Below are 115,343 nucleotides of genomic sequence, written 5' to 3'. Positions count from 1 at the left end.
CATGCCCGAATAATGGATATGTGCTTTCTCCTGCCTCGGATCTGGACCACTGCCAGTATGCTGGATAGTTGATACCGTGGGACTAATTTTTCCGTTTTCCTGATCGATCAGATAGGAGTCAACGGTTCCCTTATGATAGTTTGTGGTGAACAAGTATCGATGCTTCTTGTCTGTATTCACGTGACAAGGGTTCGCACCAGGTGTCAGTTGCTGATTTAGAAATGTCAACTCACCAGTATTTTTATCAATTGCATAGGAAGCAACCCCACCGTTCTCCCCACTTTTTGCGACAGAATATAGATACTGTTTATCTTCTGAAATGTTTAAATAAGTTGGACTTCCTATAGTAGCTGCAACTTTCACATTTGTTATTTTTGACGCCTCGGTATCAAGTTCAAATGAATAGATGCCCTTGCTGTTTTTCTTTGTATACGTTCCAATATATCCGATATATTTCATATGTGAAGCTCCTTTCATTCTATAATTTTATCTTAGCGAACAGTTTGATAGGAGGCAAGGAAGAAGATTGTAGGGAGCAGGTGGAACCGTCCCCATGCTTCCTTTAACTACCGGAGAGTCATCCAAGGTCTTTCCTTATACCACTTTACTTCAACGGATTTAGCAAAAAAAGAGGATAAGCGTTCACTGGTTAGTACATTCTGTCGTTCCCCTTTATCAAAAACTTCGCCATCGCGTAAAAGCAAGGTGTGGCTGAATGCAGGTAATATTTCTTCGATGTGATGGGTGACGAATATAATTGTTGGTGCATTTTCTTGTGTTGCTAGTTCTTCAATGGTCTCCATTAACTCCTCACGCGAAATGAAATCCAAACCGTTCGTAGGCTCATCAAGGATTAACAAGTCAGGTGTTCCCATTAATCCCCGGCCGATGAGAAGCTTCTGTTTTTCTCCGTGAGAACAGGATTGATAGGTGCGGCCTGCCAAATGACTGCATCCAAGATCCTTCATTATCCCTAGTGCCTTTCGAAAATCCTTATTGTCTGGATTTTCATACAAGCCAATCGAGGCATACTTTCCACTAACTACAACATCCTCGGCATTTTCTGTACCTTTGATTTTTTCCTGAAGGGAGGAACTGACCCAGCCAATCGATTTTCGCATTTCCCTAATATCGGTCTTTCCAAAAATATTACCGAGCACACTGACTTTCCCTGTAGTTGGCCAAATATATCCGTTAACCATGTTAAGCAATGTTGTTTTTCCTGAACCATTCAACCCAAGCACGGCCCAGTGTTCCCCTTTACATACTTGCCAGTCAATATTCTCTAGAATAGTTTTGCTTTGTCTTTTCCATGTAACGTTTGCGATATCTATGATTTCCATCATTGTTTCTTCTCCTTCACTTTGAAATGTAATTTGTTTTAACGCTATGTAAATTGTTTGAACACAGAACTTTTTAAAAGACCTTAGCATTTTGACTTACAGTACAAAAGCTCCCGCGTCCAGTGAAAGTAGACTATCCTATTTGACTGGGAAAACCAAATGCTTATACGTCCCATTAATTATAACTCATTTTGTTGAATTATCTAAATAATCCGATTGGAAAGGGAAAGGGGAGGAACGGTTGCACGAATGACTTATAAAAAGGAAGCATGAGAACCGTCCCCATGCTTCCCTCCAACTATAATATTTTATTTAGAAATCCTTTTGTTCTTTCTGATTGTGGGTTGTTAAATAGTTGGTCGGGATTGCCTTCTTCGACGATAAGGCCGTTGTCCATAAACAGGACTCTGTCACCAACTTCTCTGGCAAAGCCCATTTCATGTGTGACGACTACCATTGTCATCCCTTCATGTGCAAGCTGTTTCATAACTTCCAGCACTTCTCCGACGAGTTCGGGATCAAGGGCGGATGTTGGTTCATCAAACAGCATCATTTTAGGTTCCATCGCAAGTGCTCTTGCAATGGCTACACGCTGCTGCTGTCCACCGGATAATTGTCCTGGATATTGTTCTGCCTTTTCGGAAAGGCCGACTTTCTCCAATAGCTTCATAGCGCGGTCGCGAGCAGCTTGATCCGTTAGCTTGCGGACTTTTTTTGGAGCAAGCATAATATTTTCAATAACATTTTTATGTGGAAAAAGATTGAATTGCTGAAACACCATGCCGATTTCTGTACGCACCGAATTGATATCCGTCTGTGAATCTGTTAAATTTTGCCCGTCAACAACGACATCGCCACTAGTGATGGTTTCCAACATATTCAAGCAGCGGAGGAATGTGCTTTTTCCTGAACCACTTGGTCCGATAACACAGACAACCTCAGAAGGCTGAATATGGCAATCGATACCTTTTAAAACTTCATTTTCACCAAAGTTCTTATGTAAATCCTTTACTTTAATCATTTAATATCCAACCTTCTTTCAATTATGCGCAACACAAAGGATAGTGTCAGTGTAATTGCCAAATAAAAAACAGCAACCGTTGTATAGATTTCGACCGCATTAAAGTAGTTTGATGCAATCAGTCTCCCTTGAAACATTAGCTCAGGAACAAGGATGACAGACAATAAGGATGTGTCCTTAATACTGATGATGAACTGATTTCCAAGTGGTGGTATCATTCGCTTAAAAGCCTGTGGCCAAATAATATGCCGCATCGTTTGAAGATGATTTAAACCGAGTGAACGTCCGGCTTCCATTTGTCCTTTTTCAATCGACTGAACAGAACCACGTACGATTTCAGCGATATATGCACCTGAGTTTAGCGCGATAACGACAATCCCTGATGTGACAGAATCCATGTTGTAACCTGTGATTAATGGTAGCGCAAAGAATATCCAAATCGCTTGAACGAGCACGGGAGTTCCGCGAATTACTTCAATATAAACAGAGGCGAGCCCGTAAACAATTTTATTTTTGGAAACACGTCCCAACCCGAAGATGCCGCCTAAAATAAATCCGATCAACAGACCCACTATCGATATCAAAAGGGTGTAATAGAGACCTGTCCCTAACTGTGGCAGGAAATCGATTACACCTGCCCAATTGAATCTACCTTCCATTCTTTCACCTCATAACATAGTAAATCTAAGGATTATCGTAGAAACGGATCCTCCTTAGATTTTTAAATTTCTAGAAGTAGTGCTTGCTGTTTATTTTTTAGGCAAAAAGGAAAGTATAAACTTACCAGCTTGCATACGTGCAACAAAGGCTGTCACCGAAAAACTTAGTGACAACCAAGTCTTTATAAAGCCATTATTCGGTTGGTTCGCCAAACCATTTCGCATAAATCTCATCATACGTACCATTGTCATGTAATTCAGCGAGTGCTTCATTGATTGCTTCAACGAGTGTTTCTTTACCTTTTGTGATAGCTATTCCATAATCCTCAGCTTGGTACAGATCACCGACGACTTTCAGGCTGTCCTCTCCCTGTGTCTGGATATAATAGTTTACATTCGGTGCATCATACAAAATGGCGTCGGCACTGCCATTTTCAACAGCCAAGTAAGCCTGGTCGAGCTGTTCATATTGATTTGCCTCTGCACCTTCAATATTATCCTCGATATATGCTGAACTTGTGGAACCAAGTCGAGTTGCGATTGTTTTTCCTTCCAGGTCCTCTATTCCATTAATGTCCTCATTATCAACACGGACACCGATAGCAAGCCCGGATTCATAGTAAGGGTCGCTGTAATCGATTTGTTGTTTCCTGTCTTCCGTAATACTGATTCCTGCAATTGCGATATCAAACTGACCCGTCTGTAATCCAGGAATGATGCCGTCAAAATTTGTAGTTTCCAAATCAACTGCAAATCCAGCTTCATCAGCAATCGCATGAATAAGGTCTATATCAAATCCCACATATTCCCCGTCTTCCATGAATTCAAACGGGACAAAAGATGTATCTGACACAACCGTATATGTATCCTCCAACTCTCCTGATCCTGATGCTTCATCATTTGATCCACATGCTGCCAGAAACAATAACAACACGAGTGATAGTAAACTGAACTGTAGTTTCCAATTTATAATCTTCATTTAAAAACTCCCCTTTTATTTTTATTCAACTAAGGCAAAAACCACAATTACAATTTTAACAAAGATAAGACTTTTTAGAAAATTAGGTATTCAATGATATTTTAGGATATGCAAGCATTAAAAAGGGTTATAGAGCAATCGGATGGGAAATGCTTAGATTTGGTAAGAATAACTGGCGTATGCTTGTATTTTGTACAAGGAAGGGTTCAGATAAGCGGAGAGACTGGTATCATTGACTCCCTACCAAAGTAGCTTCCGGAGTTATTTTTTTGGGGCTTTCGATGTCTTTATGGAAAAAGCGTATTTTCCTGTAATATTTTACTGTATAATTAAAATATTCAAACAAAAAGGATGTGAGTCTATTGTCGAAAAGCAAAAATCAATGGAAGCAGAGCCTACTTTTATTGTTCATTGCAGTACTTGCAGTATTCCCTTTTCTGGGACAGGAAGAAGCACTATTTGTAAACGCATCTGAAGAAATTACAGCAGAAGAATTTGATGAAAATGCGACATTGGAAGAAAAACTCGGTGTCATCCTAGGTAATGAACAACTGCATGGAACGGTTACAGGTGTAAGTGTACAGCATGCTGAGACAGGAGAATTACTTTTTTCACAGTATGGTGAAACAAGATTGCACCCGGCATCAAATATGAAAATGCTTACAGCAGCGGCCGCATTGGAAACACTGGGTGAAGATTATCGTTTTAGCACAGAGGTGCTGACTGATGGTTCGATTAATGGAAATCTATTGCAAGGAGATCTCTACATAAAAGGAAAAGGTGACCCGACGTTATTAAAAGAAGATCTCGATCAATTTGCAAAAGAATTGAAGGAACAGGGGATAAGCAAAATTAAAGGTGACTTAGTTGGTGATGACAACTGGTATGATGACGTACGTCTTTCTCAAGATTTGAATTGGTCGGATGAGCCGTTCTATACTGGAGCGCAAATCTCGGCGTTGAACCTTTCCCCGGATGAGGATTATGATGCGGGAACGGTGGTTGTAGAAGTAAGGGCCACAGATGCGCCAGGCGGGAAAGCGCAAGTAAGTCTAACTCCTGAAACAGATTACGTTAACATCGTGAATCATACGGAAATGGTCCCGGCTGGTGAGCCTAAAAATATTTCGATTCAAAGGGAACATGGATCAAACAATATTATAATAGAAGGGCAAATGCCGGTAGGTGGTACGCTTTCACGTTCCTGGGCTTCTGTATGGGAACCGACCGGATATGTGCTTGATATTTTCGGGAAGTCATTAGCGGAGCAAGGAATCACTTTTATTGGGCAGTCGGAACAAAAATTCGGTTTAACACCGGTCGATGCAAGAATATTGACATCCAAGGAGTCTATGCCACTTGAGGAATTATTGATTCCATTCATGAAGCTGAGCAACAATGGTCATGGGGAAGTGTTGGTTAAAGAAATGGGGAAAGTCGTTCATGGTGAAGGAAGCTGGGATAAGGGCCTTGAAGTGATGGAGAATGTCGTGACAGGACTGGGTGTTAATCCAGATACCATTTTGCTTAGAGACGGTTCTGGAATGTCACATAAAAATATGATTCCATCGAATGACCTTGCCCAGATGCTTTTCGAGGTACAGGGGAGAGACTGGTTTCCGGCATTCAAGTATTCTATGCCGGTAGCAGGTGTACCCGAGCGATTCATTGGGGGAACATTGCGCAACCGGATGACTTCCGGTCCAGCTCAAGGGAATGTTACTGCTAAAACGGGCTCCCTATCAGGAGTATCCGCGCTATCTGGCTACGTGACCTCGGCTGATGGAGAAGCGTTGATATTCACAGTGATGATAAATAACTATCTCGGTTCTGCCGGCAGCATGCGTGCGATAGAAGACACCATTGCAACTGCACTAGCTGGGCATGAGTTTGGGGAATAGATTTTAATTTGAGTTTTATGATAAAGCCGTTCTTCCCAGGGGTTGGGGAGGGACGGCTTTTTGCGGTGGCATGGAGGAGAGTGATGATGGATTGGCTCTGTTTGTCAAATCCTGAGACAAGTTGGGGGGGAGATTGTGCTGTGGTATTTCATCCGTAAATCATGTCGTTTTTTCCTAGAATCTATCCAAGGAAGGAATCCACTTTTTTCCACAGACTCCTTCCTCTAACGTTTACTTACAAAATTTTACAAAAACCGGAGAGTGACAGGCACCTAAAAAAAGATTGATTTGATTGTTGGTTCAGTATAGAATGTATAGTAATTGTCTGAATGTGGCGCTTAATGCCGTTATATTTCGGTTTAAATTCCGAATACTTAATCATATCGAATAGGAGCTGTAAGAATGGACAAGCTTGTGAAACAACTTAGTGAGTTGCATGGTCCATGTGGGTATGAACAGAATGTCACTTATTTTATCCGTGATTATGTGCAAAATAAAGTAGATAACGTGAAAGTTGATGCAATGGGGAATGTAATTGCAAGGAAAAAGGGATTAAGCCAAGGCCCAACGACACTTCTGACGGCACATATGGATGAGGTTGGCTTCATTGTCAAAAAGATAGAGGACAATGGATTGATTCGTTTCGAAAAGCTTGGTGGCCATGATGACCGTATTCTGCTTGCCCAATCGGTAAAAGTGCTTGGTGAAAAGCATGATTTGGACGGCGTAATTGGCACCATGTCCGCACATTTCGTGAAGTATGACGATCCCAAACAGGTCAGGTCACATAGGAAACTATACATAGACATTGGGGCAGCCTCTAAAAAGGAAGCAATAGAAATGGGCGTAGAGATTGGGACACCTGTCACCTGGGCAACCGAAACGAAAGTTATTGGAAAAGAAGATAATCCAATGATTGTTGGCAAGGCACTAGATGATCGCGCAGGTTGTGCGGTGCTTCTATCCGTTTTAAATGAAATTCAGGATAAGAAATTTGCAGGTGAAGTTGTTTTTCTTTTTACCGTTCAGGAAGAGGTAGGATTACGCGGTGCACAAACAGCAATCAATCAACTTCCGGAAGTCGATATTGCCATTGCCATCGATACGACAGCAGTCAGCGATACGCCTGAGGAAACAATGGACCAGACGTTGCACATGGGGGCTGGTACGGGGATTAAGGTGATGGACTTTAGTTTGATTGTTCAAAAGGGAATAAAAGATGAATTGAAAAAAATAGCTGAACAGTCAAATATCCCATATCAAATGGAAGTTTTCCCTGGTATCGGGACGGACGGTGGAGCGGTTGCCCTAGCAAATAAAGGAATACCGACTGGTGTGTTGTCTATCCCCTCACGAAATGCGCATTCACCGGTAGAACTTGTAAGTATGCAGGATATGATAGCAACAAAAGATTTAGTGAAGGAATTTATTTTTAGTTTGAAGGCAACGAGCCGTTTTACATTTTAAATCAACGAAAGAGGGAAACCAACATGACAAAACTGAAGAAATCATTAGTACACACTGTTTTTGTGTTAATTTTAAGTATTTTCCTGGCAGCATGTGCAGAAGAACCTGCGGAAAATGCTGGCGAGGACGCTGGTACACAAGGTGGCGATTTAGTGATTGCTACACAATCGGATGCCGTATCACTGGATCCGCATGCGACGAACGACACTCCGTCCGCAAATGTAAGAATCAATATTTTTGATAACTTAGTAATCCAGGATGAAAACATGGAACTCAAGCCAAGTCTTGCTGAAAGCTGGGAACAAATTGATGATACAACATGGGAGTTTCGCCTTCGTGAGGATGTAACTTATCATGATGGATCAGCATTTAATGCGGAAACAGTGAAAGCAAATATCGAACGTATTCTAGATCCTGAAATAGGAGCACCGGTTGCATTTATGTATGACATGGTGACTGAAGTTGAAGTGGTGGATGAATATACCGTACGATTCATTACAGAATTTCCTTTTGCACCACTGCCTGCACATTTAGCGCATCCAGGTGGTCAAATGGTATCAACGGAACAAATTGAAGAAGACTATGCTGCAATGGAAAATGGAGAGCAACCAGGAACTGTGATCAATGAGCAACCAATAGGTACTGGACCTTTCGAATTCCAAGAATGGAGAACAGGGGAGTCCGTTACATTAGTAAACAATGAGAATTATTGGGATGAGCCTGCTTTGCTTAACTCTGTAACTTTTAAAGTAGTTTCAGAAGATTTGACGCGTGTATCTGAATTGACGACAGGTGATTCACATGTTTCGACCCCACTTAGCCCATCTGATGTAGCACAAGTTGAAAATACAGATGGATTAAATGTACAAAGACAGGAAAGTTCATCATTGGCTTACATTGGTTTCAACATGGATAAAGAGCCATTTGATGATGTTCGTGTACGTCAGGCAATTTCCATGGCAATCGATAAAGAAGAAATTATTAATGGGATTTATGATGGTGTTGGGATTCCTGCAAAAGGCCCATTGGCACCAGGGATTTTTGGGCATGATGAAAATCTGGATGGTCTGGAATACAACGTGGAAGAAGCGAAAGCATTACTGGAAGAAGCGGGATATGGCGATGGTTTTTCCGCAACAATCTGGACAAATGACGATCGTCAGCGTATGGATACAGCAACAAATGTACAATCACAACTTGCAGAAATCGGAATTGATCTGAAAGTGGAAGTACTTGAATGGGGAGCAATGCTCGAGCTGACTGCACAAGGGGAACATGAAATGATGGTATTCGGCTGGACGACTGTTACAGGGGATGCCGATAATGGTATGTATCCATTGTTCCACTCGGATAACCTTGGAGCACCAGGTAACCGTACTTTTACAGTTGATGAAGAATTGGACAATTATTTGGATCAGGCACGACAAACAGCAGATCCTGAAGAACGTCTGGAACTATATAGCCAAGCACAGGAAAAGCTTGTAGAAATCGCACCATTTGTATATCTTCTTCATCAGGAATATTTATTGGGAGTAAGAGATGAAGTAAAAGGACTATCACAACTACCAACACAATTATTGCAATTGAAAGAAGTTTATATAGAAGAATAAGCATGGGGACGGTTCTCTTGCTTCCTTTTTGGGCAGATAGGAAAGACAAAACTTTCCTATCTGCCTTAGTTTTCTAATAAAAGAGTGAGAACCGTCCGCCCCCTACTTCCTTACAGCTCTCATAATCATACTTACGATGAAGATAAGCACGATCGCACCAATTAAAGCTGGAACAATGAAAAAGTCTCCAATTTCAGGTCCCCAATTTCCTAACAATGCAGAACCAAGCCAAGCACCAATAAAACCAGCTATAATATTACCGATAATACCACCTGGTACATCTTTTCCAACAATTAGACTAGCCAACCAGCCTAGAATACCGCCAATAATTAAACTCCAAATAAATCCCATTAAAATCTCTCCTTTAACTCATGATGTATTATCTTGTATATCCATCTTATTCATTTCCTAAACAAGGGAAGCTTGCCTCAACTCTTGTATCTTACATTAATCCCGTGACTTTCCAATTTGTTTGAAATTTCATCTCTTAGTTGAGAATGTTCATTGATATACCAAGTGTTCTGCAAATGTTCAATCGTCTCCATTCTAAATTCTTCAAACGTTTTTTTCTTCTTATCTATATTTTTCATGTAATTCAAATGAAAAATATAAAGGCACACTGTTAAAGATAGCCAAGTAACCAGGTAGATATTACTGAAAAAAATGGATAATAACAATAAGATGTCAGTAGTATAAATGGATGAATAAACATAGAAAATTAATAAAGATCCTGAAGCCAAAGTCAATAAAAAGTAAAGAAGTTGCCTGGAAATCAATGTATCCAGATCCTCCTTCAATGTGATGAGTTCAGTAATCATCATTTCCGTATCATGTGTAATACCTCTATCCGCTTCTCTCGATTTGTCCATTTTTTTATCACCTCTAATTATGTTTATGCGCCTGTCCTTAAAATCATGAAGCAAAAGGAACCGTCCCCACGCTTCCACAACATCAAAGATATAATAGATGCAAAATTTAAATAATTAGTATATGATAGGCCTTAAGAAATTGACTCAAATAAAATTCCTTCCGTTTTTTGACCCCACCATTCCCACACACATAAACCTACAGTAAGTACTTCGTAAATGTATTCACTTGCCAAGTTAAACCACAAACCATTTCCTGGAAGCAAGGGGACGGTTTTTTTTGCTTCACTTTTCATCTTGAAGCAAAAAAACCATCCCTTTGCTTCCACAAGAGAGGTGATCGAGATGCCGCGCAGGGCCTGAAAAAGAAGTAATAGTGGTATTTACCACATCATGTTGAGAGGTGCTAATAAAGAGGAGATATTTCATGATGATGTGGATTGTCTAAGATTTATGGTTACGATTGAAAAATACAAAATAAAATCAGGGATGAAAGTTTATGCATGGTGTTTAATGGGGAATCATGTGCATTTCTTAGTAAAGGAAGGTAATGAGGATATTTCTATTACAATGAAACGAATTGGTGTGAGCTTTGTTTCGTATTATAACTGGAAATATGATACAGTTGGACATCTTTTCCAGGATTGGTTCAGAAGTGAAAATGTGGAAACGGATTTGAGTTTGGTAAAAGTAGCAAGGTATATTCACCAGAACCCCGTAAAAGCTGGAATCGTTAATCGGCCGGATGAGTGGATATGGAGCAGCTGCCATAGTTATTACAGTGAAGCCGAAGCCGCCAATGCTGGGAATCTCTTAGATATTAATTTTATTCTAGGAAAGTTTTCAACAGATTTGACGATTGCTAAAGAGAAATTTAAGGAATTCAATGAAGAAAACAATCATGATGATCGTTTGAATGACAGCTTCGATTATAGGTCCAGATTAACAGACGAAGAGGCAAAACTACGAATAAAGAATTTACTGGATAAGATTGAGATCGCACAGGTGAAAAGTTTACCAAAATCAAAAAGAAATGAAGTGTTGCGAAAAGTAAAAGAAATTGAAGGTTTATCGCAACGCCAAGCAGCACGGATATTGGGGATATCTCCTAGCCTGGTATTCAAAGCTTAAAGGAAGCAGAAGAACCGTCCCACTGCTTCCTTTAATTTTTTTTAACGATAAGAATAAATTGCGTTTACAATCTTAACATGGCAACAAGTTATACTTGTATTATGTAACTGCCTAAATAAAGAGTGGTAGGCTGATTGAACATAGCGAATACAAAGAGGAGCTGACATATCATGCAGCATATCCATCAACCAGGAAGGAAAAAGGAGCTTTCAAGCAAACCCAGTATTCATGAAACGAGTCATATTTTGGATAGCCAAGCAGGAGAATGGGTTTCAATCGGCCCTACTAACAAGATTGTAGAATCGGTCATTGATGACTATACATATACGATGGATGATGTCACGATAAACTATAGTACGATAGGTAAATTCACTTCCATTGCTTCCCACGTTTGCATAAATCCAACCGACCACCCAATGTATCGAGCAACACAGCATCATATGACATATCGCAGGGCTGATTACGGTTTGGCACATATCGATGATGTTGAAATTTTCAATTGGCGTCGCTCTAATAGAGTAACAATCGGACATGACGTTTGGATTGGTCACGGAGCTATAGTAATGAAAGGTGTTACGATTGGTCATGGGGCAGTAATTGGGTCAGGTGCAATTGTGACGAAGGATGTGGAGCCATACGCGGTAGTAGTTGGAGTGCCAGCCAAACCAATTAAACAACGGTTTTCCAGTGACATTGTTGATAAGTTACTTGAAATTTCCTGGTGGGATTGGTCTCGTGAGGAATTGAAAGAACGTTATCATGAAATGAACGATATCGTCTCTTTTGTTAAAAAATACGGCTGATTATGTATTCGGTGCAGGCTTCATCACGCATCATTTAGGAGCATCATGAAAGCAAGGTTTTGTAAGGGATAGAAGCAAGAGAAAGACCCTTGGCTTCTATCTTAATAAGAATAGGGGAGTACATGTATGAATAGGAAAAGTATAGCGGTTGATATGGATGAGGTTCTTGCAGACACCTTTAAAAAAATAGTGAAAACTGCAAATGATATATGTAATCTTTCATTATCTGAAGTGGATGTTAAAGGTAATAGGATATGGGATTTTATAAATAAAGAACAGGCAAAGGAATTGAGAAAAGCGATTAACACCCCAGGATTTTTTAGGGATTTAGAAGTTATTGATTCAGCAGTATTTGCAGTTAAAGAGCTTTCAAAGCATTACGACATTTATATCGCTACAGCTGCCATGGAAGCTCCGAACTCTTTTCATGATAAGTATGAATGGTTAATGGAGCATTTCCCCTTCCTGGATCCTCGATATTTTATTTTTTGCGGGAATAAGAAAGTCGTCCATGCAGACTATCTAATTGATGATACAGTTAGTCAGTTAGATGCGTTTACAGGAGAAGGTATCCTATTTAAAGCAAATCATAACGAAAACACAGTAACCAACCACATACAAGTGGACAGCTGGAACGAAGTATTGACACTGTTCAGCAGCTTACGAGTGGTATAAAGGAAGCATGGGGACGGTTCTCTTGCTTCTTTTTTATTTGAAATCGGTAGGAAGAGAACCGTCCGAGACCACTGAAAAAGTCTCTCTCTAAAAAATACAAAAAATCAATTCCCAATCAAAAGATAAATTATCATATTTGTGGGGTTTCAATGTCCAATTTAACACCAAAAGACGATTGCCTGTCACTGGTCTAGAACCGTCCCCATGCTTCCCTCGTTTGTTAAGATTATTTAACTAATTTTCGGGTGGGTATTCTATTTTAATTATTCTTATTTGTGTATAAAGACTCAGGAGAAGTGCCTGGAAAATTTGCTTTCCCATTTATGGAGGTATAAAGATCTGGGTAAAAGTGATTATACCCTTTAGCCAGTTAACAAAAACGTAAATTGACTTCCAATTCATTGCTATTTATACTAATCTCGTATCTAGAATCCATGATTTGGTGCTATTTTCATAGATACATAGAAGGATTCCAAAATAAAAGGAGTGTTGAATTTTATGCGTAGTAAAGGTAAACGGAGTAAGGCATTAGGCGCTTTATTATCAGTAACTTTAGGAGTTAATTTACTCCTCCCTGTAGCTCCTGTAACGGTAAATGCAGCCGCAAATCTTTCTGAAGTTGAAGCGTCAGCAGAGTTGTTTGAATACAATCTACAGAATTACAAAACGGGTAAATTGATGGTCCACGACCCGAGGGTATCCATTACGCTCGATGCTACTTCACATATTAAAAATGGAATTGTGTTCACAGGAGATTATGCAGAATTCTATGGGGATGGATTTGAGGACACATCCGTAACGATTAAACCTAAAAATGATGGAACAGTCGTTGACTTTAAGGGAACCGAATTATCAAAAGTTATCATAGAAGGAAATAAAGTTAGAGAAATAAGAGGATCTGAAAATGTTGAGGAAATGGATTTTGTGAAAGGAGCGAATCCGGATACAATCGATTTTCCTGAGGAGACAAATTTTGAGCTATCTATTATGCATACCAATGATACGCATGCTAACTTGGATAATGTTGCAAAACTAGTAACAGCAGTGAACGAAGTAAGAGATGAAAAACCACATGCACTTCTTTTGGATGCTGGCGATGTAATGTCAGGAACATTGTATTTCAATGAATTCAATGGAATGGCAGATTTGCAGTTTATGAATCTAATGGGCTATGATGCAATGACATTCGGTAACCATGAATTTGATTTAGGGTCTAGTGCAGAAGGGCTTCAAGCATTAGTAGATTTCATTGAAGCGGCTCAATTCCCATTTGTCAGTTCAAATGTGGATTTTTCGGGAGATGAAAAATTTACAGGGCTATTTAATGATTTAATTTCAAGTGAACCAGAAAATGGCCAAATTTATAATGGTATCATTAAAGAAATTGAGGGAGAAGAAGTGGGTATCTTCGGACTTACAACTGCCGAAACAGCTGATCTTGCAAGCCCGGGAGATGTCACTTTCGATGATTATATTGAATCAGCGGAAAAAGTAGTTGCTGCATTTGAAAATCAAGGCGTTGATAAAATAATAGCAGTAACACATATCGGTTTTGATGACAATCCAGCCGTCGATAATGACTTAACTTTAGCTGCTGAGGTCGATGGTATTGATGTTATTGTCGGTGGACACAGCCATACACAATTGGACGAGCCTGTTGTCGTTGATACAGATGAAAATGGAAGAGTGAAAGACCCGACCATCATTGTTCAAGCTTATCAGTACAATAATTTCCTGGGAACACTTGATGTTGAATTTGATCAAAATGGTGTTGTTGTAGGATTTGCTGGGGAATTGATTTCGATAGCTGATAAAGAAGCAGATCCAGTAGCTGCAGAGATGTTATTGGAATATTCATCTGTAATTGAGGAAGTATCCCAACAGGAAATTGGAGCAATAGCTGAGACAGCACTATTGAATCCAAGATTATCTGATCATGGTAACGATGGGACAAGTGTGAGGAACAGTGAAACACCACTTGGAAATCTCATTACAGACGGTATGCTTGCAAAAGCAAAACAATTCAATAATGAAGTAATCATGTCGATGCAAAATGGCGGTGGTATCCGTGCTGGAATCGATGAAGGTCCAATAACGGTTGGTGAAGTAATCACAGTCCTTCCATTCGGAAATACACTGGCAACAGTTGAGCTATCAGGAGCAGAATTAAAAGAGGTATTTGAAATCAGTCTTAGAAACTATCCCGGCGAGAGCGGTGGGTTCTTACATGTGTCCGGTGGAAAGGTAGAATTTGACTCTTCCAAACCAGCTGGAGAACGTGTTGTGTCAATCTCCTATGAGAACGAAGACGGGGATTACACAGTAATTGAGGATGAAGCATTTTATACAATAACAACGAACGCATTTACTGCTAAAGGTGGGGACGGATTCACCGTCTTTGTAGATGCTTATGGAGAAGGCCGAGTAACCGACTTAGGACTTTCCGACTGGGAAAACTTCGCAGAGCACCTAACAAACCTCGGTAACGTATCAGGAAAAGTCGAAGGACGCATCCTAGACATAGCAACACAACAATAAAATCAAAGGAAGCATGGGGACGGTTCTCGTGCTTTCTTTTTTATTTGGCAGGTAGGGGTAGATAAGTAATCAGCTACCTAATCTACTTATCCGCATAAGTATAACGAAGGCTGCCAAAAACCTTTCGATGGACAGCTAAGCTTTATCTCAGTCACAGCAGTGGAAGCAAAAGAACCGTCCCCATGCTTCCTTCCTAGTATGTTGTGATGCGCAATGTTTTTTGCAGCCAATAGATTCCGTATTTGACTGGTGTGAGTGCATCGTCTTGAGTTTCATATTCAAGAGTGAATTCTGCATTGTCGTTGTACCATATTCTCTGGAAATAAGCATGAATATCCTGGATGAATTCACTATCTGTGGGTGCGGTTATGCTGATGTTATTTTCTAAATTGTAATCATCGAGGTTTCTCGATGTGAAGTTACTGGAGCCTGCTGTGACATAGCTTTCATTACCCGAGTTTATAAACGCAATTTTTGAATGATACTGTTCTTCATTCGTGTTATACCATCGAATCATTATATTTCCATTTGAATTCTCCATCAATTCGCGTGCCACTGGAATATTTGGCAGGCCGATTTTTTGCGAACCAAAAGCATTCTCGTTTGGGTCCAAAATTATTCTGATTTGTGCATTTCGATCGGCTGCCATCTTCATTGCCTCGATTACCGTTCTATCAGATAGATAAAACATGCCTATCCAAATTTCATCACCTTCACCAGCCTGGTCTATGGCGGTAATTAACGCATCCTCAATTTTATTTTCGGTTACAATTTGGGCGGCGATCGTTCCTTCCTGTTGGCGATCAGTCGATAGGATTAAGTCCAATTCTTCTCTGGTCGGAAAGGCATCCAGATTACCTTCAGAAAAAGCAGCGACTGCCCGCTCCGATTCCACCATATCCTTTAGAATGGGGCCTGCTACTTTAACAGCGATATTGGAATGATAGCCACTGGCATCGTGGACATTTGCGGAAAGAACGAGTCCATGATTTTCCGTAATGATTGCTTTTCGGTGATTCGCCTTGATATTCAATAACTGCAAGTATGATCTTGCTGTCACGTCAGGAGATGTCTCTCCGAAAGGATTGGGAATCCAGCCATTTCCCTCCTGCCCGAACCATTGGAAAAACATCCGCCAAATCCCGGAGTACAAAAGATTTGGGTCTCGCAATCTGGACAAGTCGGTATAGACAACTTCTGCCCCAACTTCTGCCAAGTGATCGATGTGTTCCGCTTCATGCGAGTGATACGTTCGATTGATGTCATCCGTAATGAATACGACTTTTAAATCGGGATGGGATTCCATCTGCTGCCTAATTGTCTGAGAAAATGTGGAACTGAGTTTAGGGAAATCTCTGCTTTCATCTGAGAATTCATTGACCATAAACATATCGATAATTAAAAATTCTTCTGCCTGTCCGATCATCTCGAGTACCTCTTCAAATATTCGGTGTTCATAGATTTCGTGGCCATTCTGCTGATAGGTGAGGTCATATAAAAATTCAATTTCCTCTTCGGTAAGCAAATGCGTTTCTCCTGTATAGGAAATGCCTTCTGGGAGGGGCTTTTGCTGGTGGTAGATGAGGACCGATATGTATACGATAATAAATGCCGAAAGTATCCACCAACGCTTTTTATGGAACCATCTTCTCTTTTTATTCATCCGTGTTCTCCCTTATGTACGATTTATTTCTTATAATTTACCCTTTTTGGGGGTAATTAACACTTTTGGGTGTGTGAGAGAAATCTCCCTTCATACGAACTAATTGATCTCTTAAGAGAAGATTTGTGAAAGACACTGGATTGGTTCGGTTTCATTATATAGTCATTGGAGTTTTGTAGAATCGGTCCATACTAAAATACAGGAAATGAGGAGGGTTTTACCGTTTGAAAATAGGCTGGAAGGCCTGTTCGAACAGTTAAAACCACAGCAAAAATTAACAATATTAATTTGGAAAAAATGGGATATTTTTCAAATTAATATGGTATTATAATCTTACCTGTGACGAATGTTTATCACGGGATAGGGGGTCATTTTTTATGTGTGGTTTTGTAGGAATGGTTTTTAATAGTCCGATAGAGTTAAATGAAAGAGATAGAAATTTATTTAAAGAACAGAATAATATCATTACACATCGGGGGCCCGATGATGAGGGCTATTATTTTGATCACCATATCTCACTGGGATTTAGACGACTAAGCATCATCGATATAGAGAGCGGTAATCAGCCATTAAGCTATCATGATGAGAATCTATGGATGGTTTTTAATGGGGAAATATATAATTACTTGGAGTTGCGTACAGGGTTGATACAGGAGGGTTACTCATTTGCAACCGAATCTGATTCGGAAGTAATTGTGGCAATGTTTTCCAAGCATAGAGAGAATACGTTTCAATATTTAAGGGGCATGTTTTCGATTTTGATTTGGGATAAGAACGATAAGACTGTATATGGCGCGAGGGATCCGTTTGGCATTAAGCCTTTGTTTTATCATGAAACATTAACTGCTGCAATCTTTGCTTCTGAGAAAAAAAGTATTCATTTAATGCTTGAAAATGAAATCGTTAATAGGGAAGCATTGCAGCATTATTTAAGTTTTCAATATGTACCGGAGCCGATGACGATGACTGCTGGGATTCAGAAGGTTGAAGCCGGTCATTATTTTACGAAAAAGCTCGGTGAACCGATTGCGTTCACAAGATATTTTCACGCAACTTTTCAGCCAAGAGCGAGAGAAAAAAGTGAATGGATTAAAAAAATACAAGAAGTCATGTTCGATTCGGTAAAGCTGCATATGCGCAGTGATGTTCCTGTAGGTTCTTTTTTATCTGGAGGTATCGACTCCACATTGATCGTTTCGATTGCAAAAGAATTCAATCCAAATATAAAGACCTTTTCGGTAGGCTTTAAACAGGAAGGCTTCTCAGAGGTTGATGTGGCAAAGAAAACAGCGGATAAACTAGACGTTCAAAACATTTCCTATATGATAACACCGGAGGAATATATAGAAAAGCTGCCTAAAATAATGTGGCATATGGATGACCCTTTGGCAGACCCTTCTTGTGTACCATTGTATTTCGTTTCCAGAGAAGCGAGAAAACATGTAAAAGTGGTTCTGTCTGGAGAAGGAGCCGATGAATTATTTGGCGGATATAACATCTATCGCGAGCCGGAATCTTTGCGTGTGTTCCATTCGATTCCTGCACCTGCCAAGCAGCTACTGGGGAGAGTTGCTGCCGTATTGCCGGAGGGTGTGAAAGGGAAGAGTTTTCTGGAACGGGGAACGACTCCTCTAAGGGACCGCTACATCGGCAATGCAAAAATGTTTGAAGAAAACGAGAAACGTCAACTATTGAAAACTTATTCGGATTCGTTATCATATCGGGATATCACAGGGGAGTTTTTTAATAATGCAGCAGATTATCCATTGGTAAATCAAATGCAATATGTCGATATTCATACGTGGATGCGAGGGGATATATTGCTGAAAGCTGACCGGGTAACGATGGCGAATTCACTGGAATTGAGAGTTCCTTTTCTTGATACGGAGGTTTTCCGGGTTGCGAGTGAAATTCCGGTTGATTTGAAAATCGCAAATGGAATAACGAAGAACTTGTTAAGGGAAGCATCGCGCGGTATCGTTCCTGATCATGTGCTGGACCGTAAAAAACTCGGATTTCCAGTGCCAATCCGACATTGGTTGAAGAAGGAAATGAATGGCTGGGCTAAAAACCTGATCAAGGAAAGCGAGACAGATCACTTGATCAATAAGCAATTTGTTCTTGATTTACTGGAAGCCCATTGTCACGAAAAAGGTGACTACAGCCGGAAAATCTGGACGGTGCTGATGTTTATGCTGTGGCATCAGATATTTATTGATGGTAAATATGATGTTACGGAGCTGAGTAAGCTGGAGAATGATGTTGTTGTAGATGATAAAATGGATCAGGAGTTGCTTCGCGTTTAAGGGAAGCAACTAAAGTAAGGACTAATATAGATAACAATGGCATGATTTCATATCATTATGTAAGAAGCAGGAGAAAAAATCTTCTGCTTCATTTTTATGCAGATAGGTGCATAAGTGTAACCAAGTTTTCTAATAAATTCATGAACTATAGACTAAAACTTACCAATAATATCCAGGATAATACGGTGAGTAATAACCATAAGGTGGATATTGCGGGTAAGGTGGATAATAATATCCTCCACCATATGGATGGAAGAGTGCACTGGCAAGCAGCCCACCTGCAATGCCACCGACAAATGGAGCTAATGGAAATCTGTAATCATGGGAAGCACCATCAACTGGATACGCAGGTGCAGAACGATATTCGGTATACGGATATGCCCCGTGGTCCCCTGTTTCTGAAATAATATGATTCATCAAACAACCCTCACTTCTATATTTCCTTTCTCCAATAACCTATGCACCCGCCCATTAGAACTATTGGGCTATTATCCCAAATTGAAAAAAAGAAGCATGGGGACGGTTCTCCTGCTTCTTTTTTGCGCTCAAAACAAGAGCGGTTACACGTTTGTTGCATGTGGTTATTGGGTAGGATAGGCATTCGATAATGATGTTCGTTTTACCGAAAATGATTGAATTTATCCGAGAGTTTGGGGTATTATACCGATGATCACAAGGCTATACCGATAATGCTCCCCAATTATCCGAGAATCCTCCATTATATGATACAATTGTTTGGTAATAAACGTGGAATACCGTATTTGGTACGTAAAGGAGACTGATTTGATGAAGGATGACAACTTGTGGTACAGGCTCGATAATGCTGGAAAATTATATTCTTCAATCATTTCTTCCAGGGCGACAACTTTGTTCCGAATATCGGCAACACTCACCAAACCCATTGATCCGGAGTTGCTGCAAAAAGCGCTTGAAGCAACATTGGAGCGTTTTCCTTTTTATAAGGTTCAGTTGAAGCAAGGTTTTTTTTGGTACTATTTTGAAGGAACGAATCAAACTCCCATGGCGGAAGAAGAAAAGTACTATCCATGCATGAGTTTATCCATTAAAAAGCGAGGTTCATTTCCATATCGGGTACTGTATTTTGATAAGCGGATTGCAGTGGAATTATCACATAGTATTACGGATGGTACGGGAGCACTTAAGTTTTTATATGAACTTGTCACACAATATCTGCATTTAAAGGAATCAATTCCGTTAAAAAATGAGAAAATAAGTGAAGAACAACTTCAATCAGAAACAGAAAATGCTTTTCGAAAGTATTATGAAAAAGATATCCCTGCGCCAAAGTCCCGTATTGGAAAATCTTTTAAACTTCCGATTGAACTGGATAAAAAAGGGCATTACCATATTGTAACAGGAATCATAAGTGTGGACGCATTAAAAGAAAAAGCGAAGGAATATGGTGTTTCCATAACGATATTTCTGACAGCGGTATATATTGAAAGTCTGTTAAAAATTCAGGAAAGAACGGCACGGAGGAAGCTTCCCATTGTCATCAATGTCCCGGTTAATATGAGATCTTATTTTGAGAGTGAAACGATGCGGAATTTCTTTGTGAGTATAACGCCGTCAATAGATGCGAGGCTCGGCGAATATGAATTTGAAGAAATTGTCGCAGAGCTAAAGATTGAATTTAGCCGGTTGCTTACACCGAAGAAATTGAAGCAGTATATAAAACGGAGTGTTATCAGTGAAAAGTCAATTTTTTTGCGATTAATGCCTTCGCCTATAAAGGATATTGTTGCTCCATCCATCTATTCTTTTTTCGGTGAGGGACAATATACGAGCGGGCTTTCAAATTTGGGTATAGTTAAAGTGCCAAGTGAAATAGAGGAATTTATTGAAAGGTTTGAATGTTATCCACCGCCAAGCATCGGGAATAAAGTAAAGGCACTTTTTATTAGTTATAAAAATAATGTATATATCTCCTTTGGAAATTTATCTAAAAATCGAATGCTGGAACGTGAATTTTTTCAAAGCATCCGTAAGCAGGGGATTGAAGTGACTATCGAAACAAATGACGAGGAGTATTAACATGGCCTATTGTCCAAAGTGCGGTATAAAGGTGGAAGGCGATGACCGTCCTTGCCCATTATGCAATTTTCACATTCCAAAAGTGAATCAAGTAGAAGGAAAACCCGTGAGAAAATTTCCAAAAGCAGCGAATCCATACCCTGCCCATCTGAGAAGGGTGCTGAACCGTATTTTTGTATTTGTGACTTTATTGGTATTTGTCGCGGTCAGTTTGATTTTCTATATAGATTATGAATTAAACCAAGCATTTACATGGTCAAGATACAGTAATATTAGCATTCTTGCAGGCTGGGGAATTTTATATTTTTCATTTGGCTATGTGCGCAGCTTTTATAAAGTGATTACCGGTATAGGAATGATCTGTTTAGTGTTGCTGTTTGGCTTGGATTTTTTCAATGGAGGCCTTGCCTGGTTTGTACCATTGGCACTTCCGATTGTTATCGGGACAACCGTTATAGGTATCGTCTATTGGAGCGTGATAAGAGCCTTATCTGTAAGAGGGTTCAATGTTATCGGATTTTTCTTTATTGCGGTCGTTCTCCTCTCCATGCTCGTTAACTTTTTCATTACGAGGTATCAAGAGGAAACAGATCCTCTCAACTGGATAATTATTACCGGCCTGCAGCTTTTACCAGTGGTTGTCATTATGATTTACGTTAAATATGTTCTGGGGGAAAGGACGAAACGTAAAATTGCCAGGAAATTTCATTTGTAATCGTGGGGGAAGCATGGGGACGGTTCTTTTGCTTCCTTTTAACGTATAGCTGCAGATGCATAGAGACTTTTCTTAAATCATAAGAAAGGTCTTTTTTTAGCAGTCAATAAACCAATATAGCTCCGTATTAAGCAGCTGCCATTTACAAATTTTATCGAAGGAGATAGAGGATTTCTGAATAAATGGACCGAATAACGAATAGAGTTCTAAGGTAGATTGCTAAATCCCAGATACCTCTTCCACCCAAATATCTTAATAACAACTTGCTTCAACGCAAATAGAAGCAAGAGAACCGTCCCCATGCTTCCTAATTTGCCAATCCATTCCAATATAATTTTATCATTTGAGTTGCTAAATCATCGAGTGATGAGAATGTTTCTTCAGAAGCGATATCGATTTTATTACCAGCTGTCAGTATGGATACAAACATAAATGCACCGAGGCGAGGGTTGTTGGGAGGTATTTCTCCATTATCCATCGCTTTTTTTATGGCGTGTTCCAATACGCTGTACAATTTGTCTTCGGCTTCCTTCATCAACTGTAGTTGTTCATTAGAAAGAGCTGTTTTTGCTTCCTTCATAAAGGAATGGATATTAATATCTACGGTTGCTTGCATTTGTGCTTTTGCAATCTGGAATAACTGGGTTTCCAGTGATTCATTTGTAGAGAGAATGGCTGCAGTTCTTTGTTTGATTCGAATCATTAATTGAACCATTGCATCTGTAAAAAGGTCTGTCTTTGTTTTGTAATAATAATAAACGGTTGCTTTTGTCACATCACATTTTTGAGCAACATCGTCCATCGATACGGATGGATAACCCTTTTCCAAAAACATGCCAGTTGCTACTTGCAAGATGGTATCCTTCGTCGATGTTCCATCTTGATCTTTACGAGGTCTCCCCAATGGTCGTGGTGTGCGTTGCTGCATTATATCCAACTCCAAATTTAATATAATTGCTATATTATAACATATTTTAAAATAAATAATACTTGAATAATTAACCAACTAGTATATATAATTATAAAGCATATGACTAAGAAAAATAACAAAGAAAGTCCATGCAAGAGAGGATGAGGATTGTGATAGAGGTTTTGAAAAAGTGGGGAGCTATTGTTGCGAACAGTAAAACTCGCTGGGCAACGATATTCATATGGATCGCATTGATTGGAATTTTTTCATTCATTTGGCCACAGGTAAACGATCGCGAGACATCAGATACGCAATTATTGCCGGATGATACGATGTCTGTGGTAGCAAGTAAGATTTCTAATGAAGAGTTCTCGGATGATGCAGGTATACCATTATTATTAGTATGGCATCGCGACGAGGGACTAAGCGAATCGGATTATGACTTGATCCAAACCCTTTATGGCGATTTAAATAGTTCACCTGTCGATAAACAAACGTTTATTCCTCCTTTTCAGGATATTCCTGCTGCTGCCATGGTAGAAAGTGCTTCTGAAGATGGGGCAGCATTTATAACACCGGTATTTTTTGATGATGGTGCGTCAACAGATGAATTGCAAGCTGCTTTAGATCAGCTGGAAATGAAGATATCGGAGCAATTTGGGAGCGAAGTGCTGGAAAATGAAATAGATGCTGCAGGTCTGCATGTACGTTTTACCGGGCCGGTCGGAATCCAGACGGATGCTGTTTCGCTATTTAGCAATGCTGATATTACATTGTTAATTGCGACGGTACTAATCGTATTTACCTTGCTAATTTTACTGTATCGTTCTCCCATTTTGGCGCTAATCCCGCTTCTTGCTGTTGGGATGGCCTATGGAATTATAAGTCCTCTGCTCGGGTTTTTAGCAGATAAGGGATGGATTGTCGTTGATGGCCAAGCAATCTCCATCATGACAGTTCTTCTGTTTGGAGCGGGAACGGATTATTGTTTATTTTTAATTTCGCGTTACCGTGATGAACTCCGAATTGAAAAAGATAAGTATGTTGCTTTAAACCGCGCAATTCGTGGTACAGGTGGCGCCATCATGATGAGCTCCATAACAACTGTTTTAGGGCTGCTATCACTGGGGCTTGCTTACTACGAATCCTATGATCGTTTTGCGGTACCGTTTAGTTTATCGATTTTCATTATGGGGATCGCTGCTTTGACGCTACTGCCGGCGATTTTAGCTTTACTTGGGCGTGTCGCGTTTATCCCGTTTATTCCTCGTCTGGAAGAAATGATTCAAGAAATGGAGAAGAAAAAAGGAAAGAAAATGCGCCGTCCGAAACCGAGTCATCGTATGGGCAAAAAGATCGGTACATTTGTTACAGAAAAACCGTGGACCATTCTGATTGTTAGTATGATTATCCTCGGTAGTTTAGCTGCTTTTGTACCGAAAATGCAATTTACGTATGCTTTATTAGGTTCTTTCCCTGAAGATATGCCATCACGTGAAGGCTTTACAGTAATTGCTGACCACTATCCACCAGGTGAAATTGCTCCTGTCAGTGTAATTGTGGACACAAAAGGAGAGGACGTGTCCCTGAAAGAAGAATTGGAGGAACATCCCTATGTAGAGATTGTTTCTGATTCAGTTGAAGGAGCAGTAACGAAAGATGTCCAAGAATGGCAAGTCACGCTTTCCATAGATCCGTATTCTACAGAAGCAATGGAAAGTATTCCAGAACTTCAAGCTATCTCAACGAATGCATTAAGCGATACAGGTGTCGCCAATGCGGAAGAATCTGTCTGGCTTGGTGGTGAAACAGCTTCACTATATGATACAGAGCAAGTTACTAACCGAGATCAAGCAGTGATTATACCTGTTCTTTTAGTAATTATTGGTTTATTACTTGTGGCTTTCCTTAGGTCGATTGTTGCGATGATTTATTTACTTGCAACAGTTATCATTTCCTATTTAGCTGCACTTGGTTTAGGTTGGATTGTCTTGCATCATGTCTTTGGTGTAACAGAGATTCAAGGGTTGATTCCGCTCTATTCGTTCGTCTTTTTAGCCGTTCTGGGAATCGACTATAATATATTCCTAGTATCAAGCTTATGGAGTAAACGCAAAGAAATGCCCCTTAAGCAGGCTATTTCTGAAAGTGTTGGAGAAACAGGAAGTGTCATTAGTTCAGCAGGGCTTATTTTAGCGGGTACGTTTTCCGTCCTTACTGTACTTCCTTTAGAATTACTTGTCCATTTCGGTACAATCACTGCACTCGGAATTTTAATTGATACATTTATCGTCAGACCATTACTTGTACCAGCTCTTACCGCTTTACTTGGGCGCTATGCTTTCTGGCCTGGAAAGCTGTGGAAGCTTCGAGATGATGAGACTTACAAAGTCGTTTCAAAGGAATAGGAAGCATGGTGACGGTTCTCTTGCTTCCTTTTGGAAGCAGAAGAACCGTCACCGCGCTTCGAGATGGTTACGTATAAAGAAATCAGGTGAAAAAAATGCGCTTATGGCATGAAGAACTTATTCCAAGACTGCCTCGTCAGCAGTTATTGGGACAGCACCGAGAATGTTGTGCGCTACGTGGTCTGGGGTGGAATAAAAAGCACGCCACAGTGGACTATGTATTTCAGTATTCTCCTTATAAGTTATATCAGTACCATCTGAAAGTGTTGGATGAAATGAAGAAGCGAGGATATAACAATGATCCATTATGGGAGAATCCGATGTATCGCGGGAAAGCCTGTCCACCTTATGAAGAAGATGTGTTTAAGAAGGAAAATGAGAGCAGACCGATTTATCCAGAGCATCATGCGGCTTACATGGAAGAATGTATTGATAATCTTTCAGCTAAGGGGATTCACTTGTAATCGTGAAAGAACTGTCTCGTTAGAAGTAAATTTTTGTAAACAAGTTATCAATCGAATGGAGAAAATCTAATTTAATTATAAAGAAGAGATTGCACTAGAATATGATAGTGGTGCAATCTCTTTTTTAGAACTCTCCATGTGTACTCCCCACTCCTCACCGCCCCGACAAAGAATCCATAAAACCACAGAGAATTTTTCATAGACTAGGAGGCCACAATAAATTTAAATCCCCCTTCCAGCCATTTTTACTGTAAAATATATCCTGGTGTTTAGAAAAATACCACATTATTTTTACGTGAAGGTGGTATTCATCATGAATGGAACAGCACATGTTGCAATTGGATCAGCAGTTGGATTTATTGTAGCTACGAATAGTGGTTCATCTCCCACTGAAACATTCATCTTAGTCGGATTAGGGGCTATCTCTGGTTTGATGCCTGACCTTGATGTCGATGGAAAACTCCGAAATAGAATTACCTTTTCCCATAAGGTGATCCAGTCAGTTGCACAATTAATTGGGATCCTAATGATTATCTATAGTATTTTTGAAGGAAGTGCTGAAAATAGATATCTTGGGATGGGAATCGGCCTGGCGATGCTTATCCTATCTTCATTCATCAAGCAAAGGCATATGTTGATGATTACAGGTATCGGGGTGATTGCAGGAGGGATTTCATTACATGAAATTTGGTTGCTACTGCTAGGGATTTATATTTTAATCGCTTCCTATGTTTCACATCGAAGCTATACACATTCGATTATCGGGGTCATTTTCTTCGGCGTGATTGCGTCCAAATTGGAAATATCTCTTGGAATCGAAGGCGTTTTTCAAGCCTGTCTTGCCGGATATATTAGCCATCTGATTGCAGATAGCAAATTTTTGCTAGTCAATAGACGTGGCATAAAATTATTTCTGCCCTTCTCATCAGTAGAAATGTAAACAGCAGGAAAAGCATGGGGACGGTTCTCTTGCTTCCTTTTTGGAAGCAGAAGAACCGTCCCCACGCTTCCCACTACTTCCTCTCAAACCTAATTCCCCATAATTTCAAACACAGGTCGAGCAGAAACACGTCATCCGGGTTGTCTAGTGATCGCTCTGTTAACTTCTCGATTTTTCTCAAGCGATACAATAGGGATTGCCGATGCAATGAAAGCGTTCTGGCGGTTTGACTGACATTCTTTTGGTGATGGATATAAGTAGCAAGGGTATGCAATAAATCTAGCCCTTTATTTTTATCGTACGCTGCAATATTTCCAATCGTAGAGTGCATGATTTCGGTTGCAGAAGGGTTGTTCATCAATGTTGAAAGCAGTTGATAGATTCCTGTATTTGCATAGGTGAATCGTTGACCTGGTCCTTTATGTGTCCTGCCGATTTCAAGGGCAGTACGTGCATTTTGATAGCTTAAGTGAAAAGTAAACGTTCCTGCTTGATTTTCACCGATGCCCCATGAAAAAGAAGGGATTTCTTTTTTTTCTACAAATGGATCAATCTTATCCAAAAAACGATGTGCTTGCTGGCTTGCATTGTCATTATTGCATTCAATAAAGACAATAACAAAATGGCGGTGGAAAGTATGGATTATTTTTTTGTTAAGCAAATTGGCTGAAGACTTTATCTTATTGGATATCGTCTTTTTAAATGTTTTTTCAAATTCATTAACAGAATCGCGGTTGGGAATCTGATAAAATTCAACCAGATTTTCGGGATATCCTACCATACATACATATGGTAGCTGGACATGAAGGCCTAATGTTTCCCCCTGTTTTATAAAATCCTCTTTGCCATTCGTCGCCCAGTCTCCATTCAATAGAAGCTGCATAAACTCCTCCTTTTCTTTTTCTTGTGCATTTATTTTTGTCTGTTCTTTGAGAATCCATAACGAAAGGATGGTAACGGTCTGTTTCAGGATTAACCATGGAATTGGCGTAGCGTTTGTAGTCTTTGATTGAAGGAGAAGACGATATGTCTCGTACGTTGACATGTGCATTGGTAAGGTTTGCTTGAAGTGACCATCTGAAGATTGGATGATAGATGGCTCTGGCTGCTGGAAAGTTGGTAGGAGCGCCTCGGATTCGATTAGAGTTGGGTGCAGCCAACCAGTCTGATTGTTGCTCTGTATGGAAACATCCATTTGCAAATTCTCGGACAAGTAGGATAGAGCATCATCAAGGGATTGATTATCCATATATAATTGAAGAAGTTTTCGCTGGATGATATCGGCTCTAGCCTGGGAGTTTTGTTCCCAATGGTTAATTTGTTCGAGGGTAATTTTTATAATATCGCCAAAACGCAGTTCCCAAGGCAGTTCAATCAGAGGAAAATTTCGCTCCTGACAGAAGCTGATAATCTGTTCTGGAATGTCCAGCACATGTCTACCTGTGGAAATTGCCAACGCAGCAGCACCACTGGAGTACACAGCTTCTACATAAGCAAGGAAAAGGTCAGGATTGTTTCCGCACCCGATGGCCATCGTTAATACGAGTTCATTTTCCCGGACAAAATCTTCAACTGGCATCTCCATAACGGTAACAGAGTCGATAGGCTTCGATGAAATAACCTGTTCAGCTGCTAATAAATGGACAGAATCCAATAATGGATTTGCTATTAAATCCTTCACAGTATATTGCAATGTAATGACCTCCTTTTGTGTAAGCGTGGGGACGGTTCTCTTGCTTCCTTTTAGGAAGCAGAAGAACCGTCCCCGCGCTTCCTAAAAACTGTCTAAAATAAATCATACAAAATGGTGAATAGTATTTTTGTCTCTATAGAGGTAAGATAATTATAACAATTTAAACTATTGAGTTAAATGTTTATTTGTGAAAGGGGTTGGTTTTGTGATGGCTGCTTTTGACATGATGGAGTATAAGGACCGCATTCGAAAAACAAAAGATAAGATGGCCGAAAAAGGAATGGATGTATTACTTCTTACCGACCCGGCAAATATGAATTATTTAACTGGATATGATAGCTGGTCATTCTATGTACACCAGCTTCTGATCATACTTCCTGATGAAGAAGAACCATTCTGGATCGGCCGTGGACTGGATTTAAATGGAGCGAAGGCAACAACCTGGCTTAGTGAGACGCAAATCATCGGTTACCCTGATGACTATGTTCACTCCAGAGAGAATCACCCAATGGATTTTGTCTGTCGTATTCTGAAAGAAATTGGTCAGGCGACTGGCAGAATCGGTATTGAAATGGATTCGTATTATTTTACAGCAAAATGCTATACCCAATTATATGCAGGACTTCCGCAGGCTGTCTTCATGGATGCTACGAATCTCGTAAACTATGTTCGAATCATTAAATCGGATAAAGAAATCGAATATATGAAAAATGCCGCAAAAATTGTGGAGAAGGCGATGCAAACTGGAATTGACGCGATTGAAGTTGGTGTCAGGGAATGTGATGTCGTTGCCGAGATTATGCATGCACAGATAAGCGGAACCGTTGAATTTGGGGGAGATTATCCTGCAATTATGCCACTTCTGCCATCCGGTAAAAAAACAGGAGCACCGCATCTTACTTGGACAGATGAAGCCTATAAATCTGGTGAGCCAGTCACTTTAGAATTGGCTGGATGCTATAAACGCTATCATTCCCCGCTTTCCCGTACCGTCTATCTCGGGGAAGCTAATCCAAAAGTGACCTATCTGGCAGATGCCGTCATTGAGGGATTAAATGCAACAATTGATGGAATTAAACCAGGAATGACCGGGGAAGAGGTTGAGGCAATCTGGAGCAAGTCGATTGCCAAAAGTGGGTTCATCAAAAATACCCGTATCGGCTATTCAATGGGTCTTAATTATCCGCCAGACTGGGGAGAGCATACTGCAAGCTTGCGACCAGGTGATAAAACAGTCCTGCAGCCGAATATGACATTTCATGTTATACCTGGAATTTGGCTCGAGGAGCATGGTGTGGAAATCAGTGAATCGATTCGGGTAACGAAAAATGGGTGTGAAGTTTTAGCCGATTTTCCAAGAAAGCTATTTGTTAAACCTTCCCAAAAGTTTTTTAAGATAAGTGGCTTACATGAAAATAGTGATGGAAAAGTACTTGAGATGGTGAATGATGATTTACATGGTGGAAGTACGTCGGTTGAATGATAAGCAGTTGAAGGTTTCTAATTAACGGAATCATATGATGGTTGCAAGAATTGAGTACTAGCAGCTAGCGGGATAACGAGAAATTTAAGGGAGGCTGATTACATGACAAAAGAACAAGGTAATATTGGAACGAAATCAGTTTGGGCAGGAGAAGCGGATGTACTCGTTCATGGAGCTACACAGGTACCTGTCGTTGTGAGTGTGGCATACAACTATGATGATATGGATGAATGGTATGATGTTGCCACCGGTAAGAAGCAAGGGCATATTTACGGAAGGAACACGAATCCCACGGTTCAGGCTTTTGAGGAAAAGGTGCGGATTTTGGAAGGGGCAGAAGCATCGACTAGTTTTTCTACGGGAATGGCTGCAATCAGCAATACGCTTTATACCTTCCTGAGGCCAGGCGACCGGGTTGTATCCATTAAAGACACGTATGGAGGAACGAATAAGATTTTTACTGAATTTTTGCCGAATATGGATGTTGACGTTGCACTTTGTGATACAGGGAACCATGAGAAAATGGAAGCTGAGATTGAAAAAGGCTGTAAAATACTCTATTTGGAAACACCGACAAATCCTACCGTAAAGATTACGGATATCGAACGGATGGCAAAAAAGGGAAAAGAGGCAGGCGCACTTGTCATTATAGATAACACATTTGCGACACCAATCAATCAAAACCCGCTTGAACTCGGTGCAGATCTTGTGCTGCATAGCGCGACAAAATTTTTGGGAGGCCATGCAGATGCGTTAGGTGGCGTCATTTGCGGATCAAAGGAACTGATCGAGCCAATCTATCATTATCGGGAAATCAATGGAGCTACAATGGATCCATGGGCAGCCTATTTGTTGCTGAGAGGAATGAAGACGCTGAAGCTTAGGGTTAAGCAACAAGAAATTAATGCGGTAGCGATTGCAGAATTTCTGCTCAAACAGGATTTGGTAGAGGACGTCTATTATCCAGGATTGAAGACCCACGTCAATCACGATATTGCCAAAAAACAAATGAGAGGGTTCGGAGGCATGCTCAGCTTTTCGTTGAAAGGCGGAATGGATGCCGTGAGAATCCTGCTGCCAAACTTAGTCTATGCAAATCGGGCAGCAAATCTTGGTGCCGTGGAAACAACGTATGGTCCTGCGAGAACGACGAGCCACATAGAATGTACACCGGAAGAAAGAGCAAAAGTGGGAATTCCGGAAGGGCTTGTGCGCGTTTCAGCAGGGATTGAAGATACAGAGGATTTAATTAAAGATCTAGAGCAAGCATTTGCTAATTTGTAAGCGTGGGGACGGTTCTCTTGCTTCCTTTATGGAAGCAAAAGAACCGTCCCTGCGCTTCCTTATTTCGACTTAGGTAATACCGACCGTTATTTGAAATGTATATTACATTACTGTTAAGAATCATAGGGCATACGTATTGATTTAAAATTTACCCCCAATAAAAATGCAACCTCTCTTGAAGAGCTATAATATGAAAATAATTTAAGAGAGGAGATTCTATTTTTGGAACTATATCTTCAGATTTTGTTTTACCTATGTTTGTTTTTCCCTGTTCTTCATATATTCCATTGTTTACCTTGGTTTAGTGTTCAGGGGGAAAACGAAAAACGCAATCCGATAACAGAAAAAGGTATAAGCATTTTAGTCCCTTGCTACAATGAAGCCGGCATCATCGAAACGTCTGTTAACAGTATGCAGTCATTTCCCTACAAAAATTTTGAGGTGATCTATGTTAATGATGGTTCGACCGATGAAACGTTTCCCCTGTTAAAGGAATACTTAAATCTGGAGCCTTGTTGGAAAAAACCACTTAATAATCTGCCGCATGAAGAAGTGGAAAGTATCTATCAATCAAAGCTTCAACCGAATATCTATGTTGTCAATAAAGTAAATGGTGGAAAAGCAGATGCATTGAATGCGGGGATAGAATATTCCACAAAAGAACTAATCATTACATTAGATGCAGATACAGTATTAACAGAGACAGCCTTAACAGCAGTCAACGACAAATTTGATGATGAGAACGTAGTGGCAGCAGGTGGCATGGTACATGTCTTACAAACGAAAACAAAGAAGGCTTTAAGCAAGCTATCGCTATCAGGGGCAAATTTTCTTGTGCGCGCTCAAATGCTTGATTTTCTAAAAGCATTTTACGTGACGAAAATTTCGTTGGCACGTTTTCAAGGATTGGCCATCATATCCGGAGCCTTCGGTATCTTCAAAAAAAATCTGCTTATTGAGGTTGGGGGCTATCGATCATCGGTAGGTGAGGACATTGATATTACATTGAAAATCCAACGGTACATATCTAAAAAGAAAAACAGAAAGAAGAAAGTCATATTAATTACCGATGCAATCAGTTATACCGAATTACCGGAAAACTGGAAAGATTTATTTAAGCAGCGAATACGCTGGCAAAAGGCTTATGTTGATTGCTTGTTCCATTTCTTTCCATTTCTATTAAAAACCTTATTTACAAGGTCTGTTTCTTTTTTCTATATTGTAGAATCACTTTTCGTTGCAATTCTAGCAGGATATATGACTATAGGAATCTTTATCTATAGTGCAACAGTAAATTTTTCACTTAGTTTAGTTAGTTTTGTATTTCTTTATCTGTTATACATTGTTTTATTTAATCTTCTTTACGATATCCTGGCAATTATGCAGATTAAGCGATATGGGTTTACCTTTGAGAAAAAGAATGGGTTCCGTTTATTCCTGACTATTATATATGATGTTTCGGTTCATCGTTTCATTACGATGTATTTTGTATTGTACGGGAGTATCGCATATTTCTTTAATCGGGACTGGAAAAAGGTTGCACGAACTGGAAGAAACTATGGGACGGATATTGCTTCCTAGTGACTCTGTTGCTGGATTTCAACAAAACAGATGATAAATATTGGAGTTTAAGGTGAGGACGAAATGAACAAATATAGAATTAAGAAGATCGTGTTAATTGTAATAACTGTTTTTGGTGTTGGTCTTGTGGCAACTGGAAGCTATGCATGGAATATGTTCACATCAGCAATTACGAATATTCAAGAAGAAATTGATAATAACGAAAGAGAAAAGCGATTGGAACAAATCAATTTAGCTGAAGGTGATCCAATCACCATCTTACTGATGGGTATTGATGAGCCAGAAGATGAAGGAGACCCTTATCAACGGTCGGACACACTCATTTTTCTAACATTAAATCCGCAGACACAATCAACACATATGGTGAGTATTCCCCGGGATACATATACGGATATTGTTGGACATGGTAAGAAAGACAAAATCAATCATTCTTATGCTTTTGGCGGTACAGATATGACATTACGAACTGTGGAAAATTTCCTGGATGTACCTGTTGACTACTTTATACGAATGAATATGAATGGGTTTGAGGACCTTGTGAATGCAGTTGGTGGGATTGAGGTAGATAATGATTTTAAGTTTAAGTATAAAGGTGTTACCTATGAGGAAGGTCCAATTCACTTGGATGGATATGAAGCATTACATTATTCACGCATGAGAAAACAGGATCCCCGAGGAGATTTCGGCCGTAATGAGAGACAGCGGGAAGTTATACAAGCGATTGTGGATAAAGGTACTACGATGACCGGAATAACATCTTCTATTTCTAATTTTGGTGAGATTATTGGAGTGATTGAAGATAATGTCAGAACAAATTTAAGTTTAGAGAATATGTGGGATATCCAGTCTAATTACCAGGATGCACTTAATAATGTGGTAGAACATGAAATTTCCGGGACAGAAACAGAAATCAATGAGACATATTATTTTATGGCTGATGAAGAAGAAGTAAAAAATATTTCTGAGGAATTGAAGAAGCAGTTGGATAAGCAGTCAAAATAAATTTATTCGTTTTGTATTCCCAACAATGTAGTGGATGCTTTTGAATTAGAAAGTAGTTGAATTATTCAATGGCTAATTATTTATTTTTAAGAGGTAACCGAAACAAAGGGTTTTTTATGGATATCGCAAATGAACTTATTCAAAAAGGTCATCGATGCTTTCAAATGAAATTTGAGTTAGGTGAACTTTTGTTTAAAGGAAACATGGAAACGATGTATGCTCCCTTTCATATTTCCAAAAAGGAATATCCAATAACGGACGGTGAACTCGGTGATTTAAAAATCTATAACATCACTTATAAAGAAAGAATATTGCATAAGAGCACAACAAAAAAAGAACTGCAAATATATAAACGTTATATGTACCTAATTGACAAGTACATTGAAAATAACCAAATTGATATTATTTGTCTATTCAACGGCTACCATTGGATTGATCAAATCTCAAAAGTGATTGCTGAAAGACGTGGATTGAAAACGTATATTTTTGAAGATGGACTCTTTCGGCCATATACACTTACTTGTGATGAGAAGGGAATCAATGCTACTAGTTCCGTGCCAAGAGATGCAGCCTTTTATGAAGCGATGGATATTGATTACAGCAGACTGAAAAGTTATCTATTTAAACCGGAAAATAACAAACTTGAAAATAGGACAAGTGAAAATCTGTTTTTAGTAGCCTCCATAAAAGCAATCAATATGATAGGTCATTTATTTAGGCTTAGTCCCAAGCTATATACACATATAACATTATGGCAGGCAATTAAATATTTCTATTATAAGAAAACCTTTAAACTGCGCAAAGAAAATAAATTTGAATGGCCAAGGGAATATATTTTCGTGCCATTTCAAGTAGCCAGAGATACACAGATATTCTATAATTCACCGAATATAAACCGTATGGAGCAATTGGTTGAGGTGGTACTGGGAGCGGTAGATGATTTAAATTCCACACAGAAACGTAATGTGAAAATTGTCATTAAAGAGCATCCGGAAGATATGAGCCGCAATAATTACCGCAAGCTGAAACGAAGATACAAGGACAATGAAAATATCATCTTCATTCAAAAGTTTGATATAAAACAACTAATTGAACGATCACTAGCGGTAGTGACAATCAATTCGACAGTCGGGATTGAAGCTCTGGCACAGCATAAAAAAGTAATTACCTTGGGGGATGCTGCCTATAATATCGATGGTGTAGCAACCAGATGCCATCTGCCCAGTAAGTTAAGCAATGTTCTAATCAACGTGCTTGAATCTGAAATGAACAAAGAAAGAATAGATAAATTCCTATATTATTTAAGGTTTCATTATCAAATTGAAGGAACCATTAATTCAAGGAGCAAGGTAACAGCCGAAAATGTGACCAAAAGAATTTCTTCTAAATAGAGAGGTGTATATGTGAAATGAAAGTTATTGGCGTTATTCCAGCAAGATACGGATCATCCCGGTTTCCGGGTAAACCATTGGCACTCATTCATGGCAAGCCAATGATTCAAAGAGTATATGAGCAAGTAGCTCAAAGTAAAATGCTCGATATAGTTGTTGTTGCGACTGACCATGAACAGATTAAGGAAACGGTAGAAGGGTTTGGTGGAAATGTCGTCATGACAAGCGCAGATCACGAAACGGGTTCCGATCGAATGGCAGAAGTGACGAGGAAGGTGGATGGAGACTTTTATGTAAATATTCAGGGGGATGAACCATTAATTCGCTACGAGCTAGTAGATTCTCTCGTTGAAGCTGCAAAAGACTCTCCAGAAGCAGTTGTGACGGCAAAGACAGCAATTAGTAATATGGAAGATGTTTTAGATCCAAATATCGTAAAAGTGGTTACAGACAATCAAGGGTTTGCAAGATACTTTTCAAGATCGCCAATACCATACAACCGTGCGGAAAATAAAACGATTTATTACAAGCATCTTGGTATTTATGGTTATCCAAAAGCTGTCATCAATACGTTTGTTCAATTACCAGCATCGCATCTTGAGGAAACAGAGGTATTGGAACAGCTTCGATTATTAGATAATGGCTATGCAATTAAAGTAGTGGAAACATCATATAATGCGGTCGGAGTCGACACGCCGGAAGATATAGAAAAAGTAGAAAAAATACTAGGAGGAATTCAACATGTCTAAAACAGTAAAATTAAACGAAAATATCACCTTTGGTGGAAATAATCCATTTGTATTAATCGCAGGACCGTGTGTGATCGAAAGTGAAGCATTAATTATGGAAACAGCGGAACAGCTAAAAGAGATTACGAGTAAACTAAATATCCCATTCATTTTCAAGGCATCTTATGATAAAGCAAACCGTTCGTCCATCCACTCATTCAGAGGACCAGGAATTGATGAAGGGTTGGAAATTTTAGCGAAAGTGAAAGAACGTTTTAATGTACCGGTTACTTCCGATATTCATGATGCATATCAAGCTGAAAAAGCTGCAGGAGTGCTTGATATTCTTCAAATACCCGCTTTCTTATGTCGTCAAACAGATTTATTGGTGGCAGCAGCCAAAACAGGAAAAATTGTAAATGTGAAAAAAGGACAATTCCTTGCACCATGGGATATGAAAAACGTTGTGAACAAATTGAAAGAATCTGAAAACGAAAATATCTTATTAACGGAACGTGGCTCAACATTCGGTTACAACAACTTAGTAGTGGACATGCGTTCCTTAATTGAAATGCGTGAATTAGGGGCGCCGGTCGTATTTGATGCGACACATAGTGTCCAAATACCTGGGGGGAATGGTACTTCAACTGGAGGTAAGAGTGAATATGTGCCATATCTATCAAGAGCAGCAGCTGCAATAGGCGTGGATGCAATTTTCATGGAAGTACATCCAAATCCAACGGAGGCAAAATCGGATGGCCCGAACATGGTGAAACTTGAAGAATTGGAAGCAGTATTAAAACCGATTGTAGAAATTGATCGTTTGATAAAACAATAGTATACAGGGGGAAATATAATTGCTAAATTCAGTAGAACCAAAAGTAGATCATTTAAGTAGTATGCGAGAAGTTTTGGTAAAGGAAGCAAATGCAATTTTAGAACTCAAGGATATTATTGGTCAGTCTGTCGAGGATGCTATTAATCTTATTCTAGAATGTAGCGGTAGAGTAGTCATTACTGGTATAGGTAAATCGGGTATTATTGGCAGAAAAATAAATGCAACCATGGCCAGTACCGGTACACCTTCCTTCTTTTTACATCCATCGGAAGGTTTGCACGGTGATCTGGGAATGGTAACCCATCATGATATTATTATTGCTATTTCCAATAGCGGGGAATCTGAGGAAGTATTACAACTGCTTCCGTCCATCAACAAAATTGGTGCAAAGATTATCTCCATTACAAAAAATCCACAGTCTACTTTAGGAGTTAAATCGGATATTATTCTTTCTATTGGAAATGTCCAAGAGGCATGTCCATTAGGTTTAGCTCCTACATCAAGTACTACTGTAACGCTTGCTCTAGGTGACGCACTGGCAATCGCGTTATTGGAAGCAAGAGGATTTCAACAAGAAAACTTTGCATTATTTCATCCTGCTGGTTCTTTAGGGAGAAAACTATTATTAACGGTAAATGATATTGTTGAAGCCACTGGAAAAAATCCAGTTGTATATGAAACAGCTACATTAAAAGATGCGCTTTTTCAAATGACAGCACAATGTTTAGGTGGAGTTTCCATTATTAGTGAAGAAGGTAAGCTGGTAGGTATTCTCACAGATGGTGATATCCGTCGTGCAATTGCAGTATCAAACAGTGTGTTTGATAAGTACGTAGCAGAGGTATTCAATCCATCACCGATATATATTCAGCAAGGTGCATTGGCAAAAGATGCGCTCGTTCTCATGGAAGAGCATGAGGTTAATGTATTACCAGTAGTTGATCTTGCCAATCGTCCGATTGCAATGATTCATGTACATGACCTTATGAAGTTAGGAATATAAGGAGTTTATCAATGAATATTAAATTAATTGTATTAGATGTTGATGGTGTGTTGACGGATGGAAAGCTTTACATCGGTTCCGATGGCGAGGAGTATAAGTCATTTAACACACAAGATGGTATGGGAATAAGCCTTGCTCGTTATACAGGAATAAAAATGGCAATCATTACTGGAAGAGAATCTGCCGCAGTTACCAAAAGAGCAAGTGAACTAAACATCGATTTTGTGTACCAGGGAATTCCTGACAAGCTGGGAGTTTTAGAGGAGATTAGAGAGAAACTTGCGATAGATTTAGACCAAATATGTTATATAGGTGACGACATTAATGATCTGCCCATTATGAAAGTAATCGGCTTCCCTTGTGCACCAAACGATGCTGTTCCCATTGTCAAAGAATGTGTGAAATATGCAGCGGACGCGAATGGGGGAGAAGGTGCGGTACGGGAAATCATTGATCATATTCTTTCCACTCAAGAAAATTATAAGGAATTAATAGAGGCTTACCTAGCCGGTAGTGTAAGAGTTATACAATAATCATTATCAATATCATGGGAGTGGGACCAGTGAATTGTCCAATTTGCGAAAAACATACGAACACGACGGATGCAATCTATGAGAATGGAAATTGGGTGATTTCACATGGCCCATTGGCTTCTCAAATTTTAGGCTATGTATACATTGAACCTAAAAGACATGTGGAAGACTGGGCACAATTTACAGATGAAGAATTATCTGAATTGGCCCCACTTATAAAAAGAGCAGAGGAAGCAATAAAAAAAGAACTTCCAATTAATCGCCTTTATACAGTTACAATTAGTGAAGCTGTAAGGCATCTTCATGTACATCTGATACCGAGGGATGAAGGTACGATTGTTAAAGGAGTTCCTCTGATAGAGCAGGCAACGCAACAAAAGGTGAAAACTGCTGCAAAAATTACAGAAGAACAATTGGAAGGATTCTGTAATAAGCTTCGGTTAAATCTCTCGTTATAGACGCTTTCGCTAAACTATATGAACAGACAGAAAGATTTAAGGTGTTGTGAAAATGGAAAACTCAATCTCCAAGATTTGGGAAAATAAAGATTTTATAAAAACACTTTCGAAAAGGGAAATCATATCCAGATATAAACAATCACTATTGGGTAAATGTTGGATTATGCTTGAACCGATGGGCTTGATGATTGTACTGACAATTGTTTTTTCCGTTTTTGTCAAATTACCAAGTGAAGGGTTGCCATATGCACCCTTTCTATTTGTTGCATTGTTACCATGGATGTACTTCAATAAGGCAGTTAACGGCGCTTCAAGAATAATAGTGGGAAACTCGGGGTTGATCAGGCAAAGGAATTTTTACCGTCCTGCATTGGTGTTTATTAAGTTATTATCAGAGACAGTAAATTTTGGAATTACATTAATAGGTTTAATGCTGGTTTTATTGTATTACAATATTCTGCCGGGTATAAATGCTTTGTATACGGTTCCTGTTTTATTTATCCAGATGATTTTAATGCTTGGATTAATGATGTTACTGTCATCTGTGAATGCCTATATTCGGGATGTTGGGTTAGTAACACCGATTATTTTACGATTAGGGCGTTATCTATCCCCGATTATGTATTCATTTTACGCCATCCCAGAGCAATACCAACCAATTATGGCATTAAATCCGTTAACAGGAATTTTCGATGGTTACAGGCAGGCAATATTACATAATCAGCCACCGAATATGTCTCTATTACTCTACTCGGGTGTATTCAGTATCGTGATTTTAATTATTGGGTGGATTACGTTTAATAAATTAGAAAAGGATTTTTCAGATGTTGTTTAAGGGTGATCAGTAATGGAAGATTATGCAATAAAATTAACTAAAGTCGGAAAAATATATAAGACAAACCGATTACTAAGCACAAGGGATAAACTTATTTTTGGAAAAACCAAATTGAATGGTAAATGGTCTTTGAAAGATATATCGTTGACAATTAATAAGGGCGAATCTGTTGCAATACTCGGTGATAATGGCTCTGGAAAAAGTACTTTATTGAAAATAATCCTAGGTGTAACTTCTCCTACAGAAGGAGAGGTTATTGTTAATGGTAAGATTGGGGGATTAATAGAGCTGGGGGCAGGATTCCAAAAAGAATTATCAGGCCGGGAAAACATCTATATGAATGGGGTCGTACTTGGGTTAAAGGAAAAAGAAATCGATGAAATTCTTGACGAGATTATAGAGTTCTCTGAGCTGGAGGATCATATCGATAAACCAATCAAGACATATTCCTCCGGTATGAAAGTAAGATTGGGGTTCTCTATAGCATTGCATGTTAACTCAGACATCGTATTGCTAGATGAAGTTTTAGCAGTTGGGGATAAACGTTTCAGAAAAAAGGCATTACGTGCAATAAGAAGTTTCCTTAAGGGGAAAACAATTGTATTTGTTTCCCATAGTGCCCATCAAGTGAAGGCCGTTTGTGAAAAAGCTATTGTTCTTGATAAAGGAGAAGTCGTTTATTTTGGTGATGTAGATTCAGCATTGGACCTCTATGAAAATGAAATAGTGGAAAGGAAGGACAAAGAAATTGAACAAAAAAGTGAAAAAAATAGCCAAGAGAATTCTATTACAACTTAACCTATATGAACCTAAAAATAAATCTTCTCAAAAAAAACCTTATGAAGAAATAGGAAGTAATTGGAATGACGCAAGTAAGCCAATAGCATTTATGTATGGTTTTAACCCTTGGAAACGTGAACATATTAGTCATATCTTTCCGGAATATCGAACAGCCTTTGTGTTTGGAAGTGCTGATTTAAATCGTCTCCGGTCATATTTTCCCAATGATAATAAAATGGTGTTTATTGTCTGGGGATATAAGGAACCCGATGAAATTAGAGAATATGCGAAAGAGAAAGGAATTAAATTGATTCGAACGGAAGATGGATTTGTTCGCTCCGTTGGACTGGGGGCAGGACATAGTCTGCCAATGTCCATTGTAGCAGACGACAAAGGTCTTTATTTCAATTCGCAGGAACCATCGGAACTCGAGGAGATTCTACAAACATATAACTTTAAACACCAGCCAGATTTACTGGAAAAAGCCAAAGGGAGTATGGAAAAATTAATAAAGGCTGGTATTAGTAAATACAATCACCTCGGTACATCTAATGTAGAAAAAATCTATGGTAAAAAAACGCAAAAACGTATATTGGTAATAGGGCAGGTAGAAGAAGATGCCTCCATTAAATATGGTTGTGATCGAAAAATAACCAATAATGACTTAGTTTGGGCCGCATACCGAGAAAACCCGAAAGCAGAAATTATCTATAAGCCACATCCCGATGTATTAACTGGTCATCGAAAAATGGTATCAGACCCAAAGGCAGTATCGCATATTGCGAAAGTTGTAACAGAGCCCTTAAGCTTGGTAGACGCACTTCAGACAATCGATCACGTCTATACAATTACCTCCTTGGCGGGATTCGAGGCATTAATAAGAGGAATACGTGTAACTTGCTTCGGAATGCCATTTTATGCTGGATGGGGGTTGACCGATGATAGGCAGCGGAATGATCGACGAACCAGAAAACTGACAATGGAGGAATTATTTGCTGGTGCATATCTATTGTATCCAAAATATATTAGCCTTCAAACGAGAGAATTAATAGATTGTGAGCAAGCAATGGATGAGTTGCTGGAGCAAATCAAATTTGACAGACTTTTAAAAGAAGAGGAATACAAAAAGGCATTAATAAAAAGAAAAAATAAAACAGAAAAGCCATTTGTAGAAATTGGAGATAACTGGAACAATTTAGCTGATGGTAAGCCGGTGGCATATATGATTGGTTTTAATCCTTGGAAACGTGAACATATGAGTCGTTTCTTCCCAGAATATAAAACGGCTTTTCTTTTTGGGAATTCTAACTTAGAAAAACTTTTGCCATACCTTATCGAGGATTCCAATTTCGTATTTATTGTTTGGGGGTTTAAAGAAGCGGATGAAATTAGAGAATATGCAAAAGAAAAAGGAATTAAATTGATACGAACAGAAGATGGTTTCGTTCGTTCTCTGGGGTTAGGCGCCGGTCACAGCTTACCAATGTCAATTATAGCGGATGAAAAAACACTTTATTTTGATTCCCGTGGACCATCTGAAGTTGAGCATATTCTGCAAACATATGACTTTAAAAGCAAACCAGAATTGTTGGCAACAGCAAAACGAAATATGGAGAAGCTAATATATACCGGTATCAGTAAATATAATCATGTAGGTCCAACGAATGTTGAAAAAATTTACGGGAAGAAAACGAGAAAGCGTGTTTTGGTAATTGGGCAGGTAGAAGAAGATGCTTCTATTAAATACGGTTGTGACCGAGAAATAACAAACAATGATCTGGTTTGGGCAGCTTACCATGAAAACCCGGATGCGGAAATTATTTACAAACCACATCCTGATGTATTGACTGGCCACCGAAATATGGTTTCAGATCCAATGGCAGTAGCACATATTGCTAAAGTCGTTACAGAACCTTTAAGCTTGGTAGATTCTTTTAAAACAATTGACCATGTATACACCATTACTTCTTTATCAGGATTTGAAGCTTTAATCAGAGGAATTCGTGTAACATGTTTCGGTTCCCCTTTTTATTCAGGGTGGGGGTTAACGGATGACAGACAAAAGAATAATCGTCGTACCAGAACACTTTCCATCGAGGAATTATTTGCCGGAGCGTATTTATTGTATCCACGATACATAAGTCTTGAAACGAATAAATTAATTGATTGTGATCGCACAATAGACGAGCTCCTTTCAACGAAAATAGACCATATGTTGAATGAAGTATTGGAAAGTAGAAATGAGTCAATGATTGCTGAACTAGAATCATTAATCAATAAATCAATTGAATTAGACGTAAAGGTTGAAGATAATAACCTCAAATTGGCTCAGTTATTTGAATTAAAAAATGACTATAAAAAGAGTGTGGATCATTACAAAGAGGCCCTCCAATTGAGTAATGATAATGTTATTAAGGCTAATGCCTGCTATAAGATTGCTGATTTGAAAATTAAAAATGGTGATTTCTCCAGACATACCAAGGATTATCTCTACACTGCGATTGACATGACGAACGATCATAAGTCTCTCGTTTTGTTAGTGAAGTATATTTGGGAAAACGAAGGGTTAACAAATGAGTGTTTTGATATGCTGAGAAGATTGGAAGCTAAAATGGACAATCTATCTGCAGAGGAATTACTCCTTATTGCAGCGATTGATAATGATGCGGGTCTCTATAATAAAGCACTGAATCTTGTGGAAAAAGCATTGGAATTGGATAGCAATATCATGAAAGACTATCGAAATCTGGCACTTGTTTCTATGGTAAATCATAGACGACCTGATCTCATAAACCATTCAGATATAGAAAACTATTATTATAAGAAATTACGATATTTTGAAGGAACTTTTGAAGAAATGGTCAAAAATGCTGATGGCGATATCTGCATTGTTTCCAACAGGCTATCCAGTGAAGATAAAGGTAAAGGGGAATGGATTAATAACAGGAAATTAGTAATCCGAATAAATGATTACTCGACAGATTTCCCTCTATCCTATGACTATGGTACAAAAACAGATGTCTGGATCAAAGAACCAACATATGATAGGAATTACCGCAGAAATGTGAATAACCTGGATCTAGTCTTAATTAGTGGGGCGAATCCGGAACATACAAATGCAAATGGGGTTGATCTCGTAGTTGATTTTATTGATGCCGATAAACCCGTACAAACAATTCCTCACCATATCTATGTGGAATTAGTGAAAGAACTTCATACGAAACCAAGTACTGAGTTGTTAGTCCTATACTGGATCTATAAAATCCAGGGACCAATTAATCGTGAAAACATTTTAGGTTTTGCTTATGATGATCCAAAAGAAAAAACGATATTTGAACGTATATTTACAATAGATGAACTGTTATTTGCAAGATAATAACGGGATAAAATGGATGAAGATAATGGACTCTTATAAAAAAAGAATTAAAAAAATGATAAAGAAGCTTTTAGCTTACGTGACGATCGTCTATTGGAAAATAAGACCGCTTCAAAAGAGTAATAAACCTGTAGCTTTTCTATTTCACGTATCGAAATGGAAACAGCCTTATATGTCAGCTTTTTTCGAAAGGTATGATTTACGTTTTGTTCCTTTTGATTATAAGCTTACGTTTCTCCGATTTGAGTTGGAAAAATATCAGAACAAAGTTTTTATTGTATGGAGCTTTAATATCGATCCTGAATTATGTAAGTATGCCCAAAAACATCATATCCCTGTTTATAGAATGGAAGATGGCTTTGTTCGATCGAAAGGACTGGGGGCAATGCATACGCCTCCATATTCCTTATGCATTGACAAAAAGGGGATGTACTTTGACTCATCCCAGCCCAGTGATTTAGAAGATATTTTAAACACTTACAATTTTAAAGAGGATAAGCCATTATTATCTCAGGCAGAACAGGGCATAAAACTTTTAACAGAACTTGGTATAAGTAAATACAATCATCTTGAAAAGAAAAATATAGATGAGATATATGGACCAAAGACAAAGAAAAGAATTCTCGTTGTTGGTCAGGTTGAGGATGATGCGTCCATTCTCAAGGGGAGTATGCATCCGTGGACAAATAATGATTTGGTTCTAATAGCAAGCAAAGAGAATCCCGATGCAGAAATCATTTATAAACCACATCCAGATGTTCTGACAGGCAGAAGAAAAAAACAATCTGACCCAAATGATATAAAGCATCTTGCTAATGTAATAGAAGTACCGTTAAGTCTGGTTGATTCCTTTCAAACTATAGACCATCTTTATACCATTACGTCGCTTTCTGGTTTTGAGGCTCTGCTTAGGGATATTCCTGTTACGACATTAGGAGCCCCGTTTTATTCCGGATGGGGACTGACAGATGATCGACAGCCAATTGATAGGCGGAAACGGAAGTTAAGTGTTGAAGAATTATTTGCAGGTGCCTATATTTTATATCCAAAATACAGAGATCCGTATACGAAAGAAAAATTAACTTTGGAAGAGACAATTGAAAGGATAAATAAATAATTCAACTTTCCGAGAGTGAAATTGACAAACAAGCCTTGGTAGAAGTAAGGAGGATGTGAGACACTGCTTAAGTTGACTTTGGATTAATTGTTCGGCTTAGGCTTACATTGTATTTGATATAAAATGCGACGTAACCTAAGTTTATTCTTGGAGATGAGTGCTCTTGCCGCCGTCCGGGATCGCTCTGGGCGGATGCGCATCCTTAGGGAACGGCCTCAGCCTCCTCGAGAAAACCACTCTGCCGGATCTTCGGACACGTGCTTTTCCTGCAGGAGTCACCGCCCGCCGCTCACCCGGACTGGTAAAACTGTGTTGCTATTTTAGCTATTGCACAGGCAGTAATTGAGACTAATCTTCAAATAAGCTCGGGGAAATACACGGAGACTCCTACGGGAAGAAAGGCATAGGTGAGACAACGCAGCGCTTTAGCGCAAGTTGGCTCACCAGCCGCCTTAGGATGCGCGCAGTGTATTTCCCCGAGCGGTCGCCGAAGATACCTATCGCGCGTCACAGCTTATTCAAATCCAATTGTAATTAATTAAGTTACTTCGCATTTTACATAAACTGTGAGGCTTATAAAGTAGCAAAAATCACGAAACCACCCTTGCTTGGTAAGTGAGCAAGGCAATATTTGTGACTCTCCTGAGTTTAACCCAGCTAACGTTCGAACTTATTTTATCGGTGTGAAAGTTGGGTAAATAATTTTCAATAACAATGTAATAATGGCTTGATACCTAAATACTATACTTTCTAATGTAACCTGAAAAAATAATTATAGGAGTGTCAGTTATGCCAAAAGTATCAAAGGATCATTTATCTGCAAAGGGTGTATATATAGATGATGTCGATAATTTGATGGGCAAATCCAAAGTCTTATTTGAACCCCCGGTCAGGTTAAGAAATACGTTCATTCATTCTGCAGGAGTTATAGGGTCTTACACAAATCTAAGGGGAGGAGTAATCCGTAATGTGAAATCTATCGGCAGATTTTGTAATCTTGCCCCCGGATTTACAATCGGAATGGGTGAACACCCACTTCACTATTTAAGTACACATGATTTCCAGTATAGCGAGACATTTGGTTTCGGTTCCTGGGAAGAGGCGAAAAACTTTAAAACTACCGTGCCGAAAATAGCCAGCAAACCTAATCCCATTATCGGCAATGATGTCTGGATAGGCGGGAATGTCACTGTTCTTAAAGGCGTCACAATAGGTGATGGCGCTGTAATTGCTGCAGGTGCTGTTGTGAATAAGGATGTAGAACCTTATGCGATTGTAGGTGGAGTACCAGCTAAGCAGATTAAATATCGTTTCAGTAAAGAGATAAGAGAAAAATTACTTGAACTAAAATGGTGGAATTACACATTGAAATCCTTGGAAGGAATTCAGTTTGACGATATTGAAATTGCCATAAAACAATTAGAAGAAAGAAAAGAGAATGGTTTATTAATTGAAAGAAAGAAACCTAGAGTTAAAGTGGTAAATGGTGAGCTTGTTCCAAAAAAAGTACCAGTGAAGGTACAAAAAGAAGTGTAAGCGTGGGGACGGTTCTCTTGCTTCCCTTTTGGAAGCAGAAGAACCGTCCCCGCGCTTCTTTTTTAATTAAAAGTCCTTACTTCAATAGTATGCTTCCTAACTTCTTCACGGTTTACGTCATAGCCAATGCCGGGTTTTGTTGGGAGTTCTAAACTACCGTTCACTGCAACTACTTCGGGTTCAATGATATCCTTGTGCCAATATCTTGAAGATGAAGCTGTATCACCTGGCAGGGTAAAGTTCGCCAAGGAAGTGATGGCAATATTATGCGCTCGTCCGATCCCTGACTCAAGCATGCCTCCACACCACATCGGAATCCCGGCCTGTTCACATAAATCATGGATTCTTTTCGCTTGTGATAATCCACCGACCCTTGCTATTTTCAAATTGATTATCCGACCGCTGCCGATCTCGATTGCTTTTCGGGCATCATCATAGGAATGAATGCTTTCGTCGAGACAAATCGGAGTTTTCAGTTCCTTTTGCAATTTTGCATGGTCAATGAGATCTCCCGCAGTCAATGGCTGCTCGATCATCATTAGATTGAATTGGTCCAATTTCTTTAACGTATCGATATCATTTAGTGTATATGCAGAATTTGCATCCACCATTAACGGAATATCCGGGAAATGGCTACGAATGATTTTAACTACTTCCACATCTTTACCTGGTTTGATCTTAACTTTAATACGTTTGTAACCTTCTTCGGTTTTTTGCCTAATATTCTCAAGCAGGTTATCGATATTTTCTTCAATTCCCAAACTGATGCCTACCTCAATGGAAGTTTTCGTACCACCTAACGCCTCAGCCAACGTAATGCCTTTTGACTTGGCATATAGATCCCATAGTGCAGCATCAAGGGCCGATTTTGCCAGGTTATTTCGTTTATACACACTGAAAATTTCCTGCAATTCATCAGGATGATTAAATTCCTTGTTGATTATTAGTGGAATAAGGAATTTATTCAGCATTATCCAGCTGGACTCTGTAAATTCCTCTATATATAAAGGCTGCTCAGAGGTGACGCATTCGCCCCAACCGGAAATTCCTGCTTCATCCTTGATTTCCACTAACAAAAACAGTCGATCATGTTCGGTTCCGAAGCTTGTCGTGAATGGATTCTTCATTTTCATATTGACTTTATAAACATTAATTTCGATTAATTTCATTAAAAGATTCTCCTTCTTATTTTACATTGGTCCCCAATTCATTAAAACTCTTATCTTACTCATTGCTTGTACTCAAAACGGTATAATTATTTTCAATTTTTCCAACTTGCACTAAATTATAATGAAGTTTATACTTCAAATCAAGAACAAATAATGGAGAAACTTCAAAAAGGGTGAAATTATGGGCGGAAACTATGTAGGGAAGACAAAGGAAATGATGCCAGATCTCACAAAAGGAATGAGAAAAGTAGCAACTTATATTCTTTCCGATCCTATTGTTTTTGCAATTTATCCAGCAAAAAAAGTAGGGGAAATCATAGGGGTAAGTGAAACGATGGTCATACGTTTCTGTAATACGATAGGTTACAAGGGTTTTAGTGAATTGCAGAAAGAAGTACGTCAGCATCTGCTTGATTTTAACGAGTCTGTATACAGTGATGTAAAATCAAATAAGGATATGGCCAATAAATACGAAAACAGTATGAATGATGATTTGAGAAATATCAATCTGAATATGAAAAATCTCGATGTACAAGCTATAGACGATGCGATCGAGCATATTATATCGAGCAGGAAGGTAGTTGTTGCCGGTTATTATCATTCGTTTGCTTTTGCACATTGGTTTTCGTATAATTTAAATTTCATACTAGGGAATGCAACATTATATCGTCCGGAGAGCGATGCAGGTCTACTGGATTTACTTCCTGAAAAATCATGCATTGTTATATTCTCCTTCTTCCGTTATGCCTTAGATACAATCCGGCTGGCTGAAGAGGCAAAAAAGCAAGGAATTAAAGTAATTACTATTACAGATTCCTGGGTATCTCCCGTAACGGAATATGCCGACATTGTTATTCCGTTATCTGTTCATGAATCCAAAACCTTGTTCAATAAAGGACCTGTAACGATGTCTTTAATCAACTCGGTCTTATTCGAAATAATTAACCTCACAGAGGAACGCGGAAAAATACAACCCGCCTACAAATACTTTATAAAGGATGGCGAAGAATGATGGGGAACACCATTGAACAAAAAGTAAATGATACGTTTCATTATTTACATAATCATGCAGAAATCAGCTGGGAAGAGGTTGAAACTACTAAATATATCAAAAATCTACTAGAAAAAAGTGGCTGCAATGTAACGGTTTTTGAAGATTGTACAGGGGTTATTGGAGAATTTGGAAGCTTTGATAAAGGTCTTCCGATAGTAGCAATACGAGCGGATATGGATGCCTTATGGCAGGAAGTCAATGGTAAATTTCAGGCAAATCATTCCTGTGGTCATGATGCACATATGGCTATGGTTTTAGGTGTTTTGTGGAAACTTGAGCAAACACCGGAAATAGCTGATCAAGTGGCAGTTAAATTTATTTTTCAGCCTGCTGAAGAAAATGGTACGGGCGCACTCAAAATGGTGGAGAAGCAAGTGATAGACAATGTCGATTATTTGTTTGGTGTTCACCTGAGACCTTCCCAGGAAACAAAGATGGGACAGGCGGCACCAGTCATCGTCCATGGCGCTTCAAAAATGTACAGTGCAGACATTAAGGGGGAGGATGCTCATGGAGCGAGACCGCATCTTAATCATAATGCGATTGAGATTGGAGCTCAGATTGTCAATATGATCAGTCAAATTCATTTGGATCCGCGGGTTCCCCATTCGGTAAAAATGACGAAGTTCCAGGCTGGTGGAAAAAATACAAATATCATACCGGGAAACGCATCTTTTTCACTGGATCTCCGGGCGCAAAATAACAAATTAATAGACTTATTGGAAAAGAAAGTGAACAGTATATTTGAATCTATTCGAAATTTATACGATGTCGATATTGATATCACATCTGTTGGTGGAATTGCCGCTGCTGAAACAAACGATGAAGCAATTTCAATTATGAGTCAATCCATCAAAGAAACAATCGGTGAGGAAAACCTGACCCCGCCACTAGTTACCCCAGGTGGGGATGATTTCCATTTTTACACGATTGAAAAACCTTCCCTGAAAGCTACTATGTTAGGATTGGGCTGTGACCTTCAACCTGGACTGCATCATCCGCACATGACATTCAATGAGAAGGCATTAATGAATGGTGTGGATATTCTGTACAGAGCAGTGATGAATACGTATAAAATTTGAGAAGCATGGGGACGGTTCTCATGCTTCCTTTTGGAAGCAGAAGAACCGTCCCCGCGCTTCCGTTAGGAGTGTGAATATTGATGAACATAGCGACAATTGGAACGGGGAGTATTGTGGAGTTGTTTCTTTCCGCGGTGGAAGAGGTTGATGGAACACAATGTGTGGCAGTGTACTCCCGGAAAGAGGAATCGGCTGAACGGCTGGCGGATAAATTCGACATCGCTGCTATATACACGGACATGAATGAGATGATGGAAAATACGGCGATTGATTTTGTGTATATTGCATCACCGAACAGCCTGCATTTTGAACATGCACACCTTGCCCTTAAAAATGGCAAAAACGTTATTTGCGAAAAACCATTTACATCAACAGTACGGGAAGCTGAGCAATTGGCAGAGCTTGCTAAGGAAAAGCAGTTAATGATTTTTGAAGCCATTTCAACCATACATATGCCAAATTATAAGTTAATTAGCAAGCATCTTGAGAGTCTTGGTCCAATCAAAATGGTTCAATGCAATTACAGTCAATTTTCAAGCAGGTACGAGAAATTGATGAATGGGGAAACGCCGAATGTCTTTAATCCTGAATTTTCGGGTGGAGCACTTGCGGATATTAATATTTACAACCTGCATTTTGTGTTGAATCTTTTTGGCAGGCCAGAACAGATTAGCTATACAGCGAATAAGCATCCAAATGGTATTGATACTTCTGGTATAGCTGTCATGAAATATCCTAATTTTATTGCGGAGTGTGTTGGTGCCAAAGATTCGCAAAGTATGAACTTTGCAATGATTCAGGGAGAAAAAGGTTATTTGAATGTCCTTAACGGTGCCAATGGGTGCCAGGAAATTATCATTTCGATTGGTGACCGGGAAATACGGCTGAACGCACAGACGAAAACGAATCGACTTTATTATGAAGTTGCTGAATTTCAAAAGATTTATCAGGAAAAAGATTATGAACGCTGCTATGCATTGTTAGATTATACCCAATCTGTTATGGAAGTTTTGGTGGCAGCAAGGATAGATGGCGGAGTGGTTTTCCCCGCAGATGAATCTAATCAGTAGCCGATAAAAGATTTCCTTCTAGTTAAAATTATAATCATCTACAGGACGAAAATTGATGTCCTCTCCAATTTTCGATACGATATGTACATGGATTGTTGGAAGGAGAGGAATTATGGAGATTTTTGGATATACATTTGAGATAGGGGATTTACTTGGAGTCGTTCTGCCAGTTGTCGGTCAAGTTATGTTGCTGCTCATCCTTTATGCGATTATCGTACCTATCGGAAAAAAGCTTATCGAAAGAGCGTTAAACAAGGCATCTATAAGGCAGAAAACGTCGCCTGGTCGGATGAAAACTCTGGAAAAACTATTAGTAAATTTATTTTCATATGTCATGATTTTTATTTTGATTGTCATGCTGTTGACGACATTAGGCATAGAAATCGGCCCAATCATCGCTGGTGCTGGTGTGGTAGGACTTGCAATTGCATTTGGTGCACAGGGACTTGTCAGTGATATTGTGACAGGGTTTTTCGTTTTATTGGAACGCCAAATCGAAGTGGATGATTATGTTACAACTGCAGGATATGATGGAGTCGTCGAGGAAATCGGTCTGCGGACAACGAAAATCCGGAGTTTTAATGGTACGCTTAATTATGTGCCAAACCGTTATATCGAGGGTGTGGCGAATCACTCCAGGGGAAATATGCGCGCACTCGTTGATATTGGCATCAGCTATGATGAGGATATCGACCAGGCAATCAAAGTGCTCGAAAGCATTTGTTCAGAATTTCAGCTAGATGAGCGCTTTAAAGATGGCCCAAATGCAATCGGTGTTCAAAGTCTTGGATCCTCAGATGTTGTCCTGCGTATTGTCGGCCAAACTGAAAACGGCCTTCAATGGGAATGTGAACGGGACATGAAAAAAAGGATCAAAGAAGTGTTCGACCAACAAAACATTGAAATCCCATACCCACATCAAGTATTCATCCAGAAATAAGCGGTGCTGTCACCCCTCGAATTTTGTCGAATGGTGCAGGTTAGCATATTGACCCACATGAAGTGTGATATAAAAAGGTTCCCTTCTCTAATCGGAAAAGGAACCTTTTATAAATAGAAAATGAAAGTATAAATTTTGGCAGCATTAATACTTACACCTAAACAGCCTCTTCCTGATCTAGTGCTCTTGGTCAAAGATAGCAGAGCATAGGGCTTTTCAATTTATCCTATTTTGAATACACGGAATCGACAATGGTACGATTAAATATATTTCCTTCTTTTGTAATCCCTTCAATATCAACGGTAATATTATAAACGACATTTGCTTTATCAAATTCCAGTTTTTGTGAAAGATTTGATTTCCCTTTTACGGTCCATTGTTTTGCATTTCTCGGATTGCTGGATTCGCTAAGGTGATAGGTCGCTGACAGCGTATCTACATCAAATTTCCCTGCATCGATCTCGAGTTCGTAAATATCTTCCTGCATGATGAAGTTTTGCACGTTATTTTTCTCGAGGTAGGGAACTGTTTTAAAATCAGCAACAAACAAGTAGGCATTATCAGTGGTTTTGGATTGCATTGCCAATTTCCATTCTCCAGCTTCCGGCTTATCAATTGTAACGGTATAACTGACAGCACCTTTAAAAATACCTTCTTCCATATTTACTTGCTGTACATTTGTTTTTAGGTTCTTTCCGGATGGATTGGTCACTTTTATTGTTGACAGTTTTTCGGCCGTCAATAGATTGAGAGTGAGTTTTTCAACGTCCTCCTCCACATGTACTGTAAGCAAGTCTTTTTTTGCTAATGGTCCTCCATGAACCCATTGATTGGATTCGGATGAAGCTGCAGCGCTACCAACATGTTGCACCGAAAAATCTCCAGCAGCAACTAGATTATCTCCTGCTAAATAGTCCTCAAAAAATGAAAAAGTCGCTCCAGTCCGAATTGTCGTATGGTTCCATTCTCTAATCGCGAGCTCATGTCCTCCGGGTAGATTGCTGCTTGCAGCTGTTACGACACCATCGTTTGCTCCATAGCTTGATAGATATACACCACCAAACCAGTTGGGAGAAAAGATACTTCCCCAATCTGTTCCACCGAGCGTAAAGTAGTCATTCAGATATGCATTTGGATTCTCATCCGTTTGCGAGCGGAAGTTTTCCATATAGGCCATTTGCATGGAATATGTTCCCTCACCTTGCATGCCGATCAAATTAGCAAGCCATCCTGCGCCAGAGCTGTATGCGAGGTCAGCCAGCTGGGATCCATGATGCGGGCTGGATAAGGTGATGACATTATCCACATAGTTGGAAGCTCCATAATAGGTAAGTGCTGCCTGCGAATCAACCCCACCCTTGCTGTAGTCGACAATAGTTATATCCTTTCCACCGAAATACTGGGAAATTTCAGTAATTTTTTCAGCCAGCAACCTCCCGTTATTCCACATATTAGCTGACTCACCACCAGCATCATACAACTGAACAAAGGCAGTTTGATAGCCTGCATGATAAGCCGTTTGATACATATCATTATTTTCCCAAAATAACTGAGCGACATTATTTAATCCTGGTACGAACAATAAGACAGGAGCATCTGGTAAAAGATTACCTGGTGTTGCGCCAACATACCATGTTCCAGGTGTTTCTTCATTACCATTTCCCGCCTTTCCCATGGTGGACGATGAGGAGGAAGAAGAATCTATTGAAATTGGTATAGGTACAGCATCGGTCGTCGCAGAAACATGGGGTTGTGAGTGAATTCCACTAGTAATCAACGCGACAAGACAAAGCATAAAAACCCTCCTTACATTATTCATTTTTTCTCTCCCTTCATTTTTTGTAACATCGTGTTTTGGAGTAGATTTAGGTGGCAGCGTACGTAGAAAGTAATTCCTAAGAAGTGTGTCTATAAGAATCATAGTTATCAATGATTATTATATCGTTATCTATGTTGTTTTTGATTGAAAATTTTTATATGAAGTAAAAATCCAACTATGGTAGTGATTCTAATAGCTTAAGTTAAGATTGCTTACGAAAAGTTCCGGGATATTTGATATGTTCGGGGTATAATTTGAGATTCGTAGGACTTAGAAAGGAAAACGAAAGATAACTAGTTTTTTTCAAGAAAAGTCGGAAAAGAATCATTCGTGGCTAAAAGCAATGAAGATAAGAGCTAGCTGCACTCTTAATACCGACAAAACAGGGGAGTAGAACGGACTGATGTTGAAAAAAAACCGTCCAGATAGTATAGTAAAATTATATTCCTCAGAAGTAGGTGAAATAATCATGGGAAGAAATTCTCGTAAACTCGATATTTTGAATGCAGCATCAAAAATAGTAAAAGAACGCGGTATATTCAATCTGACTTTGGATGCTGTTGCAGCTGAGGCTGGGTTTAGTAAGGGAGGACTTCTCTATCATTACCCGTCCAAAGAAGCACTGGTCAAAGGAATGGTTGGGTACTTGGCTGAAAATTATCAGGAAAAAGTTACAGCAGATATGGAAAAGGACCCGGAAGAAAAAGGGAAATGGATTCGTGCCTATGTCAATGTTACCTTCAATCAAACAAATGAGAATAAAAATAAAAATGCGATTCTGCTTGCTGCGAAAGCAGTTGACCCTAAGTTGCTTGATCCGATTCGGGAGGTTTATGAAGGCTGGAGAGATCAAGTTGAACACGATGGAATTGACCCGATGAAGGCAACAATCATACAACTCGCAGCAGATGGAATCTGGCTGTCAGAGCTATTTGATATTAACCGAATGGAAGAAGATAAAAAAGAAGAAGTTTTTCAAGCATTGATTAAGTGGGCAAATCAATAGAAAAGCAGTAGCTAAATTTGAAATCTTCCGTGTGTGAACACATTTTAAATGCTCACTTCGGGGGATTTTTTTGCGAGGTAGGAAAGAAAGTATAAAACTTTCCTACCTGCATAAATGCAACCAAGCCTGTCACGAAAAGGCTTCGTGACAACAGGGTTTTTATAGAATTGATGTGATACTTAAACAGTCACATCCAACCCCAGCTCCTAGAAACTCCCTTTCATCAGCAATGGACATTCCAAAGGTAAAAAATGCAAGCGTATCGAAGACGTTCGCCAAAGGCTTAAACAAATGCTTCGTCTTCTAATCACCTTATAAATTCAAGCCCTTTTCACAGTAAAATCAATTTTTTTTGAATTTTTATCATCCCTTGTCTCATCTGGCCTCAAAGGCATAGGATTCCCCAAAAAACCACCATATCGCCTTGAAACGCTACAAGTATAATGTTATAGTTTCAAATGTATTAATAAACCGTCTGGATGGTAAAGTAAAAAAATATACAAAACAGCACTTGGAGGTTTTACGATGAAAAAAGTTTTACTCACAGCCGCAGTTACTGGAGCTGGTGACACTTCAGATAAAAGCAGCTATGTTCCGGTAACACCAAAGGAAATTGCTGATTCAGCCATTGCTTCGGCAAGAGCAGGAGCGACCGTTGCACATATTCATGCACGCGATCCGAAGACTGGCGGAATTAGTCACGATATCGAGCATTATCGTGAAATTGTAGACCGGATTCGAGACTCAGAAACAGATGTTGTCATTAACATTACTGCCGGTGGTGGCGGTGATTTCATTCCTAGCCTGGATACCCCTGCAAAGGGTGGTACGGGTACATGGATTCAGACTCCGGAAGAACGCCATCGTCCGGTTGGAGAGCTGCTCCCTGAAATGTGTACATTGGATTGCGGAAGCATCAATTTCGGCAACATGATTTATATGAGCCCGACGGATTGGTTGGAGCAACAGGCAAAACTCATCCAGGAAAGTGGCGTAAAACCAGAAATGGAATGCTTTGATACAGGTCATTTAAGCTATGCGAAACATCTGGTTAATCAAGGGTTGATCGATGGAGACCCAATGTTTCAATTTTGCCTTGGAATTCCCTGGGGAGCTGAAGCCGATATAGAAACAATGCTATATATGAAAAACCGTCTTCCTGAAAATGCAACATGGTCAGCATTCGGAATTGGCCGCATGCAGCTGCCAATTGCTTTGCAAACAGCACTTCTTGGTGGGAACGTTCGTGTTGGACTTGAAGATAATCTTTATTTGGAAAAAGGTGTACTTGCAAGTAATGAAGCACTTGTAGATAAAACTGTGAACATGCTGGGACAAAATGGCATTGACATAATGACCCCGGAAGAAGCTCGTGAACAGTATGGATTACGTAAGGTAAAATAGGAGGTTTCTAATGAATAATGAAATAAAGAATATAGCTGTTATTGGTACAGGTGTTATCGGCAACGGTTGGATAGCACGTTTTATAGCAAAAGGATACAACGTTACTGCATTCGATTTGGCAGAAGGTGCAGAGGAACGCACACGAGCAATGATCAATCGGGTTTGGCCTTCTTTGCAGGAGCTTGGGGTAAGTGAACATGCTACCCTAGATAACTTAACTTTTGCTACAACATTGGAAGAGGCTGTTGCTGATGCTGATTATGTTCAGGAAAATGTACCGGAACGCGAAGATTTGAAAAAAAGTGTACTTCAGTCAATCGATGCAAGCACTCGTCCAGGAGTCATGATCGGCTCTAGTACTTCAGGAATTATGCCGAGTACACTGCAGGAAGGGTTGCAACATCCGGAACGCTTGATTGTTGCCCACCCTTTCAATCCGGTTTATATCCTTCCATTGGTTGAAATTGTTGGTGGAGAAAAAACAAGTGAAGAAATCATTCAAAGAGCAGAAGCCTTGTTTACCGATATTTCAATGAAGCCGTTAATTGTAAACAAAGAAATCGAAGGGCATATTGCGGATCGTTTGATGGAAGCACTTTGGCGGGAGGCACTTCACTTAGTCAACGATGGTATTGCAACAACCGAAGAGGTCGATAAATCAATCATTTACGGTGCTGGTCTTCGTTGGGCACAGATGGGTCCGTTCATGACATTCCATCTCGCTGGAGGAGATGCGGGAATGCGCCATATGCTGGAACAATTTGGCCCGGCTTTGAAGCTTCCTTGGACAAAACTGGAAGCACCGGAATTGACGGAGGACCTGAAAGAAAAAGTTATTTCTGGCTGTGAAAATAGTGCAGGTACGATGACGGTTTCCCAACTTGAAGAAAAACGAAATGAGTTTTTAGTAAAACAGTTGGAATTAGTTGCAGAATATTGGCCTGAGTTTGGTAAGAAATCAGAGATAGGGGGCTAATAATGGACCATATGTCATCAGGTTTTACTTGTTTTGTGAAAAAAGAATGGGTGGATTATAACGGACATATGAATGATGCTGAATATGCAAAAGTTTTCAGTCTTGCACTGGATAAATGGATGGAAGAAATCGGATTGAATGCTGAGGCGAGGGAACGATATGCCTATACGATTTTCACATTGGAAACTCATCTTTGCTACTTGATGGAAGCACATGAAAATGAAAAAATAACCGTTTCGCTCCAGCTTCTCGATGTTGATGCAAAAAGAGTCCATGCCATTTTTATGATGAATAACCAGGATGGACAACGGATTGCTACGAGTGAGCAGATGCTAATGGGAATGGATACGGCAACGAATCGCCCAGCTCCATTTCCTGAAGTAGTCAATGAAAAAATCATGGAAGTCTATAAGATCCATGAACAACTTGATAGACCGAAACAAGCGGGACGAACAATAGGAATTAAAAGATAAGTTCGTTTGTAGACAGCAGAAAAGAGGAGAAAAGAAACATGAATAAGATTGAAGTTAAAAATCTGACGAAAATTTTTGGTTCCCATCCTCAACAAGGTCTTAAACGGATGATGAATGGTGAATCGAAAGAAGAAATACTAAAAAAGACAGGGATGACTGTAGGGGTAAGCCGAGCTAGTTTTTCGGTTAAGCCCGGTGAAATTTTTGTGATTATGGGGCTTTCCGGCAGTGGTAAGTCAACTTTAATTCGGTTGGTCAACAGACTAATCGATTCCACCGATGGGGAAGTTTATATCGACGGGGAAGACATTACAAAAATGGACAAAAATAAACTAATTGAAACCCGTCGCAAAAAGCTTGCCATGGTGTTTCAAAAGTTTGGTCTACTACCCCATCGCACGGTAATCAATAATGTCGCGTATGGACTTGAACTGCAGGGAATTAATAAAAAAGAGCGGGAGGAACGTGCTGAAAAGACCATTGCTGATGTTGGATTGAAAGGGTATGAAAATAGCTATCCGAGTCAGTTAAGTGGTGGTATGCAGCAGCGTGTCGGACTGGCGAGGGCACTGACAAATGATAGTGACATTCTTTTAATGGATGAAGCGTTCAGTGCACTCGATCCGATTATCCGCAAAGAAATGCAGGATGAGTTAATCCGACTTCAAAGTAAGCTGGAAAAAACGGTATTATTTATTACACATGATCTTGATGAAGCATTAAAGCTCGGTGATCGTATTGCAATTATGAAAGACGGCGTAATCGTTCAAATTGGGACACCAGAAGAAATCCTTGAGAATCCTGCCAATGACTATGTATCCAGCTTTGTTAAAGATGTCGATCGCTCGAAAGTTCTTGATGCAAGTGTCGTAATGAAAAAGGCGGAAGTTCTCGTTACTTACAAGGATGGATTACGTGTAGCGGTAAGGAAAATGGAAGAAGTCGGAGCTTCAAGCATCTTTGTTGTCGATAAAGAAAAGAATTTCAAAGGCCTGCTTACCATTGATGATGCCATCCGAGCATATAACGAAGGAATCCCAATGGAAGAGGTTCTTGTTGATAATGTGTCGGTGACAAGCCCGGATACATTACTGAATGATCTTGTCGGTATAGCTGCTGAGGCTAAATATCCGATTGCAGTAGTAGATGAAGGGAAATTATGTGGGATTGTCTCCCGTGTATCGATTCTTTCAGGCCTTGTGCTTGGTAAGGAAAGAGAGGTGGAAGCAGAATGAATTATTTCAACTTCCCACTTGAGAAGGTTACCAATGATTTTGTCAATGGTTGGCTACTGCCAAACTTCAGTGGTTTCTTCGATGAAATCAGTGTAATACTACGATCTTTTATTGATTCAGTTACAAATGTTCTAATTGCTACGCCAGCTGAAGTTATTGCGATTATCTTTGTTCTGCTTGCCTGGTGGATAGCCGGAAAAGGTGTGGCCTTATTTGCTATTATTGGCTTTCTATTTATCGGATCAGTCGATTTATGGACCGAATCCATGCAGACGCTTGCAATCGTTATTGTTTCCACAGTGATATCCGTGCTGTTTGGAGTGCCGGTTGGAATTTTAAGTGCCACGAATTCGATCGTTGATAAAATCGTACGTCCTATTTTGGACTTTATGCAGACATTACCGATATTTGTTTATTTGATTCCTTCTATCTTATTGTTTGGCTTGGGAGGGGTGCCGGCAGTAATTGCGACATTTGTTTTTGCTGCACCACCCGCAGTGCGTATGACGAGTCTAGGAATCAAACAGGTACCTGAAGAAGTGGTTGAAGCTTCGAGGGCATATGGTTCAACCCCGAAACAATTATTGCTGAAGGTTCAACTGCCACTGGCAATGCCAACGATTATGGCTGGTGTCAACCAGACAATCATGCTTGCACTATCGATGGCTGTTGTTGCATCCATGATTGGTGCTCCTGGTCTTGGATCTACCGTACTGACTGGTATTTCACAGGTTAATGTAGGACTTGGGTTAACAGGTGGATTGGCAATTGTTGTATTAGCAATATTGTTGGATCGGATCACACAAGGAATTACAAAAAAAGTATAACGTGAGGAGTTTTACAATGCGAAAAAAATTATTAATCCTAACAGTCTTGGTGACTGTCTTAGTACTTGCAGCATGTTCTTCAAGTAATGACACATCAGACGCAGAAAGTGATGGATCAGAAGACAAACCGGTGATTACATTTGGTGTTACTCCATGGACAAGTACTGTTCCGCCAACAGAGGTAGCGAGCATTATCTTACAGGATATGGGATATGAAGTAGAACAAACGAGTGCAGATGCAGGAAATGTCTTTATCGGGCTTTCCCGTGGTGATATTGATGTATTTATGGATGCATGGCTTCCAGCTCATGAAGTATATTTGAACCAATACAGTGAAAATATTGAAAGTGTTGCTGTGAGTTATGATGGTGCGAATGCCGGATGGGTTGTCCCAACTTATATGGAGGAGTTTAACTCGATAGAAGATATCTTAGGAAATGAAGAGCTGTTTAAAAACGAAATGTATTCCATTGAAGAGGGTGCAAGTGCAACAGGAATAATCAATGAAATGATTGCAGATTATGGCTTGGACATTAATCAAGTGAATTCTTCGGAAGGTGGCATGATTGCACAGGCAATGCGTATGATGCAGCAGGAAGAGCCGGTAATTTTCTATGGCTGGCGTCCACATACCATGTTCAATAAATTTGATCTGAAATTCCTTGAAGAAGATCGTGGACATTTTAATAGTGCGTCTGTTGAAGTAATCACCAATAATGAGCTGAAAGAGAATGCGCCAGATGCTTATGAGTTCCTAACTAACTGGACGATTTCAATTGATGATGTAGAATATATGATACAACAAATAGAAGACGAAGGTCGCGAGCCTGTTGAAGTAGCGCAGGAATGGGTCGATAACAATCAGGACTTAGTGGAGCAAATGCTTGGAAACTAATGTTTAAAAAGGAGGGGGCATGTTGTAGCTTCAAGAGCTTCAGCATGTCCATTTCTTTATCTTAGGGATTTTTACGTAAGTTTATCTTTAATCCTGGCATTTGTCATAAACAACATACTTTTAAAAAATAGCTTAATCATATAACTAGTGAGGGGTAGAACAATGAAGGAATCGAAAAATAACGTTCAGATTATCGTAGACCGTGAAGTAGCGTGTACCTTACGCGATGGAACAAATTTATATGCAACTATTTATCGACCGAGTGGTGAAGGGGAATACCCAGTCTTGCTTACCCGGCTTCCTTATGATAAAAATCTGCCGAATTTTTCTCATCGCTATATTGATCCAATTCGATTTGCGATGAATGGATATGTCGTTATCATTCAGGATGTACGTGGAAGATTTGCTTCCGAGGGAGAGTTTGAGCCATTCGTACAGGAATTAAAAGATGGGTATGACACAGTGGAATGGGCGGCGTCACTTCCGTATGCCAATGGAAATGTCGGCATGTTCGGTTTATCGTACTATGCCTTTACACAATTATATGCATTAATGGAGCAACCACCATCATTAAAAGCCATTTTTCCGGCTATGACAGGTCACATTTTTAGTGATGCTTTTACACAGAATGGTGTGAACATGCTTGCCTCTACAGAAACATGGGTGTTGGATTCTGTTGCTGCCGACTATTTGAAGCGTAAACAGTCAACAGAACAATATGCTGAAACAATCAAAGAGATAACCAATGATCTGGATCACATTGATGAATGGCATTCGTTCAAGCCAGTAAAGGACTGGCCGCCAATCAAGAAGCATCCTGAACTTGTTGATTTTTTCAAAAAATACGTGAATCAGGAATTTACGGAACAAGCACGTAAACAGTTTAATTCTAAAGTTGCCCCAAGTGAATTGGGTGTACCTGCATATCATCTTGCCGGATGGTATGATAACTTTTTAAATCAAACTATCCAAAACTTTGAGGCGATGAAAGGGTCTGTCAACAATCAGAAACTAATCATTGGTCCGTGGGGACATGGCATGTTCGACTCTGAGTTGGGCGAGCGTAGTTTTGGCAAAAATAGTTCTGGTAATTCTATAGATGGAAAAGAAGATATAACAGGCCTGCATATCAAGTGGTTTGATTATTGGCTGAAGACGAAGCATGAGCAACTACCTGAAGAAGAATCTCCAGTGAAAATATTTATAATGGGAGAAAATAAGTGGCGTTCGGAGAAAACATGGCCATTGGAACGGACCGTCTATACTCCTTATTACTTACGTGAAGATGGAATGTTATCTGAAGCTGTGCCCGGGGATGAGGCAGCCGATTCATATGTGCACGATCCAGGAAATCCTGTCCCAACACATGGTGGCGGTGTATTATTTTACAATGGCAGAGGTGCAGGTCCATATGATCAGCGCGAAATAGAAAAAAGAAATGATGTTCTGACATATACATCAGAAGTATTAGATGAGGCAGTGGAAGTAACTGGCTGGATAAAGATGAAGCTGTGGGCTGCATACGATGCGAAGGATACGGATTTTGTCGTGAAGTTGATTGACGTTCTCCCTGATGGAACTGCCTATAATCTGACAGATGGAGTCATAAGGACAAACAATCGCTATGATAATCCTGGTAAAAATGATGCTACCGATGCCAATGAAGTTGTGGCACTGGACGTAGATATGTGGGCAACAAGCAATGTGTTTTTACCCGGGCATGCGATTCGAATCGAAATCTCATCAAGCAGTTTCCCACGTTTTGATGTAAATCCGGGAACAGGAAACACACTAATGGATACAACGGAAATGGTCAAATCCAATCAAAAAATATACCATGATCACGACCACCCATCACACATCATCTTACCGATCATACCCAGATAAAAAAGCGCGGGGACGGTTCTTTTGCTTCCAAAAAGGAAGCAAGAGAACCGTCCCCATGCTTCTTCATTTATAATACGTAATACAAGATATTTTCAATATCATTTAATAGGTTAGAGAGTAGTACATCGCCCAATACATAGGAAATAATGAAAATGAAGACTATTGTCGCCAGGCTTAGGTATACTTTTTGTTGATGATTCTTAAGTTTTTCGTATACAAATATTACCGGTATAAATAAAAATGCAAAAATAACAGATGCGATTAGCGGGATAAATGTTAATTGAATGGATGAAATAATGCCGCCCAGCATTGCAATGACGTTCAATGCGGTAAATGGTACGATGATAGAACCGTACTGGGCAATAATTGTTTTAAATGACTCTTGGTTTTTGCCGATTTTCATCATTGCATAAGCACTTCCGAAAGTAATGGCAAAACTTAAAATCACGGCTAGAACAATTCTTGAATTAAGAGCGAAAAATGGAATCGACTCTGAAAAAAAGCCACCAAAAGAGCGCATGATAGAATTCGCTAAAAAGTAAATACTTAATGAATAGATGACTGCGTATAATGCCAGGGTAATCAAACCATTCGCAAAATGATCTTCATTGGACTGAAATGCACGTGTTGGATTTTTAACCAGACTTAAGAAATAGGACCAATATTGACTGACACCGCTTTTGATTGCAGCTACAGTGGGCTGTACTTCCATTGTTGCTGCCTGAGCTGAACCGCTGCTTCCTACGGGCTCCTGAATGGTTCCGTTGACAATTGCTTCACGTGCAACAGGTTGCACAGCTTCTCCACACACACCACAAAATTTTCCTGACTCTTGATGATTGTTGCACTTTGGACAGACTAGCATGATTGAATTCTCCTTTAAAGTTTATTAAACCTCTCCTACTCATAGTTTGAATATGTACTCATATGAGGAAAAGTTTCTTTCTATGTAATCCTATTAAACCATGACGAATTGACTACAGGAATACATTATAGCAAATGTTCCCAAATTTTAAAGATATTTAATGAAAATAGGTAGGAAAATATAATTAAATTTAACAAATTAATAGGAAAATAGACTTAACAAACAAATTTAAATGAACTATAATACTTCTTGTGATAATGATGAAAACTATTACATAGCATACGCAATTAAATTCCAGCAAAAATGGGAAGGAGGACATCATGAAAAAAAGGATTTCAGCACTATTTTTATTATTACTTATTACGTTACTTTTAGTTGGTTGTATGAGCAAAGGGTCTGCCGCAACGGTTGAAGGAATGTATAAAGCAGCGCTTAATCGGGAGGCAGACCATTTAAGTAAGATTTTTTCACAAGTCGATGGATACGATGATTATTACTTAAGTGAGATTATGAATAATTTAACATCAGATGTAATGGACGCAAATGGTATTGAGAATATGAATATCAAAGAGATTGAAAGAAAGCATCTGAACTTGGAAGCCATTGAAGATTTTGATGATGAATTTGGTAGTAACTGGGAATTGGTGGCTGTACAGATGGATGTGAATTACTTTTATGTTTGGGTTCTGAAAGAAGTTAGTGGAAATTATTTTATTGTTTATGCTGAGGATTTCGACAAGGAAGAGTTTGAAGAACTGCTTAAATAAACTACATAAAAAGAGGTTAATAGCGTATGGATAAGTTTTGTAAAGAGTGCGGGGGTTCCATTGAGGATTCCTTAAACTTCTGTAAGCATTGCGGACACACATTAGAATCAACACATGCTCAGAAAAAGGTTTCAGTGAATACGGTAACCAAGGTAGGACAGTCAAGGGATTTTTCAAAAAAGCAAAAAATCGCAATTGGTGCAGTGGCTGCACTGGTGATCATGATCAGTGGTTTTTACATGTGGGGAAAATCCTACGCTTCTCCAGAAAAAATGGTGCAACGATTTGTTACAGCTATCCATGAAGAAGATTATAAAACGGTACAAAAGAACACCGTTTTAAATGGTTCTGAGATTTCAAAGGCAGAAGCTGAAGCGTTCGTGTCTCTGGCAAAAGCAAATTACATAAACTTAAATACTCGTAATCTTGAATCTTTTACGAGAGATAATGATCTTTTTTACATCATGGAAAATGGGAAATGGCTTGGGATTTTCCCGAACTATAGCATGGCATTAATCCCCCAATTTGTTGAAGTACACCTGCCTTTTGAAGATGTAGTGAATACATTTAATGAGAATGAATTTACTATTTTTGAAAAAGGTGGGCGCCGTATCGTTTATGGGCCAATGTCACCTGGTATATATAATCTAAACAGTACTTTCAGTGGGGAATATACGGAAGTCGAATCGGATGAATCTATCATACTTGCAGATGGTTATGGAGATTGGACGCTACACTATGTTGATATGGATGCTGATTATGTAACACTTGATTTGTATAATATGAACGGTGTGCCCATCACGAATGCCTATATAGAAATAAATGATCAACAAGTCAAATTCGATGAGGATTTTAGAATTGAAGAACTTGGTCCATTGGATTTGGATGGCTCGATCACAGTTACTCCAGTTGTTGAAACAGAATGGGGCGAAGTAAAATCTGAACCGATAGAATTAGAAGGAACGTATTACGATATTTCGGTAAATACAGTGAGTGAAGCACTGATGGATGAGCTGTCTGATGCTATTCTCTTGTATGGCGAGGAATATGTACAGGCGAATGCCAGTTATAGCGCCAACCTGTTTACTACAATCACCGCTGAAATGAGAGAGAGCTTTGCCAATAACTTTGAATATTATATGAATAGTAATAACTATTTTTCCGGACAGTTGGATTCTCTGGAAATAGATTTTAATGATCTGACGTTTCACAGTGATTATTATACGTATGTACCTGCCAAGTTCTATTTCACATCCGCTGAGCATGGTGAAAGTGAGGAAGCGGATTTGGGAGATCGGATAGATCATGTCGATGTTGAATTGGTTTATGATACGGATGAAGGCAAGTGGCTTGTTAATTCCAGTTATTCAGTCAGTGGCTGGTATAGTGATGATTTTACGGCTACTAGAACGTTAGATGGATCGAAGGAATTTTATAAAGCATCAAAGGTCGCTCAAGCCTCTGAAGGCGAAGTTGCAAGTGCGGAAGCTTCCAGTGAAATGAATATTGTTGTAGAGGAAGTAACGATAAATTATGTATATCAGCTAGTGGAAGCAATTAATTCAGGGGATTATGAACAAGTTCGTCCCTATATTAAGGATGGTAGTTCCCTAAATGCCATGCAGACAGACTTAGTTACCCGTCTATACGAAAAAGGAATGACACAGGAAGTTATGGCTGCCACAGTCGCTTCGATTGATGAGGTGGACGGCAATTGGCTGGTCACAACAAATGAAACAATCAAACTAACGTATGAAAGTGGAGAAGAAGAAACAAATGACTACACATGGACATACACCGTAGAAGAAAACAAAGACGGAGCAATATTGGTAAATATGGAATAGAAGCGTGGGGACGGTTCTTATGCTTCCAATTTGCGAATCAAATTAATTTTGGGAATAGCAGGAAGAAATCTCGCAAATCGTGGACCAATAATCTAATTTAACGCTCAGCCTTGTCAGGCTGAGCGTTAAATAGTTCCGATAGAAGGAAGAGAACCGCTCCCACACTCCACCTTCCATTCAAAAGAAGCAATAGAACCGTCCCCATGCTTCAACTAAATAGTTTCAGATAGCCCATTTCCAAGGAAACGATGACGGCTGCAGAAAATCCTAGCAGCATGATTAATGGGAAAATCCAATCGGTTTTTTTGATGCTGAATTGCCGATAAAAGGTTCTGTTTTTCTCCCCTGTAAACCCTTTTGATTCCATGGCCATCGCAGTTCTTTCCGCTTTTCGAATGGAACTTGCAAGTAACGGAATGGAATAGCGCTTGTAATTTTCCCACTTTTCCTTGATCGTTTTTGCCTGATTAACGCCGCGCACCCGATGCGCATCATGGATGATTTTTATTTCATCACGCATCATTGGTAGGAAGCGATAGCCGGCTAAAACGGCATACGCAATTTTGGGAGGCAATCTTAACTGCTGCATGAGGCTCAATATGAAATGAACGATGTTAGTTGTGAAAATAAACAAAAGGGAAAGTGCTGCAACGTTTAGAACTCTTAAGGAAAGAGCAAGGGCAGTCAGCAGTGATTCCCGTGGATATGTCATGCCAAACAGTGTTATGCTATCATCCTTGTTTGTTGGCGTATCGGCAAAGATGATGGTCGTCCATAACATTCCAAATGCAAAGATAAGAAAAGGAATAAAATACAGTGTATATTTTTTCCAAGCCACTTTTCCGAATAGAAATGTAATGGAAACAGTCCATATAAGAAATAGCAGCGGTGTGATTGGGTCAAAAATCATTGCCAGCAGGACGACAAATAACATAATCGTCAATGCTTTGAGACTTGGATTAAGACGTTGTAGAAACATAGTAAGCTTCCTCTTCATGAATTTTTTTAATTTGGACAGACACTGGGAGCTCGAGTTGCCATGCTTTCAAATTTTTCGCTTCTTTGTCCCATAAGCTTTCCGGTGTACAATCGGCAACAACCTCTCCATTATTCATCACAACGACCCGTGAAGCATACTGGTCAACAATTTCCATATCGTGTGTAATCATTAAAATTGTCGCCCCCCTTTCGTGACGTTGCTGTAAAAGTCGCATCAGCTCAGCATTCGACTGTGCATCCTGGCCAAATGTAGGCTCATCAAGCAATAGGAAGGATTGGCCGTCAACAATCATCGTGGCAACACTCAATCTGCGCTTTTGCCCCTGGCTCAGGGAAAATGGATGTTCATTTTTAAGCTCAAGCAGTCCGAATGTATCCAAAATTTCATATACCTTTTCCCTTATCGTTTCAGCCGGTTCATTCTTCATTTTCAAACTAAAGGCGACTTCGTCATATACCGTATTTGTAATAAATTGATGTTCTGGATTTTGGAAAACATAGCCAATCTCCTGGCGCAACAAAGATTCCTTCCATTCCTTCAGCGCTTTTCCTTTTAACGATATACTACCGGAAGCGGGTTTTTGTATGCCGGAAAGTATTCTGGAAAGGGTGGTTTTCCCACTGCCATTTGCTCCGACAATCGCAATGAATTCCCCTTCGTAAATAGACAGGGAGACATCTTTAATGATATCGCGTTTCCTAGCAGACCAAGCAATATTACGCGTTTCGAGTATGGAAATACCAGACTCAGAGCTGTTTCGAGAGATCCTTTTCTCCGCTACGAATGCAAAACGGGATGGATACGCTGCAAATTCTTCCACAGTTAGTGGCAGTTCCATCTGATCTGGATTATCTTTCAAAAAAAACTGAGCAACCTTTGGCAGCCAGATTCCCTGTTCCACCAGCTGCGAACGATTATTCCTAATTGCAGTCCGCAATAAACTATCATTAAAAATTTCACCCTCGCGATTCAGCAGCAAACATCTCTCCGCCAGATCTGTCCAGTCGTCGAGCTTATGTTCAATGATGACAAGCCCGAATTTGATTTTCTCACGTAGGTTTTTGATCGTTTCGATTAAGTCTTTTGTTGCAATCGGATCCAGGTTGGCTGTCGGTTCATCGAGAATAAGCAACGATGGTTTTAAAGCAAGAATGCAGGCCAATGCGAGTTTTTGCTTTTGACCGCCAGACAGTGTTGCGATTGCTGATTCTTTATAGTCCTGCATGTCAACAAGTTCGAGAGCATCCTCGATTTTTTCTTCCATTTCTTCAAAAGGCACACCGATATTTTCCAAACCAAACGCTACTTCATCTTCCACGTTAAGCATACAAAATTGGGTTTCCGGATCCTGGAAGACGACACCGACCTGTTTGCTCAACTCACCTGGTCTGTAATCGATCGTTTTTTTTCCGTCGATAAAAATATCCCCTTCCATTTCACCATCCAATTCACGAGGGAATAGCCCATTTAAACAGGAAGTTAACGTGCTTTTTCCACTACCGCTAGGTCCGAGCAACAAGACGCTTTCACCATCATGGAGCTGAAAGTTAATGTTTGATAGAATATCTTTTTCTCCCGTTTCAAATCGTAAACGGAGACTGCGTACATCTACAAATGGCCTCATGCTGCATGCTTCTTTCGGTATTCTTTCCCTAGTGCGAAACTGGAAAGGACCCCAGTTTTGGCAAGCCCGTCACTTAATGCCTTACCTAGTAGCCCGGCAATCAATGCACCACTGATCATCCGGACGATAAACATAGCAGTAACATATCCAGGTGCTAAAGCGGCATATCCACTCATGAAATAGCCATAGATGAAGCTTGTCACAGCGGATCCAACACCCGCGGCCATGAGTACCCAAACGGAATAGTTTTTCCAACGTGTAGCAGCAAATGCAGCTTCCGCCCCTAGTCCCTGAACCATCCCAGTTACGATGAGCATTGGTCCTATAGCATTTCCAATTAATACTTCGACCATTGCCGCAATCGTTTCAGATAGAAATGCGGCCCCTGGCTTCTGGATGATATAAGCTGCAATGATGGAAACGATGAACCAAATACCAAAGATAAGATCATAGCCGATCGGTCCGAAAAATCCGACGAGAACCCCGCCTAAAGGTAAAAATGCTAAGTAGACAACACCAAAAACAACGGCTAAAGCTGCCATGACAACAATTTCTTTAAATCGCCAATTAGCCATTTTTTACGTCTCCTTTATGGGATGGACTGTTTGCTGAGATGGAGACGGTCATAACGGTATGGCTCGAGCCACCGTCTACGGTTGCTTTGAAAACCTGTTCCAGTCCTTCAAAGATGGCTACTGCCTCCCCATCCAGACGTGTTGAATAATGGGCATGGGAGACGGTAACATGTTCTCTCATTGCTTCGATTTGCTCATAAATGACATCCATATAATTGCCGCCACCAAGTGGATACAAGGAAAATTTAGATGCAACAGGTTGTGTTATATTTTTTACAGACTCGGCATTGAGAGCTGTTTCATCTTCAGCCATATATGCTTCCCCTTGCGAATCCCCTGGACAACCGAGAGAATATGTTGCCTGGAATGCCACATGTTCCCCTGTCTTTGCAGCGTGAAGAAAAACTGCTTTTGTGACATCGAATATGTGAACAAGCTTTCCCCTTACTGTAGTTGTGACGTCATCCGTTTTCATATGAACTTTTGATGTATCGACTTCTTCGAGCGCCCCTAAAATGATATCGATAAACTGATTGCTCATTGGATGAATGGAAAAACTTGCTCCTGCGATATCGCTTTTTGTACATGTTTGATTTTGATTGACCATGTAAATTCCTCCTCTTTTTTCCCATTAAAAAGACTGCATCCCAGTGGAATGCAGTCTCATTGTAGGTATCTTTGCAATTGCAGAAAATGCTGATATACATGTCGACCGCACTTCCCCACGCTGGTATTATCCAGTTCGGGTGCAAAGGGTCAGAACTAATCCGTTCTTCTCAGCCGTTCATACAGCTCCCCTAGTGCTACTAAATATTAAATTTTCTAAATACACCATAACACGACCAGGGAATATTGTAAAGAGATGAAAGTGGTGGAAAGGTGCCTGTGACTCCCTTATCTTTGTCGAAAGTCTCGTTTTGCCTCAAATATAATGGGTGAAAGAGGATACATTCAATGGTCTTGGTCTGTATATCATTGCATTGGTGGTAGTTACCATTGTGCTGTAAATATTCTTGCGCTCGGAAAATTGGATGTAGTAGAGAACAATAATAGGGAACGATGAAAGCTGTAAAGAATGATGCAGCATTTTCCCGCGACAAATTCTGACAAAAATCGGGGAGTGACAGGCACCAGACATTAGTGGTAAAATTTAGTTACTAGATAGAAAGATAGAAAGATAGAGAAGGAGATTTGATAATTGTCCAAAGTAACGTTTAATCGTCTGATGTGTCTATTTTTTTCTGTATTAGTTCTCATTTCATTTCATCCTGTTAGCTCCTATGGTATGGATAGTAATGACGTTGAGGTAATTATAGGTTATGAAAATGAAGCTGGTAGACAGCTAATTTTAGAAAAAAGTAGTGAATTGGAGTCTGATTTTAGTAGTATAGCTGCTGTTGCCGTAACAATTGACCGAAATAGTTTAAACGAATTCTATGAAAATCCCAATATTACGTACATAGAGAATAATAAAGCTATAAAACTATCAAATACAGCTCAAACCATAACAGAAGTTTCCGAAACGGATAGCGTAAAGGAAACAGAACATTGGAATATACAATCAACCGGTGCTCCATTTGCGTGGGCAGAAGGTTTTACCGGTAAGAATATTAATATAGCAATTATTGACACTGGTATCGCCCCACACCCTGATCTCAAAATCTCTGGCGGACATTCAACGGTCAATTATACAACAGAATGGATCGATGATAATGGCCACGGGACACATGTGGCTGGTGTTATCGGTTCATTACGGAATGATACGGGAGTTGTCGGTATTGCGCCGGAATCCAACCTTTATGCTGTCAAGGCTCTCGATGCCGATGGTGAAGGAGAGGTAGTCAATGTAATGAAGGCTATTGAATGGTCCATTGAAAACAACATGGATATTATTAACCTTTCCTTAGGTACTGATGATGATAGTGAACCATTGCGTAATATGCTGGATCATGCCTATGATTCCGGATTGCTTGTCGTTGGAGCAAGTGGCAATGATGGGAATAGTGTCACTTATCCGGCAAAATATGAGAGTGTTATCGGAGTTTCCGCTGTAGATGGCCGTTTGAATATTACGTGGTTTTCTGCAACTGGACCGGAAGTGGAGTTTTCTGCACCTGGCATTAATATCATCAGTACTTTTTTAAATGGATCATATGGGATGGGAAGCGGTACATCACAAGCATCACCACATGTAACCGGAATGCTTGCAGTATTGAAGCAAAAATTTCCCCAGATGACAAATAGTGAACTGCGGAAAGAACTAATAAACCATTCACAGGATTTAGGTAAAGCAGGAAGAGATCCCCTTTACGGTCATGGGTTTATAACCTACACTCCTGATGATCAAATTGCTCCAGGAGAAGTTACAAACATTAAATTAAATGAAGCAACTTCTGATTCCCTTTCGATAAGCTGGGAAAATCCAGCAGATGATGATTTCGCTTTTGTGGAGATTTACTTGGAGGATTCCTATTTAACAACGGTTGAGAAAGGTAACGAATCTGTTTATCTTGTTGAAGGATTGGAAGCTGATACGGAATATGCATTTGCTTTTTATACCGAGGATCATTTCGGCAATCAATCTGAAGGTACAGTCTTCATAGCACGTACCGAGGCTACTGAACCTGATGTAGTTGATGAAGCGGTTATGGAAGATGAAGCAGTCGTCATTAAAGAAAAAGCCGATGAAAAAACTTCGGAAAACGATGAGGTTGGAAAGAAACAGAACACTACGGAAGAAATAGTTAATGAGCAAGTCGCTTTGGTACGTGAAAAGGATTCTGCTGCTGAAAACCAGCAACGCAGCTCAACGAGGGAAGAGCAGAGTTCGGAGCAAGAAGCGGTATCAGCATTACCTAGCTTTGCTAATGATTCAAAAGGCGCTCCAGTCGAATCAGGGATGATTGCAAAAGAGAACGAGGTTAATAAAGAAGTGTCTTCCAATAAACCAACTGCAGGGAGAACATCTCAAGTAAGTGGTCGGGCAAATGCTGCACCAGTAGATTCAGATAAAATCAATGCCTCACTTAATGCTGGGGAAAATAAAGAAAACATAAGTGACTTGGAAGAAAATGAAGCTGAAAAAAAGGAACAAATCGAACTGTCACAACAGGCTGACGATACATTAGATGAAACATTAGATGAAACATTAGATGAAGAGAAAACAGAAGAAAAAGAGAACGAAAACAAAAATATATTTGTACGCTTCTTCAACTTTATCGGAAACTTATTTGCAACACTATTTAACTGGATAGGCAGCCTATTTAGTTAGGTTCCAGTTAGGTGCCTATAACTCCCTGAAATTTATCGAATGAAAAAGGCTATAATAGTTAATGTTTCATTTTGACATTAAACAGTGGTAGCCTTTTGGTATGGATCATCGCTGTTGAATTCGACAATCACGACAAAAACCGGGGAATGACAGGTTCCAAGTATAAAATGGGGGATAGGATTATGAACAGTTATTCTGAAGGGAAAATAAAAGCATATCAAGATAAAAATGAAGACAGGGCACGTTTTCTAATCAAGTGTCCCGACCAGCCTGGAATTGTGGCAGCCGTTTCTCAATTTCTATATGAGCATGGAGCTAACATTGTAGCATCTAATCAATATACGATGGACCCTGAAGGTGGCGAATTTTTCATGCGGATTGAGTTTGACTGTCCGAACTTGAAAAATCGGGCAGTAAGACTGGAAGAGGAATTCCTTCCACTGGCAGAGAAGTTTCAAATGGACTGGAAGATCATGTATGTGAGTAAACTCAAAAATATGGCAATCTTTGTTTCGAAAGAACCGCATTGCCTGCTCGAACTTCTTTGGGAATGGCAAAGCGGCGATCTCATGGCCAATATTTCTCTTGTCATCAGCAATCATGAAACAGCGCGTGAAATGGTGGAATCACTGGGCATCCCGTTTTATTACATTCCAGCAAACAAGGAAATACGCAAGCAAGTGGAAGAAAAGCAGAAACAGCTGCTCGAGCAATATGATGTGGATCTAATTGTGCTAGCACGCTATATGCAAATCCTCACAAATGAATTTGTCCAAGGGTATGAAAACCGGATTATCAACATACACCATTCCTTCCTCCCGGCATTTATTGGCGCGAAGCCTTATGAACGTGCCTACCAGCGTGGAGTGAAAATGATTGGGGCTACTTCCCATTATGTAACAAGTGATTTGGACGAGGGGCCAATCATCGAACAGGATATCGGCAGGGTCGATCACCGCGATAATGGAGAAGATATGAAAAAAATCGGCCAGTCGATCGAGCGGAGTGTGCTTGCTCGAGCTGTGAAGTGGCATTTGGATGACCGTGTGATTGTACATCAAAATAAGACGATCGTTTTTTAATAGGAAAAAACCGGTAACTGATAGAAGATGCTCCCTTTCAGACAACGAGATTTAAATATCTGGCTGTCTGAGGGGGAGTTTTCACGTTATCCTGAAATAACTAATAACGCAGCATGTAGACTAGGAAAAAAGGAAAAAAGGAAAACCTGACATAGACGATTTCCATACCAAACAATCAAAAAGCATCAGACATCCGCTCTCTTTTACTAGGATCACAATATGTCCCAACTATAACCCACAGATTTCTCTATCACGGAGTAGATAATTAGAATTAGATATATCGTTCATAGATAGTTCTATAGTATAATTTAAAAATAATAGATTGTATTTTGAATCTTTATATTATAGAATTAATTAAAATAAATGGGATAACGTAATATGTTATTTTATGAGTCTATCAAAGGGGGAAAGTTGATGTACAAAAATAAATACAAGCAAATAGTATCTATTCTTTTCAGTGTTCTATTATTTTTTGCTCCATTAGCGAGTGTACAGGCTACAGGTTTTGATTATGAGGCGGATTTTGTAAACCCTTACTATGACCAGGAACCTAGTGCAATAGGAAATGGGGGAGCAGTAGCAACAGAGCATCCTCTAGCTTCACAGGCGGCCATCGAAATGATGGAAAAAGGCGGAAATGCAATTGATGCAGCTGTTGCTGCGGCCGCTGTACAAAATTTAACCCGTCCATTTTCAGGTGGAATTGGTGGTGGGGGAATGATGAATATCTTCCTGGCAGAGGAAGAAGAGAATGTAACGCTTACCCATCGTTCTATGTCTCCTGCTTCGTTTAATATAGAATCCTTTGAGGATGAGAACGGGGATATTTACCCAAGTGACGTACGTATAAATGGAGGGAGATCTGTAGGAGTCCCTGGTACCGTATTAGCATGGGAAGAAGCTTTGGACAACTATGGAACGATGACATTAAAAGAGGTGCTTCAACCTGCTATTAAATTAGCTAAAGAAGGGTTTGTCATCGATGATAACTTTGTTAGAGAGGTTACGGAAAATGCAGAGCGTTTCCGTTTGTTTGAATCCACTTCCGAGACTTTCTTAACAGAAAACGGAGAAATTCCCGAGGCAGGAAGTGTGTTAAAAAATCCAGATTTAGCATATGCGTTTGAGCTGATAGCTGAGCATGGAAGTGAAGTTTTTTATAATGGCGAGATTGGAGAGGCAATTATAGAAGCGGTAAATCATCCACCAACAATAGATAACCCTGGTTCTGAGGTTTTAGCAGGAGAAATGACAATGGAAGATCTTGCCGCTTATAAGGTAGTTACCGGAGAACCAATCACTACGACATATAGGGGATATGATTTTTATGGAATGCCTCCTGTGTCAAGTGGCGGTCTTTTAATTGGAGAAATACTTAATATTCTTGAAGGCTATGATCTCAGCAATATGTCAGATACAGAATTTTATCATTATTTTATGGAAGCTTCCCGTCTGGGATTTGCTGATCGGAGTGCCTACCATGCCGATCCCGAACATATCGATGTACCAGTTAATGGATTGATCTCAAAACAGTTTGCTGCAGATCGCCGTCAGCAAATAAATGATACGGCAGCTATTGGGAAAATTGCTCCTGGAGATGCTTGGAAATATGAAGAAGATCCAAATCGTACTCCTGATCCATTACCTGAGCTAGAAGCGAACTTTTTTTATGATTTTGCAGGTAATCAAGGGGATGCTTGGGATCAAGATAAGTTTTTTGTAGATACGTCTTATGACACGATATTTGAGCTTGATGGAGAGGGGTTTGCCAATTTTAATATAGGAGACCGCAGAAATTCTGCTGGACGTGCAACAGCTCAAATGGAATGGTCAGAAAATCAGGAATTACTTGTGCCTTTTCGAATTAATGATCTTGGGCCAAATCGGTACATGCGTTTTTGGTTACGTGCTGATGGCTTTAATTTAAGCTCCAGTCCACATAATGGATATGGCGTGGAAATTCGCTCTGGATACAATGATATCCGATTAATTAATAGAGCTGATGGTGAAGGTGGCGTCTTCGCCCAATTCGATCATGAATTGACAGATGAATTACAATGGCTGCGATTTAAAGTTGTAGATAATCAACTATCTGTAAAAGTATGGAAGGACGGTAACGAGGAGCCGGAATACTGGAATCTGGTTGTCGAAGATGATGCTGTTACAGATCCAGGCAGATTATTAATTAGTACAATTGAATTCGAAGACACGAACGGTGGTGGCTCCTTTAGTATAGGGCCAATTCAAGTGGAAGAAACGGACGAACGAAGCCCTGAGTTAGAACCTGGATTTGAATATGACTTTTCCGGGGGTGAGGGTGATGGATGGGATAATCGTAAATTTTCCACTGAAACACAAGATGGGGGCATAGTAGATCTTGATGGGGAAGGATTTGGTCGTGTTGAGCTGGCGGATCAGGATAGATCATCTGCAAGAATGTCAGCGCTTATGCAGCCAGCTGGAAATCAGGAATTGCTTGTACCATTCAGTATGGATCCAGGTAATAGCAGGGACCTGCGTTTCTGGTTGCGTTCAGACAATTTTACGAACCTTCAAAGTCCAAGTAACGGATACGGCGTGGACATCCGATCGGCGTGGAATAGTATTCGACTCGTGAAAACTGTAAATGGTTCACTTCAAGAGATTGGCCGATTCGATCACACGATTACAGATGAACTGCAATGGTTGAGATTTAAGGTCGTGGATGAGCAATTGTCTGTGAAAGTTTGGAAAGATGGGGAGAATGAACCTGATGAGTGGAACTTGATTACTGCAGATGATTCCGTGTCCTCTCCAGGTAGATTACTTATTAGTGCCCGGGAGTATAGAACTGGTGAGGGTGCAGGCGGTTTTAAAATAGGATCCATCGTAGTAGAGGAAATAGAAGAACCTACCTATACAGAAGAAGGGTTTTCCCATCAATTTACCGGTGATGCTGGTGCTCCATGGGATAGCAGTAAGTTTACACTTTATACGAGAAATTCCACTATGGACCAAAGTGGGGATGGTTATGGACGTATTGAGCTGCAAGAAAATACGTCTTACGGAACTGCAGTTGCAACTATGCGTGCTGCTGAAAATGCCGAGCTGCTCGTTCCATACCAATTTACAGATATGGAAGCAGGTTCTAATACCCATCTGAGATTTTGGCTACGTGCAGACTATCCTTCTCCGACTGTTTCACCATACAATGGATACGGGGTTGATATCAGGCCGTCAGAGGACAGAATTCGCCTCGTCAAAGCAGTGAATGGGAGTAACACATGGTTCCATAACATTGCATATGAATTTACAGAGGAAGAACAGATGTTACGGCTTAAAGTTGTAAATAACCAAATTTATGTGAAAGTATGGAATGGAAAGGATGAAGAGCCAAGTGAATGGAGCTTTGTGACAGAGGATAATTCGGTTAGCACATCCGGAAGCCTAATGATTGGCGCGTATGAGTTCGGATCAGTTGGTTCTAGTATTCATGTTGGTGATATTCGGGTTGAGGATCTGGATGCTTCCTATGTTGATAGCGAGCAAATAGAATCTCAAGAAAATGAACAAGATGAAACGGAAGAATCGGACGAAGAAAAAAGTAATGGGGAAACTATTAATTTAACCGTAGCAGATTCCTATGGAAATGTGGTTGCATATACGAATACGATCGTCTCCATTGGTGGAAGCGGCATGGTTGTTCCCGGTTATGGATTTTTACTAAATGATGTTTTGGCTAATCGGACCCGTTCTTTTGCCGCTGAAGGAGAGCCTAATAGTGCTGCACCGCATATGAAACCGTTAAGTACGATGGCTCCAACGATTATCATGAAGGATGGTGAACCGGTCTTTGCAGGTGGTGCTCCTGGCAGTCTGACCATTATATCAACCGTTACACAAATTATTTTAGCGTATTTGGATCGTGGTATAGAGTTGCCGGAAGCTGTTGAAATGGCCAGGCTATCCCAACAGAACCAAATATCGGGAAGAACAATTATTGAAAAGCAATTCGCAGAGACAGAAGAATACGGAGCGTTAAAAGCACTGGGGCATAAATTTGAAATTTCTGACCTCACTCAAGGAATAGGATCATTTAACGGGATTGGATTTATGCCAGATGGTAATAAGCAGCCTGTTGCCGAAGCTGTTCGCAGAGGTGGCGGAAGTGCCATGGCATATGATATAACTCTCGAACAAATGAATAATCTTATAGAGCATTATATAGCAGTCGGTGAAGTTAACGATCCACTTAAAAGTCAGTTAACTACCACCTTGAGTCAAGCAAAACATCATTACGACAATGGTGAAATGAAACAAGCGATTAAAAAGATGGAAGACTTTTTGAAGAAAATAAATAACAAAGAATTGGAAGTTCATATTTCACAGAGTGCAAAAAAGGCATTAATAAGCCACGCAGATAGTCTGATTAGGCAATGGAAATAATGATTCATGCTTGAGGATAATAGATTTAATTTAAATTTCCCCCTTATTTTCAGGGGGAATTTTATGCTTTTTTGCTAGTTAAGAGAGCATAGACTTACTATATAAGTGCAAATAAGGCTGTCACCAAACATTTTGGTGACAGCCAAGTCCATCGAAAGCAGACTCTCTTCATTTAGAAAAACTCCCTCTGGCAAAAAGAGCCACTGGGAGTTTCTAATTAAACAGCTTGCCGTTTACCCTTTTGAAGTTTCGATAAGGTAAACACTGCAACAACTAAGAGAGCAGCTGTTAAAATAAGTGTCCATGCGCTTCCGGTAATTCCGGCAACGATAAATCCGATAAAGGAAACAATCCCATTTAGCAAGGCATATGGAAACTGTGTTTTTACGTGATCGATATGGTCAGCTCCTGCTCCAGTTGAGGATAGCAAGGTAGTGTCCGAAATCGGTGAAGTATGGTCACCGAACATACCGCCTGAAAGAACTGCTCCGATACAGACAAGTAAGTGTGCATCTAGTGCGAATGCCATTGGAATGGCAATTGGCAGCATAATGGCAAATGTTCCCCACGATGTTCCGGAGGCAAGAGACATAATGAGACCGACAATAAATAATAGTGCAGGAATTATAAATACCGGAATATTTCCATCGATGATTTCCACAATAAACATTGCCGTACCCATTTCACTGATGATTGTGCCTAGTGCCCATGCAAGAATAAGTGTGACAGCAACATAGGTCATACGCTGCATTCCGGATGTATAAATATCAAAGATTGCGTTGAAATTTTTAATCTTATAGACAAGCATCAATATAATGATTGTTACTGCTGCAAAAAGATATGCAGTTGTTAACGAAATTCTGAAGTCACTACCCGCAACTTGTTCAAACGGGAATCCGAATGAGATCATCAATCCGAATAAAGTGGTAAACAAGACCAATAGTGGCAGCCAAATCAGGATGGCTTTTGATCCTTCTGTATATTTCGCGTTTTCATCAGGTCTCCGAAGTGGTTTCGACTCGGGCCAGTACAGTTCGCCTGTTTCCTGAATACGTCTTTCTGCTTTTGCCATCGGTCCAAAATCTAAATTTGTCATCGTTATGAGTGGTACCATAAGGATTGCCATAATGGCATAAAATTGGAATGGAATGACCTGGACAAGTGTATCAAATTCGGATGCAGTAATATTCAATAAATCGAATTCATTTCGAATCAGCCCCATGATATAGACTCCCCAACCGATGAAAGGAATCAGAACAGCAACGGGAGATGAGGTCGAGTCAATAATCCACGCCAGTTTTTCCCTTGAAATCTTTAATTTATCAAAAACTTTTTCAAAAACAGGTCCAACAATTAGCGGCGTACCTAAATCAGAGAAAAAGATGATAATCCCGCCAATCCATGCAGACATTTGCGCTTTTGCACGCGTATTGATGTATTTGATGGCATTATAGGCAAGTGCTGCACCGCCACCTGAATTTTCCATTAGAGCAACAAATCCACCGATGAAGAATAATAATACAATGATACCTGCATTATACCCATCTGACAGCTGTGGATAAATGTAGTTGCCGATGGTTGACATCGTTGCTTCCAGCGGATTTCCTCCGACTAGAATTAATACACCGATAAATACACCTGAAAATAAAGAAATAATAACATTTTTAGTAATGATTGCTAAAATAACCGCAACTATCGGCGGTATTAATGATATGAGTCCCATGTGTTCCAAAATCGTTCTCTCCCTTTTTGTCAAATCGTGATGTATATTTATACATATAAATGTAAAATTATAAGTTTGAGTATACTATGTAGATGTTGTTTTGTAAATAATATTTTTGTCTTTTTACTAGTAAATAGTAAAAGTAAAAAATGAATAATCGTCAAATCTGTGGAGAATTCCTAAACAAACTTGCTTTTTTTACAGGGGAAACATGGAAAGGAAAGCCCATACTATCTAATCTATTATGAAGCTCCGTACGACAATATTTTGAGCTTTACAGTCACAGTACGGAAACGATGTATGTAAATAAGAATTAATTATAAAAAATAGAATTGAATGATAAAATAGGTTTAGTAATAATAAAACAAAGGATTAACTAGATACCGAAAATGGAGGGATTTTATGGGGAAAGTTCGAAAAGCTATTATCCCGGCTGCAGGTATGGGGACACGATTTTTACCTGCGACAAAGGCGATGCCGAAAGAGATGCTGCCAATTGTCGATAGACCGACAATTGAGTATGTCGTTCAGGAAGCAATTGAATCTGGAATAGAAGATATTATTATCGTCACAGGTAAAGGAAAACGGGCGATAGAAGATCATTTTGATACGAATTTTGAGCTTGAAGAAAATTTAATAAAAAAAGGAAAGTTCGATTTGCTTGAGAAAATAAACAAATCGGCCAATGTGGAAATTCATTACATAAGACAGAAGGAAGCAAAAGGTTTGGGCCACGCTGTCTGGTGTGCAAGAAAGTTTATCGGCCATGAACCTTTTGCAGTATTGTTGGGGGATGATATTGTCCAAGGTGAACAGCCTTGTTTGAAGCAACTGATGCAGCAATACGAAGAAACGGAATCATCTATTATTGGTGTGCAACGAGTTGGTGATGACGAGACACAACGTTATGGGATCATTGATCCGATGGCAAACGAAGGTAGACGTTATCAGGTACGTCATTTTGTTGAAAAACCAGAGCGAGGAACTGCACCTTCCAACCTTGCTATTATGGGCCGCTATGTTTTAACACCAGAGATTTTCGACTTTCTCGGGAAGCATGAAAAAGGTGCGGGCGGAGAAATTCAATTAACAGATGCCATTCAGAAATTAAATGAGCTTCAACATGTCTTTGCCTATGAGTTTGAAGGAAAAAGGTATGATGTGGGAGAAAAACTTGGATTTTTAAAAACGACAGTAGAATTTGCTCTGAATAATGAAGAAATCGGTGAAGATGTTTTGGAAATGCTAAAAGAACTCATTTTCAAAAATGAGGAAGTAAGAGATAACTAAATAGACAAATATCGACAAAAACCGGGAAGTGACAGGCACTATCACTAAGGGAGGCTTTTCTATGAATATTTCAGTTGTTGGTACTGGTTATGTTGGGCTTGTGACAGGTGTCAGTCTATCGGAAATAGGACATACGGTGACATGCATTGATATCGATGAAGCAAAGGTTGAAATGATGAATAAAGGAATTTCACCTATATATGAACCAGGTCTGGATGAATTGATGAAGAAAAATATCGAAAGTGAGCGTTTATTTTTTACGACGGATCATGCAGCTGGATTCCGACATGCAGATGTTATTTATATTGCTGTAGGTACACCAGAGAATAGCGAGGGTGCTGCAGACCTTTCCTTTGTGATGCAGGCAGCAAAAGATATCGCAGGAAATGTCTCGAAGGATACCACTGTTGTAACGAAAAGCACTGTGCCTGTCGGGACAAACGATAAAATCAAGCAGACTATCAATCTTCATCTGAAAAACGAGGTGAAAATTGATGTTGTTTCCAATCCGGAATTCTTAAAAGAAGGTTCTGCCATTTACGATTCCTTTCATGGCGATCGGATTGTAATTGGGACAGATAATGAAGATGCGGCAAATCTGATTGAGGACATCAACAAACCGTATGGTGTTCCTGTATATAAAACGGATATTCGCAGTGCTGAGATGATTAAGTACGCATCGAACGCGTTTCTTGCTACGAAGATAAGCTTTATCAATGAGATTGCAAACATTTGTGAACTTGTTGATGCCAATGTCGATCATGTTGCAGAAGGTGTCGGAATGGATCAGCGGATTGGAAACCAGTTTCTGAGAGCGGGAATTGGCTATGGAGGTTCCTGTTTTCCGAAAGATACAAAGGCCCTCATTAAAATTGCCGGTAATGTCGATTATAATTTTGAATTATTGAAAGGTGTTGTCAACGTAAATAAGAAGCAGCAGGCACTACTTATCGAAAAATTAAACGAGCACTTCACCTCGCTGCAAGGAAAACGGATTGCTGTCCTTGGATTGGCGTTTAAGCCGAACACCGATGATATGAGGGAAGCGGCATCTTTAATCATAACGGAAAAATTAATCAATCAGGGTGCACAAGTTATCGGATATGACCCAATTGCTGAGGGGAATGCACGTAGGCTGCTCAGCGATAAAATGGTTTATGCCAAAAGTGTGGAAGAAGCCATCAATGGAAGTGATATCGTGTTAATTTTAACCGAATGGGATGAAATTAGGAATGTGGATATGGACATTTTCCAAACGATGAAGACGCCATTAATTTTTGATGGTAGAAATTGTTTTGATTTGCAGGAAATGAAAGTCAGAGGAATTGAATACCATTCGGTTGGCCGCCCTCCTGTTATGAAAAATATGGATGCGTCTCTGGCTGACTAGAACACGAACAACTATTTTGAAATAAAACGAACATCCATAATTCATGCATAAATAGCTGAAACAGACGATTAGACACGGGTCCTGACATTCTCCCTTTTTTCGAAAAAAGGTGAGTTCTAATAAGTATAGAACTCACCTTTGCATTTAAAGCAGTATTCTGCGTATCTAGTTTACGCTCTTTTTTGGGCACCAGTTGCAGTAGAATTTGTTCCGGAACTTTTCCTTCTGGTTGTCCGCTTTTTCGGTGCTGGTCTTTTGGATTCTGATTGGCTTGTAGCTGATTGATTTGATTTTGCAGCAGGCTTCTTCTTAGTTGAAGTTTGGGATTTTTTCGCATCTTCTTCTTGATCTTCTTGCTCTGCTTCTTCCTCTTTTTCTTGTTCCACTTGTTTTTCCTGCTCCAGCTCCTCATCGTCGTCTTGTTCATTATCTATTGTATTTTCCGTTTCGTCATCATCTTCATACTCATCTTCATCTGACTGTTTTTTTCTTCTTATTTTATCTTTCAGTTCCTTGGTCTTATTGGATGCATTATCTCTAATTGAAGTATATTTCTCCAATGTGGAATCACTTAGCTCTTTCGATTTGTCAATTGCTTTATCCTTGGCACTCCCAACTTGATAGGTTATATCTCCGCGCAGTTCCTTCCCCGATTTAGGAGCTAAGAACATGGTAGTGGCCACACCGAGTGCCCATCCGATTGCGCCCCCTTTGATTACGTCTTTTTTTGTGTAGACTTTATCAATCACCTCCACATTTTCCGGCTCCTTTTGATTATCCTGTTTGTTTTGCATCTCTTGTTTCTCATGTTGTTTTTCCATTATTTAGTCCTCCTTGTGAAGTATAGTTTTCATTTGCTATCTATGGTAAACGGCTACTATTATCAGCCATTTTTCCTTCTAGTTTTTCCAGTCTTTCCAGAAGTTTTTTGTTTTCTTCTTTCAGTTGTTTCTGTTCCTGTTCAGCTGCTTTGGAATTGAGGTATGGATCCGTTTCCCACCAATCCATCCCAATTTCTTTTGCTTTATCTACTGAAGCGACAATCAGTCTGATTTTGATCGACAGCAGTTCCACATCAGCAATTCCTACCCGAATATCTCCCGCTATTACTACACCTTTATCCAGAACGGTTTCAAGGACATCGACCAGATTGCTGGATTGGGTGGTTGTTTGCGGGGAGTTACCGTTATTCATGTTAAAACCCCTCGTCTGCTTAAAGTAAATTACCCAATGGACCAAGATCGATGTTCAAATCCTCATCGGTCAAATTGAATATTTCTTTCAACTCGTCCATCTTTACATCCAGATTCATTAATGCTAAACCAAGCTTTTCAATCTCTTCTTCTGTAAGGTTTCCGCCGTCAACTCTGCGGAGTGCCTGCCGTTCGACCAGTTGGCGTAATAGCTCGATGATGGTTAGGACAAGTTGGGCAAGGCCTTCTTCAGCGCCTTCAGGATCCAATTCAATACGTCCGCTTTTTTCCGGACGATGGTCAAGATTTGCAAGTGATTTTGGCTGGTTATTAAGATTGATTGATGACACGATCCAACGCCTCCTTCTCTCGATCCAATTGTTTGGATGATAATGTTGCAGCTGTTTCCTTGTTTGATTCAATCAATGTTTCAACGGATGAGATGAGCACCCTCAAATCGAGATAGACTAAATCAATTCCTGCGATGGAGAGGATGAGATCTCCTTTTATTGCCACACCTTTATCAAGCACAACATCGAGTATATCGATGAGACCAACCTCTTTATTTTCAAACTCGTGTCTCTGTGACATGTGTACCCTCCAAACTAGCTGACCTTTGCAAAATGGTAGGATGGCCATGGCCCAGTTAGTTCAAAGTGCCAGCCGGATACGCTCCATTTTTCCTGTTGATGTTTAACAATGGATAAGAAATCATCCACAACAGATTTATTAAGCATATAAACACTGTTCCAGCACATCTCTTCAGTACGACCGGTGACGTCCTTTTTCCAAATCTTCTTCACTTCAGAATCCACACTTAATGCTGCAAGTTCTTTATGGATTTTTTCGGAGAAGGCTCTTTTTTCTTTCTCCGTTTCCTGATCGATTAGCTGATCCAGTTTTCTTTTCTCCAAATATTGCCGGCCAGGTGACATCGATGCTATTTCTTCTTTTTTCGCTTCAATTGCTTCATTGTAGCTTGCAACACCTTGTTTCACTTTGTCTGCTTCACAATAAATTTTTAAAATCCATTCTTCTTTATCTGCAATATCATCCAACATCTCCATCATTCGCTGTTTATGATGATTGATTGTTTGTAAGAGGCTATCGTGATTGGAATAGATGGTACAGAATTTCATAGGGATGATCGGATAATTTTCATAAAGCTTCATCAAAGCTTCGTGATGATGAAACGCTTTTTCATGGAGCCATTTCGCATCATTTGTTTTTTTCTCCAGTTCTTTTTCGCCGTACTCTACCGGGTCCAGCTCGCAAACTACAGCGTCGAGTTCATCAAATGGAAGACTATATACATCTGATTCCCCATCCAATCCCTTCAGAGAGGGGAGGGGATGTTTCTCTTTTTCCTTGGTAGGTATGATGCCATACAAGTAAACTAGTTTTTCCATCCTTTTTGCCTCACTTTTTACTTTTGGTTAATTCATCTATTTTTTCCATTTCCCGCTTCTTTGCCAATTCATATCGGAGTAAAAGTTCTGCTTCTGATTGCTTGTAGGATTCTTCATCGATTTCCTCAAGCTCATACATCATCTGCAGATGGATGAGCTTCTTTTGGATATGTTCCAAATCATAAAATTCTTTTTCCACTTCCTCTTGTACCTTTTCCCCGATTTTTACAATCAGGTTGATCGGAGAAGTGAAAATTTTTTGAATCATGTGGTGGGCTCCTCTACCTTCAGTTTAATATTGATAAAGTTATAGGCTGGCCATGGACCTGTGTATTTGAAGTCCACTTTATCAAGCCATCTGTCATGAAGTTCATTCACCTTTTCATCAAATGCAGCTTCTTCATTACGGTTGATTAGATAGGCTGCATTCAGAAGCATCTTTTCTCCAATGGGGTCGTTAAGCTTGTCTGCTTCGGCAAGAGGTGTCAAAGGCTCATGTATTTCTGACCTGATGTCATTCTGCAGCGATTGGAAGAAGTTTTTTGCCATCTCACCAAGCTGAATCCGGTCAAAATATCCGGCAGCCTCTGATTTGGAATGTACGACCTGTTTTTTCTTCATGACATCCTCGTTTTGATTGATGTTTTTCTCAAGCCAGTCTTTTTTGCCGACAACCTTTAAACCGACCTCCATTTTCCCTTTGATTTGCGGAAAGATTTTTTCCAGCTGGGGATAGAGACTTTCAGCTAATGCAATCACATCTTCTTCGCTATGGAACATGTTTCCGAAACTGATCGGAACGAGCGTATCTATCTTACCCATCACGGTTGAAAGAACCTTCTGATGCATCATGAGATTGTCTTTACTAGGATGATAGATTTTCATCGGGACCTTTGTGACGACCATTGCAGCGTCCTTATAGTGAATTGTGTAAATATCTCTGTCCTGACCTTCAAAATAGACCGTGCCAAAAGATTGTTCCTTTTCTGTTTGTATTCCGCAAAAAACATATATTCCTTGTTCCTCACTCATTCCATTCACCTCAATGTTATTTTTCTGCATTCCTGCTCCAGTTGTCTTTGTAGCCGATGTTTATGCTTGTCCTCAACACATGCCTGCAAGGGAAACCAAGTGATGTCAAAGCATAGCTGATAAAATTCGTCATTTGATCCGTCAATCGGTATATCGTAACGATTTACTATTTCTGCTATCATCATGGATGCCCGTAGACTTGGTCCTTGAAAACCTTCTTTGGCCGGACACAGTTTACGGACCTTCATCATGAAATCAACAATTGCTTCAGCCTTTTCCTTTTGAATAGTGGTTTTATTAACCACTGCAGTGATTTCAGCTTCCTGCTCCATTGATTCCAGCGTGAGTGTTACCATTCGGTCCAATAAGGCGTCCTGGGTCTCATAAACCCCTGCATATTCAAGAGGGTTACTTGTAAAAATGACGGAAAAATCTGGATGGACCTCTATATATGATTTTTTCTGTTTTGTTCCATAGAGTGGCAAAATCTTTTCCTCAAGAATAGGCAGAAATATATTATTTGCCTCGGGCTGTGAACGAGTAAATTCGTCATATACAAGGGTATAGCCCTTTTTCACTGCTTCAAGCAGCCGTCCATCCGACCATGATTCAGTAACGTTTTCTTCAATTTTATGGACACTTCTGACATAGTTATCTTTTAGCTTCCTCCGTTTGTACCCTGAAAAAGCTCCGATTAAATCCTCTGTAGAAAGATCTTTATTTCCATTTAACAGCATGACCGGACGCTTTCTCTTTTTTGCGATATGGAGGGCAAGGGATGTTTTCCCAATTCCTGAGGGTCCGGTGAAATGAAGTGGATAGCCGGTATCCAGGTATCGTAATGACCGTCTGATAATATCTTTGTAGTAGGAAGATTGTTCATATAAGCTTGTCTGATTTTTCTCTTTGTGTTCGGTCATGTCTGATCCTCCTGTCCATCTATGCCTGTTCCTCCAAATCACTTCGAAACCTGAGACTTATTCTTGAAAAACCGGTAACCTCGGAATCGTCATCAAGAAAAACCTCATATAGTCCAACCATTTGATCATTTGCATATCTTTTCATGTATTCTTTTTCCTCAATTACTTCTACAAGTGCCCGCCAGCCGGTTTCGCCATTTTCTTCATGCTTTTTGACGGAGATTATTTTATGGGGAGGGGCGATATTTTCATTAAAAAAATCTTTGACTTCCACCATTATTCTCATATGTTATCACTTCCTTTATTGCTTTTTGGGCAGGTAAGAAACCAACATGGCTACGCTTAATGGATAAGTGCAACTAAGGCATTCGGAAAAAGTCTTAATCAATTGCCATATTTTCTAATAAGTATGGATGAAGTCAGGGCCAGTAACTGCCCCTGACTTCATGATGGAAATTATGCTTCTTCCTCTTCATATTCCAAACTATCTGAGCGGGCGGATAAACGGTCGGACAGACCATCCTCCTCAAAATCATCCTGCAATAAGCCGACAGCTTCTGCATATCGTAACCATGTATCCACACTTGCAATTACAACACGAGCTTCGACTGTAATCAGTTCGATTCCAACTACAGAAACCCTCGCGAATGCGTCAATTACAATCCCTTTGTCTAAAATACGATCAATAACCTCTGCTAAGCTTGAACTATCGGTAGACTTTTGAATAGCCATGTAAACATGCTCCTTTCTGGTTGTTGAACTTTATATATTAAAAAGCTATGGAAGCTTTTACGCCTTTCTAAGGTCGGAGTGGTGTTTGATACTTCCTGGACCTTTAATTCTTGTAGAGCTCTTGATGCTTGCAGCACCTTTGATGTGACTTGCTCTTTTAATGTGATTCACCCCACGCACACCAGTATCTGATCCTGTCCTTTTCTTCATCTTGTTTTGGAACTCTTCACCGATTTCCTTGGCCCCGGCAACTTTATCGTGGACACTCCGTAAGACATTCTGCATTTTTTCTTCTACTTTTTCTGCATTAGAATGAACCTTTGCGGCGTTTTCATCCTTCTGATTCTGAAGTTTTTGGGCGGCTTCATTTGCTTTGGATTGAATACCCTCTGTCAACTTGTCACGGAATTGCTCGGCCATTTCTTCTTTTACTTCCGATGCTGCTGCTTCTTTAATTTCTGATGGGTCATCCGCCCGTTTGAGTATATTTTTCACTCTAGGTATTGCATGGCTTAACCCTTTCCGGACTTTGGGCAGCAATAACGGTGCAGTAGTAGCCAGGAAACTGATCCCACCCGCGAGAACCGATGCTCGTACACCAGGATTATCTGGGATTTTTTTAGGTACTTCCATAGGCGGCCTCCTTAAAGGATTATCGGGGTCTTTTGGGCAATAAAGATTCGCTGCAAAAGCATGGACGAATGCCAAGTTTTCTTGATCCTTATCAGATAGATACCCTGCATGAATTTATAGAAAACTGATTAATTTAACCTGTACCGATTGATTTATTAAGGTGAGGGTGGTTTTGTAACATAGAGTGGGGGATAAATGTTGCAGGGGAGGGGATAACGGAATTAACATTACAAAAATTACAAAAACATTAAAATGACAGAACAGCACCACAAATCGGTGACTGTTACTCCCTGAAATTTGTCGGTTGATGCGGAAACAATAATATGTATCAAAAATAGATAACTATATATTCGTAAAATATATTATAATAAACATAAAATTCGTGGAGGTTTTCTACTATTGTTTTATAAACTCATGACAAAGTTGAAAAACAGCTATACAGGATCATGGCACAGACACAAAAATACATAAATCGTCAGCTAGAAGCAGCAGATCAGCTGAAAGGGTGTTGTTTAGGAATTGAACAATGCTGCAGAAAGACTTGATAATGTAATAGCTCCTCCCCCAGAAAAGAAAGCATTGTAAACAGCACATAATGATAAATTTTTAATGAAGGAGAGAAAAGGTTGGAAGAAAATAAGAAAAAAACATTTGAGGAATTCTTTCAGCAGAATAAAAGAAGAATGTACTATCATAAAGCACAGTTAGAGACGAGAGCATATGACAGGAAGGGGATATTTCCGCTTTCACAACCATACAGAAAAGTTATGCCTGATCTTGGACTATTGTCTACCTATTTTAATTACGAAATACGATACTATCTAGTATGTAAGCAGGAAGAAAAAGAAAAAGAAGCATACTACAGAGGACACTACATACATGAAAGAATTATTAATTAATCGGTGCCTGTGGTCACTCCCCGGTTTTTTCGAATACCGAACAGTGCGAACACAGGCACCACCTGAATTTTGTCGAGTGATTTAGTGACTAATTGCCATTGATGTAAAAGATTCTGGTTTCTCTAATAGTTTCATTGTCATCCATAGAGGCTTCAAATGTTACAACATGATATTTTTCCTGAAGAGGTTCCGAAAGCTGCTTGGAAATGGTTGATGCTTCCGAATCGTAATCAGCATCATATGCAATGCCATCAACTATCACTCTGAAGCTGCTGTCTTCGATTTTTAAGTCAGCTTCGGCGTCAATATCCGCTGTCAGAAGTGGTGTACTGCTATCGATGATTTCTCCCATTTCAAATGATGGATTGATTTTAATATGTTCCCAATCTCGACTGCTATCAGGGAGTATCTCGGCGGCTTCTTCCACGTCATTTAATAGACGCAGCGTATTATTACCGAGCAGTTTTTGAATATCCCCATTTGTATACCCTCTGTGAACAAGCTCATCTGTAATTTTATGAAGGTCTGTCGCGTCATTTATATCAATTGGCATATCGGAGCCATCAAAATCTGATCCAATTGCGACATGATTGATACCGATTAGGTTTACTGCATAGTCAATGTGGTCCACAACATCAGTTACGTAAGCTTCAGGTTCATCTGTCAAAAATAAAGGATAAAAAACGATACCGATGACACCACCATTTTCAGCAAGAGCTCTCAGCTGCTCATCGGTTAGATTCCGCTGATGATTTTTCAGTTTATTGACAGCGGAATGGGTTGCCATAACAGGGGCTTCAGTTACTTCCATTACATCCCAGAATGTATTTTCCGACATATGGGACACATCGATAATCATTCCCAGCTTATTCATTTCCTTGGATACGGCAGCGCCAAGATCCGTCAAGCCGCCCTGTGATGGAGTTTTCTCCGGATCGCCATATACTCGATTCGCACCTTCACCGAGCGCATTGGAGTAATTCCAATTAAAGCCGATAGCTTTTACACCGAGATCATGGTACTGATGGAGCAGTTCTATTGCGTTGTGTTCTTCAAGGGAGTAGCCACCCTCGATTGTCGGGATTGCTGCGATCTTTCCCTGATGCACCGTATTCAAGATTTCATGAGTTGTTGAGGAAATCTGAATTTCATCCGGGTTGTTTTTTTCTGTCCAATGAAGTGCATTAATCAGGGCAAGTGTTCGGCTGACATTGCGAGCGTTGTTGCCATAATAATCAGTTGTGTAGGCTGCAAAAAATGCTGCATTCAAGCCGCCTTCGTTCATTTTTGGAATATCGATATGCAAGGAAGTTTCTTCCCCGATATCTATCTCAGGAAGCCATGTTTCTTCGTTAATAACATGCATCATTGTATCGACATGACTATCGATTACAATAGAAGAGAAATGGATATCATCCACCGTTGCCTCTTGATGGATAGCCGGGTTTAATGTTGAGACAAGGTTTTCGATTGCAGGCACTGAATTTGGCGAATGAAAGAATAAAGCAACAATCATCCAAAATAGTGTTATCGGCATGTTTGAACCTCCTTAATTTAGGTGTCACTTCCCAGTTTTTGTCGAAAACCGTACAGTGACAGGCGCCACCCGAATTTTGTCGAAGCGAGAAGGGTGTGGTGTCAGGGCATGTAATCGGGCTTTGGCCATCTTATCTAGTCTATCTTGCTATATAAGAAAGTATAAAATTTTGGCAGCAATTAATTCTTACACCTAAACGGCCACGTCCAGCTCCAGCGCCCAGGGACTAGCGAGACTTCCTTCACCTCCGTACGATAAGTCAACATCGACTCTCTCCGTTCGTCGTGTTTCCTTTATCTCCTACGCCTCAGTCCAGTCCGTACGTCCCTTAACGGACGCTTGCGCTTTTGTTCTTATGGGTTACCTTTGTTCTTCCCGTTCCCAACATTCGATTCCATCCTGATTATCAAGTATATCTTTGTAAAAAACTGGGTCTTTTCCTTCTTTTCGCTGTTGAAGATAATCTTTCAGCAATCGGTTTGCAATTTTGAAAAGCCTTGTTATTGCGTAAAGGTTGATTAAGGCCATAATCGCCATGGTAAGATCCGCCAGTGCCCAAACGATATCAAATGTAGCCATTGTTCCGAACACAACCATGGCGAGTACACCAATACGATAAACAAATATTCCTATTTTACTATCTTTAATATAAGCAATATTGCTTTCTCCATAATAATAGTTTCCTAAAATGGAACTAAATGCGAAAAGGAAAATGGCAATCGCTACAAAAATACCTGCCCAATCACCAAGGAGCTGCGTGAAAGCAGTCTGCGTAATTTGGATTCCATCTTCTTCGCTTCCGGCATATCCACCTGCAGTAAGAATGATAAATCCAGTTGCTGTACACAAGATAATAGTATCAAAAAATACACCTAAAGCCTGGATGAGCCCTTGCTTAACAGGGTGGGTCACTTCAGCGGTAGCAGCTGCATTCGGCACAGCACCCATACCTGCTTCATTGGAGAATAATCCCCGCTTAATTCCCATCATAATAGCCGCTCCAAATCCACCACCGGCAACTTGTTCAATACCAAATGCGTTTGCAAAAATGAGGGAAAACATATCTGGTATGGCCGATATATTCATTACAAGTATGACAATCGCGAGTGCAATATATAAAACTGCCATAACTGGAACGATAATCTGTGATACATTTGCGATACTTTTGATTCCGCCAAAAATGACTATTGCTGTCAAGAAAGTCAGTACGGCTGCAATAATGATAGGATTAAGATCAAATTGCCCTTGAAAAGCAAGCGTTATTGTATTCGACTGTACGGAATTAAAAACGAGTCCATATGTAAACGTAATGGTGATTGCAAATACAATGCCAAGCGAGCGGTTCTTCAGTCCTTTTTCAATATAATACGCTGGACCACCACGATACTGATCTACTTCTCTGAACTTGTATACTTGGGCAAGCGTACTTTCCACAAAGCCCGATGCTGCTCCCAGCAGTGCAATCAACCACATCCAAAATAATGCTCCAGGTCCTCCCAGTGCGACTGCCGATGCAACACCCGCCATGTTTCCTGTGCCGACGCGGGATGCCGCACTGATAGCAAATGCCTGGAATGAGCTTGTTCCTTTCTTCCCTGAAGCAGTATATGCCCGTTTGTCAGTGATAACTCGAAACATCTCAGGAATGGTTTTAAATTGTACAAATCCTGTTTTTAACGTAAAGTACAGTCCTACCCCGAGTAAAACAATAATTAAAATATAAGACCATAGAAAATCATTAATTATCCCAATAAATTCCTCCAAAAACTCCATGAAATCACTCCTTAAAATTAAAAGACTAGTTGATTATACCCTAAATAAAATATACTTAACCACCCTAAGACGGTGCCACCCTCTTTCAGTTTTGCCAGCTCTTGAGGAGGGTTGTTACAGATGTTTCCATTTTATCTTCTGGTATGCCGGCAAATCCTAATATAATTTTCGGCGGATTTTCATAGTTTTTTCCTAATGAATATGCGGATAGGGGATATACTTTGATGCCAGCCCCAGCTGCTCGTTGAACGAGTTCGTCTTCACGCAAACCATTTTTGACAGCGAGCACAATATGGAGGCCCGATCGTTCACCAATGATGGAGACCGTTTTCTCATAGGGTTTTAATAGTTCCGTAATCTTCTCGAGCTTACGCCGATAGATTTTCCTCATTCGGTTTAAATGTCTCTCAAAATCTCCCTCTCTCATAAATTGAGCAAGGATATGCTGGTCAATCCGAGAAACCGAAGAATGATAGAATCCAAGCTCCGTTTTATATTTTTGAAGCAACGGCCTAGGCAAAACCATATAGCTAATGCGCAGCGACGGTATTAATGATTTGGAGAAGGAACCCAAATAAATCACTTTCCCTGCCGGATCCATGCTTTTCAATGCTGGAATTGTTTTTCCAGTATAACGGAATTCACTGTCATAGTCATCTTCTATAATATAGCGAGTTTCTTCTTCCGATGCCCAGTTTAAAAGCTGTGCACGCCGATTAACGGAAAGCACGGTACCATATGGAAAATGATGGGATGGAGTTACGTAAACGACATTTGGATTTGCTTTTTCAATCGGTTCCACTTGAATACCTTCCTCGTCGACCTCGAGCGGGTAAACTTCATTTGGATAACTTTTCAGTAAACGTAAAATTAAATGATAACCCGGATCCTCGACACCATACATCGTATCTCTATCAAATAAAAGCAATAGTTGCTGCAGTAAAATCTCAACTCCCGCCCCTACAATAATATCCTCTGGGGAGCATTGAATCCCACGGGCGTGGTACAAATAGTGGGAAATTTCCTGGCGAAGTTCAAATTCCCCTTGTGCATCACCTAGCAAAAGCAGTTTGTGATTCTGTTTATCAATCGTATTTTTTGCATATTTCCGCCACTGTGTAAAAGGGAAATTTTCTGTATCGACCCAACTCGGATGGAAATTGAAGTTGATCTCACGATGTTTTTCCTCTTGTGGATCCGTTGTTGGCTTTGCATCGGAAGGTTGTACATATTCCAAATCACCACTGGCCATGACGAAATATCCTTTACGAGGCAGCGATTCCACATATCCTTCTGCAATCAGTTGGTCATATGCAGTTTCCACTGTGTTTTGACTGATGCTCAAATATTCAGCAAGCTTGCGTTTGGATGGCAGCTTGGATCCATATGCGAGGCGGCCTTCCGTAATTTCATTTTTAATATAAATATACAATTGCTCATATAAAGAAATTTCTGCATCCCTATTTAAATGACAGGATAACATATCCATTTTTATTGCCCCTCTTTTAAACTGACCTTGTTGTTTTTCGTGAAACTGGCACTTTTAATAGGTTCACATAATTTTTATAATAAATGACATAATAAAAAATTACAATCTAATTTAAATGAATGGAGTGGGAATATTGGAAAAACAATTGGGTAGTGAAACGGTAAAAAGAGGAATGGCGCAAATGCAAAAAGGTGGCGTCATCATGGATGTCATTAATGCAGAGCAGGCAAAAATCGCTGAGGCATCTGGTGCTGTAGCCGTTATGGCATTGGAAAGAGTGCCATCTGATATTCGTGCGGCTGGTGGCGTTGCGAGAATGGCAGATCCACGTATCGTCGAAGAAGTACTGAATGCGGTATCCATCCCGGTTATGGCGAAAGCTCGTATTGGCCATATTGTGGAAGCAAGAGTGCTCGAAGCAATGGGCGTTGATTATATCGATGAGAGTGAAGTGTTGACTCCGGCTGATGAAGAATACCATATTTTAAAGAGTGCATATACCGTGCCATTTGTGTGTGGGTGCCGTGATTTAGGTGAAGCTGCCCGCCGTATTGGAGAAGGTGCTGCAATGCTTCGTACAAAAGGGGAGCCAGGAACTGGGAATATTGTTGAAGCTGTTCGTCACATGCGTAAAGTTCAGGCACAGGTTCGTAAAGTGGTCCACATGAACGACGACGAACTGATGACCGAAGCGAAATTATTAGGAGCTCCGTATGAGATTCTGAAGCAAATAAGAGCAGAAGGCAAGTTACCTGTTGTTAACTTTGCTGCAGGTGGTGTCGCTACTCCAGCAGATGCAGCGCTCATGATGGAACTTGGAGCTGATGGCGTTTTTGTTGGATCAGGAGTCTTCAAATCGGAAAACCCAGAAAAATTCGCTAGTGCAATTGTACAGGCAACTACTTACTATAATGATTATGAATTAATTGGAAAACTGTCAAAAGAACTCGGCAGCGCCATGAAAGGAATCGACATATCTAAACTACCTGCTGAAGAAAGAATGCAGGAACGCGGCTGGTAGGTTCCGTGGGGTGTCTGTCACTCCTCGAATATTGTCGAAAACCGAACAGTGCCTGTCACCACCCGAAATATGTCGAAAAGTATTAGTTGAAGGGGGCTGTTAGTATATGCAAAATAATAGAAAGAAAATAGGTATTCTTGGCTTGCAAGGAGCAGTACAAGAGCACTTAAATCATATTAAAGCATTAGGTTTGGAAGGTACAATAGTGAAAAAACCGGAGCAGTTGGATGAAATCGACGGCTTGATTATACCGGGCGGGGAAAGTACTGCAATCAAAAATCTGATTGTCCGCTATGGTTTTCTTGAACCACTGCAAAACTTCTCTAAAAATGATAAGCCTATCCTCGGAACATGCGCAGGGATGGTACTTTTGGCCAAAGAGATTGCAGATTCAGAGGAATCCCATTTAGGATTAATGGACATTAAAGTAAAGCGCAATGCATACGGGCGACAACGTGATAGCTTTGAAGTCGATTTGGAAGTGAAAGGTATACAAGGTACTTTTCCATCGGTGTTTATTCGGGCACCATACATTGAGACGGTAGGATCTGATGTGGAAATTTTGGCCACATATGAGGGAAATATTGTCGCTGCCCGCCAAGGGAATTTATTCGTTTCCTCTTTTCACCCTGAATTGACGGCAGATACTAAGTTTCTAAAATTATTTACAGAATTCGTGAATGCACCAACAGAGGCGAACACTGTCCTCCTTTAGTTTTACCAGATCAATACGGCGTTAAGTTTAACATCTCCTCCAACGGGTAATAGTCTATTAACATCAACTTGGAGGGATTTATATGTCAGACAATGGATTTAAAGAAAAGGCAAAAGGTGCCGGCAATAAGATTAAAGGTGAAGCAAAGGATCAGTGGGGCAGTGCAACAAATGACTCTAGCAAAAAGGCTGATGGTAAGCTTGATAAAGTAAAAGGTGAATTCCAAGATAGTGTTGGAGATAGTAAAAATAAAAACCATAAAAATAAAGATTAGAAAACTGAGCCATTGGGAAGGATTCCAATGGCTTTTTCTAGCGACATAAGTTGAGTGGTAGAAACCGACATGGCGGCGGGGGCAGTTCTCCACCATCTTGCATCACTTTGAATAGTACAGAACACTTGAACAAAAGCAGGATTTCTGCTATTCTAACCCAAATCATAGTTAATTAATAAGAATAATGAACTTTCTATTTTAAGAAGGAGGAATATAAGATGAGTAACGTACCTTTGATTGTAAGTACGGAATGGTTGGCTGAGAGGATGGACGATCCCAAGTTAAGGCTGTTGGACGCAACAACGTTTTTAAAGCAACCCCCAGAAGGTGGATATTATGATGTCTGGTCTGGAAAGGAAGCTTACGAGAAAGGCCATATTCCTGGTGCGGTTTACGCTGATTTGCTTGGTGAGCTTTCCGATCCGGATTCAGAATATAAATTTACTGTCCCATCGAGAGAAAGATTTATAAATAAAATTAGTGAGCTCGGTGTCGGTGATGACACGTATGTGGTGGTCTATGATCAGGGATATGCGGTTGCCGGGGCACCTGTCATTGCATCCGATTGGGCATCACGACTTGCATGGCAATTGCGCTATGAAGGGTTTGAAAATGTAGCAGTACTTGATGGAGGATTTCCAAAGTGGCAAGAAGAAGGGCGCCCTGTTACGACAGATCCGGGGTCCTATCCGAAAGCAACATTCTCAGGAGATCGCCGTCCTGAACTTTTAGCAACAAAAGAAGATGTAAAAAACGCATTGAATGATGAAAATGTACTTTTGCTCAATAGCTTATCTGAAGCTGACTTTAAAGGAGAATCAGATACTTATGCTCGAAGTGGCCATATACCTGGAAGTGTAAATGTATTTTTTGGCGAGCTATCCGATATGAAAACGAAAGAACTTTTCGATGATGCTATACTGCGTGAGAAATTCGAAAATGTTGGGGCACTGGACCCGAATAAAAAAGTGATCACATATTGCGGAAGCGGGATTGCTGCAACATGGAATGCCCTCATTTTAAATAAACTTGGGCAGGATAATGTAGCAATGTATGACGGTTCAATGACCGAATGGGCTGCAGATCCATCATTACCACTGAACAAGGTTGAAAAATAAACGGAAAATAAATAAGAGAAAGTTAGCTCCGAAATGTGGGTCTTCCACAATCCGGAGCTAACTTTTTTCGGCCATATTAAAAAAAATCGTGAGTGACAGGCACTACTTCTTACTGAACTTGCTTCCATTGCTTTTGGCTCTTAGTTTTGCCATTAGGTCGGATGATGTCTGAGCTTCGGCCTGTGTGCCTGCAGTATCAATAGAAACGATAGTATATTCCCCGTTCCGCTCATCTAAAAGAAAAACGGTATTGACTTTGCTTCCTTCAGGTAATTCACTTTTTCCGACGATAAGCTCGGATTTGTTTTCCTCTATAAGTACGACAGCTTTGTCACCTTCAAAACGATCAAGAACGCCCTTCATCATGGTCACCTCCTCAACATGTTACAACCCGATACAGTCGTTACATCAACCCAACGATCAACAACAATCTACGTGCATGCCAATCCTTCATTTTTAATATCGGCTATCCGGGCAGGGCCAATCCCGCTGATCCTGCCAAGTTCGTCTACAGAATTGAAAGGTCTCAAGTCAATTAAATCCTGCGCTCGCTCATGACCAATATGGATAATCCCCTGAACCTCTTCAAATGAAGCTGTATTGATATTGATGCAGGAATTATGATCGGCAGCTTGCTCCGTGGCCTCTGTCTCCGCCTCTTCAACTTGCTCCTGTGCCGGTGAAGATGAAGCTGTATTTCCCGGACTCATTGTGCCGTCTTTATTTGTTTCAATTGAATAGCTTTCTCCATCCGAAGTAACGATAATCGTCCCATTTACATCTGTTCCGTAAAGTTCGACCCCTGAATGTTGAAGCAGTGAAACTACTTCAGGGCTTGGATGCCCGTAACTATTATTTTTCCCGGCACTGTAGATAGCGACCGATGGATCAACAGCATCGATAAAGGCAGGGTCACTGGATGTTTTGGAACCATGATGACCGAGCTGGAGGATATCTGCCTGAATATCTATTCCACTGGCCATCATTTTCAATTCATCACTTCTGCCGGCATCCCCGGTAAACAAAAATTTGGTACTGCCGTAAGTGAAAAGCAATGAGACAGATTCTTCATTAGCTTTGCCTGAGATACTTGCTGGGTAAAGCACATCAATCTCCAACGGACCGATTTCATATTCTTCTCCTGTGCGTGGTTCGTGGAAATCGGCACCACTGTTCAGTATCGCTTCAACACCGCGCTGAAATGTCTGTGACGAACTTTCGTTTCCCGACATCCAAACCTCTCCGACATCAAATGTATGGATGACTTTATCGAGCTGTCCAATATGGTCGGCATCCGGGTGGCTAACAACAACAAGGTCAATGGTTGAAACATGTTGTGATTGAAGGTAATTGACTACCTCATTTCCCCGCCAGTCCCCTGTGTCATAAAGAATCGTATAGGACTGCCCATCATCAGAATACTGCAATAGGGTAGCGTCTGCCTGTCCAACATCTATGTAGTGGATTTTTAAATTTTCAAGGGCATTATTAGCTTGGCTACCATCTTCTTTTTCATCATCGGCCGTGGTTTCGCTTGCAGCACTCTCATCGTCAGCTTCCCATGACTCATCTGATGCTTCGTCATCTTCATCTGAAGAAACATCGTCAACTTCATTTTCAGCAGCAGTTTCTGTGGCCGCATCTTCTTCCAGACTATTTTCCATTGGTTCCGTTGTCCCACTTTGTCCACATGCAACAAGGAAAACCGAAAGAATCATTGCGAGTAAAAATTTTATATTCAATTATATTCCCCCATACATTTACTTTCATCTTTAGGGTATCAAATATATCGAATGAAATCTATGTGATGGAGGAGATGTTTATCTTAAAAATTATAGAAAATAGTATTTTGCTTATATCTATTGAGGCAACTATTGAATTTTATCTTTAGGGAGAATTGGGTTTTTAATGACATTTTTGTTGTGATTTCCCTATTTTATGAAGATGAAAGTATTCCAGATTGTTGGCATAATGGAGAAAACCAAAAGGAGTGTGGCAATTGAATAGTAACCATAGCGTATATATTTTGTCAGTAATAGCTGGAATACTAGCATTATTGGTATTTACTAGCTTCGTATTTTCAAAAGATGATGGATCAAACGTGAAGATTGTCGGATTGATTGACCGATTTGAGAACGATTTTGCAGTCATTCTACTGGAAGAGCTGGAGGAAGAAATCATCCTCCCCAAAACCCTCCTCCCCCCACACAGCCAGGACGACACATACCTCACCATTGAGCTGGTTCCTGTCACTCCCCGAATAATGTCAAATAGTGTTAGATAGGAGGAAATTTCTATTTTATTGCTTGCATTTCATGATTGTCTCGCATTAGTTGTAGATATGGTTACGAAATCAGCGCACCAATCGCTCCAGCATAGGCTCCCTTATCAAGAAAAACAGGTTCATATAGCATGATGTTCTGAAAACTGCTTAATACGTCTTTAAGTGGTTGATTGCCATTTAATGTACTGCCTACGAAAACAATTTTTTGCGCGTTTTTCATTGCAGCTGCTTGGGTGGCGAGTAAAATAGTTGATTCAGCAATTAATTGCATCAGTGCAGCCATGTGATCATCACTGGTTGCAAGGTCATGAAGATGGGCTTTCCCAAAGTTAGCTGCCGTAAGTTCACCAAAAAGCGGTGGTTTCTCAGGTGCGTAGATATCTTTCACCAATAAATCACTGTTTTCATGGTTACCATTTGCTGCTGCTGTAACAAGTTCTTTAAATTCCTTTTTGCCTGTGATTAGTGAGCCAAGACCGATTAATGTGCCACCGCCAATTCCGCTTCCTGTTACTCGTTCAAAATGACTTTGGGTGACATGAAAAATGGATGTACCCGTCCCAATACTAACTAAAATATAGTTATTAATTGAAAGATGACTTTCCTCACCCAATAAATAACGTGTTCCTTCCACAATTGCCTGAAATTCATCTGCTTGTCGCTGTTTGTGATTAGCGATCGTAGCCAATTGCCGGCTTTTTCCACCGGTGATATGTAGTACGGCATTAGGGGTTATGTTGTTCAACCATTGCATAAGCTTTTCCATTTCCTGATTGCCATAGGTCTTTACATGAAGTCTGCCATCTTCCTCATAGGCGATTTTTGTGAGCGTTCCTCCTGCATCAATACCAATTCGTTTCATGATTATTCCTCCATTCAACACGTCTATGTTAAATATCATATCGTACCCAACTCTTTTGGACAAAATTCGGGAAGTGACAGGCAACAAAAGGCATGAAAAAAAGATGAATCCTTTTGCTAGAGGCTATCGTAGTAGTATAATAGTAGGTATAGATCATTTTGATTAAAAATCTTCCGGGATTTCATATAGGAGTTGGTGGATATGAGGGCTATGTTTCAATTTATCATTCAATCGATGGCAGGTTTGGCCGGCACGATTTCGACATGGCTGATCAGTTTTTTTGCTTTTGAACAGACTTTTTTGCTCTCCAGTTTATTTGCGGTTGGAGGAGGGGCGGTTGTTTATCTCACCTCCAGTCAAATTCTGGATTACCGCTTTGTAAAAAGTAATGGATTGACGAGACGGGAATATAAATTTATCGAAAACAATCTAAAAGATGCGAAGCAGAAAATATCGCGCTTGCAGAAGTCTCTGTTCAGGGTGCGAACACTTCAGCATGCGAAGCAAAATCTCGAAATTGCGCGAACAGCGCAGAAAATATATTCCAATGCCAAAAAAGAGCCGAAGCGTTTTTACCAGGCAGAAGGATTTTTCTATAATCATCTGGATTCCCTTGTTGAGCTTGCTGAAAAATACGCCTATCTTTCTTCGCAGCCGGCGAAAACAAAAGAAATGGAAAAATCATTGCGGGACACTAGGCAGACCGTTTCGATTCTGGGTGAGACGATAAAAAAAGACTTGCATATTATGCTGGATGACGATATAGATACATTACATTTTGAGCTTGATGTGGCCAAACAGTCCATCAATAGAACGAGTAAGAAGAACAGGAGGTTATCGAAATGAGTGAACAAAACGAACGCAAACCATCGGGGGAGATGGATGATTTACTTGCAAATCCGTTTGGCATACTGAAAGATGAAGTCCCTGCAGCCCCGGTTGCAAAGCGGAATGAGCAAACGGACAAGCCAGAAAAGCTGATTGATAAATTGTCTATTGAAAATCGGGAGCGGGCATTGCAGCTGGCACAACAGATTGATCCGAATAACAATCAGTCCATTGCCCAGTATGGTACAGAGGCACAGTCAAAGCTGCTGGATTTTTCACATGGAATGCTGGAACATGTGCAGAATCAGGATGTTGGTGAGATTGGATCCATCTTAACGGATCTAATGAAAAAACTAGAACAAGTGAATCCGGATGAATTAAAGCCAGAAAAGCGCGGAATATTATCCCGTATGTTTGGAAAAATATCCGGTTCCGTAAACGAGATTCTATCCAAATATCAAAAAACCGGGGCGCAAATTGACCGTATCAGTGTAAAATTGGATCGCAGTAAAGATGCATTAATGTCAGACAATAGCATGCTGGAACAGTTATTCGATAAAAACAGAGATTATTATGATGCATTAAATATTTATATTGCTGCCGGAGAAGTGAAGCTTGAGGAATTGGAGACTCGTATTATTCCAGAACTTAGAAGAAAAGCAGAACAGAGTCAAAGTCAGATGGATTTTCAGGAAGTCAATGATAGGATGCAGTTTGCTGACCGTCTGGAAAAAAGGACACATGACCTGAAGCTTAGCAGACAGATTACGATGCAGAGTGCACCCCAAATCCGTCTGATCCAGAACACGAACCAGGCTTTGGTCGAAAAAATACAATCTTCCATTTTGACAGCTATCCCACTTTGGAAAAATCAAGTGGCAATTGCGCTCACCCTTCTGCGCCAGCGCAATGCTGTAGAGGCGCAGAAACAAGTATCGAAAACAACCAATGATCTGCTGCTGAAAAATGCAGAGATGCTCAAAACGAATACAGTCGAAACAGCTAGGGAAAACGAACGCGGCCTCATCGATATTGAAACATTGAAACAAACGCAGGAACATCTTGTTTCCACGATAGAAGAGACCATTCATATCCAAACAGAAGGTCGGGAAAAACGCAACCAGGCCGAAAAGGAACTACTTGGAATGGAAGAAGAACTCAAACAAAAACTGCTCGAATTCAGGTAGGTGCCTGTCACTCCCCGAATTATGTCGATAAATAGTTGATTTTCTGGGCAGATAGGAAAGTATGAAACTTTCTTATCTGCATAAGTGCAACTAAGGCTGTCACCGAAAGGCTTGGTGACAACCAAGTTTTCTAATAGAATATTAAGATGATACATCATACTGTTTTTTTGGTAATAGGAAACCCTCATGGCTCAGCATGCTGCAGCCATGAGGGTTTCTTATCTGAAGAAGTGCAACGAGAAGCGAATTCGCCAAATGCCCTGAGGTTTCTAACGCCCTACCGATTGTTGGCCGACATATGCGCACCTCCCTAACACATGAAAAACAGCATTGGGAAATAATAAGAAATAATACTTCCCCAATCATCGTATCAGCCACACTCGAATATCCTGACTATTTCTCCGAATACTACAAATATCAGCCGTATCTTAGAATCCTACTATATAACGCAAAAAAGGAGAGACATGATGACTAAAAACGGTTCACATATAATGACTGAAAAAGATAAGAAAAGCAGAAAAAATTCACTGGTTGGTGCGGCTTTTCTAATGGCAACATCGGCGGTTGGACCAGGGTTTCTGACGCAAACAGCCGTTTTCACGGAAACATTGCTTGCAAGCTTTGGTTTCGTTATTTTAGCTTCTATATTTTTGGATATTGGTGCACAGCTGAATGTATGGCGCATTATTGCCGTGTCCAGGAAACGTGGCCAGGAGATTGCCAATGCAGTTCTGCCGGGACTTGGCTTTGTAGTCGCGATTTTCATCGTGATTGGTGGACTCGCTTTTAACATCGGTAATATTGGTGGTGCAGGGCTTGGTGTCAATGCACTGCTTGGATTTGATCCTAGAATCGGCGCGGTAATCACCGCTGCGATCGCAATTTTTGTATTCTTATCCAAGGAAGCTGGAGCTGCAATGGACCAAATTGTGAAATGGCTTGGTGGCTTACTGATTATTCTAATTGCTTATGTTATGATTGTAAGTCAGCCACCAGTTGGGGATGCCATCTATCGTTCATTCATTCCTTTAGAGCTTGATTTTTATGCAATTATTACCATTGTTGGTGGTACGGTTGGAGGTTACATTACATTTTCTGGTGGACACCGTCTATTGGATGCAGGAATTTCAGGGAAGGAAAGTATTCCAGAGGTTAATAGGACATCTGTCATGGGAATTCTAGTAGCTTCTTTCATTCGGATTATGCTGTTCCTAGCTGTACTTGGCGTCGTTTCAGCAGGAGTCAGCCTTGATCCTAACAATCCGGCCGCAACCGTTTTTCAATATGCAGCAGGAGAAGTTGGCTATCGTATGTTTGGGCTTGTTCTATGGGTTGCAGGAATTACTTCTGTCATCGGGGCGGCATATACGTCCGTTACATTCCTAAGGTCATTTCATAAAAAAATAGAAGAAAACTACAGATATTGGATCATCGGGTTTATTATATTTTCCACCGTTGTTTTTGTGTTTATTGGACAGGCGGTAACATTACTCGTTCTTGCTGGTGCCGTTAATGGCTTGATTTTACCATTGACACTTGGATCCATCCTACTGGCAGCACATAATTCAAAAATCGTTGGAGATTATAAGCATCCAATCTGGCTCACTATATTTGGTGCAATCGTAGTAATTTTAACGGCATACCTTGGAATCAGAACACTAATCCAAACATTGCCACAATTGTTTTAACCTAAAAGTGTTACAATGAAACGAGGAGAATATAGTTTCTCCTCTTACTCTTTATGATGGTGGGATACGTATGTTTCAAATAAGTGCTTATGGAGATGCGGGCTTACGGGTTCAGTTCGGGGAAACAATTTCTAAGGAAACAAATGAGAAAATCCGTAGTTTTTGCATGTACCTTGAAAAAGAAAAGATACCGGGTGTGATGGAATGGATTCCTACATATACGTCGGTTTCCATTATTTATGATCCATATCAACTTTTATATGATGCTTTAAAAGAAAGAGTGGAAGCTGTAGAAAATCAGCTTTCTAAAATTGATCTACCAGCTGCAGAGGTCGTGAAAATCCCTGTACTTTACGGTGGAGAAAAAGGTCCGGATCTTGAACAGGTTGCCCAGCTGAATGGCCTTTCTGAAGAGGAAGTCATTTCCATTCATTCAGGGAGCGATTACTTAATTTATATGATGGGATTTATCCCTGGTTTTCCGTATCTTGGAGGTATGTCAGAAAAAATCGCCACACCAAGGCTATCCACTCCACGGTCGGCAATACCAGCAGGATCCGTTGGTATTGCTGGTGAACAGACTGGAATTTACCCACTTGAATCCCCAGGAGGCTGGCAGATTATTGGACAAACCCCTTTAAAATTATATAATCCGGATCAAGAGTCCCCTATCTTACTGAGAGCGGGGAATTATATACGGTTTGTTCCGATTACCTCAGAAGAATATCATACGATCGCAAGTGAAATCGAGGCAGGGAGCTATATTCGCAAGTATTGAAATATATTAGAAAACTTGGTTGTCACCAAGCCTTTCGGTGACAGTCTTAGTTGCACTTATGCAGATAGGAAAGTTTTATACTTTCATCTGCTAAAAACGCATGATGGGAGAGAGACAAATGGCAAATCACGTCGACCTGAACAGTGACTTGGGAGAAAGTTTTGGTGCATATACAATTGGGCAGGATGAGTTAGTGATGAACTACATATCTTCGGCCAATATTGCCTGCGGTTACCATGCCGGGGATCATAATGTCATTCAACGGACAATTAAACAAGCAATCAAAAAAAATGTAGGACTTGGAGCACATCCCGGTCTGCAGGATCTGATTGGTTTTGGCCGTCGTCCGATGAAAATCGATCCCGAAGAAGTATATAATCTCGTTGTCTACCAAGTAGGGGCGATTGAAACGTTCGCGAAAATCAATGGAAGCAAATTGAATCATGTAAAACCACACGGTGCGCTATATAATCTGGCTGCTAAGGATGGGACTATTTCTCAGGCAATCGCCGAGGCTGTCTATAAAATTGATTCGAGCCTTATTCTGTTTGGCTTGGCAGGCAGTGAACTTGTCAAGGCAGGGAGAAAAGTCGGGCTCATGGTCGCTGAAGAAGTGTTTGCAGACCGGACGTATCAGCCGGACGGTTCACTAACAGCAAGAACATCTGAGAACGCGATGGTTGAAGATGCAGATGAAGCAGTTGCTCGGGTAATTCGTATGGTTCAGCATGGAAAAGTAGAAGCAGTGGATCGGTCCGATATTAGAATTCAGGCAGATACGATCTGTATTCATGGAGATGAACCTCAATCATTGGAGTTTGCAAAAAGGCTGCATAAAGCGTTGATAGAACAAGGTATTTCTATAGAAAAAGTAGGGAAGTAAATGGGGAAATTATTTGAAGTTATAAAATCCGGATTGGCAACCTCTGTACAAGATCTTGGCAGGACAGGTTTCCAGCAGTATGGGGTTGTAGTCTCAGGTGCGATGGACAGTTTTGCCTTGCAGGTAGCGAATCTGCTCGTTGGAAATCTTCGTGATGAAGCCGGTCTTGAAGTCGTTATTATGGGGCCGGAACTTTTCGTGCTGGAGGATACGGTACTTGCAATTTGCGGTGCGGATTTATCACCGAAATTAGACGGTAAGCCTGTTGCCGGCTGGAAATCTTTTATAGCAAAAAAAGGTCAACGCCTTTCATTTGGTCAGCCACAAAATGGAAGTTATGCATACATTGCTGCTGCAGGGGGGATAAATACGCCTCCTGTGATGGGAAGCCGTTCAACCTATACAAAGGCAGGGATAGGTGGGTTTGAAGGCCGCCATCTTCAAAAGGGTGACCGTTTGGAAGCTGGGGAAGTCAAATTTCCACTAAAGCACTTATCAGGCAGAGGGCTATTTGAACCAGCCGTCCCGAATTATGCTCGACAAAGGAAAATTCGAGTTGTATTGGGCCCAGATCAACATTCTTTTAAGGATGACGTACTTAAAAAATTTTGCACTTCGACATTTAAAATGACCTCCCAATCAGACCGGATGGGTTACCGATTGGAAGGGCCTGAGCTATCCCATGTGAATGGAGCAGATATTATTTCAGATGCCATATTACCGGGGGCAATCCAGGTACCTGCAAGCGGACAGCCAATTATTTTACTCGCTGACAGACAAACAACTGGCGGCTATGCAAGAATTGCCACGGTAGTCTCAAGTGATCTGCCATATGTTGTACAAAAGTTGTCCGGGAGTGAATTGGAGTTTCAGGCAGTGAGTGTAGAAAAAGCACAACGACTGTACGTGTCACGTGAGCTATTATTGCGCAAACTGAGTTTGCGCGCGGGGAATATGCTATAGTTCACAAAAAAAAATACCGATGTTCACAATTTCAAGCTATACTAGCAATCATATGTTCAAGCAAACAAGGCACATGCATCAGGTCATTTGTTTTTTAGAATTATAAATACAAAACGAGTCATGAGAATATCTCTGGCTCGTTTTTGCATTTCATAAGGAGTTATAGCTAACACCTAAATTTATCTATGAAAAAATACCTACATAATTTATAATTAATAGTAACAAAACAGAATAAAGGAGAAGGTTTTTTGTGCCAATTCAACCTCATTTCCAGTTGGGCCGTAATAAGCGGCAATTTATACCGGCGAAAAATTTCACCGATCGGGAAGTTCCAAGAACCGTATTTTCAACAACGCTAAAAAAAATAAAAAAAAGAACTTCCGCTGATCAACAATATGATGTCATTATGTATTACGGAGTAGGAGGGATTGGGAAGTCAAGTCTGCAAAAACAGCTGAAAGTCGAACTGCTGGAACAGGAACCGAATGCCATGTATACAGTATTGGATTTTAAGGATACTGCTTTGCACTCACCTGCCAGGGCATTGCTTGAGCTGGTGCGGGAGATTACGTGCAAACAAAGTTTGAGTTTTCCTCATTTTGAAATTGCCTATTCCATCTATTTCTGTAAACGCAACCCAGATATTTCTTATAATGAAAAAAAGCTTCCTTTTGAAAAAGAACTTGGCATAATGGCAAGTATCGTCAGTAGTCTGGACGGCATGGGGATTGCTGGAACAGTTACTGGTATTGTGGGAAAGGTCTATGAGTCAAAGAAAAATTGGAATTTGAATAAAGATGTAAAGACTTACCTGAAAGAATTGGAAAACTGTTCCGTACAGGAAATTGAAGAACAGCTCGTTGCATTTTTTGCCTTTGATCTGCAGCAGGCGATAGAAAAATATCAGATTCCAAGCAGCGTCATTTTTCTCGATACATTTGAGGCACTTTGGGCAGGAATGAATAACAAAAGTACGATACATACGAAAGATAAATGGATAAGAGATTTAATCGGTTCACTTCCCAATGTACTTTTTGTCATTTGTGGACGGGAGTATTTGGAGTGGGAAAAATATGATTCCGATTGGAAGAACATTATCAATCACCAAATGATCCAAAATTTTGACTATCATGATGCGCAAGTATTTCTGGAACAGTGTGGGATCAAAGAAGAACCAATTCGTGACAAAATAATCCAATCGAGTGGTGGGTATCCATACCATTTGGATTTGTCGGTAGATACTTATTTTGAAATGAAAAATCGTGGAGAGGTAATGGATTCCAGTAGATTTGGTTCCAATAAAAGGGAGATTCTTGACCGCTTTCTACAATATTTAACAGATGATGAAATTGAGACATTGAAAATCATGTCCATTGCCAGGTTTTATGATAAAGATATATTCGCTTATTTATTAACGGAGTATCCCACAGGCTACCCGATTACGAAGTATGATGATTTCAATAAATTCTCATTTATAACAAACGAATCAGGGAAGTTATTTATACACGCCATGATGCGGCAGGAAATAGTAGAATATGCCAGTAATGAGTTAGTGTCTGACGTACATGATACAATGGCAAATTACTATAGAAAAAAGTTCACTGATTCTACAAAGCCCGACATAGACCAGGAAACAGAAATAGAAGCATTGACTGAACTAATTTACCATCAAAAAGCTTATCACAATCAAAAGGATTTTATATCATGGCTTTCCGAAGAATGCCTTCCGGTGCTGAAAAAACTACAGCTTCAAGGAGAGTCGCGTTTCCTAAGAGAAACACTAACGTCTGTGTATGACGAACATGGTGCAAAGGACATGGGAATTTCATTGATTCAAATTTTGGTCGATATGATTCATTTAAATGGAGAGTATGACCAAGCTATTTCCATAATTGATGAATATTTCGACAGGCTTGATACAACTCAAATCCTGGAATCAGCCCAAACGGCACATCTGGCAATACGGAAAGTCCATCATCAAATGTTTTCGATGCCTGTGAATCCTCTCATTCAGGAACTATTGATAATGGAACCCATTTTGGCAGAAAAGAACTGGCAAACGGAATACAACGAGCTATTATTCATGATCGGTGGAAACCTTGGTGTCCTGAAGGGTGATTTGAAATTCAGCCGAAAATGGCTTGTAAAAGCAATGCGCTATGCAGCTGAAAACAATCAGCCAAGTTACTATAGTCGTGCAATCAGGAAATATGTTGATGTTTTGAAATTAAACGGACACTTAAAATGGGCAAAAGAATTTTGTGAAAAAGGAATTTCCATAGCGAAGATGAATGGTTATGAAAGATATGAAGCTATTTTGATATGTACACTGGCTGATATATACCGAATGGAAAAGAACTATAAGATTGCTGAAAATCTGTTGGATGAAGCTATGAATAAGATTAAAAAAGTAGGAATCAAAGGATGGGTCGGTCATATCCACGCTACCTATGCAGAAATCCATTTTCAAAAAGAAGAATATGATTCAGCAGCAGCCAAATGGACGAAAGCTTTGGAAATATATAGATCACTAGGCCTGCAATGGGGTCTGATAATGGCGAATATTGGACTTGAAAGATGCAGATTGAAAGGATTGAAAATAGAAGGCACAGATGCCATTACGTATTGGGTGGATAAAGCGGTGGAACTGAACTATCAAAGAGAGGCTGAACTCGTTCGACGGGTAATCGAAGGACAAGTTGAAGCTATTCCGTTAGCGTATTTGTAAAATGGTGTGAGTAGGAGGAACAGAAAAATGATGAAAATTGATATTTTAGGTTATTGGGGTGGTTTTCCAACGAGGGGAGGAGCCACTGCAGGCATTCTAATCACTACTGATGAGGGGAAGATACTACTCGACTGTGGCAGTGGTGTCATGAGTAAGCTCTATTTGAAAACGAAAGTAGAAAATCTATCAGGGGTTATTTTATCCCACTTGCATTATGATCATATGGGGGATATAGGTGTATTGCAATACGCAATGGCAGGTGCTTTACGAACGGGCAGAGCAAAGGAAAAAATGAAAATCTTTGCACCAACAGAACCTAAGGAAATATGGAATCAAATTCAAAGCGGGCAATCGGAAAATGTTCCGCTTAATCCATTGAAACCATTGAGACTGGCTGGAGCTGAAATTGAATTTCTATCCGTCAACCATACGATCCCCTGTTATGCCGTTAAGATAACCTATAAAGATGAAGTGTTTGTCTATTCAGCAGATACGGAGTATATCGAGTCTTTAATAGACTTTGCAAAAGATGCAGATTTATTCGTTTGTGAGGCTACCATTTGTGAAGGGAGCAGCCATACTGTTGGAACAGGCCACATGGATGCAATCGAAGCAGCAACAATAGCTAAAAAAGCAAATGTTAAGAAGTTAGTCCTGACCCACCTGCCATCTGATGGAGATTTTGCTCTCATGAGACGACAAGCCACCGAAGTTTTTGGAAAGAAAATGTACCTGGCATCAGATTATGTACAGTCATCACCGTGTATGGCAGAAACAGTTATTCGATAGCTATACAACTGCCATAATTTGTCGATTGAGATCGGATTGGTAGAGTCATTCAGACAATTTTCGTCAGGTTATTTCCCGGGCAATAAAAAAATCAGCTGTTCCTTACGCTCTTTCGTCGAGATGAAGGAACTGGTGATTTTTAATTTTGTCAAAAATAAGTATTTTCATAAAATAACTAGCATCAGGTTATATTTTTCGTTATGATTATAGTGGCATCGAGATTTTCTCCAGTTGGAAATTTTCCTGAAACATCACCCTTTTCAGAAAAAATAGCTTTCATTTAGTTACTGAAATAGTCGTACATAAATCTTTTCTAGTGAATTTTTACCAAGTGAGGAAATTTGACAAAAATATTGTTATGTTTATAGAAAAATATTTGATAATTCTATTTACAAACTATTTTAAATTAGGTAGTATATGTTTTAACCATTTGGTGATTTTGATGGAATTTGTTATAAATACAATTTTTTTCTCTAATTATCTTGTAGGAAGTAATAGAGGAACTTAGCAGGAAAACTTATACATAAAGTTTTTTGAAAAGTATGACTAACAATTTCGGAGAAGAAAAATCGACTAAGTAGTTTTTAAAAAATAGATTAGTAATGGGAGGCAATCGTATGAAAAAGAAATTGAGTATGCTTATTATGTTTTCTGCCATGTTGTTTTTAGCTGCCTGTGGCGGCGGTGCTGCAGATGGTGAAGAGGTTTATACATTACAGGCAGGACACTCACTTCCAGATGATCATCCATATCATCTAGCATTGTTGGAAATGAAAGAAAATGTAGAAGAGAGAACAGATGGAAGAGTAATAATTGAAGTTTTTCCGTTTAGTGAAATAGGAGCTGAAAGGGAATTAACCGAGGGAATGACATTGGGTACCGTAGATCTGGTAGTCTCTTCTACCGCTCCAGTGACGAACTTTGTACCGGAACTTGCAGTATTGGATGCACCATTCCTATTTAATGACCGTGAATCTGCTGTGGAAGTTTTAGAGGGTGAAATTGGCGATGAGCTTTTCGCTGCTTTGGATGAACAAGGAATTATTGGATTGTCGTGGGCTGAAAATGGATACCGACACATTACAAACAGTACACATCCAATTGAAAAACCGGAAGATTTAAAAGGAGTAAAAATCAGAACGCAAGAAAATGAAATCCACTTGGCTGCTTTTGAAAAATTGGGCGCACAGCCGACTCCAATGGCATGGACAGAAGCTTTGACTGCCCTCCAGCAAGGAGTAGTTGATGCCCAGGAGAACCCGGCAATCGTTGCAGATCAATACAGTCTCTTTGAATCCAATCAGAACTACATGACATTAACTGGCCATGTCTATTCTGTCGCAATTTATATGATGAGTAAGCAAACATACGAGAAACTTCCTGAAGACTTACGTGAGATTGTTGTTGAAGAAGGAGAGCGAATTGGTGCGATTGAGCGCGACATGATTGTAGAAATGGAACAGGATTCGATAGAAATATTGAAAGAACAAGGGATGGAAATTATTGAAGATATCGATGTTGCTCCATTCCAAGATGCGGTAAGACCAGTATATGACATGGTTGAGCATCAGGAACTATTAAATAGAATTTTAGATGCACAACAATAGAATATGTTCTGTGATCAGTGGAGGAACAGGAGAATGTAATTTTCTCCTGTTTTCTCTCATGAAATAGGGGGAGGATTTAGTGCAGCGAATTGTAAATTACATAAATTACGGTATGAAACATTTCCTCAATATCATCATGGCTATTCTCGTATTTTCCACTTTTATGCAAGTAGTGTTCAGGTTTGTTCTGAATAATCCGCTGGCATGGACGGAAGAACTGGCGCGATACAGCTTAGTCGTTTTGACATTTTTGGGTGCTGCTTATGCCATGTCTTTAAAACAACATATAGGAATAGAAATTTTAGTAGATAGATTTCCACCAGCTGGAAAGAAAGTAATGCAAATGATCGCTCTGCTTGTCTGTTTGTTGTTCTATCTGCTTATGATTGTTCAGGGATTCAGTCTGGCGAATAGCGCCATGAACCAATTATCCCCGGTCCTCCGCATACCGATGGGGATGCTCTATTTAGTCATTCCAATCAGTGGTCTGCTTTTGGCGGTAAATCATCTGTCCAATTTCGTGGAAGCTTTGAAAGGGGGCAGCGAGCATGACGATACTGCTGTTTAGCATCATGATTTTATTGTTTTTCATCAATGTACCAATAGCGATTGCACTTGCAGTCTCTGCTTCGTTTATTTTCCTGATTCAGGGAGATGTTTCATTGATTGTAATCATGCAACGAATGTTTAATTCAGTGGACTCATTTCCACTTCTTGCCATTCCTTTCTTTATACTTGCCGGTAAATTAATGGAAAGTGGGGGTATCTCCAGAAGGCTGATTCATTTTGCCAATGTAATATTTGGTCGAGTGAACGGCGGACTTGCAATTGTTTCGATTGCAGCTTGTGCATTTTTTGCGGCTATTTCTGGATCAGCTGCAGCGACAACAGCTGCTGTTGGTTCCATTCTAATTCCAGCAATGGTGAAAAAAGGATATGATAAAAGTTTTTCTACGGCAATCCAAGCTGCTGGTGGAACAATTGGGGTGATGATCCCTCCTAGTGTGCCACTTGTATTGTACGGGGTTACTGCTGGTGTATCGATCAGTGAGTTGTTTATTGCTGGGGTAATTCCAGGGGTACTTGTCACTTTGTCGCTCATGATTTTAGTTTATGTTATATCTTTAAAACAGGGATATGGTGGGGGAGAGACATTTACATTCAAGGAATTGACGAAAGCATTCTTTGATGCCATTCTTGCGCTGCTAATGCCTGTTATTATATTAGGCGGTATTTATGGAGGTATATTTACACCTACTGAAGCTGCTGTCGTGGCTGTCGTTTATGGCCTTATCGTTGGAATTGTTATCTACCGAGAAATTAAGTTAAAAGATATACCGGAGATATTTTCTAAATCGGTTGTCATGAGTGCGGTTATTCTGTTCATTATTGCTGGGGCTTCCGTGTTCGGCTATTATCTGACGAGGGAAAGAGTGCCAAGGGAAATGGCAGAATTCATGCTTGGTATTACGGATAATGTAATCATTGCGCTACTGATCATTAACTTGCTATTGCTTATTATCGGTACGTTCATCGAGACTTCTGCCGCAATCATTATTATGACACCAATCCTTGCTCCAATTGCAACGGCATTGGGTATTGATTTGGTCCATTTTGGAATTATCATGATTGTCAACCTTGCCATCGGATTTATTACGCCACCGGTCGGAGTGAATCTGTTTGTTGCCTCCAACATATCGGGCACAAAAATTGAACACGTCATACGGGCAATCATACCGTTTATTATCGTAATGATCATTAGTTTATTAGTCATTTCATTTGTACCAGCATTAAGCTTACTGTTGCTAAATAGATAGGGAGAGGTGTTTAACATTGAGTACGTATAAAATTGCTGTCTTGCCTGGAGATGGTATTGGACCTGAAGTTACAAAAGAAGCAGTGAAGGTTTTACATGCTCTGGCAAAGGTTGACCAGAGTTTTGAATTCGAAGTGGAAGAGTTTAATTGGAATAGTCAGTATTATTTAGATCATGGACGAATGATGCCTGAGAATGGATTGGAAGTTTTAAAGGAATATGACAGTATTCTGTTTGGGGCGATTGGAGACGAACGTGTACCTGATCAGATATCCATTTGGGACTTGATTATGCCAATCCGTAAGAACTTCCAGCAATATGTCAATTTTAGACCAGTCAAGCTATTGAAAGGTCTAGCGAGTCCACTGAGAAAAGAAGACCCAATTGATTTTGTGATTATTCGTGAAAATGGTGAAGGTGAATATTCGAATATTGGCGGGACAATGTTTCATGGAGAATCGCGTGAAATGGCTGTCCAAAATACCATCATGACAAGACAGGGTGTTACCCAGATAACGGAATTTGCCTATCGGTATGCCCGTGAGCATGATTTAAATAAAGTGACGAATGCTACTAAATCCAATGCGATTATCCATGCGATGAAGTTCTGGGACCAGATTGTGGAAGAAGTTGCTGTAGCTAATCCAGATATTGCTTATGAGCGCTATTATATCGATGCGCTTGCTGCCTATTTTGTACAGCGTCCGGAAAGTTTTCAGGTTGTGTTAGCTTCCAATTTATTCGGAGATATTCTATCCGATTTAGGGTCAGCAATTGTTGGCGGATTGGGAGTTGCTCCTTCAGGAAACATTAATCCTTCCCGAGAGTTCCCATCGATGTTCGAAGCTGTTCACGGTTCAGCACCAGATATTGCCGGGAAAGGAATAGCGAATCCAATTGCCCAAATCTGGTCAGCCGCACTGATGCTGGAACATTTGGGGAGAAGGGATTTGCACGATAAGATTTTACACGCAATTGAAGAATTATTGGTAGAGAAAAAACATTTGACTCCAGATATTGGAGGTACGGCAACTACAGAAGAAGTAGGAAGTGCCATTGCAGAAAAACTGCTCGGATAGAAAAAACAGTTCACAACTAACTTTCATCAAGCAAAACGATAGTAAACGGAGTGATAATAATGACTGTCAAAGGCAAAACGATTTTAGTAACAGGTGCAGGCGGTGGAATGGGAAAAGCTACCGTGGAATTACTATTAGAGAATGGTGCGAATGTGGTCGGTTGTGATCTAAATACAGATTCACTGGCTCCATTTGTTGGACAAGAAAATTTCATGGCTTATAAAGGTAACCTTTTGGATGAAGAAACGGTTGAAAAAGCATTTAAAACATCATCCGAACGATTTGGCAGTATAGATGGCTTGGTGAATATTGCTGGAATTGCGCAGCCTGCGACGCCAATTAATGAAGTGAGTTTGCAGGAATTCCATAAAATAATGGATATCAATCTGACAATGACTTTCCTCACCTGCCGGGAAGCAGCTCGATATATGAAAGGAAACAAATCCGGTAAGATTGTTAATGTAGGTTCTGTTTCAGCGACAAGACCGAGACCGGGACTGCAAGCTTATGTTGCATCAAAGGGAGCGGTCGAGACATTTACGAAGGCGTTGGCATTAGAACTGGCACCCTTTCATATAAATGTAAATATCTTGCATCCCGGACCAGCAGACACAACGATGCTTGGCCAATTTGCCGCAGCAGGAGCTAAGGTGGAAGACACGAAAAAGGAAATCTTCGAAAAAAGTGTACCACTCGGTAGACTGATCCAACCAAACGACATAGCGAACTCCATCAAATTTCTATTATCTGAGGAAGCAAACATGATTACAGGCACTATCCTGCACGTAGACGGCGGAAGAAATATATAAGTGCCTGTCACTACCCGAATTTTGTCGGGATTTGTCGAATAGAAAAATAAAAGAGGAGGGTTCTTGTGGAAAGATTAAAGATGTATATTAATGGGAACTGGGTCGACAGTTCGAATGGTGAAGCAATCGATGTAAAAAATCCATCATCCGGTGTAGTGATAGCGAGTATCCCCCGTGGTACGAAGGAAGATGTAAGTTCTGCAGTGGAGGCGGCGAAGAAGGCATTTCGCGATGAAGCATGGCGAAAGGTTAAACCACATGAAAGAGGAGATCTATTATTTGCCATTGCAGATAAACTGAAAGCGAATCGAGATGAACTCGCAAGGTTGGAGACGGTAGATGTAGGAAAACCGCTTTCCCAAGGATATGCAGATGTAGATGCAGCAATCCGCTATTTCCGATTTTATGGTGGAGCGGCAGATAAAGTTATGGGTGATACGATTCCGATTGAGGACGGGCTACTTGATTATGTTGTTCGTGAACCAGTTGGTGTCACAGCTCATATTATTCCA

General features: G+C 40.0%; 103 protein-coding genes and 1 riboswitch (2 of these 104 running past the window's edge). Of the genes, 67 read left to right on the top strand and 36 right to left on the bottom strand.

The genetic code is table 11. The features are described 5' to 3' along the window. The 5 genes from MN204_RS07570 to MN204_RS07550 form a co-directional block, all read right to left on the bottom strand. A protein-coding gene (locus tag MN204_RS07570) for a lactonase family protein (RefSeq protein WP_438804691.1) crosses the window boundary here: on the bottom strand, positions 1–459 show its beginning. 588 nt of this gene lie to the left of the window's left edge; the window shows 459 of its 1,047 coding nt (coding positions 1–459); its start codon is at positions 457–459; the stop codon falls past the left edge of the window. Between the two features lie 107 nt (positions 460–566). Further along, the gene (locus MN204_RS07565; protein WP_249870494.1) at positions 567–1,346 is read right to left on the bottom strand and encodes an ABC transporter ATP-binding protein; all 780 of its coding nucleotides are present in this window, start codon (positions 1,344–1,346) and stop codon (positions 567–569) included. 295 nt (positions 1,347–1,641) lie between these two features. Then, the gene (locus tag MN204_RS07560; protein ID WP_249870493.1) at positions 1,642–2,364 is read right to left on the bottom strand and encodes an amino acid ABC transporter ATP-binding protein; all 723 of its coding nucleotides are present in this window, start codon (positions 2,362–2,364) and stop codon (positions 1,642–1,644) included. Further along, on the bottom strand, positions 2,361–3,023 hold the full coding sequence (locus tag MN204_RS07555) for an amino acid ABC transporter permease (protein ID WP_249870492.1): 663 nt from the start codon (positions 3,021–3,023) through the stop codon (positions 2,361–2,363). Before MN204_RS07555 ends, MN204_RS07560 begins: the two co-directional genes overlap by 4 nt. A gap of 193 nt (positions 3,024–3,216) precedes the next feature. Further along, positions 3,217–4,002: a transporter substrate-binding domain-containing protein gene (locus MN204_RS07550; RefSeq protein ID WP_249870491.1), complete on the bottom strand. Its 786-nt coding sequence runs from the start codon at positions 4,000–4,002 to the stop codon at positions 3,217–3,219. A 362-nt stretch (positions 4,003–4,364) separates the two neighbouring features. Here MN204_RS07550 and dacB point away from each other — a divergent pair, with 362 nt between their 5' ends. The 3 genes from dacB to MN204_RS07535 all read left to right on the top strand — a co-directional run bounded on the left by dacB (position 4,365) and on the right by MN204_RS07535 (position 8,980). Further along, positions 4,365–5,903: a D-alanyl-D-alanine carboxypeptidase/D-alanyl-D-alanine endopeptidase gene (dacB, locus tag MN204_RS07545; RefSeq protein WP_249870490.1), complete on the top strand. Its 1,539-nt coding sequence runs from the start codon at positions 4,365–4,367 to the stop codon at positions 5,901–5,903. A 402-nt stretch (positions 5,904–6,305) separates the two neighbouring features. Beyond that, entirely contained in the window at positions 6,306–7,370 is a 1,065-nt protein-coding gene (locus MN204_RS07540; RefSeq protein WP_249870489.1) for a M42 family metallopeptidase, read from the top strand. Positions 7,371–7,393: 23 nt separating this feature from the next. Next, complete coding sequence (locus MN204_RS07535) at positions 7,394–8,980, top strand: glutathione ABC transporter substrate-binding protein (RefSeq protein ID WP_249870488.1); 1,587 nt, start codon at positions 7,394–7,396, stop codon at positions 8,978–8,980. 102 nt (positions 8,981–9,082) lie between these two features. Here MN204_RS07535 and MN204_RS07530 read toward each other — a convergent pair whose 3' ends face one another. Together MN204_RS07530 and MN204_RS07525 are read right to left on the bottom strand one after the other, a co-directional pair. Further along, positions 9,083–9,331 (bottom strand): GlsB/YeaQ/YmgE family stress response membrane protein, encoded by a 249-nt coding sequence (locus MN204_RS07530; RefSeq protein ID WP_249870487.1) that lies wholly within the window; start codon positions 9,329–9,331, stop codon positions 9,083–9,085. 77 nt (positions 9,332–9,408) lie between these two features. After that, the gene (locus tag MN204_RS07525) at positions 9,409–9,849 is read right to left on the bottom strand and encodes a DUF2663 family protein (protein ID WP_249870486.1); all 441 of its coding nucleotides are present in this window, start codon (positions 9,847–9,849) and stop codon (positions 9,409–9,411) included. Positions 9,850–10,227: 378 nt separating this feature from the next. Between MN204_RS07525 and MN204_RS07520 the strand changes: the two genes are divergently transcribed. The 4 genes from MN204_RS07520 (at position 10,228) to MN204_RS07505 (ending at position 14,993) form a co-directional block, all read left to right on the top strand. Then, positions 10,228–10,977, top strand: a complete 750-nt coding sequence (locus MN204_RS07520) for a transposase (RefSeq protein WP_438804694.1) — start codon at positions 10,228–10,230, stop codon at positions 10,975–10,977. A 170-nt stretch (positions 10,978–11,147) separates the two neighbouring features. After that, complete coding sequence (locus MN204_RS07515; RefSeq protein WP_249870484.1) at positions 11,148–11,780, top strand: DapH/DapD/GlmU-related protein; 633 nt, start codon at positions 11,148–11,150, stop codon at positions 11,778–11,780. A gap of 126 nt (positions 11,781–11,906) precedes the next feature. After that, positions 11,907–12,455, top strand: a complete 549-nt coding sequence (locus MN204_RS07510; RefSeq protein WP_249870483.1) for a 5' nucleotidase, NT5C type — start codon at positions 11,907–11,909, stop codon at positions 12,453–12,455. Positions 12,456–12,953: 498 nt separating this feature from the next. After that, the gene (locus MN204_RS07505) at positions 12,954–14,993 is read left to right on the top strand and encodes a bifunctional metallophosphatase/5'-nucleotidase (RefSeq protein WP_249870482.1); all 2,040 of its coding nucleotides are present in this window, start codon (positions 12,954–12,956) and stop codon (positions 14,991–14,993) included. Between the two features lie 193 nt (positions 14,994–15,186). Here MN204_RS07505 and MN204_RS07500 read toward each other — a convergent pair whose 3' ends face one another. Beyond that, complete coding sequence (locus MN204_RS07500) at positions 15,187–16,656, bottom strand: phospholipase D family protein (protein WP_249870481.1); 1,470 nt, start codon at positions 16,654–16,656, stop codon at positions 15,187–15,189. A gap of 377 nt (positions 16,657–17,033) precedes the next feature. On the opposite strand from MN204_RS07500, the gene asnB reads away from it, so the two are divergent. Then, positions 17,034–18,962: an asparagine synthase (glutamine-hydrolyzing) gene (asnB, locus tag MN204_RS07495; protein WP_249870480.1), complete on the top strand. Its 1,929-nt coding sequence runs from the start codon at positions 17,034–17,036 to the stop codon at positions 18,960–18,962. Between the two features lie 159 nt (positions 18,963–19,121). Here asnB and MN204_RS07490 read toward each other — a convergent pair whose 3' ends face one another. Further along, complete coding sequence (locus tag MN204_RS07490; protein WP_249870479.1) at positions 19,122–19,379, bottom strand: hypothetical protein; 258 nt, start codon at positions 19,377–19,379, stop codon at positions 19,122–19,124. A gap of 369 nt (positions 19,380–19,748) precedes the next feature. On the opposite strand from MN204_RS07490, the gene MN204_RS07485 reads away from it, so the two are divergent. Beyond that, positions 19,749–21,017, top strand: a complete 1,269-nt coding sequence (locus MN204_RS07485) for an alcohol acetyltransferase (protein ID WP_249870478.1) — start codon at positions 19,749–19,751, stop codon at positions 21,015–21,017. 106 nt (positions 21,018–21,123) lie between these two features. After that, on the top strand, positions 21,124–21,732 hold the full coding sequence (locus tag MN204_RS07480; RefSeq protein ID WP_249870477.1) for a DUF6320 domain-containing protein: 609 nt from the start codon (positions 21,124–21,126) through the stop codon (positions 21,730–21,732). 307 nt (positions 21,733–22,039) lie between these two features. Here the strand turns inward: MN204_RS07480 and MN204_RS07475 are convergent, their stop codons facing one another. Continuing rightward, positions 22,040–22,660 (bottom strand): TetR/AcrR family transcriptional regulator, encoded by a 621-nt coding sequence (locus MN204_RS07475; protein ID WP_249870476.1) that lies wholly within the window; start codon positions 22,658–22,660, stop codon positions 22,040–22,042. Between the two features lie 152 nt (positions 22,661–22,812). Between MN204_RS07475 and MN204_RS07470 the strand changes: the two genes are divergently transcribed. The 3 genes from MN204_RS07470 to MN204_RS07460 all read left to right on the top strand — a co-directional run bounded on the left by MN204_RS07470 (position 22,813) and on the right by MN204_RS07460 (position 26,454). Next, complete coding sequence (locus MN204_RS07470; RefSeq protein ID WP_249870475.1) at positions 22,813–25,050, top strand: MMPL family transporter; 2,238 nt, start codon at positions 22,813–22,815, stop codon at positions 25,048–25,050. A 95-nt stretch (positions 25,051–25,145) separates the two neighbouring features. After that, entirely contained in the window at positions 25,146–25,514 is a 369-nt protein-coding gene (locus MN204_RS07465) for a TIGR02328 family protein (RefSeq protein WP_249870474.1), read from the top strand. Positions 25,515–25,827: 313 nt separating this feature from the next. Next, entirely contained in the window at positions 25,828–26,454 is a 627-nt protein-coding gene (locus tag MN204_RS07460) for a metal-dependent hydrolase (RefSeq protein ID WP_249870473.1), read from the top strand. 73 nt (positions 26,455–26,527) lie between these two features. Here MN204_RS07460 and MN204_RS07455 read toward each other — a convergent pair whose 3' ends face one another. Then, positions 26,528–28,147: a PucR family transcriptional regulator gene (locus MN204_RS07455; RefSeq protein WP_249870472.1), complete on the bottom strand. Its 1,620-nt coding sequence runs from the start codon at positions 28,145–28,147 to the stop codon at positions 26,528–26,530. Positions 28,148–28,355: 208 nt separating this feature from the next. Between MN204_RS07455 and MN204_RS07450 the strand changes: the two genes are divergently transcribed. The 15 genes from MN204_RS07450 to MN204_RS21245 all read left to right on the top strand — a co-directional run bounded on the left by MN204_RS07450 (position 28,356) and on the right by MN204_RS21245 (position 46,092). Next, positions 28,356–29,630 (top strand): M24 family metallopeptidase, encoded by a 1,275-nt coding sequence (locus MN204_RS07450; protein WP_249870471.1) that lies wholly within the window; start codon positions 28,356–28,358, stop codon positions 29,628–29,630. 102 nt (positions 29,631–29,732) lie between these two features. Then, complete coding sequence (locus MN204_RS07445; RefSeq protein ID WP_249870470.1) at positions 29,733–30,914, top strand: cystathionine gamma-synthase family protein; 1,182 nt, start codon at positions 29,733–29,735, stop codon at positions 30,912–30,914. A gap of 222 nt (positions 30,915–31,136) precedes the next feature. Further along, positions 31,137–32,495: a glycosyltransferase family 2 protein gene (locus MN204_RS07440; RefSeq protein ID WP_249870469.1), complete on the top strand. Its 1,359-nt coding sequence runs from the start codon at positions 31,137–31,139 to the stop codon at positions 32,493–32,495. Between the two features lie 63 nt (positions 32,496–32,558). Then, positions 32,559–33,497 carry an LCP family glycopolymer transferase gene (locus MN204_RS07435; RefSeq protein WP_249870468.1) on the top strand — a complete coding sequence of 313 codons (939 nt, stop codon included), beginning with the start codon at positions 32,559–32,561 and terminating at the stop codon, positions 33,495–33,497. A 116-nt stretch (positions 33,498–33,613) separates the two neighbouring features. Beyond that, positions 33,614–34,888: a capsular polysaccharide export protein, LipB/KpsS family gene (locus MN204_RS07430; RefSeq protein ID WP_249870467.1), complete on the top strand. Its 1,275-nt coding sequence runs from the start codon at positions 33,614–33,616 to the stop codon at positions 34,886–34,888. A 17-nt stretch (positions 34,889–34,905) separates the two neighbouring features. Beyond that, positions 34,906–35,637: a 3-deoxy-manno-octulosonate cytidylyltransferase gene (gene kdsB / locus MN204_RS07425; RefSeq protein ID WP_249870466.1), complete on the top strand. Its 732-nt coding sequence runs from the start codon at positions 34,906–34,908 to the stop codon at positions 35,635–35,637. Beyond that, positions 35,630–36,454 (top strand): 3-deoxy-8-phosphooctulonate synthase, encoded by an 825-nt coding sequence (gene kdsA / locus MN204_RS07420; RefSeq protein ID WP_249870465.1) that lies wholly within the window; start codon positions 35,630–35,632, stop codon positions 36,452–36,454. The genes kdsB and kdsA overlap by 8 nt, the downstream gene beginning before the upstream one ends. A 19-nt stretch (positions 36,455–36,473) precedes the next feature. Further along, complete coding sequence (locus tag MN204_RS07415; RefSeq protein WP_249870464.1) at positions 36,474–37,457, top strand: KpsF/GutQ family sugar-phosphate isomerase; 984 nt, start codon at positions 36,474–36,476, stop codon at positions 37,455–37,457. 11 nt (positions 37,458–37,468) lie between these two features. Next, positions 37,469–37,990, top strand: coding sequence for a KdsC family phosphatase (locus tag MN204_RS07410; RefSeq protein WP_249870463.1), 522 nt, complete (start codon positions 37,469–37,471; stop codon positions 37,988–37,990). A 29-nt stretch (positions 37,991–38,019) separates the two neighbouring features. Beyond that, a complete protein-coding gene (locus tag MN204_RS07405) occupies positions 38,020–38,448 on the top strand; it encodes an HIT family protein (RefSeq protein WP_249870462.1) in 429 nt (142 codons plus the stop codon). A 52-nt stretch (positions 38,449–38,500) separates the two neighbouring features. Continuing rightward, positions 38,501–39,283, top strand: coding sequence for an ABC transporter permease (locus tag MN204_RS07400; protein ID WP_249870461.1), 783 nt, complete (start codon positions 38,501–38,503; stop codon positions 39,281–39,283). A gap of 12 nt (positions 39,284–39,295) precedes the next feature. After that, entirely contained in the window at positions 39,296–40,081 is a 786-nt protein-coding gene (locus MN204_RS07395; protein ID WP_249870460.1) for an ABC transporter ATP-binding protein, read from the top strand. After that, a complete protein-coding gene (locus MN204_RS07390; RefSeq protein WP_249870459.1) occupies positions 40,032–43,439 on the top strand; it encodes a capsular polysaccharide export protein, LipB/KpsS family in 3,408 nt (1,135 codons plus the stop codon). The genes MN204_RS07395 and MN204_RS07390 overlap by 50 nt, the downstream gene beginning before the upstream one ends. A 25-nt stretch (positions 43,440–43,464) precedes the next feature. Further along, complete coding sequence (locus MN204_RS07385; protein ID WP_249870458.1) at positions 43,465–44,556, top strand: capsular polysaccharide export protein, LipB/KpsS family; 1,092 nt, start codon at positions 43,465–43,467, stop codon at positions 44,554–44,556. A gap of 789 nt (positions 44,557–45,345) precedes the next feature. Then, a complete protein-coding gene (locus MN204_RS21245; RefSeq protein ID WP_306798616.1) occupies positions 45,346–46,092 on the top strand; it encodes a CatB-related O-acetyltransferase in 747 nt (248 codons plus the stop codon). A 62-nt stretch (positions 46,093–46,154) separates the two neighbouring features. Here the strand turns inward: MN204_RS21245 and menC are convergent, their stop codons facing one another. Beyond that, positions 46,155–47,261, bottom strand: a complete 1,107-nt coding sequence (gene menC, locus MN204_RS07375; protein WP_249870457.1) for an o-succinylbenzoate synthase — start codon at positions 47,259–47,261, stop codon at positions 46,155–46,157. Between the two features lie 181 nt (positions 47,262–47,442). Between menC and MN204_RS07370 the strand changes: the two genes are divergently transcribed. The 4 genes from MN204_RS07370 (at position 47,443) to MN204_RS07355 (ending at position 51,407) form a co-directional block, all read left to right on the top strand. Further along, positions 47,443–48,273, top strand: coding sequence for a MurR/RpiR family transcriptional regulator (locus MN204_RS07370; protein WP_249870456.1), 831 nt, complete (start codon positions 47,443–47,445; stop codon positions 48,271–48,273). Then, on the top strand, positions 48,273–49,397 hold the full coding sequence (locus tag MN204_RS07365; protein ID WP_249870576.1) for a M20 peptidase aminoacylase family protein: 1,125 nt from the start codon (positions 48,273–48,275) through the stop codon (positions 49,395–49,397). The genes MN204_RS07370 and MN204_RS07365 overlap by 1 nt, the downstream gene beginning before the upstream one ends. A gap of 80 nt (positions 49,398–49,477) precedes the next feature. Next, the gene (locus MN204_RS07360; protein ID WP_249870575.1) at positions 49,478–50,467 is read left to right on the top strand and encodes a Gfo/Idh/MocA family protein; all 990 of its coding nucleotides are present in this window, start codon (positions 49,478–49,480) and stop codon (positions 50,465–50,467) included. A 112-nt stretch (positions 50,468–50,579) separates the two neighbouring features. Beyond that, positions 50,580–51,407, top strand: a complete 828-nt coding sequence (locus MN204_RS07355) for a mechanosensitive ion channel family protein (protein ID WP_249870455.1) — start codon at positions 50,580–50,582, stop codon at positions 51,405–51,407. Between the two features lie 226 nt (positions 51,408–51,633). On the opposite strand, the gene MN204_RS07350 is transcribed toward MN204_RS07355, so the two are convergent. After that, positions 51,634–53,202, bottom strand: a complete 1,569-nt coding sequence (locus MN204_RS07350; RefSeq protein WP_249870454.1) for an esterase/lipase family protein — start codon at positions 53,200–53,202, stop codon at positions 51,634–51,636. 427 nt (positions 53,203–53,629) lie between these two features. Here MN204_RS07350 and MN204_RS07345 point away from each other — a divergent pair, with 427 nt between their 5' ends. The 8 genes from MN204_RS07345 to MN204_RS07310 all read left to right on the top strand — a co-directional run bounded on the left by MN204_RS07345 (position 53,630) and on the right by MN204_RS07310 (position 61,929). After that, positions 53,630–54,232 (top strand): TetR/AcrR family transcriptional regulator, encoded by a 603-nt coding sequence (locus MN204_RS07345; RefSeq protein WP_249870453.1) that lies wholly within the window; start codon positions 53,630–53,632, stop codon positions 54,230–54,232. Between the two features lie 525 nt (positions 54,233–54,757). After that, the gene (locus tag MN204_RS07340; RefSeq protein WP_249870452.1) at positions 54,758–55,636 is read left to right on the top strand and encodes a beta-keto acid cleavage family enzyme; all 879 of its coding nucleotides are present in this window, start codon (positions 54,758–54,760) and stop codon (positions 55,634–55,636) included. Positions 55,637–55,646: 10 nt separating this feature from the next. After that, on the top strand, positions 55,647–56,612 hold the full coding sequence (locus tag MN204_RS07335; RefSeq protein WP_249870451.1) for a 3-hydroxyacyl-CoA dehydrogenase NAD-binding domain-containing protein: 966 nt from the start codon (positions 55,647–55,649) through the stop codon (positions 56,610–56,612). 2 nt (positions 56,613–56,614) lie between these two features. Next, on the top strand, positions 56,615–57,085 hold the full coding sequence (locus MN204_RS07330; RefSeq protein WP_249870450.1) for a thioesterase family protein: 471 nt from the start codon (positions 56,615–56,617) through the stop codon (positions 57,083–57,085). A gap of 38 nt (positions 57,086–57,123) precedes the next feature. Further along, the gene (locus tag MN204_RS07325) at positions 57,124–58,320 is read left to right on the top strand and encodes a quaternary amine ABC transporter ATP-binding protein (protein WP_249870449.1); all 1,197 of its coding nucleotides are present in this window, start codon (positions 57,124–57,126) and stop codon (positions 58,318–58,320) included. Next, the gene (locus MN204_RS07320) at positions 58,317–59,147 is read left to right on the top strand and encodes an ABC transporter permease (RefSeq protein WP_249870448.1); all 831 of its coding nucleotides are present in this window, start codon (positions 58,317–58,319) and stop codon (positions 59,145–59,147) included. Before MN204_RS07325 ends, MN204_RS07320 begins: the two co-directional genes overlap by 4 nt. A gap of 16 nt (positions 59,148–59,163) precedes the next feature. After that, positions 59,164–60,042, top strand: a complete 879-nt coding sequence (locus tag MN204_RS07315; RefSeq protein WP_249870447.1) for a glycine betaine ABC transporter substrate-binding protein — start codon at positions 59,164–59,166, stop codon at positions 60,040–60,042. Positions 60,043–60,204: 162 nt separating this feature from the next. Beyond that, positions 60,205–61,929, top strand: coding sequence for a CocE/NonD family hydrolase (locus tag MN204_RS07310; RefSeq protein ID WP_249870446.1), 1,725 nt, complete (start codon positions 60,205–60,207; stop codon positions 61,927–61,929). Between the two features lie 67 nt (positions 61,930–61,996). On the opposite strand, the gene MN204_RS07305 is transcribed toward MN204_RS07310, so the two are convergent. Next, complete coding sequence (locus tag MN204_RS07305) at positions 61,997–62,794, bottom strand: DUF6574 domain-containing protein (protein WP_249870445.1); 798 nt, start codon at positions 62,792–62,794, stop codon at positions 61,997–61,999. A 320-nt stretch (positions 62,795–63,114) separates the two neighbouring features. Here MN204_RS07305 and MN204_RS07300 point away from each other — a divergent pair, with 320 nt between their 5' ends. Further along, positions 63,115–63,561 (top strand): hypothetical protein, encoded by a 447-nt coding sequence (locus MN204_RS07300; protein ID WP_249870444.1) that lies wholly within the window; start codon positions 63,115–63,117, stop codon positions 63,559–63,561. A 26-nt stretch (positions 63,562–63,587) separates the two neighbouring features. Further along, positions 63,588–65,405, top strand: a complete 1,818-nt coding sequence (locus tag MN204_RS07295; RefSeq protein WP_249870443.1) for a zinc ribbon domain-containing protein YvbJ — start codon at positions 63,588–63,590, stop codon at positions 65,403–65,405. Between the two features lie 208 nt (positions 65,406–65,613). Here the strand turns inward: MN204_RS07295 and MN204_RS07290 are convergent, their stop codons facing one another. The 4 genes from MN204_RS07290 to MN204_RS07275 are packed head-to-tail and all read right to left on the bottom strand — an operon-like array spanning position 65,614 to position 69,211. Beyond that, positions 65,614–66,384 (bottom strand): energy-coupling factor transporter transmembrane component T family protein, encoded by a 771-nt coding sequence (locus tag MN204_RS07290; protein WP_249870442.1) that lies wholly within the window; start codon positions 66,382–66,384, stop codon positions 65,614–65,616. Beyond that, positions 66,365–68,029: an ABC transporter ATP-binding protein gene (locus MN204_RS07285; protein ID WP_249870441.1), complete on the bottom strand. Its 1,665-nt coding sequence runs from the start codon at positions 68,027–68,029 to the stop codon at positions 66,365–66,367. The genes MN204_RS07290 and MN204_RS07285 overlap by 20 nt, the downstream gene beginning before the upstream one ends. Next, a complete protein-coding gene (locus tag MN204_RS07280; protein ID WP_249870440.1) occupies positions 68,026–68,604 on the bottom strand; it encodes an ECF transporter S component in 579 nt (192 codons plus the stop codon). The genes MN204_RS07285 and MN204_RS07280 overlap by 4 nt, the downstream gene beginning before the upstream one ends. Beyond that, positions 68,597–69,211: a YkoF family thiamine/hydroxymethylpyrimidine-binding protein gene (locus MN204_RS07275; RefSeq protein WP_249870439.1), complete on the bottom strand. Its 615-nt coding sequence runs from the start codon at positions 69,209–69,211 to the stop codon at positions 68,597–68,599. The genes MN204_RS07280 and MN204_RS07275 overlap by 8 nt, the downstream gene beginning before the upstream one ends. 95 nt (positions 69,212–69,306) lie before the next feature. After that, positions 69,307–69,413: riboswitch (TPP riboswitch) on the bottom strand. A gap of 389 nt (positions 69,414–69,802) precedes the next feature. Here MN204_RS07275 and MN204_RS07270 point away from each other — a divergent pair. The 3 genes from MN204_RS07270 to MN204_RS07260 all read left to right on the top strand — a co-directional run bounded on the left by MN204_RS07270 (position 69,803) and on the right by MN204_RS07260 (position 77,382). Continuing rightward, entirely contained in the window at positions 69,803–71,875 is a 2,073-nt protein-coding gene (locus tag MN204_RS07270; RefSeq protein WP_249870438.1) for a S8 family serine peptidase, read from the top strand. Between the two features lie 182 nt (positions 71,876–72,057). After that, entirely contained in the window at positions 72,058–72,957 is a 900-nt protein-coding gene (gene purU / locus MN204_RS07265) for a formyltetrahydrofolate deformylase (protein ID WP_249870437.1), read from the top strand. Positions 72,958–73,371: 414 nt separating this feature from the next. Next, entirely contained in the window at positions 73,372–77,382 is a 4,011-nt protein-coding gene (locus MN204_RS07260; RefSeq protein WP_249870436.1) for a gamma-glutamyltransferase, read from the top strand. A gap of 217 nt (positions 77,383–77,599) precedes the next feature. Here the strand turns inward: MN204_RS07260 and MN204_RS07255 are convergent, their stop codons facing one another. Further along, positions 77,600–79,105, bottom strand: coding sequence for a Na+/H+ antiporter NhaC family protein (locus MN204_RS07255; RefSeq protein WP_249870574.1), 1,506 nt, complete (start codon positions 79,103–79,105; stop codon positions 77,600–77,602). Positions 79,106–79,507: 402 nt separating this feature from the next. On the opposite strand from MN204_RS07255, the gene galU reads away from it, so the two are divergent. Further along, positions 79,508–80,395 carry a UTP--glucose-1-phosphate uridylyltransferase GalU gene (gene galU / locus MN204_RS07250; protein ID WP_249870435.1) on the top strand — a complete coding sequence of 296 codons (888 nt, stop codon included), beginning with the start codon at positions 79,508–79,510 and terminating at the stop codon, positions 80,393–80,395. 61 nt (positions 80,396–80,456) lie between these two features. Continuing rightward, the gene (locus tag MN204_RS07245) at positions 80,457–81,785 is read left to right on the top strand and encodes a UDP-glucose dehydrogenase family protein (protein WP_249870434.1); all 1,329 of its coding nucleotides are present in this window, start codon (positions 80,457–80,459) and stop codon (positions 81,783–81,785) included. A gap of 170 nt (positions 81,786–81,955) precedes the next feature. On the opposite strand, the gene MN204_RS07240 is transcribed toward MN204_RS07245, so the two are convergent. The 11 genes from MN204_RS07240 to gvpQ all read right to left on the bottom strand — a co-directional run bounded on the left by MN204_RS07240 (position 81,956) and on the right by gvpQ (position 87,704). Beyond that, on the bottom strand, positions 81,956–82,606 hold the full coding sequence (locus tag MN204_RS07240) for a YtxH domain-containing protein (RefSeq protein WP_249870433.1): 651 nt from the start codon (positions 82,604–82,606) through the stop codon (positions 81,956–81,958). Positions 82,607–82,646: 40 nt separating this feature from the next. Next, a complete protein-coding gene (locus tag MN204_RS07235; protein ID WP_249870432.1) occupies positions 82,647–82,979 on the bottom strand; it encodes a gas vesicle protein in 333 nt (110 codons plus the stop codon). 19 nt (positions 82,980–82,998) lie between these two features. After that, on the bottom strand, positions 82,999–83,319 hold the full coding sequence (locus tag MN204_RS07230; protein WP_249870573.1) for a gas vesicle protein K: 321 nt from the start codon (positions 83,317–83,319) through the stop codon (positions 82,999–83,001). Then, the gene (locus tag MN204_RS07225; protein ID WP_249870431.1) at positions 83,309–83,569 is read right to left on the bottom strand and encodes a gas vesicle protein; all 261 of its coding nucleotides are present in this window, start codon (positions 83,567–83,569) and stop codon (positions 83,309–83,311) included. The genes MN204_RS07230 and MN204_RS07225 overlap by 11 nt, the downstream gene beginning before the upstream one ends. Before the next feature lie 14 nt (positions 83,570–83,583). Then, positions 83,584–84,387 (bottom strand): GvpL/GvpF family gas vesicle protein, encoded by an 804-nt coding sequence (locus MN204_RS07220; protein WP_249870430.1) that lies wholly within the window; start codon positions 84,385–84,387, stop codon positions 83,584–83,586. A gap of 10 nt (positions 84,388–84,397) precedes the next feature. Further along, positions 84,398–84,655 (bottom strand): gas vesicle protein GvpG, encoded by a 258-nt coding sequence (locus MN204_RS07215; RefSeq protein ID WP_249870429.1) that lies wholly within the window; start codon positions 84,653–84,655, stop codon positions 84,398–84,400. After that, entirely contained in the window at positions 84,652–85,419 is a 768-nt protein-coding gene (locus MN204_RS07210; protein ID WP_249870428.1) for a GvpL/GvpF family gas vesicle protein, read from the bottom strand. The genes MN204_RS07215 and MN204_RS07210 overlap by 4 nt, the downstream gene beginning before the upstream one ends. 5 nt (positions 85,420–85,424) lie before the next feature. After that, on the bottom strand, positions 85,425–86,339 hold the full coding sequence (gvpN, locus tag MN204_RS07205; protein ID WP_249870427.1) for a gas vesicle protein GvpN: 915 nt from the start codon (positions 86,337–86,339) through the stop codon (positions 85,425–85,427). A gap of 19 nt (positions 86,340–86,358) precedes the next feature. Next, positions 86,359–86,625, bottom strand: coding sequence for a gas vesicle protein GvpO (gvpO, locus tag MN204_RS07200; protein WP_249870426.1), 267 nt, complete (start codon positions 86,623–86,625; stop codon positions 86,359–86,361). A gap of 170 nt (positions 86,626–86,795) precedes the next feature. Further along, positions 86,796–87,071 carry a gas vesicle structural protein GvpA gene (gene gvpA / locus MN204_RS07195; RefSeq protein WP_067726060.1) on the bottom strand — a complete coding sequence of 92 codons (276 nt, stop codon included), beginning with the start codon at positions 87,069–87,071 and terminating at the stop codon, positions 86,796–86,798. Between the two features lie 57 nt (positions 87,072–87,128). Beyond that, the gene (gvpQ, locus tag MN204_RS07190) at positions 87,129–87,704 is read right to left on the bottom strand and encodes a gas vesicle protein GvpQ (protein ID WP_249870425.1); all 576 of its coding nucleotides are present in this window, start codon (positions 87,702–87,704) and stop codon (positions 87,129–87,131) included. 626 nt (positions 87,705–88,330) lie between these two features. Here gvpQ and MN204_RS07185 point away from each other — a divergent pair. Then, positions 88,331–88,603, top strand: a complete 273-nt coding sequence (locus MN204_RS07185; protein ID WP_249870424.1) for a hypothetical protein — start codon at positions 88,331–88,333, stop codon at positions 88,601–88,603. 88 nt (positions 88,604–88,691) lie between these two features. Here the strand turns inward: MN204_RS07185 and MN204_RS07180 are convergent, their stop codons facing one another. The 3 genes from MN204_RS07180 to pdxR all read right to left on the bottom strand — a co-directional run bounded on the left by MN204_RS07180 (position 88,692) and on the right by pdxR (position 93,402). Beyond that, positions 88,692–90,140 carry a dipeptidase gene (locus MN204_RS07180; protein ID WP_249870423.1) on the bottom strand — a complete coding sequence of 483 codons (1,449 nt, stop codon included), beginning with the start codon at positions 90,138–90,140 and terminating at the stop codon, positions 88,692–88,694. A 360-nt stretch (positions 90,141–90,500) separates the two neighbouring features. Continuing rightward, positions 90,501–91,913 carry an alanine/glycine:cation symporter family protein gene (locus tag MN204_RS07175; protein WP_249870422.1) on the bottom strand — a complete coding sequence of 471 codons (1,413 nt, stop codon included), beginning with the start codon at positions 91,911–91,913 and terminating at the stop codon, positions 90,501–90,503. Between the two features lie 85 nt (positions 91,914–91,998). Then, entirely contained in the window at positions 91,999–93,402 is a 1,404-nt protein-coding gene (pdxR, locus tag MN204_RS07170) for a MocR-like pyridoxine biosynthesis transcription factor PdxR (RefSeq protein WP_249870421.1), read from the bottom strand. A 133-nt stretch (positions 93,403–93,535) separates the two neighbouring features. On the opposite strand from pdxR, the gene pdxS reads away from it, so the two are divergent. From pdxS to MN204_RS07150, 4 genes are all read left to right on the top strand, one after another. Then, positions 93,536–94,423: a pyridoxal 5'-phosphate synthase lyase subunit PdxS gene (gene pdxS / locus MN204_RS07165; protein WP_438804690.1), complete on the top strand. Its 888-nt coding sequence runs from the start codon at positions 93,536–93,538 to the stop codon at positions 94,421–94,423. 106 nt (positions 94,424–94,529) lie between these two features. Continuing rightward, the gene (gene pdxT / locus MN204_RS07160; protein WP_249870420.1) at positions 94,530–95,138 is read left to right on the top strand and encodes a pyridoxal 5'-phosphate synthase glutaminase subunit PdxT; all 609 of its coding nucleotides are present in this window, start codon (positions 94,530–94,532) and stop codon (positions 95,136–95,138) included. 82 nt (positions 95,139–95,220) lie between these two features. Continuing rightward, positions 95,221–95,412 (top strand): CsbD family protein, encoded by a 192-nt coding sequence (locus tag MN204_RS07155; protein WP_249870419.1) that lies wholly within the window; start codon positions 95,221–95,223, stop codon positions 95,410–95,412. A gap of 218 nt (positions 95,413–95,630) precedes the next feature. Continuing rightward, complete coding sequence (locus tag MN204_RS07150) at positions 95,631–96,530, top strand: sulfurtransferase (RefSeq protein ID WP_249870418.1); 900 nt, start codon at positions 95,631–95,633, stop codon at positions 96,528–96,530. 102 nt (positions 96,531–96,632) lie between these two features. Here the strand turns inward: MN204_RS07150 and MN204_RS07145 are convergent, their stop codons facing one another. Continuing rightward, entirely contained in the window at positions 96,633–96,896 is a 264-nt protein-coding gene (locus MN204_RS07145) for a DUF3006 domain-containing protein (protein WP_249870417.1), read from the bottom strand. Positions 96,897–96,961: 65 nt separating this feature from the next. Beyond that, the gene (locus MN204_RS07140) at positions 96,962–98,272 is read right to left on the bottom strand and encodes an MBL fold metallo-hydrolase (protein ID WP_249870416.1); all 1,311 of its coding nucleotides are present in this window, start codon (positions 98,270–98,272) and stop codon (positions 96,962–96,964) included. A gap of 257 nt (positions 98,273–98,529) precedes the next feature. Here MN204_RS07140 and MN204_RS07135 point away from each other — a divergent pair, with 257 nt between their 5' ends. Beyond that, entirely contained in the window at positions 98,530–98,814 is a 285-nt protein-coding gene (locus tag MN204_RS07135) for a DUF3006 family protein (protein WP_249870415.1), read from the top strand. A 61-nt stretch (positions 98,815–98,875) separates the two neighbouring features. Here the strand turns inward: MN204_RS07135 and coaW are convergent, their stop codons facing one another. Continuing rightward, positions 98,876–99,676, bottom strand: a complete 801-nt coding sequence (gene coaW, locus MN204_RS07130) for a type II pantothenate kinase (RefSeq protein ID WP_249870414.1) — start codon at positions 99,674–99,676, stop codon at positions 98,876–98,878. 201 nt (positions 99,677–99,877) lie between these two features. On the opposite strand from coaW, the gene MN204_RS07125 reads away from it, so the two are divergent. From MN204_RS07125 to MN204_RS07060, 14 genes are all read left to right on the top strand, one after another. Then, positions 99,878–100,522, top strand: coding sequence for a 5-bromo-4-chloroindolyl phosphate hydrolysis family protein (locus tag MN204_RS07125; protein WP_249870413.1), 645 nt, complete (start codon positions 99,878–99,880; stop codon positions 100,520–100,522). Further along, positions 100,519–101,691, top strand: coding sequence for a toxic anion resistance protein (locus MN204_RS07120; protein ID WP_249870412.1), 1,173 nt, complete (start codon positions 100,519–100,521; stop codon positions 101,689–101,691). Before MN204_RS07125 ends, MN204_RS07120 begins: the two co-directional genes overlap by 4 nt. 467 nt (positions 101,692–102,158) lie before the next feature. Beyond that, positions 102,159–103,379, top strand: a complete 1,221-nt coding sequence (locus MN204_RS07115) for an NRAMP family divalent metal transporter (RefSeq protein WP_249870411.1) — start codon at positions 102,159–102,161, stop codon at positions 103,377–103,379. 70 nt (positions 103,380–103,449) lie between these two features. Beyond that, positions 103,450–104,157, top strand: coding sequence for a 5-oxoprolinase subunit PxpB (gene pxpB / locus MN204_RS07110; RefSeq protein WP_249870410.1), 708 nt, complete (start codon positions 103,450–103,452; stop codon positions 104,155–104,157). A gap of 118 nt (positions 104,158–104,275) precedes the next feature. Further along, positions 104,276–105,040, top strand: coding sequence for a LamB/YcsF family protein (locus MN204_RS07105; protein ID WP_249870409.1), 765 nt, complete (start codon positions 104,276–104,278; stop codon positions 105,038–105,040). Beyond that, entirely contained in the window at positions 105,041–106,003 is a 963-nt protein-coding gene (locus MN204_RS07100; protein ID WP_249870408.1) for a 5-oxoprolinase subunit C family protein, read from the top strand. It abuts the gene before it with no gap. A 250-nt stretch (positions 106,004–106,253) separates the two neighbouring features. Continuing rightward, complete coding sequence (locus MN204_RS07095) at positions 106,254–108,731, top strand: tetratricopeptide repeat protein (RefSeq protein WP_249870407.1); 2,478 nt, start codon at positions 106,254–106,256, stop codon at positions 108,729–108,731. 27 nt (positions 108,732–108,758) lie between these two features. Further along, entirely contained in the window at positions 108,759–109,520 is a 762-nt protein-coding gene (locus MN204_RS07090; RefSeq protein WP_249870406.1) for an MBL fold metallo-hydrolase, read from the top strand. Between the two features lie 617 nt (positions 109,521–110,137). Continuing rightward, positions 110,138–111,127, top strand: a complete 990-nt coding sequence (locus tag MN204_RS07085) for a TRAP transporter substrate-binding protein (protein ID WP_249870405.1) — start codon at positions 110,138–110,140, stop codon at positions 111,125–111,127. A 79-nt stretch (positions 111,128–111,206) separates the two neighbouring features. Beyond that, positions 111,207–111,695, top strand: coding sequence for a TRAP transporter small permease (locus tag MN204_RS07080; protein ID WP_249870404.1), 489 nt, complete (start codon positions 111,207–111,209; stop codon positions 111,693–111,695). Continuing rightward, entirely contained in the window at positions 111,676–112,944 is a 1,269-nt protein-coding gene (locus MN204_RS07075; RefSeq protein ID WP_249870403.1) for a TRAP transporter large permease, read from the top strand. Before MN204_RS07080 ends, MN204_RS07075 begins: the two co-directional genes overlap by 20 nt. Positions 112,945–112,960: 16 nt before the next feature. Further along, on the top strand, positions 112,961–114,022 hold the full coding sequence (locus MN204_RS07070; protein WP_249870402.1) for a tartrate dehydrogenase: 1,062 nt from the start codon (positions 112,961–112,963) through the stop codon (positions 114,020–114,022). A gap of 59 nt (positions 114,023–114,081) precedes the next feature. Further along, positions 114,082–114,831: an SDR family NAD(P)-dependent oxidoreductase gene (locus tag MN204_RS07065; RefSeq protein ID WP_249870401.1), complete on the top strand. Its 750-nt coding sequence runs from the start codon at positions 114,082–114,084 to the stop codon at positions 114,829–114,831. Between the two features lie 65 nt (positions 114,832–114,896). Beyond that, positions 114,897–115,343 carry the 5' portion of an aldehyde dehydrogenase family protein gene (locus MN204_RS07060; protein ID WP_249870400.1) on the top strand. The gene runs 999 nt beyond the window's last position, so 447 of the gene's 1,446 nt are visible here — the first part of the coding sequence; the start codon lies at positions 114,897–114,899; its stop codon lies off the right edge, out of view.

Source organism: Oceanobacillus saliphilus, from assembly GCF_023522835.1.
Classification (GTDB): domain Bacteria; phylum Bacillota; class Bacilli; order Bacillales; family Amphibacillaceae; genus Oceanobacillus; species Oceanobacillus saliphilus.
Note: the sequence above shows the minus strand (reverse complement) of the source record. Positions and strands in the feature narration are given on the sequence as shown.

Bases quoted from the DNA above. Each gene is read 5' to 3' on its own strand.
- MN204_RS07565 (WP_249870494.1), bottom strand. From the start codon at position 1,346: ATGATGGAAATCATAGATATCGCAAACGTTACATGGAAAAGACAAAGC.
- MN204_RS07560 (WP_249870493.1), bottom strand. From the start codon at position 2,364: ATGATTAAAGTAAAGGATTTACATAAGAACTTTGGTGAAAATGAAGTT.
- MN204_RS07555 (WP_249870492.1), bottom strand. From the start codon at position 3,023: ATGGAAGGTAGATTCAATTGGGCAGGTGTAATCGATTTCCTGCCACAG.
- MN204_RS07550 (WP_249870491.1), bottom strand. From the start codon at position 4,002: ATGAAGATTATAAATTGGAAACTACAGTTCAGTTTACTATCACTCGTG.
- MN204_RS07540 (WP_249870489.1), top strand. From the start codon at position 6,306: ATGGACAAGCTTGTGAAACAACTTAGTGAGTTGCATGGTCCATGTGGG.
- MN204_RS07535 (WP_249870488.1), top strand. From the start codon at position 7,394: ATGACAAAACTGAAGAAATCATTAGTACACACTGTTTTTGTGTTAATT.
- MN204_RS07530 (WP_249870487.1), bottom strand. From the start codon at position 9,331: ATGGGATTTATTTGGAGTTTAATTATTGGCGGTATTCTAGGCTGGTTG.
- MN204_RS07525 (WP_249870486.1), bottom strand. From the start codon at position 9,849: ATGGACAAATCGAGAGAAGCGGATAGAGGTATTACACATGATACGGAA.
- MN204_RS07515 (WP_249870484.1), top strand. From the start codon at position 11,148: ATGCAGCATATCCATCAACCAGGAAGGAAAAAGGAGCTTTCAAGCAAA.
- MN204_RS07510 (WP_249870483.1), top strand. From the start codon at position 11,907: ATGAATAGGAAAAGTATAGCGGTTGATATGGATGAGGTTCTTGCAGAC.
- MN204_RS07505 (WP_249870482.1), top strand. From the start codon at position 12,954: ATGCGTAGTAAAGGTAAACGGAGTAAGGCATTAGGCGCTTTATTATCA.
- MN204_RS07500 (WP_249870481.1), bottom strand. From the start codon at position 16,656: ATGAATAAAAAGAGAAGATGGTTCCATAAAAAGCGTTGGTGGATACTT.
- asnB (WP_249870480.1), top strand. From the start codon at position 17,034: ATGTGTGGTTTTGTAGGAATGGTTTTTAATAGTCCGATAGAGTTAAAT.
- MN204_RS07490 (WP_249870479.1), bottom strand. From the start codon at position 19,379: ATGAATCATATTATTTCAGAAACAGGGGACCACGGGGCATATCCGTAT.
- MN204_RS07485 (WP_249870478.1), top strand. From the start codon at position 19,749: ATGAAGGATGACAACTTGTGGTACAGGCTCGATAATGCTGGAAAATTA.
- MN204_RS07475 (WP_249870476.1), bottom strand. From the start codon at position 22,660: ATGCAGCAACGCACACCACGACCATTGGGGAGACCTCGTAAAGATCAA.
- MN204_RS07465 (WP_249870474.1), top strand. From the start codon at position 25,146: ATGCGCTTATGGCATGAAGAACTTATTCCAAGACTGCCTCGTCAGCAG.
- MN204_RS07460 (WP_249870473.1), top strand. From the start codon at position 25,828: ATGAATGGAACAGCACATGTTGCAATTGGATCAGCAGTTGGATTTATT.
- MN204_RS07450 (WP_249870471.1), top strand. From the start codon at position 28,356: ATGGCTGCTTTTGACATGATGGAGTATAAGGACCGCATTCGAAAAACA.
- MN204_RS07445 (WP_249870470.1), top strand. From the start codon at position 29,733: ATGACAAAAGAACAAGGTAATATTGGAACGAAATCAGTTTGGGCAGGA.
- MN204_RS07435 (WP_249870468.1), top strand. From the start codon at position 32,559: ATGAACAAATATAGAATTAAGAAGATCGTGTTAATTGTAATAACTGTT.
- MN204_RS07430 (WP_249870467.1), top strand. From the start codon at position 33,614: ATGGATATCGCAAATGAACTTATTCAAAAAGGTCATCGATGCTTTCAA.
- kdsB (WP_249870466.1), top strand. From the start codon at position 34,906: ATGAAAGTTATTGGCGTTATTCCAGCAAGATACGGATCATCCCGGTTT.
- kdsA (WP_249870465.1), top strand. From the start codon at position 35,630: ATGTCTAAAACAGTAAAATTAAACGAAAATATCACCTTTGGTGGAAAT.
- MN204_RS07410 (WP_249870463.1), top strand. From the start codon at position 37,469: ATGAATATTAAATTAATTGTATTAGATGTTGATGGTGTGTTGACGGAT.
- MN204_RS07400 (WP_249870461.1), top strand. From the start codon at position 38,501: ATGGAAAACTCAATCTCCAAGATTTGGGAAAATAAAGATTTTATAAAA.
- MN204_RS07395 (WP_249870460.1), top strand. From the start codon at position 39,296: ATGGAAGATTATGCAATAAAATTAACTAAAGTCGGAAAAATATATAAG.
- MN204_RS07385 (WP_249870458.1), top strand. From the start codon at position 43,465: ATGGACTCTTATAAAAAAAGAATTAAAAAAATGATAAAGAAGCTTTTA.
- MN204_RS21245 (WP_306798616.1), top strand. From the start codon at position 45,346: ATGCCAAAAGTATCAAAGGATCATTTATCTGCAAAGGGTGTATATATA.
- menC (WP_249870457.1), bottom strand. From the start codon at position 47,261: ATGAAATTAATCGAAATTAATGTTTATAAAGTCAATATGAAAATGAAG.
- MN204_RS07370 (WP_249870456.1), top strand. From the start codon at position 47,443: ATGGGCGGAAACTATGTAGGGAAGACAAAGGAAATGATGCCAGATCTC.
- MN204_RS07365 (WP_249870576.1), top strand. From the start codon at position 48,273: ATGGGGAACACCATTGAACAAAAAGTAAATGATACGTTTCATTATTTA.
- MN204_RS07360 (WP_249870575.1), top strand. From the start codon at position 49,478: ATGAACATAGCGACAATTGGAACGGGGAGTATTGTGGAGTTGTTTCTT.
- MN204_RS07355 (WP_249870455.1), top strand. From the start codon at position 50,580: ATGGAGATTTTTGGATATACATTTGAGATAGGGGATTTACTTGGAGTC.
- MN204_RS07350 (WP_249870454.1), bottom strand. From the start codon at position 53,202: ATGCTTTGTCTTGTCGCGTTGATTACTAGTGGAATTCACTCACAACCC.
- MN204_RS07345 (WP_249870453.1), top strand. From the start codon at position 53,630: ATGTTGAAAAAAAACCGTCCAGATAGTATAGTAAAATTATATTCCTCA.
- MN204_RS07340 (WP_249870452.1), top strand. From the start codon at position 54,758: ATGAAAAAAGTTTTACTCACAGCCGCAGTTACTGGAGCTGGTGACACT.
- MN204_RS07335 (WP_249870451.1), top strand. From the start codon at position 55,647: ATGAATAATGAAATAAAGAATATAGCTGTTATTGGTACAGGTGTTATC.
- MN204_RS07330 (WP_249870450.1), top strand. From the start codon at position 56,615: ATGGACCATATGTCATCAGGTTTTACTTGTTTTGTGAAAAAAGAATGG.
- MN204_RS07325 (WP_249870449.1), top strand. From the start codon at position 57,124: ATGAATAAGATTGAAGTTAAAAATCTGACGAAAATTTTTGGTTCCCAT.
- MN204_RS07320 (WP_249870448.1), top strand. From the start codon at position 58,317: ATGAATTATTTCAACTTCCCACTTGAGAAGGTTACCAATGATTTTGTC.
- MN204_RS07315 (WP_249870447.1), top strand. From the start codon at position 59,164: ATGCGAAAAAAATTATTAATCCTAACAGTCTTGGTGACTGTCTTAGTA.
- MN204_RS07310 (WP_249870446.1), top strand. From the start codon at position 60,205: ATGAAGGAATCGAAAAATAACGTTCAGATTATCGTAGACCGTGAAGTA.
- MN204_RS07305 (WP_249870445.1), bottom strand. From the start codon at position 62,794: ATGCTAGTCTGTCCAAAGTGCAACAATCATCAAGAGTCAGGAAAATTT.
- MN204_RS07300 (WP_249870444.1), top strand. From the start codon at position 63,115: ATGAAAAAAAGGATTTCAGCACTATTTTTATTATTACTTATTACGTTA.
- MN204_RS07295 (WP_249870443.1), top strand. From the start codon at position 63,588: ATGGATAAGTTTTGTAAAGAGTGCGGGGGTTCCATTGAGGATTCCTTA.
- MN204_RS07290 (WP_249870442.1), bottom strand. From the start codon at position 66,384: ATGTTTCTACAACGTCTTAATCCAAGTCTCAAAGCATTGACGATTATG.
- MN204_RS07285 (WP_249870441.1), bottom strand. From the start codon at position 68,029: ATGAGGCCATTTGTAGATGTACGCAGTCTCCGTTTACGATTTGAAACG.
- MN204_RS07280 (WP_249870440.1), bottom strand. From the start codon at position 68,604: ATGGCTAATTGGCGATTTAAAGAAATTGTTGTCATGGCAGCTTTAGCC.
- MN204_RS07275 (WP_249870439.1), bottom strand. From the start codon at position 69,211: ATGGTCAATCAAAATCAAACATGTACAAAAAGCGATATCGCAGGAGCA.
- purU (WP_249870437.1), top strand. From the start codon at position 72,058: ATGAACAGTTATTCTGAAGGGAAAATAAAAGCATATCAAGATAAAAAT.
- MN204_RS07260 (WP_249870436.1), top strand. From the start codon at position 73,372: ATGTACAAAAATAAATACAAGCAAATAGTATCTATTCTTTTCAGTGTT.
- MN204_RS07255 (WP_249870574.1), bottom strand. From the start codon at position 79,105: ATGGGACTCATATCATTAATACCGCCGATAGTTGCGGTTATTTTAGCA.
- galU (WP_249870435.1), top strand. From the start codon at position 79,508: ATGGGGAAAGTTCGAAAAGCTATTATCCCGGCTGCAGGTATGGGGACA.
- MN204_RS07245 (WP_249870434.1), top strand. From the start codon at position 80,457: ATGAATATTTCAGTTGTTGGTACTGGTTATGTTGGGCTTGTGACAGGT.
- MN204_RS07240 (WP_249870433.1), bottom strand. From the start codon at position 82,606: ATGGAAAAACAACATGAGAAACAAGAGATGCAAAACAAACAGGATAAT.
- MN204_RS07235 (WP_249870432.1), bottom strand. From the start codon at position 82,979: ATGAATAACGGTAACTCCCCGCAAACAACCACCCAATCCAGCAATCTG.
- MN204_RS07225 (WP_249870431.1), bottom strand. From the start codon at position 83,569: ATGTCACAGAGACACGAGTTTGAAAATAAAGAGGTTGGTCTCATCGAT.
- MN204_RS07220 (WP_249870430.1), bottom strand. From the start codon at position 84,387: ATGGAAAAACTAGTTTACTTGTATGGCATCATACCTACCAAGGAAAAA.
- MN204_RS07215 (WP_249870429.1), bottom strand. From the start codon at position 84,655: ATGATTCAAAAAATTTTCACTTCTCCGATCAACCTGATTGTAAAAATC.
- MN204_RS07210 (WP_249870428.1), bottom strand. From the start codon at position 85,419: ATGAGTGAGGAACAAGGAATATATGTTTTTTGCGGAATACAAACAGAA.
- gvpN (WP_249870427.1), bottom strand. From the start codon at position 86,339: ATGACCGAACACAAAGAGAAAAATCAGACAAGCTTATATGAACAATCT.
- gvpO (WP_249870426.1), bottom strand. From the start codon at position 86,625: ATGAGAATAATGGTGGAAGTCAAAGATTTTTTTAATGAAAATATCGCC.
- gvpA (WP_067726060.1), bottom strand. From the start codon at position 87,071: ATGGCTATTCAAAAGTCTACCGATAGTTCAAGCTTAGCAGAGGTTATT.
- gvpQ (WP_249870425.1), bottom strand. From the start codon at position 87,704: ATGGAAGTACCTAAAAAAATCCCAGATAATCCTGGTGTACGAGCATCG.
- MN204_RS07180 (WP_249870423.1), bottom strand. From the start codon at position 90,140: ATGCCGATAACACTATTTTGGATGATTGTTGCTTTATTCTTTCATTCG.
- MN204_RS07175 (WP_249870422.1), bottom strand. From the start codon at position 91,913: ATGGAGTTTTTGGAGGAATTTATTGGGATAATTAATGATTTTCTATGG.
- pdxR (WP_249870421.1), bottom strand. From the start codon at position 93,402: ATGGATATGTTATCCTGTCATTTAAATAGGGATGCAGAAATTTCTTTA.
- pdxT (WP_249870420.1), top strand. From the start codon at position 94,530: ATGCAAAATAATAGAAAGAAAATAGGTATTCTTGGCTTGCAAGGAGCA.
- MN204_RS07155 (WP_249870419.1), top strand. From the start codon at position 95,221: ATGTCAGACAATGGATTTAAAGAAAAGGCAAAAGGTGCCGGCAATAAG.
- MN204_RS07150 (WP_249870418.1), top strand. From the start codon at position 95,631: ATGAGTAACGTACCTTTGATTGTAAGTACGGAATGGTTGGCTGAGAGG.
- MN204_RS07145 (WP_249870417.1), bottom strand. From the start codon at position 96,896: ATGATGAAGGGCGTTCTTGATCGTTTTGAAGGTGACAAAGCTGTCGTA.
- coaW (WP_249870414.1), bottom strand. From the start codon at position 99,676: ATGAAACGAATTGGTATTGATGCAGGAGGAACGCTCACAAAAATCGCC.
- MN204_RS07125 (WP_249870413.1), top strand. From the start codon at position 99,878: ATGAGGGCTATGTTTCAATTTATCATTCAATCGATGGCAGGTTTGGCC.
- MN204_RS07120 (WP_249870412.1), top strand. From the start codon at position 100,519: ATGAGTGAACAAAACGAACGCAAACCATCGGGGGAGATGGATGATTTA.
- MN204_RS07115 (WP_249870411.1), top strand. From the start codon at position 102,159: ATGACTAAAAACGGTTCACATATAATGACTGAAAAAGATAAGAAAAGC.
- pxpB (WP_249870410.1), top strand. From the start codon at position 103,450: ATGTTTCAAATAAGTGCTTATGGAGATGCGGGCTTACGGGTTCAGTTC.
- MN204_RS07105 (WP_249870409.1), top strand. From the start codon at position 104,276: ATGGCAAATCACGTCGACCTGAACAGTGACTTGGGAGAAAGTTTTGGT.
- MN204_RS07100 (WP_249870408.1), top strand. From the start codon at position 105,041: ATGGGGAAATTATTTGAAGTTATAAAATCCGGATTGGCAACCTCTGTA.
- MN204_RS07090 (WP_249870406.1), top strand. From the start codon at position 108,759: ATGATGAAAATTGATATTTTAGGTTATTGGGGTGGTTTTCCAACGAGG.
- MN204_RS07085 (WP_249870405.1), top strand. From the start codon at position 110,138: ATGAAAAAGAAATTGAGTATGCTTATTATGTTTTCTGCCATGTTGTTT.
- MN204_RS07075 (WP_249870403.1), top strand. From the start codon at position 111,676: ATGACGATACTGCTGTTTAGCATCATGATTTTATTGTTTTTCATCAAT.
- MN204_RS07065 (WP_249870401.1), top strand. From the start codon at position 114,082: ATGACTGTCAAAGGCAAAACGATTTTAGTAACAGGTGCAGGCGGTGGA.